Consider the following 101,379-nt stretch of genomic DNA (forward strand, 5'->3'; position numbering starts at 1 on the left):
AGGACGTCAACGGCTACACCGCATCGATCGCCTCCGCCGTCGAGCAGCAGGGCGCCGCAACCAGCGACATCTCCCGCTCGGTCCAGCAGGCGGCCGAGGGCACCGGCGCCGTCACCCGCAACATGGAACTGCTCGCGAGCACCGTCGACAGCACCTCCTCAGCCGCCGATAACGTCCTCGACGCCTCAGGCGCCATGAGCCGCAACACCGACGCCCTCAGGCATGAAATCGACAGGTTCCTGCATGAGGTCGCAGCCGCCTGAGACGGAACCGCCACCGCCCCTGCCAGACAGCGTCCCAGCCCCCGGCCCGCCTCGCGGACCGGGGGCTTTTTCTTTCGCAAGCAGGCAAAGCAGCGATAGGCTGTCGAGGGTCCATCCCGCGATTCCGCGACCAGACAGGAGATCTCGCCCGTGAACGACCAGGAGACCATCGAAACCCCGACAGGCGAGTTGACGCTGCGGACGATGGCCATGCCCGCCGACACCAACGCGGCCGGCGACATTTTCGGCGGCTGGGTGCTGTCGCAGATGGACCTTGCCGGCGGCATCGCCGCCGGACAGCGGGCGCGCCGGCGCGTGGTGACAATCTCCGTCGAGCGGATGACCTTCATCCGCCCGGTGCATGTCGGCGACGTCCTCTGCGTCTATTGCCGGGTGACCGGCGTCGGCCGCACCTCGATGAAGATCGGCATCGAGGCATGGGCGCTGCGCCATCGCCACGGACGACGCGAGAAGGTGACGGATGCGACCTTCACCTTCGTCGCCGTGGACGATCAGGGACGTCCGATCCCGGTGCCGGCGGAAGACGAGGACTGACGGCGGCGCAGCCGCGCCCGTAGCGCCATGGCGAGATCCGGATGGCGGGCGGCGATGTCGCGGAACAGCACTTCGTCGACCGCCTTGCGGCATCCGCCCGCCCACAAGCGTTCGAGATCCGCAAGCCGGCGAGCCCGCTCCGCATCATCAAGGCCGGGCTGTCTGCAATCCCGGTCGAGCCCCAGGCACGTGGCGCGCATCTTCAATCCGGCCGCCAGAACGCGGATCTCCGCCAGTTTCAGGGTTGCCGCGAACGGGGCGTGCCGCTTGGCGGCACGGCACGAGGCAGCCGGATCGGCGGGCGGGGGTCCAATCAGCGAGGCACCGGACGTTGCTCTGGACATAAAAAATCCTCCATCGGTTTCCCGAGGAGGACTGGCGCGGATCAAACGACCGTTTGGTTGCCGCATGATGCGGCCACATCCCCAAAACGCGGACCGGTTGACCCGGTCTTCAGTGTCAGGGAGACCACCTTGCCCGGTCGGGCAGGTTGGCGAGGGCGCCAGCCCTTCTCTTGATGACGGGCGTTCTATGCCACGCGGCGGGCTCTTTCGCAAGAGGCAAGCATCCTCGTGACCTTAAGCGGCGTCGCGGGAGGTGCCTTCGTCGTCCTCGGCGCGGGGATCGAGAGCCAGCGTCTCGGGGGTGGAGAAGCGCACGCCCGACGCCATGGCGACGAACTCCTCCTTCTCCTCCGGCGCCAGCGGCGCGCGCTGGGTCATGCGCCAGATCGAAAAGCCGATGATCAGCGCATGGGCCGCGGAGGTGACGGCAAACAGGCCCTGCGGCCGCGTCATGGTCATCATCACCGACGCCAGCAGCGGGCCGACGATCGAACCGACGCCGAACAGGAGCAGCAGGCCGCCGCTGGTCTTGAGGAACTCCCCCGGCGGCGAGTGGTCGTTGGCATGAGCGACGATGACCGGGTACATCGAATAGATCATGCCGCCGAACGCCGCGACGAGGGAAATGATGGCGAGAGGCGACAGCGCCTCGCCGAATGTCAGCGCCATGCCCACGAGAAACCCGGCAATGGCGATGCCGATCAGCACGATGCGCCGGTCGATACGGTCGGACAGCATGCCGACGGGGACCTGAATGAGCGCACCGGCGAGCAGCGCCACCGACATCATGGTGGCGATCGAGGACACGGACAATTCGACCTGGCGACCATAGACGGCGCCGAGCGTCCCGAACGCGCTGTTGGAGATGCCGACGAGAAAGACGCCGATCACCGCCACCGGCGAGTTGCGCCACAGCGAACGGATGTCGAGGCGGACCTGGGAGAGCGGCTGCGGGGCAGCGGCGGTCGACAGCGCGGTCGGCAGCAGCGCGCAGGAATAGACCATGGCTCCGATCACGAAGAACAGGTAGCCGGCCGGATCGCCCAGGGTCAGCAGCATCTGGCCGGCGGTGGTCGCGCCCAGATTGATCATCGTGTAGATGCCGAAGATGCGGCCGCGCGTGGCCGGGTTGGCCCGCTCGTTCAGCCAGCTTTCCACCACCATCGCGGCGCCGGCGAAACAAAAGCCGGAGAGCGCCCTGAGCGGGATCCAGGCCCAGGGTGTCATGAAGACGAGATTCAGCAGCACGACGATGGAGGCGAGCGAGCAGAACACGCCAAACGCCCGGATGTGGCCGACCCGGCTGACGATGATCGGGGTCAGCAGGCACCCGGCGATATAGCCCACCGCCCAGCCGGTGCCGAGCAGACCGAGCGAATTGTCGGAAAAGCCCTCGAAGGAGCCACGCAGAGGCAGAAGCAGCCCCTGAAGGCCGCCCGCAAGCAGCAGAAGCGCAGAACCGACGAGCAACGCAGCGATGGGAAGAATGTGGGTCATGCGGGTCGGCTGGCTGGCGGAACGGGAGTGCCTGCAGTCACAGGGGGCGGGAACGAGCCCAACTCCCAACCTATCCTGCGGGCCTGCGTCGGAATTGAGGCAGGCGGCGGCGAAAGGCCGGCAGCGCGAAGCCGCCGCCCTGTTGTCGCAAGCCTAGCAATTTTTCATTGAAGAACAACAGCGGCCGGTCGGTTCCGGCCGCCTTGCGCGTTCACACCCGGTTCAGCAGCCGTGCGCGGATGGTGCCGGACAGGCGGCGGATCTCTTCGAGGATCTCCACGGCGTTTTCCACCGGCCCATCGGCGTCGAGCACCACATAACCGATCTCGCCGTCGGTCTGATAATGCTGGGCCGCGATGTTGATCTCGTAGCGGGCGAAGAGGTCGTTGAGCTTGCCGAGTTCGCCCGGAAGATTGCGCTGCACCTGAATGAAGCGGGTGTTGCGGGTGCCCTTCGGCAGTTGCACCTGCGGAAAGTTCACCGCACCGATCGTCGAGCCGACGTCCGAATATTCGATGAGACGGCGGGCGACCTCCTCGCCGATGCGCTCCTGCGCCTCCTCCGTCGAGCCGCCGACATGCGGCGTCAGGATGACGTTGTCGAGCCCGCGCAAGGGAGACACGAACTCCTCGTCGTTCGACTTGGGTTCGCTTGGGAACACGTCGACGGCGGCGCCGGCCAGATGACCGGAGCGCAGGGCCTGCGCCAGCGCGTCGATGTCCAGCACCGTGCCACGGGCGTTGTTGATGAGATAGGCGCCCTTCTTCATCGCGGCGATCTCGGCTGCGCCGATCATGCCACGGGTCTCGGGTGTCTGCGGCAGGTGCAGGGACACGACATCGGCGACGGCGAGCAGTTCCCCGAGCGAGGCAGTCGGCTCGACATTGCCGTGGCGCAGCTTGTCGGCGTGATCGTAATAGACGACGCGCATGCCCATCGCCTCGGCGAGCACCGCCAGTTGCGAGCCGATATTGCCGTATCCGACGATGCCGAGGGTCTTGCCGCGCACTTCGTTGCTGCCAGCGGCCGTCTTCAGCCACCGCCCGTTATGCGCGGCCATCGACTTGGCGAAGGCGCCGCGCATCAGCATGACGATCTCGGAGATGGTCAGTTCGGCCACGCTGCGGGTGTTGGAAAACGGCGCGTTGAAGACCGGGATGCCGCGACGGTTGCTGCCGACGAGATCGACCTGGTTGGTTCCCACGGAGAAACAACCGACCGCGACCAGCGTGCCGGCTTCCTTGAGAATCGCTTCGTCGATCTGGGTCCGCGAGCGGATGCCGACGATATGAACGCCCTGCAGCGCCTCGATCAACGCCTCGCGGTCGAGCGCCGTCTTGAGCTGGGTGACATTGGTGTAGCCGGCCTGATCGAGCAGGGCGGGAGCGGTCGGGCTGATGCCTTCCAGCAGGAGCCAGCGAATTTGATGCTTCGGGCGCGACAGGCCGGTCTTCATGAAACGGCGTTCCGTGTGCGGGACGTGAGGGAGTGCGGCGGAGCCACCGCTGCGCTCTGGTGCCCTGTCTGCCGGAAAAATTCAACCGCTGCTTTTTGCAGCCCAGTCCCGCAAGGAAGTGAGAAAGGCCGAAAGCCGTTGCCTCGTGTCGTCGAACCGCGCGGTTTTGCCGTAGTGCTCAACGTTCATGTAGAGCGCGCGGTTGACCTCGATCTGCAGCGAATGCACGCCGCGCGCCGGGTCGCCATGACGGCGCAGGATCTCCGCGCCCTTGAAGGGATCGTTGACCTTCACGGAAAAGCCGAGGCCGAGCAGCAGATCGCGGGCCGCCTCCAGATAACCGGCGGCGGCGCTGGTTCCCTCCAGGTCCGACAGCACGATATCGGGACGCAGCGAGCCGGTCGCATCTTCGTGCATGGCATTGGCGACAGGTTGCATCGAATGGAGATCGAGGTGAAAGACCCGGCCATGCGCTGCGCGGATCTCGCCGAGCAGCTCTGCCAGCATCGCATGATAGGGGTGCCAGCACCGCTCCAGCCGCGCCAGGTAGTCGGTTCGAAGCAAGGGACCGGCCAGAAGCGGCGCGCCATCGGGCGGGGTCGCGGTCCAGACGACCCCCTTGCCCAGCCGCGCCTTGCCGGAGGGAGCAAGATCCAGCCCCTGCGCGTCATCGAGAACGGCCGGATCGAGATCGTCGAAGGCGCGGTTCACATCGCAATAGATGCGACCGAAGAGTGCCTTCAGCAGCGGCAGGCCGAGGGCGGGCGCGGCGGAAAAAAGCTCGTCGACATACATATCCTCCGCCCGGCGATAGCGCTCCGGAGGCTGGGCAGGGGCAAAGTCCGACGGATAGATCGTTCCGGAATGCGGGCTGTCGAGGACGAGCGGCGCGGCAAGCCGGTCCGGCCGCAACACCTCGAAAAGGGTCGCCTCCCCTGCCCCCGGCATGGCCTCAGCCATCATTCAAGTGACAGGCCGACATGCGGCCCGGCGCGATCTCGCGAAGGGCAGGCGCCTGCTCGCGACAACGGGGCTTCGCATGCGGGCAGCGCGGATGAAAATGACAGCCGGACGGCGGGGCGAGCGGCGACGGGATCTCGCCCTTCACCGGCTGGAACACCCGCTTGCGCGTGTCGATGCGCGGCACCTCGGCCAGGAGCGCGCGCGCGTAGGGGTGGTTCGGATCGGCGAAAAGCTCGACCGCCGGCGCGCTTTCCACGACCCGGCCGAGATACATGATCACCACCCGGTCGGCGAGATGCTCGACAACGCCGAGATCGTGGGAGATGAACAGATAGGTGAGGCCGAGATCCTCGCGCAGATCCATGAAGAGATTGAGGACCTGCGCCTGGATCGACACGTCGAGAGCGGCGATGCTCTCGTCGCAGACCAGGAAATCCGGCTGTACGGCAAGGGCCCGGGCAATGCCGATCCGCTGGCGCTGGCCGCCGGAAAACTGGTGCGGATAGCGGCTCTTGTAGCTGGGATCGAGGCCGACGCGCAGCAGCATCCGGTCGACATAGTCGGCGATCTCGTCGCCCGAGACGAGCCCGTGAACGCGCGGCGCCTCGCCGACGATATCGCGCACCCGCATACGCGGGTTGAGCGAGGACATGGGGTCCTGGAAGATCATCTGGATCTTCAGCGTCGCCTCGCGCCGCTCGGCGCCCGACAGGCTCTCCACATCGCGCCCACGCCACAGCACCCGCCCCTCGCTCGGCGCATGGACGCCGGCGACGACACGCCCGAGGGTCGACTTGCCGCAACCGGATTCCCCGACAAGGCCGACCACCTCGCCTTCCGCGATCTGCAAGGACACGCTGTCGACTGCGTGGACGATCTCCTCACGGCGTTTGCCGCCGAAGAGATTGACGATCTTCTCGGCCGCATCGAGACGACGCACGAAGCGCTTGGAGACGGCGTCGAGGGCAAGCAGCGGTGCGGCGCTCATGCGTCCTCTCCGACAGTGGTTTCGTTGGCCCCGTGCGGATGATGGCAGCGCGCGGTGCGGCCCGCCGAGAGTTCCAACAGGTCGGGCAAGACGTTGCAGGCTGCGTCGGCGCGCGGGCAGCGGGCGGCGAAGCTGCACCCTTCCGGCAGGGCCAGCAGCGACGGCGCCATGCCGGGGATCTGGGTGAGGCGCGTACCGCGGCGGTTCTGGCTCGGTACCGAGCCGATGAGGCCGTGGGTATAGGGATGATAGGGCGCATCGAGAACGGCATCGACCGGTCCCTGCTCGACGATGCGGCCGGCATACATCACCGCCACGCGGTCGGCGAGCCCGCCGACGACGGCAAGGTCATGGGTGATCCAGATCATCGCAAGGCCCGTTTCGGCGCACAGCTTCTGCACCTCGTAGAGAATCTGCGCCTGGATAGTGACATCGAGCGCGGTGGTCGGCTCGTCGGCGACGATCACGTCCGGCTCGTTGAGCAAGGCAATCGCGATCGCCACCCGCTGGCGCATGCCGCCGGAGAACTGGTGAGGATAGGCGGCAAGCCGTTCGTCCGGCGAGGGAATGCCGACACGGGCAAGCGCCTCGCGCGCCCGCTCCCGCGCTGCCGAGCGGGAAATGTCGGCATGGGCACGGATCGCCTCGATCATCTGCGTGTCGATGCGCAGGACCGGATTGAGCGTCATCATCGGGTCCTGGAAGATCATGGCAATGCGCCGGCCGCGCAACCGGCGCCAGCCCTCCTCCGACAGTCCGGCGAGTTCCTCGTTGCCGAGACGGATCGAGCCGGAAACGAGGCGGCCGGGCGGGTCGACCAGCCCCATCAGCGAGAAGCCGGTGACGGTCTTGCCCGATCCGCTCTCGCCGACGAGGCCGAGAACCTCGCCGCGCGCGAGCGAGAAGGAAACGCCGTCGACAGCGCGCGCAACGCCGGCCTTGGTGAAGAAATGGGTCCGCAGGTCCCGGACCTCGAGAATGGTTTCGCGGCTCATGCGGCCCTCACTTCTGCAGCCGCGGGTTCAGCGCGTCACGGAGCTGGTCGCCGACAATGTTGATGGTGACGATGGTGATCAGCAGCGCCACTCCGGGAAAGACGGAGATCCAGTACTTGCCGGAGAGCATGTAGTCGAAGCCATTGGCGATCAGCAGGCCGAGGGACGGCTCCGTCTGCGGCAGGCCGACGCCCAGGAAGGACAGCGTCGCCTCCAGCGCGATGGCATGAGCCGTCTGCACGGTGCCGACAACAATCAGCGGGGCGATGCAGTTCGGCAGGATGTGGCGAAAAACGATGCGGGCATGCGACAGGCCGAGGCAGGCGGCGGCCTCGACATATTCGCGGCGGCGCTCGACCAGCGCCGAGGCCCGCACGGTGCGGGCATAATAAGCCCATTGGGCGATGACCAGGGCGATGATGATCTTGTCGATGCCCTTGCCGAGAATGGCCAGCAGGATCAGGGCGATGAGCACGGCCGGCAACGACAACTGGATGTCGACGATGCGCATGATCACCCCTTCCGTCCGCCCGCCGGCATAAGCGGCGACCAGTCCGACGATCATGCCGATCGTCAGTGCAATCGCTGCGGAGGCAACGCCCACCGACAGCGAGATACGCAGCCCGTAAAGAATCGCGGAGAGCAGATCCCGCCCCGAACCATCCGTACCAAGCCAGAAGGTGACGCCGTCCATGCTCTGCGAGCCCGGCGGCAGGCGGGCGTCGAAGACCGACACCACGGCCAGATCGTAAGGGTTCTGCGGCGAGATCCAGGGCGCCAGCAACGCCGCCAGGATAACGATGGCAAGCCCGATGGCGGCAAGAACGGCCAGCCGGCTATCGGTGAAGTCCGAGAGGAAACGGCGAAAGGGCGTGTCCGCGCGGCGGGGGGCGGCGATGCCTGCGATGGGGGTCTCGGTTGATGCCATGATGTTCGTCCTCACTGGCCGCGGTCGCCGAGCCGCACGCGCGGATCAAGGATCGAATAGAGAATGTCGACCACCAGGTTGATGACCACGAAGAGGAAGACGATCATCATGAGGTAGGCGACGATGATCGGCCGGTCGAGCTGCTGGATCGACTCGATGAGCAGCTTGCCCATCCCCGGCCAGGCGAAGATCGTCTCAGTGACCACCGAGAAAGCGATGAGCGAGCCGAACTCCAGTCCAAGAACCGTGACGACCGGAATGAGGATGTTCTTCATCAGATGAACGCCGACGATGCGCGAGCGCGACAGGCCCTTGGCGCGGGCGAACTTGATGTAATCCTGCAGCATCGCCTCGCGGGCGCCGGCGCGGGTCAGACGGATGACCAGCGAAATCTTGAGAAGCGCAAGGTTGAGGGCCGGCAGGGCGAGATGGCGCAGCCCGTCGAGTGTCAGGAAGGACACGCGGATGCCAAAGACATCGACCGTGCTGCCGCGCCCGGTCGAGGGCAGCCAGCCAAGCATCACGGCAAAGACCATGATCATCATGATGCCGACCCAGAAGGTGGGCAGGGAGAAGCCGAGGATCGAGCCGGCCATGATGGTCTTGGCGCCGACACTGTCCGGATAGAGCCCGGCATAGAGGCCTAAAGGAATGCCGATGACAATGGCCATCAGCAGGGCGGCGAAGGCCAGTTCAAGCGTCGCCGGCATGCGCTGGATGATCAGCCCCAACGCCGGCTCGCCGAAGATGAAGGACTGGCCGAGATTGCCGCTCAGGGCATTGACGATGAACAGCCAGAACTGCTCCCAGATCGGTCGGTCGAGGCCGAGCGCGCGGGTGACGTTCTCGATGTCCTGCTGGTCCATGTCAGGCGTAATGAACATGTAGACTGGGTCGCCGACCAGATGAACGCCGAAGAAGACGATCATGGCCATGGCGACGATGACCAGCACGCTCTGCAGGAGGCGGCGGAGAATAAAGACGCTCATGAAGCGGTTTCCCGGCAAAGCGGCATGGAGGGGGCGGGACAGTCCGGCGGAGCCGCCGCAAGGTGCGGCGGAGAGTCCTTGCGGGCGTCTCCGCCGGCACTGCCTGTCATCGCGACGGAGCGTCCCGGACACTCCGCCTCCGGCACGGAGCCGGAGGCGGAACGAGGCGAGCCTCAGTCTTTGAGCACACCATAGGCGACGGTGTATTCGTCGGTGCGCGGGATGTAGTTCAGCCCCTTGCGGGTCGCCCAGGTGTTCACCTGATAGTGGATCGGGACGATCGCGAGTTCGCCGATTGCGATCTCCGTTGCTTCCGCAAGCAGGCCGGCGCGCTTCTCGTCGTCAACTTCCGAGAGCGCCGCCTCGATCAGCCGGTCGACCTCCGGGTTTGAGTAGCGGCCGCGATTGGCCGAGCCCATGCCCTTGTCCTTGTCGGCGGTGGCGATAAGGGCGCGCAGCGGCGAGGACGCCTCGCCCGAGCCCGCTCCCCAGCCGACCAGGATCAGCGAGAATTCCGGCAGGCCGTCGGCACCGGTGGAGGCGCGGGTGAAGTAGACCGAGCTCGGCATGGTCTCCACCTGCGTCTTGATGCCGGCGCGCGTCAGCATCTGCGCGATCGCCTCGGCGATCTTGGCGTCGTTGAGATAGCGGTTGTTGGGCGCGTGGATGGTCAGCTCGAACCCGTCCGGCAGTCCGGCCTCGGCAAGCAGCGCCTTGGCGCCCTCCAGATCATAGGGTTCCGCCTTCAGGTTCTCCGACACGCCGAAGAAGCCCTCCGGCAGGAGCTGGCCGGCCGGGATCGCCTGCCCTTCCATGACGCGGTCGCGGATCAGTTCGCGCGAGATCGCCTTGGAGAGGGCCTTGCGAACCTTGACGTCCATCAACGGGTTCTTGATGTCGCCGCCGCCATTGGCCTTCACGAAAGGCGAGGCCTCGCGGAAATGGTCGAGATGCAGGTAGATGACGCGGTTGGACACGCCCTGCGAAAGCACGACATTGTCCCGGCTCTTCAGCGTCTCGATGTCGGTGGTCGGAACACCGTTGATGACGTCGACATCGCCGGCCAGAAGCGCGGCAACGCGCGAGGGAGCCGACTTGATCGGCTTCAGCGTCACCTTGTCCCAGATCGGCTTGCCGCCCCAGTAGTCTTCGTTCGCGGCAAGCACGATGCGGTCGCCGGGCACGTATTCGACGAACTTGAAGGGCCCCGTGCCGGCCGCCGCCTTGCCGGAGTTGAACTCCTCGGTCGTGCCCTGGCAGCCACCCTCGTTGGAGATGATCGCGACGTTGCCGAGGTCATTGACCATGACCGGATAGGGCTCGGCGGTCTTCACATGGATCGTATAGTCATCGATCTTGATGAAGGTTTTGCCCTTGATATAGGTGTCGAAGCTCGCTGGCGAATTCGGCACGCTGGGGGCGCGTTCGAACGTGCAGATGACGTCGTCGGCGTTGAAGTCCGTGCCGTCGTGGAACTTCACGCCCTCGCGCAGCTTGAACTCCCAGGTGGTGCTGTCGACCGGCTTCCAGGATACGGCAAGACCGGGCTGGAAGTTCTGGCGCTCGTCCGGATTGGCGAGGCGGTCGAACATCATGAAGCCGAGCTGGTTGTTCGGCCCCAGATTGTGGAAATGCGGATCGATCGAGGTCGACTCCGAATCGAGGCCGATCACGAGATCCTCGGCCGCGGCCGGTGTGGCGAAAGCGACAATGGCGCACGCCGCCCCCATGAGCGCGCGCGCGAGCGGCGTCCTTGCAGACTTCATCAGGTAGCTCCCCTCTGGATCCCCTCTGGTCTTGTCCAGACGGGGCGGGATCGACTGGTCCCCGTCTGCTGTCCCGTGTCGAGGTTGACGCCTCGCCGGCTTGTGGGGAAGGCTATTATGCGTTTATATGATCGACAAACGAAAAACGATAACTCGAACGCATAATTGTATTCCCATGACAAATACAGAGGTTACGGACGAGCCGCCGGCTCGGCAAGCCACGAGCACCGTCAACCGCAGCGGCCTGACGCTTCGCGAGCTGGAGGTGCTGCGGGCGGTTATCTCGGAAGGCAAGACGACGGCCGCCGCCCACCGGCTCGGCATCTCGCAGCCGGCGGTGAGCCGTGCCATCGCCCAGTTGGAAACCCGGCTCAACCGGCAACTGTTCCACCGCAACGGCAACAAGATCCTGCCGACATCCGAGGGGCTTGCCTTCAACGAGCAGATCGAGCCGATCTTTGCCACGCTGGCGCGGCTCGATGCGGCCGAGGCGGAGGACCTCAACCCGAAACGGTTGCGGATCGCCGCCCCGCCGACGCTGGCCCACCGCCTGATGACCAAGCTCGTTCCGGGGTTTCTGGCCGACAATCCGGAAGCGTCTGTGCATCTGGAAATCGGCATGTCGACCACCGTGACTGCGGCGGTCGCCGACGAGAACGCCGACCTCGGCATCAGCGACGGGCGGTTGCGCCACGACGGTCTGCGGATCTATCCCTTCCGCCACGCGATCGCCCATGCGGCGATCCCGGCGGATCACCGGCTGGCGAGCCGTGAAGAGATCCTGCCGGAAGATCTGGCGGGAGAATCCTTCATCGCGCTGACCCGCCGCTTCCACCAGCGCAATGTCTATGACCGGATCTTCGCCGAACGCGGCATCGAGCGGAAGATCCGGGCGGAAACAGCGACCAGCATCGCGATCTGCGAGCTGGTGCGCGAGGGCATGGGCGTCGGCCTGGTCAACCCCTTCCCCGTGAGTCTGCGGCCGCTTGAGGGCGTGGTCTTCCGGCGCTTCTCGCCGCGTGTCGACTATCTCACCCAGTTCTTCGTTCCCGCCGGGCGCGTCTCGCCGATCGCCCAGCGCTTCATCGAATATGCGCGCCGGGCCGTGCCGGCCGACGCCTACTCGCATCCGGCCTGATTCGGCCGCAAGGAAAGGACACCGCATGCTCCAGCTTGCTGCTCCGCGCTCGGTCGGCATCCTGAAGGACCTCGTCGGCTTCGACACCACGAGCCGGAACTCCAACCTGGCGCTGATCTCGCATGTGGAGGCCTTCTTCGCCGCGCGCGGCATCGCCACGACGCGGGTGCCGGACGAGACCGGCGAGAAAGCCAACCTGATCGCCACCATCGGACCGAAAGACGTGCCGGGTTACGTGCTGTCAGGCCACACGGACGTGGTGCCGGTGGATGGCCAGACGTGGACCAGCGATCCCTTCACCTTGACCGAGCGCAGCGGCCTGCTCTACGGGCGCGGCGCCTGCGACATGAAGGGATTTCTCGCCTGCTGCCTTGCCAAAGTCGACGAGATGCTGGCGCGCGACCTCGTCAAGCCGATCCATTTCGCCTTTTCCTATGACGAGGAAGTCGGCTGCAAGGGCGTCCCAAGCCTGATCGAGCGGCTGGTGGAGACGGTGGCCCTGCCGGAAGCCTGCTTTGTCGGCGAGCCGACGGAGATGCAGGTGGTGATCGGCCACAAGGCCAAGCGCTCCTACCGAGCGATCGTCACGGGCCGAACCTGCCACTCCTCGCTGGCTCCGCAGGGCGTCAATGCCATCGACCATGCCGCGCGGCTGATCCTCAAGGTGCGCGAGATGGGAGTTGAGCTTGCCGATGGCCCCAGCGACCCGCTCTACGATGTGCCGGTGACGACGTCGCATACAGGCACCGTTGCCGGAGGCACGGCTCTCAACATCGTCCCCGACCGCTGCGACTTCGCCTTCGAGTTCCGGGTTCTGCCCGGCGAGGATGCGGACGCGCTCGTCGACGAGGTGATGCGCTTCGCCCGCGAGGAGATCGAGCCGGAGATGAAGGCACGCGCCCGCGAGACGGGCATCGCCTTCGAGCAGATCTCCAGCTTCCCCGGCCTCGATACGGCGGCGGATGCCGACGTCACCCGGCTCGCCAAACGGCTTGCCGGGCGCAACGACCACGCCAAGGTCGCCTACGGCACGGAAGGCGGCCGCTTCGTCGAGATCGCCGCCATCCCCACCGTGGTGATCGGCCCCGGCTCCATCGAGCAGGCGCACAAGGCGGACGAGTTCATCGCCGTTTCCGAACTCGTCAAGTGCGAGATCTTCCTCGACCGGCTGATCGAGGAAGCCACCCGCTAAACCACAGTTTCCCGCTCAACTTCGCCGAGAAAAACGCCATGACCACCGGACAGCCTCCTGTCGAACTGCTCAAGACGGACATCTCCTCCTATCGCGCCGGCAATACCGGTATCGAGGGCGTCACCACCTTCGACAGCGGCATCGCCGGCCCGCATGTGGCTGTCACAGCCGTGGTGCATGGCAACGAGCTCTGCGGTCCGATCGCGCTTGACTGGCTGTTCCGCCACGATGTCCGCCCTGTACGCGGCAAGCTGTCCCTCGCCTTTGTCAACCTCGATGCCTATGACCGCTTCGACCCGGCGGACCCGTTTGCCTCGCGCTGGGCGGACGAGGACATGAACCGGCTGTGGCAACCGGAAACGCTCGGCGGCGGCGAGACCTTGGAGCGCAAACGCGCGAAGGAGCTGCGCCCCTTCATCGACAGCGTCGATCTCCTGCTCGACCTGCATTCGATGCAGAACGCGACGGCGCCGCTCTACATCGCCGGTCCCCTGGCCAAGGGACGGGCGCTGGCGCGTGCCGTCGGAACGCCGGCGCTGGTTGTCAGCGACGAGGGCCATGCGGCCGGCAAGCGGATGCGCGACTATGGCGGTTTCGGCGATCCTGCGAGTGAAAAGAACGCGCTGCTGGTGGAATGCGGCCAGCATTGGGAGGCCGCCAGCGCCGAAGTGGCCCTTGAGACCACCCTGCGCTTCCTGCAAGTGACGGGCGCGGTGGCGCCCGACGCCTTTGCCGACGAGCTTGCACGCTTTCCGGTCCCCAGGCCGCAGACCTTTATCGAGATCATCGAGCCGATCACGATCATGACCGACAACTTCCGCTTTACGGCGGACTATGTCGGGCAGGAAGTGATCGAGAAGGCCGGAACAGTGATCGCCTATGACGGCGAGGTAGCGGTGACGGTGCCGGAGGATCGCACGGTGCTGATCATGCCGAACCGGCGGCCTGTGAAAGGCCAGACCGCCGTACGGCTCGGCCGCCTCATTGCCGGATCGTGAGCCCGTTCCGCCCGCGACTTTCGGCGTTGCGGACGGGGCCGGCATGCGCTACTGACATTGGCATGACGATGACGACGACGATCAACGGCTGGTGGTGGCGCTCCTGGTAACAGGCGGCGAACGACAGCGCGTGACTTAACGTCATTCGGGGAGTTTCAAAAAGCCGCCGCGGGGTCCCGCCGGCGGCTTTGTCATGTCCGGCCGGGAGGATCGCGGCCAGCGGAGGCAGGGAAGACGGACATGCAGACAGGACGCGAAGAGAGCTTCGTGACGAAGGGGGGGATCGGCATCAGCGTCGTGACGCGGGCCGCCGACTACGACCAGGGCACCTCGCCCTGGATCGACCGGCTGGACGCCGAGCGCGGCGCGGTCTTTTCCTCCTCCTACGAATATCCCGGCCGCTACACCCGCTGGGACATGGCGCTGGTCAACCCGCCAATGGTGCTGGAGTCCCGGGGTTCCGACGTGCGCGTCGAGGCGCTGAACGAGCGCGGGCTTCTGCTGCTGCCGGCGGTCGAGCGCTGCCTTGCCGCGCAGGAGGACGTCGAAGGCCTTGCCCGCGACGGCAACCTCCTGACCCTGCGGATCAAGCCGGCGACCCGCGCCTTTGCCGAGGAGGAGCGCTCGCGCCAGCCCTCCGTCTTCTCGGTGATCCGGGCGATCAGCGCGCTGTTTGCCTGCGACGATGGCCATCTCGGCCTCTACGGCGCCTTCGGCTACGATCTCGCGTTCCAGTTCGAGCCGATCGAATTGGTGCTCGCGCGCCCCGACGACCAGCGCGACGTGGTGCTCTACCTGCCGGACGAGATCCTGCTGGTCGACCACTACGGCCGCAAGGCGCATGTGCGCTCCTACGAGTTCCAGGTGGACGGGCGCAGCACCGAAACCCTTCCGCGCAGCGGCACGAAGGAGGCCTATCGGCCGGCCAACGAGGATCCGGGGCGCGGTGACCACGAGCCGGGCGAATATGCAAGGCTGGTGGACGCCGCGAAGGACTACTTCCGGCGCGGCGACCTGTTCGAGACCGTTCCCGGCCAGGTGTTTTACGAGGCCTGCCCGGCAGCGCCCTCCGCCGTCAGCCGAAGGCTGACGGAAATCAACCCCTCCCCCTATGGCTTCTTCATCAACCTGGGCAACGCCGAATATCTGGTCGGTGCCAGCCCGGAAATGTATGTCCGCGTTTCCGGCGGGCGGCGGGTCGAGACCTGCCCGATCTCGGGCACCATCCGGCGCGGCCGGAACGCGATCGAAGACGAGGCGCAGATCCGCAAGCTGTTGAATTCGGCCAAGGACGAGGCCGAGCTCACCATGTGCTCCGACGTCGATCGCAACGACAAGAGCCGCATCTGCGTGCCGGGCTCGGTGCGGGTGATCGGCCGGCGCCAGATCGAGATGTATTCCCGCCTGATCCATACGGTCGACCATATCGAGGGCATCCTGCGCGACGATCTCGACGCGCTCGATGCCTTCCTGTCGCACACCTGGGCGGTGACGGTGACCGGGGCGCCGAAGCGGTGGGCGATGGAGTTCATCGAGCGCCACGAGAAGAGCCCCCGCGCCTGGTATGGCGGCGCCATCGGCGCGATCCTGTTCAACGGCGACATGAACACGGGTCTGACCCTGCGCACCGTGCGGATCAAGGACGGCGTCGCCCAGATCCGCGCCGGCGCGACGCTGCTCTATGACAGCGTGCCGGAGGAGGAAGAGGCCGAGACGGAGCTGAAGGCGGAGGCGATGCGCGCCGCCGTGCGCGAGGCCGGGCTTGCCCGCGAACGCAAGATCGATCCTTTGGCCGCGCAGCCGGGCAAGGGACTGAAGATCCTGCTCGTCGACCACGAGGACAGTTTCGTCCACACGCTCGCCAACTATTTCCGGCAGACGGGCGCCGAGGTCGTCACCTATCGCTCACCGGTGGCGGACAGCGTGTTCCACGATGTTGCGCCGGATCTTGTGGTGCTGTCGCCCGGCCCCGGCAGTCCGAAGGATTTCGACTGCGCGGCGACCATCGGCCGGGCGCGAGCGCGCGGATTGCCGATCTTTGGCGTCTGCCTCGGGCTGCAGGCCTTGGCGGAAGCGTATGGCGGCGAACTGGCGCAGCTCGCCATCCCGATGCACGGCAAGCCCTCGCCCGTTTCGTTCATCGAAGGGTCGATGCTCTTCGAGGGGCTCGCTTCGCCGGTGACGGTCGGGCGCTATCACTCGCTGCACGCGCGGCGGGACAAGCTGCCGGCCGGGTTCCGAGTGACATCCGAGACCGAGGACGGTGTGATCATGGCGGTCGAACACGAGAGCGAACCGGTCGCCGCGGTGCAGTTCCATCCCGAATCGATCATGTCGCTCGACCAGGATGCCGGGCACCGCATCATCCAGAACGTGGTGACCTGCCTTGCCCGCCAGACGCGCCAGGCGATGGCCGCCGCCGTCTGATCCTCGGTAACACACCCAGCAGCGGGCGCGGCGATGCCGCGCCCCATCCTATTCGCCGACCTCGACCTCCGTGTCGCCACTGAGGTCGGCCGGCCTGTTGCGCGTCTTCAGCTTGTGCGACACGTCGACGATGGCGCGGATCGCCGGCAGCAGTTCCGCGCCGAGATCGGTGAGGCAATATTCGACCGAGGGCGGCGATGTCGGGCGAACGGTGCGTGCCACCACCCCCTTCCTCTCCAGACCCCTGAGGCGGGCCGTCAGCACCTTGGCCGAGACCGCCGGAATGTCGAGCCGCAGCTCGGAGAAGCGACGCGGACCGGCGGCCAGGCACCAGATCACGTTCGGCGTCCAGGCACCTTTCAGGATCTCCATGCAATGGCTCAAGGGGCAGCCTTCCGGCGGGGGTGGGCTGTGATTCTTGCGTATTTTCAAGGCCATGCCTGTCTTCCTCGACCGCGTCGGCCAAACCGCCGCGCACGCCATGGCGCGACCGGGAGCGGTTACCGATCGGAAATCTGATTATCCCGTAACACAAGGTTTTCAAGTTTACAAAGGTAACCAAAGCTTCCTAGATGCGGTGGACGCGGTCAAACAACCGCAGCACCACCCCGGGGCCGGATGCAACCGGCCCTGCAGCCATAGGGACGCAGACACGATGAAGCTCTACTACAAGCCGGGCGCCTGCTCGCTCGCCACCCATATCGTCCTCAACGAGTTGGGTCTGTCCTTCGACATCGAAAGCGTCGACACGAGCGCGAAGACGACAGCCGGCGGACGAGACTTCCTGGAGATCAATCCGGACGGCTACGTCCCCGCGCTGGCACTGGACAACGGCAACGTCCTGACCGAGGGCGCCGCGATCCTGCAGTATCTCGCCGACCAGCATCCGGCCTCCGGCCTCGCGCCTGCGCCCGGCTCCTGGGAGCGGACGCAGCTTCACCGGCACCTGAACTTCATCTCCGCCGAGCTGCACAAGTCGTTCTCGCCGCTGTTCCAGGGCGCGGAAGGCGCTGCCCGCGAGGCGGCGATCGACAAGGTTCGCAAGCGGATCGCGCATTTCGAACCGATCTTTGCCGACGGTCGTCCCTACCTGATGGGCGACACGTTCTCGGTGGCCGACGCCTATCTCTTCACGGTGCTGAACTGGGCCGGCTTCATCGGTCTTTCGCTCGACGAGTTCCCGCAGGCAACGGCCTTCGTCGCTCGAATCGCGGAGCGGCAGGCCACCCGGCGGGCGCTGGAGGCCGAGGGGCTGCGCAAGGCGGCCTGACCTGAACCCCCAGGAACGGCATCAACAGGGCGGCGGCCGGTGTCACCTCCGCCGCCCGGCACAGGGCACACGCGCAATGACCTCCAGTGAAACGGCGGACTTTTCCGCCATTCTCGATCTCTGCGGGCGCTATCACGAGGCCCTGCACCGAAGCGACGCCGTACTGCTCGGCAGCCTGTTCCACGACCGCGCGCTTTACGCGGCGACGACCGACGGCGACATCCGCTTCTGGTCGATGGACCATTATCTGCCGATCGTCGCTGCCCGCCCCTCCCCCGCCTCGCGCGGCGAACCGGCGGACGGCGAAGTTGTCGCCATCACCTTCGCCGGCCCCAACGCAGCCCTGGCGCAGGTCCGCAGTTCCATCGGCGAACGGTTCTTCACAGACTTCCTGTCGCTCGTGAAGATCGACGGACGCTGGCTGATCGCCGCCAAGGTTTTCGACTACACCACCCGGCCACGCGACGCGGCCGCCTGACACGAACAAGGACAAGGACACCCATGCCGTATGTGAACATCAAGGTGACACGCGAAGGCGTCACGCGCGAGCAGAAGGCCCGGCTGATCGCCGGCGTCACCGATCTCCTGGTCGAGGTGCTGAACAAGGACCCGGAGACGACGTTTGTCGTGATCGATGAAGTCGAACTGGAAAACTGGGGCATTGCCGGTGTGCAGACCGATGTCTTTCGCGCCCGGAAGAAGGCTGCCGCACAGGAGTGACAGCGGACGCCTGCTAATTCCTGCCAAGCAGTGGAGACAGGGCCTCGACAAGGCCGGGCGAGAGCAGTTCGGCGCCGCGCACCGTCAGGTGGTTGGAATCGAAATAGAGCGGCTCGCCCGCAGCCACGATCCGGCAGGCGGCCCCCGCGCCGCATAGCGCATCCAGCGGGTCGACCACACGCCAGCCGTGGCCGGTTGCCGCCTGATCGAGCGCCGCACGGGTGGCTTGCTGGCGTGTCAGTGCGGCCTGGCGTCCGGGGCCCGCAGGCTCGGCCAGGCCGAAGCGATCCGACACGGCGATTGCCGAGGGCACATTGATGCCGGGCTCGGGAACCGTGTGAACCAGGATCACCGGAATGCCGGCGTCTGCAAGCCGCGCAGCGAGAGCCGCGGAAGCCTGCGTCAGTTCCATCAGGCGCGCGCGGCGCAACGATGCGGAAGGGGGCGGCGCGAAGCGCAGGTCGACGCCCGTGCCGCCTTCCGCAACGAGTGTCCAGCGGGCGGCCAGGATCACCGCATCCGGGCGGGCAGCGAGGATCTCGTCCAGCACCTGCTCCGTGAACTGCTGGCAAGTGCCATCGTGTTCGGAACCCGAAATGCGGGGATCGACCAGCGGCGGGCAGCCGGCCTTGGCGACGAGAAGCCCGCCAACCCCGAGCTCGGCCAGGGCAGCGTCGACACCCGGCGCCAGGGCAGCCGCGTGAGAATCGCCCCACAGAACCACCCGGGCAGCACCCTCGCGAGCGCCCAACCGGCAGGGACTCTCCGGCACGCCTCTCTCCGCAAACGAGAAACCCTCGTCGCGCCAGCGGCTCATGCAGGCGAGCCTGTCGCTTGCCCGCCATTCCTCATTCGCGGCCATCAGACCGGCAACCCGTGGCGGGATGCGCAGCGGCAGTCCGTCGGTCGCCTCCACCACGGCGGTGACCGCGAGCGTTGCCAGCGACAGACCGGCGAAAAGACCGAAGGCGCGCGCGGCCCCCGCGGAGCGCCAGCCGCGCGCCGGCTGCTCGACGAAGCGCCATGTCGCCGCAGAGAGCGCCGCCATCAGCAGCAGGAGCGAGGCGGTGGTTGCCGGCGAGGCGGGATCGAACCCAAGCGTGCGGGCAAAGGCGATCACCGGCCAGTGCCAGAGATACAAGGAGTAGGAAACGAGGCCGACGGCGATGCTGACCCGCCAGCGCAGCACGGACGTGGCGTGGGGTTGCCCATTTGCACCGGAGATGATGACGAGCCCCGCGCCGAGGCACGGTAGCAGTGCCCAGCCCCCAGGGTAGGCCAGACGATCCGACAGCAGGACGAAGGACGCGGCGATCAGGACAAGCCCCAGCGCTCCGGCGAGTTCGCGCCGGATGGGCGAGAGCGCTCTCCCGGCGCCCGACAGGGCGAGCAGCGCACCGATCATCAGTTCAAAGGCCCGCGTGTGCGGCATGAAAAACCCGGCGCGCGGTGCAAACACCGCCATGGCAATGCTCGCCGCAAGCGACACCGCCCCGAGGACGAGCACGAGCAACAGCGCCTTGCGGGTCGACGCGCCGGCAAGGCGCACCAGCAGCATAAGGAGCAGCGGGAAGACGACGTAGAACTGCTCCTCGACCGCGAGCGACCACAGGTGCAGCAGATGATCCTGTTCCGACGCCTGGTCGAAATAGTCGATCCGCTGGGCGAACCAGAAATTGGCGGCGAACAGCACGGAGGCCCGCGCCGACATGGAGAACGCCTCAAACTCCATCGGCATCAGCATCAGCGCTGCCACCAGGAAGCTTGCCGCGAGCACCAGGTAATAGGCGGGCACGATGCGCAGGATGCGCCGCTGGTAGAAGCCCTTCAGCGTGAAGCGCCCGCTTGCGAGTTCCGACCAGACGATGCCGGTGATGAGGTAACCGGAGATGACGAAGAAGATGTCGACACCGGCAAAGCCGCCCGGCAGCCAGTTCGCATCGAGATGGAACACCACCACGGACAGGACGGCCACGGCGCGCAGGCCGTCGATATCCGGTCGGTAGGCAGGAGAGGTCACGTGGTCGACAGGCCCTGTTCGATGGTGCGGCTGTCTATTCCACAAGGCGCCGGGCTGCACAAGCGGGCTGAGCATGGGTAGCCCGCAAGGCTTGTCGTTGCCCGAGCGGTTACACCGGCAGGATCGCAGTCCCCTCGATCTCCACCATCGCCTCCGGCTCGACCAGCGCCACCACCTGGACGACGGCCATCGCCGGATAGTTGCGTCCCATCACCGAGCGGTAGACGGGCCCGAGTTCCTTCAGGCACTCGCGATAGGCGTCGATGTCGGTGACATACCAGGTCAGGCGGGCAATGTGCTCGGGACCGCCGCCGGCAGCGGCGACGACGGCGACAACGTTCTCCAGCGTCTGGCGGATCTGACCGAGGAAATCGGACGCGAAGACCCCGTCCGGAGTCCAGCCGATCTGACCACCGGTCAGCACCATCCGTCCCTCCCCGGCCATGCCGTTGGCATAGCCTTTCGGGATCGGCCAGCCGTCGGGCTGCAGGGCCGCAAGCGGCGAGGGAACGGCGGCACGCGCAGGCATCGCGGTGGCGGTGTCGGCAGTCTTGCTCATAGGGTCTTCCAGGTCCCGATCTTCAACGGTTCGCGTTTACGACGCGGCGGATCTTGCGGCCGGCGGCTCGCTCTCTCCCGCCGCCAGTTCCCGCAGCGCAAAACGCTGCAGCTTGCCCGTCTCGGTGCGCGGCAGCGCGGAGACGAATTCGATGGCGCGCGGATACTTGTAGGGAGCGAGTTCAGCCTTGATGTAGTCCTGCAGTTCCTTCACCAGCGCCGCATCCCCCGTGACGCCGGGTTTCAGCACCACATAGGCCTTGACGATGCGGCCACGATCCGGATCCGGGGCACCGACCACTCCGCACTCCGCCACGGCCGGATGGGCCAGCAGCGTTCCTTCGACCTCCGGACCGGCAATGTTGTAGCCGGACGACACGATCATGTCGTCGGAGCGCGCCTGATACCAGAAATAGCCGTCAGCGTCGCGGATATAGGTGTCGCCCGTGACGTTCCAGCCGTTGATCACATAAGCAGTCTGGCGGTCGTCGGCGAGATACCGGCAACCGGTGGGACCGCGCACCGCGAGCCGGCCGGGCGTGCCGTCCGGCACGTCCTCACCGTCGGGGCCGATCACCTTCGCCTCGTAGCCCGGCACGGGCTTGCCGGTGGCTCCGGGACGCACGTCCTCCTCGCGCGCAGCGATAAAGATATGCAGCATTTCGGTCGCGCCGATGCCATCGAGAATGCGGATGCCGGTTGCCGCCAGCCATTCGTCCCAGGTCGCCTTGGGCAGGGCCTCACCAGCCGAAACGCATTTGCGCAAGGACGAGAGATCCGCCTCGCCCTTCTTGGCGAGGATCGCGCGATAGGCGGTCGGCGCGGTGAAGAGCACGGTGGGGCGCATCTGCGGGATCGCCTTCAACAGATCGTCGGGACCGGCCCGCTCCAGCAGGATGGCGGTCGCACCGACGCGGAAGGGGAACAGCACCAGCCCGCCGAGGCCGAAGGTGAAGGCAAGCGGCGGCGAGCCGATGAACACGTCGCTTTCCTGCGGCCGCAGGACTTCGCGCGCGTAGCAATCGCAGATCGCCAGCATGTCGCGGTGGAAGTGCATCGTTGCCTTGGGCACGCCGGTGGTGCCGGAGGTGAAGCCGAGCAGACAGACGTCGTCGGCAGCGGTATCGCAGGCCGCGAAGTCCGGCGAAGCGGCCTCCATGCGGCGCTCCAGCGAAGCGTCGTCGCCACTGCCGGCATAGAGGATCGTCGCCAGCCGGCCGGTACGGCCGCGCGTCAGTTCCATCTCCTCGGCAAGGCGGTGGTCGCAGACGGCGAGCGAGAGCTCCGACTTGTCGACGATGACGGCAAGCTCCTTGGCGCGCAGCAGGGGCATGGTGGCAACGACAATGCCGCCGGCTTTCAGAATCGCGAAATAAACCGCCGTCATCATCGGCGTATTGGGAAAGCGCAGCAGCACCCGGTGGCCCGGCTGCAAGCCGAAATCGGCGACAAGGACATTGGCGATGCGGTTCACCTTTTCGGCGAGCTCCGCATAGGTCCAGCGCTCGGCCGGGGAAACCAGCGCCAGCTTGTCGCCGCGCCCTTGCGCGACGTTGCGGTCGACCAGCTCGACGGCACAGTTCATGCGCTCGGGATAGCCGAGCTTTTCCAGATTGATAAAGTCGGGCCAGAGCTCACGCGGTGGCAGATTGTCCGCCGCGAAAGTGTCGGTGTGGGCTGAGCGGGCCATTCGGCACTCCTGTGGAAGGTTGGGGCGGCCGGTTTCCGGCGCGTTCTATGGTTGTCATTCGGCCGCCGCCGCGGAGGAGCGGCGGGCGGCATGGTCGGCGATCGCCTGACGCGCGATCACGATCTTCTGGATTTCTGTTGCGCCCTCGTAGATGCGCAGCGCGCGGACATCTCGGTAGAGCTCTTCCACCTTGCAGCCGACGCGCACGCCATGGCCACCATGAAGCTGGACCGCACGGTCCACCACTTTCTGGGCATTCTCCGTTGCGACCATCTTGGCGAGCGCCGCTTCTCGCGTGACGCGCGGGGCACCCATGTCCTTGGTCCAGGCGGCGCGATAGACCAGCAGTGCCGCCGCATCGACATCCGCGACCATGTCGGCCAGCGCGCCTTGCGTCATTTGCAGATCGGCAAGCGGTGCCCCGAAAAGCTGGCGGCTGGTGGTGTGCTCAAGCGTATCGGCAAGGGCCCGGCGCGCGAAGCCGAGCGCCGCCGCCCCGACCGTGGAACGGAAGATGTCGAGCGTCGCCATGGCGACCTTGAACCCCTCCCCCGGCCGGCCAAGGCGAGCGGAGACGGGCACCCGGACACCGTCGAAGGACAGGGTCGCCAGCGGATGCGGAGCGACCGTGTCGATGCGCTCCTTGACCGAGAACCCGGCCGTGTCGGCGTCGACCACGAAGGCCGAGAGCCCCCTCGCGCCCGGCGCCTCGCCGGTGCGGGCGAAAACCACGTAGTGATCGGCAATGCCGCCGTTGGAGATCCAGGTCTTCTCGCCGGAGATGCGGACATGGTCCGGCCCGTCGGCGTCCGCGACGGTGGCAAGCGCAGCAACGTCGGAGCCGGCCTCCGGCTCTGACAAGGCGAAGGCCGCGATCTTCTCGCCGCGCATGACCGGAGGCAGGTAGCGATCCTTCAGCTCGTTCGAGCCGGCAAGCGTGATGGAGCCGGTGCCCAGCCCCTGCATGGCGAAGGCGAAGTCGGCGAGACCGTTGTAGCGGGCGAGCGTTTCGCGGGCGATGCACAGGCTGCGAACGTCCAGCCGCTCATGCAGGCCGCCATGGGACGCCGGAACGGCGGCACGCAGCAGACCGGCCTTGCCGAGCGCGGCGACCAGCCTGCGACAGGAACCGTCGACGTCATGATGGTCGGCAAGCCGCTCGATCTCGGCGGCGGCGAAGGCCTCCACCCGCGCGGCAAAGGCGCGGTGTCCGTCGTCGAAGAACGGCCAGTCGAGAAAGCTCAGGTCGGTCATCGCATCCTCCTCGACGACAGCGCGTCAATTGCCCTCGAAGACGGGCTTCTGCTTCGCCGCGAAGGCCTCGAAGGCGCGGCGGTAATCTTCGGTCTTCATGCAGACCGCCTGCGCCAGCGCCTCGGCTTCGATGGCCTGGTCGATCGACATGTCCCACTCCATGTGGAGCATGCGCTTGGTCATGGCATTGGCGAAGGTCGGACCGGCGGAGAGGCTGTCGGCCAGCGTCTTCGCCTCTTCGAGAACCGCCTCGGGCGACGCCAGACGGTTGAAGAAGCCCCAGCGCTCGGCCTCCTCGCCGCTCATGACGCGGCCGGTATAAAGAAGTTCCGAGGCACGCCCCTGTCCAATGATCCTCGGCAGGATGGCGCAGGCGCCCATGTCGCAGCCGGCAAGACCGACGCGGTTGAACAGGAAGGCGACCTTGGCGCCGGCCGTTCCCACGCGCAGGTCCGACGCCATGGCGATGATTGCCCCCGCACCGACGCAGATGCCGTCGATGGCGGCGACGATCGGCTGCGGGCAGGCGCGCATCGCCTTGACCAGTTCTCCGGTCATCCGGGTGAACTGGAGCAGGCCCGGCATGTCGCGCGACAACAATGGCTCGATGATCTCGAAGACGTCGCCGCCGGAGCAGAAATTGCCGCCGGCACCGGTGACGACCACCGTCTTCACCTCTTCGTCGAACTGCAGGGCGCGAAACAGGTCGCGCAATTCGGCGTAGGAATGGAAGGTCAGCGGGTTCTTGCGCTCCGGCCGGTTCAGCGTGATTACCGCCGTCTTGCCGTCCACCTCGAGACGGAAATGGGTCGGTCGATAGTCCCGCACGGGCAGCGCGATCGAATAGGTCTCCTGCGCGCCGATGATCGGGGCGGAAACGGTGGCATCAGCCATTGGACGGCTCCTTGTGGATAGATGGCGCGTTGCGAGCGGCCTCCGAGGCCGCTCGCGCCGAAGCCTTGGCCCGTGCAAGCAGCGCCATGAGCTGCTCGATATCGGCGTCCGAAAGCCCGGCGAAGAGATCGCCGACCCAGTCGCCATGAGCATGTGCCATGGCCTCGAAACCGGCCCGTCCCTCGGGTGTCAAGGTGACCAGGGCGGAGCGCCGGTCGCCGGGAGCCGGGCGGCGCTCGACGAGCCCGTCCTGGACCAGGCGCTCGACAAGGCCGGTGACATTGCCGGCCGAGACCATCATGCGTCGCGAAAGATCGCCGAGGGTCAGCCCGTCCGGCGCCTTTTCCAATTGCGCCATCAGATCGAAGCGCGGCAGGGTGACATCGAACGCGCCGCGCAACCGGGAGCGGATCTCGCTCTCGATCAGGTTTGTCAGGGTCAGCAGCCGCAGCCAGAGGCGCAGCTCGGCGCGGTGGTCGTCGCCATGCAGGCGGGTCTCCGCATCAAGCAGGACGGCAGGAGCCTCCCCCTCGCTGTCGCCAATGTCCTTGCTAGCGCCTTCGTCCATCCCTCTTCCCTCACATCACCTCGCCGCCGGCGACCGCGATCGCCTGGCCGGTCACGGAACGGGCCGCATCGCCCGCCAACCAGGCAACCGCGTCGGCCACCTCGTTCGGATCGATCAGCCGCTTCTGCGGATTGTCGCGCACCATGTCGGCGATAATGTCCGCCTCCTCGCGGCCAGTCTTCTCACGGATCCGCGCAACGCTCTCGCGCACCAGATCGGTGTCGGCAAAGCCCGGACAGACCGCGTTGACGGTCACCCCGGTTTCCACCGTTTCCAGCGCCAGCGACCGCGTCAGACCGATCACCGCATGCTTGGCGGCCACATAGGCCGAGACGTAGCGATAGCCCTTGAGCCCCGCCGTCGAGGCGACATTGACGATGCGCCCGTCGCCGACCGCGATCATGCCGGGCAGCACGGCGTGGCAGGCGTTCACGATGCTCATCAGATTGACCGAGAACATCCGCTCGAAACGATCGGGCGGCGTCTTCAGGAAGGGAGAGCTTTCAGCCTGGCCGGCATTGTTGACGAGGATCGCAACGCTGCCGTGCATCTCCTCGCACGCGCGCAGCGCCGCGATCAGCGCGTCCCGGTCGGTGACGTCGGCGACAGCAAAACCGGCCGCTCCGATCTCGCGCGCCGTCTGCTCCGCCCGCACGGCATTTCGCCCGAGGATGGTGACGGTTGCGCCGTCGGCGATCAGCCGGCGGGCGATCGCAAGCCCGATCCCGCGCGTTCCCCCGGTCACCAGGGCGTGACGGCCGTGCAACGGAGCCTCTTTCGCCATGCCTCTCCCCGAACCTTTCTCCGGTCGGCGCCGCGCCACCAGAACGGCGTTGCGTCGCGAATTATTTTAAGCTTAAAATATCTGCGAGGGGGACGCAAGCGCATCGATGCGGCGACCCGAGATCGGCGGCACGCCGGCCTGTCGGGAGGCCTGCGAGGCTTGGCCGGCGGCGATGTCCCGCAAACCGAACACGACAGGGAAGGATCTGGTCATGCGTATCGAGGTCATCGGCGGCGGCCCGGCGGGGCTCTATTTCGCCATCCTCATGAAGAAGGCGCGCCCGTCGGCCCGCATCACCGTGCATGAACGCAACAGGCCAGACGACACGTTCGGCTTCGGCGTCGTGTTTTCCGATCAGACCCTTGAGACCTTCGAGAAATACGATCGCGAGAGCTATCGCGCCATCACCGAGAACTTCGCCTATTGGGATGACATCGCGATCCACTACAAGGATGCGAGCTTCCGGATCGGCGGCAACGGGTTCTGCGGCTGCTCCCGGCGCACGCTGCTGCTGCTGCTGCAGGAGCGCGCCCGCGAACTCGGCGTCGAGATGCACTTCCAGGCCGAAGTTCCGGGCATCGAACAGTTCCCCGACGCGGACCTGATCGTCGCCGCGGACGGCATCAACTCGGCAGTGCGCGAGGCCCATCGCGACCACTTCCGCCCCTCGGTCGACCTGCGCCCGAACAAGTTCACCTGGATGGGCTCCACCAAGCCGCTCGATGCCTTCACCTTCTATTTCAAGGAGACCGAGCACGGGATCTTCATCGCCCACACCTATCAGTACGAGCCCGGCCGCTCGACCTGGGTCCTCGAAACCGACCCGGAAACGTTCGAGAAGGCCGGCATCGGAGCGATGTCGGAGCAGGAGTCGGCCGACTTTCTCGAAGGCGTGTTCGCGCAAGAGCTCGACGGCCACAAGCTGCTGATCAACCGGTCGATGTGGCGCAACTTTCCGATGATCCGCAACGCCCGCACGACGATGGACAATGTGGTTCTGCTGGGCGATGCCAAGTCGACGGCGCATTTTTCCATCGGGTCCGGCACCAAGCTTGCCATGGAAGACGCCATCGCGCTCTACGAGAGCGTGATGCGCAAGCCGACCATTGCCGACGCGCTTGCCGATTTCGAGGACACGCGCCGCGAGGAGGTGGAGAAGACCCAGCATGCGGCGGACGTGTCGCTCGTCTGGTTCGAGCATGTGAAGCGCTACTGGCACATGGATCCGGTCACCTTCGCCTTCGGCGTGATGACCCGCTCCAAGGCGATCACCTATGACAATCTGGAACTGCGCGCGCCTGACTTCGTCGACGCCGCGGCTCGCGCCTTTGCGGAGAAGGTCAAGGCGTCCGGGCTCGACGTCGACACGCAGCGCCCGACGGTTCCCGCCTTCCAGCCGCTGCGCCTGCGCGAGATGCAGGTCTCGAACCGCTTCGTCGTCTCGCCGATGTGCATGTATTCCGCCGTCGACGGCATGCCCCAGGACTTCCACCTCGTCCACTACGGCTCGCGCGCCATGGGCGGTGCCGGCCTCGTCTTCACCGAGATGACCTGCGTGTCGCCGACCGCGCGGATCACTCCGGGCTGCGCCGGCCTTTGGACCGACGAGCAGCAGGTCGCATGGACGCGCATCGTCGACTTCGTCCATGCGCAGTCGGATGCGAAGATCTGCCTGCAGCTCGGCCATGCCGGGCGCAAGGGTGCCTCGAAGCTGATGTGGGAGGGCATGGACCGGCCGCTGCCCGCGACCGAGGCCTGGCCGATCCTGTCGGCGTCCGCCCTGCCCTATTATCCCGAGAGCCAGACGCCGAAGGCGATGGACCGGGCCGACATGGATGCGGTGAAGGCGGATTTCGTTGCCGCCGTCGAGCGGGCGATTGCCTGCGGCTTCGACATGATCGAGCTGCACTGCGCCCATGGCTATCTGCTGGCAAGCTTCCTGTCGCCGGTCACCAACCAGCGTGACGACGCCTATGGCGGCTCCATCGAGAACCGGTTGCGTTACCCGCTCGAGGTGTTCGAGGCGATGCGTGCGGCCTGGCCGAAGCACAAGCCGATGTCCGTGCGCGTCTCGGCGACCGACTGGATCGAGGGTGGCATCACCGGCGACGACAGTGTGGTGATCGCCCGCGCCTTCGCCCAGGCTGGCGCCGATCTCATCGATGTCTCCACCGGCCAGACCAGCCCGGAAAGCTCGCCGGTCTACGGCCGCATGTACCAGACGTCCTTCTCCGACCAGATCCGCAACGAAGCGGGCATCGCCACCATGGCGGTCGGCGCCATCACCTCGGCGGACCAGGCCAACACGATCCTGGCCGCCGGCCGCGCCGATCTGATCGCGCTGGGGCGGCCGCATCTCGCCGACCCCGCCTTCACCTTGCGCGCGGCGGGCGACTACGGCGTCGGCGACATCTTCGCTCCGAAGCAGTACCAGCCGGGCAAGTTCCAGCTCCTGCGCAACGCCGAGCGGGCTCGCGAGGAATTGAAGGAACTGAAGCTCAAGGCGAAGCCGAAGACCCACAACCCGGCCTATCGCGAAGCCGCGGAATAGGGCGCAAAATCGGCAACTCTCTCCGGGGCGCGTGCTGCTGCGACAGGACGCGCCCCGTGCAATCGCGCTTGTGCGACTCTGCGTCCGGGAGTAAGCATTCCGCCAATACGTCTTCTTTCCGGACATTCACACGTGGATCAACGCATCCGTCGGACCAGCGCCGACACGGTCGCAAGCGCGTCCGCGTCGAACAGGCTGGTTGTGCTGGACGCCCTGCGCGGCCTTGCGGCCCTCGGCATCCTGTGGCGCAACATCTTCGTTTTCGGCATGCCCACCGTCGCCTTCGCCCTGCCGGAAGAGTGGGGGGAGACGGTCGTCGCCAATGTCGCGTCGTGGTTGTTCGTCGTCATCTTCGTCGACGGAACCATGCGCGGCCTGTTCTCGCTGATCTTCGGGGCGACCGCGATCCTGCTGATGGAGCGTCATGCCCGCGCGCCTGGCGGGCTGCTGGCGGCAGATCTCTATTTCCGCCGGCTGATGTGGCTGATCGTCTTCGGCATCGTTCACGGCTATCTGCTGCTGTGGCCACACGACGTTCTCTACGTGTACGGCATTCTGGGGATGTTCCTGTTCGTCTTCCGGAACGTCTCGGGCCGGACGCTCCTCGCCATCGCGCTGGTGATCTTCGTTGCTTCCTCCCTCAAGGACGGGACCGGCCTGTCGCTGGACCGCATCTCAAGCGATGCCTTCGAGGCGGCGCAGAGCGAGCAGGCGGCCTCCCGCAGCGAGACCGAGACGTCCGAGACCCCGGCGGATTCCTCCGGGAGCTCGCAACCGCAGGAAGACAGCCGGCTCAAAAGCCAGGCTGCCGAAAGCCAGGATGGCGAAGACCAGGACGACGCCGCTCGCCAGGAGGCCGAGGAAGAAGCGGCCATGTTCGACGAGCTTGAGCGGATGGCCCTGGCGGAAATGGACGAGCGCCTCGCCAGCTATACCGAAGTCGTGCGCAACCTTGCTCCCGAAACCTTCCAGGAACAGACCACGCTGTTCTTCAGCGATCACATCCTGGATGTCGGCGCGATGATGTTCTTCGGAATGGCGCTCTACCGTCTCGGAGCCTTTTCGGGCCGTTGGAAATCATCACACTATGCGATGATGACCGTCTCGGGCCTGTGTGGCGGGGCGCTCGTCGGCTTCCTTGTCCATGGCACCAGCGCTGTTCCCGGCTTCGAGAACTGGTCCATCGGCTCCTGGGACGCCTATCTCTACAATCTCCGAAGGTTGCTGATCGGGCTGGGCCTGATCGGGCTCGTCAACCTGCTCGTGCGGCGAGACGCCGGGCAGTCGCTGCTGTCTCCCTTCGTCGCCGTCGGACGCATTCCGCTCACCACCTATATCGGCCAGACGGTCATCTGCGTGCTGCTCTTCTATGGTTTCGGCTTCGGCCTGTTCGGGTCGATGGAGCATCACCAACTGCTTCTGGTCGCTCTTGCCATCAACGCAGCGCAGATCGTCTTCGCCCTTGCCTGGCAGCGCAGCGGCCGGCAGGGACCGATGGAATGGCTGCTGCGCTGGCTGACCCAGAAGGGGCCGGTTCCTCCCACCGACGCGGGACCCGAGCACAGGGGCTGACAGACGGGGCTGACAGACGGGGGCGGTCAGTCGCAGTCGCGGCGCGATGAGACGGCAGGGCCGCCCGACTGCCCGCTTCCGGTGACGACGCCAGTGGAGCGGCATCGCTCCCGGCGGGTCAGCGGCCGGGCTTCGCCGGCCATGCAGGCCGCGTAGGCCCTGTCGAACGCGGCCTGCCAGGCTGCGGCATCGACATGCCCCACCCCTTCGAGCGCGGCAATGCCCGCAGCGGTGCGAGCACCGCGCGCGGCGCCGTCCGGGCTCCAGCCGGTGCCGCGCCGGTCCCGCCCGGCAAGCCCGCCGACGATGGCGCCCTCGATGCCGGCAGCCGCCACGTCGCCTGCATGGGGGCCTCTCGGCGTGTCTCGGTCGGCAAAATCCGAAGCAATCTCGGCACAGGCCTGCGACCGCGATGTGTCGACAGGCTCGGGACCGGAATCGGCCCGCGTCTCGAACGCTACCAGCAGCCCGCAGACGCACAGGGCGACGGCACACCGTCCAGGTGTTTCCAGCCAGACCGATCCCGTTCGCGTCATCGCGCCCTCCTCTTCCGAGCAGGCCGATCGCGCGCAGCGCGCCCATCGCCGCCGGAAAACTCCCCTCAACCTATTCGGTTTCCGCTTTCCACATGCTTAACTTCACCGTCCGTGCAAGACGGGGCTTCACAGAGGAAATATTTTAGGCTTAAAATATTTCCAGCCGCCGGGAGAGCGGAAGCGGCAAACCCGCTGCGATAACGACGATATGCCATCCAGATGCACGCACGGACCAGACGGTCTGGCTGCGGGCGGTCCTGAGGGGAGACTATGATGAAGCGTATGTTGACGGCGGCAGTCGCCGCTGCGGCTCTTGGCCTGACCGGTCTGGCCGCCCAGGCCGAAAGCCTGAAAATCGGATTCCTCGCCACCTTGTCCGGACCGCCGGCTGCCCTCGGCGAGCACATGCGCGACGGCTTCCTGCTTGGCGTGAAGCAGGCCGGTGGCAAGCTTGGCGGCCTCGACACCGAGGTCCTCGTCGTCGACGATGAGTTGAAGCCCGACGCGGCGCTGACCAAGGTGCGGGGCCTGATCGAACGCGACCAGGTCGACATCCTCGCCGGCATCGTGTTCTCCAACGTGATGATGGCCGTCTACAAGCCGATCATCGATTCCGAGACGATCTTCGTCGGCAGCAACGCTGGCCCGTCTCCGATCGCCGGCAAGGCCTGCTCGCCCTACTTCTTCACCACGTCCTATCAGAACGACCAGAACCACGAGGCGATGGGCAAGTATGCCGAGGATGCCGGCTACAAGCGCATGATCATCATGGCGCCGAACTATCAGGCCGGCAAGGACTCGCTGGCGGGCTTCAAGCGCTACTTCAAGGGCGAGGTCGTCGATGAGATCTACACCCAGCTCGGCCAGCTCGACTTCTCGTCGGAGCTGACCAAGATCGCCGCCGCCAAGCCGGACGCCGTTTTCGTGTTCATGCCGGGCGGCATGGGCGTCAACCTCGTCAAGCAATATGCTCAGGCCGGTCTGGCCGGTCAGGTGCCGTTCCTCTCCGCCTTCACCGTCGACGAGACGACGCTGCCGGCGACCCAGGACACCGCGCTCGGCCTCTTGTCTGGCGCTCAGTGGGCACCGAACCTCGACAACGAGGCCAACAAGGCCTTCGTCGCGGCCTTCGAGCAGGAATTCGGCTATGTGCCGTCCATCTATGCCTCGCAGGGCTATGACGCAGCGCGCCTCATCGACGGCGCTCTCAAGCAGGCCGGCGGCAAGGCCGACAAGGCCAAGTTGATGGCCGCCATGAAGGATGCTCCGTTCGAAAGCGTGCGCGGTGACTTCAGCTTCAACACCAACAACTTCCCGATCCAGGATGTGTATGTGGTGAAGGCCGTCAAGCGCGAGGACGGCAAGTATGCGACCAAAACCGTCGAAAAGGTCTTCGACGACAAGGTCGATGCCTATGTCGGCGAGTGCGCAATGAACTGACGCCCTTCCCGCCGGGGCCCGTGCACGCCCCGGCGGGACCTTCGCCCCATAACCTCCCATCGCAATGCTTGCGCAACCGACGAGGCCGGTCCGTTGAGCGCCACCCTTCTTGCCGTCCAGACGCTGAACGGCCTGCAACTCGGTATCCTGTTGTTCCTGATCGCCGCGGGCCTGACACTGGTCTTCGGTGTCATGGATTTCATCAATCTGGCGCATGGCGTGCAATACATGCTCGGCGCCTATCTGGCGGTTGCCGGCTATGGCATCACCGGAACGTTCTGGGGGGCGCTGCTGCTGGGCCTGCTGGGCGCACTCGTTGTCGGGTTGGTCCTTGAACTGCTGGTCTTTCGGCATCTCTACGACCGGGATCACCTCGACCAGGTGCTGGCGACTTTCGGCATCATCCTGTTTCTCAACGAGGCGGTTCGCGCCATCTGGGGCTCGACACCGCTGACCCTGCCGATGCCGGATCTCCTGAGCGGGTCCTTCGAGCTGATGGACGGGCTGCGCTATCCGGTCTACCGCATCGCGCTCATCGCCGCCGGCCTGCTGGTGGCTGCCGTGCTCTACGTGCTCGTGACCCATACCCGCGCCGGCATGCTGGTGCGCGCAGGTGCCACCAACGCACCGATGGTCGCCGCGCTCGGCGTCGACATCCGCCGCCTGTTCATGCTGGTCTTCGGCTTCGGCACGATGCTCGCCGGTTTCGCCGGCATTCTCGCCGCTCCGATCCTCGTCGTCGAACCGGGCATGGGCGACAATCTGCTGATCCTTGCTTTCGTCGTCATCGTCATCGGCGGCATCGGCTCGATTCGTGGCGCCTTTATCGCCGCTCTGATCGTCGGCCTCGTCGACACGCTGGGGCGCGGGTTCGCGACCGATATCGCCAGACTGGTGATGTCTCCCTCGGCCGCCAATGGCGTCGGACCGGCCATTGCATCGATGCTGATCTATGTCCTGATGGCCGCCGTCCTGTTCTTCCGGCCGACCGGCCTGTTCCCGGCGCGTGGAGGCTGACCCGATGACCGCAAGCTCCTCCGCCGAGGCCGCAACGGCTGCTCTGTCCCCAGCGCCGCGGCGCTCCCGCGAGACGCTGATCGCCGCCATCGCCTTCCTGCTCTTCGCGGCGCTGCCGCCGGTGGCGAGCGCGATGAACGACACCTTCCTCGTCTTCTTCGCGATCCGGGTGATGGTGTTCGCGATCGCCGCCGTCAGCCTCTCGCTGATCCTCGGCTTCGGCGCCCTGGTCAGCTTCGGTCATGCGGCCTATCTCGGCCTCGGCGCCTATTCGGTCGCGATCCTGGCCGAGCACGGCTATTGGGACGTGACGATATCCCTGCCGGTGACGCTGCTTGTCTGCGGCCTCTTCGCTGCCGTCACCGGCGCGATCAGCCTGAAGACCCGCGGCGTATACTTCATCATGATCACCCTCGCCTTCGGGCAGATGGCCTATTACACGGCGACATCGCTCTCCGCCTATGGCGGCGACGACGGGCTGACCATGTGGGGACGCACGGAGATCTTCGGATCCTCCGTCCTCGGTGACAGGACGACTTTCTATTATGTCGTGCTCGGCGTCCTTTTGCTCAGCTACGTGGTTGCCCGGATGATCGTCGCATCCCGCTTCGGCCGCGTGCTGCAGGGCGCCAAGCAGAGCGAGATGCGCCTGCGCGCCATCGGCATCGATCCCTACTGGTACCGGCTCGTTGCCTATGTGATCGCCGGGATGATGGCCGGCCTCGCCGGCGCGCTGCTTGCCAACGCGGCGGAGTTCGTGTCGCCGGCCTACATGTCGTGGCACCGGTCGGGCGAACTCATCGTCATGGTGGTGCTGGGCGGCCTCGGCTCACTTGCGGGCTCCATCGTCGGCGCAGCGACCTTCCTCGTGCTGGAGGAGGTGCTGGCGCATTTCACCGAACACTGGCGGCTGATCTTCGGGCCGCTGCTCGTGCTGGTCGTGCTGTTCGGCAAGGGCGGTCTGACGGCAATGCTCGGGGGAGGACGCAAGAATGGCTGACCCGATCCTGCAGCTTCAGGACCTGACCAAGGCCTATGGCGCGCTCAAGGTCACCGATCACGTCTCGCTCGACGTGCTGCCCGGCGAGATCCACGCGGTGATCGGTCCGAACGGTGCCGGCAAGACGACATTGATCGGCCAGATCTCCGGTTCGCTGCGCCCCGACGGCGGCAGCATCCGCTTCGCCGGCGAGGATGTCACCCATCTGCCGATGCATGCGAGGGCGCGCGCGGGTCTCGCCCGCTCGTTCCAGATCACCGAGATTCTGCCCGCCTTCACGGCCCGCGAGAACGTGGCGCTGGCGCTGCAGGCGCGCCAGGGCCACTCCTTCCGCTTCCTGCGCAATGTCTCGCGCGACCGCGACCTCAACGAACGTGCCCTCGCCTGCCTTGCCGAGCTCGGCCTTTCCCAACGCGCGGACCTGCCCGCCGGCATCCTGTCGCATGGCGAGAAGCGAGCGCTGGAGCTCGCCATCGCCATGGCCTGCGAACCGAAGCTGCTGCTTTTGGACGAGCCGATGGCCGGCACGGGACGCGAGGAAACCGACCGCCTGGTCGAGGTGCTCGGCCAGCTCAAAGGTCGATACGCCATGCTCCTGGTCGAACATGACATGAGCGCCGTCTTCGCGCTGGCCGACCGGATCTCGGTCCTCGTCTATGGACAGATCATCGAGACAGGCACCCCGGAGCAGATCCGCACCAGCGCCAAGGTGCGGGAAGCCTATCTCGGCGAGGAGGCCGCCTGATGACCGATCTGCTGGAACTGGACGGCATCGAGGCCGCCTATGGCGCGGCAAAGGTGCTGTTCGGCATGAGCTTCACCGTCGGCACCGGCGAGGTCGTCACCCTCATGGGCCGCAACGGCATGGGCAAGACGACCACCATCCGCACGCTTATGGGGATGATGGCGGCGAGCAGCGGAAAGATCCGCTTTGAGGGTAAGGACGTGACCGGCGCGCCATCCTACCGTATCGCGCAGTGCGGGCTGGGTCTGGTGCCGGAAGGCCGGCAGGTGTTTCCGACGCTTTCGGTCGAGGAGAACCTGGTTGCCACCGCCGCAAACCGCTTCGGCGCGGCGCCTGGCTGGTCCCTGTCGCGGGTCTACGAGTTCTTTCCCCGATTGAAGGAGCGGCGCGCCAACATGGGCAACCAGCTCTCCGGCGGCGAGCAGCAGATGCTGGCCATCGGCCGGGCGCTGATGACAAACCCGAAGCTCCTCATTCTCGACGAGGCGACCGAGGGACTGGCGCCGCTGATCCGCGCCGAGATCTGGAGTTGCCTCGAGCGGCTCAAGAGCGAGGGACAGTCAATCCTCGTCGTCGACAAGAATGTCGAGGCGCTGGAGTCACTCGCCGACCGGCATGTGGTGGTCGAGAAGGGCCAGGTTGCCTGGAGCGGCACGAGCGCCGAGCTGAAGGCCGATCCGACGATCCGGGAACGCTATCTCAGCGTGTGAAAATCGCAGATTTCAGCCAATGCGAGAGATCAGGGCGTCCCATCCGGCACCCTTGCGCGCAATGCATGGCCGCATCGCAAGCCCGTCCCGCAATTTCCTTGCGTCGGCGGTCCCGATCCCGTACCCCATCCTTCCGAACGAATAGTCATACGAACTGATCGAGGCGAGCATGCCGACTTACCGGTCCAGAACCACCACCCACGGACGCAACATGGCGGGCGCGCGCGGCCTTTGGCGCGCCACCGGCATGAAGGACGGAGATTTCGGCAAGCCGATCATTGCCGTGGTCAACTCCTTCACTCAGTTCGTTCCCGGTCACGTGCATCTGAAGGACCTCGGCCAGCTCGTTGCCCGCGAGATCGAGGCAGCCGGCGGTGTCGCCAAGGAGTTCAACACGATCGCCGTCGACGACGGCATCGCCATGGGCCATGATGGCATGCTCTATTCGCTGCCCTCGCGCGAGATCATCGCCGACAGCGTCGAATATATGGTCAATGCGCATTGTGCCGATGCCATGGTCTGCATCTCCAACTGCGACAAGATCACCCCCGGCATGCTGATGGCCGCCATGCGGCTCAACATCCCGGCGGTGTTCGTCTCGGGCGGACCGATGGAGGCCGGCAAGGTGCGGCTTGCCGACGGCAAGGAACGCCGTCTCGACCTTATCGATGCCATGGTGGCCGCCGCCGACGACAATGTTTCGGACGAGGACGTCCAGGTCATCGAGCGCTCGGCCTGTCCGACCTGCGGCTCCTGCTCCGGCATGTTCACCGCCAACTCGATGAACTGCCTCACCGAGGCGCTCGGCCTGTCGCTGCCCGGCAACGGCTCGACCCTTGCCACCCACGCGGATCGCAAGCGGCTGTTCGTCGAAGCCGGCCACCTGATCGTCGATATCACCCGCCGTCACTACGAGCAGGACGATGCCAGCGTGTTGCCGCGCTCCATCGCCAACCGTCAGGCCTTCCACAACGCCATGTCGCTGGACATTGCCATGGGCGGTTCGACCAACACGGTGCTGCATCTGCTGGCGGCCGCCCGCGAGGGCGAGATCGACTTCACCATGGCCGATATCGACAAGCTGTCGCGCAAGGTTCCCGTTCTGTGCAAGGTCGCCCCGTCCGTATCGCATGTCCACATGGAGGACGTGCACCGGGCCGGCGGCATCATGGGAATTCTCGGCGAACTCGACCGCGCCGGCCTCATCGATACCTCGCTGCCGATGGTCCATGCGGCGAGCGTCGCCGACGCCCTTGAACGCTGGGACGTGAAGCGCACCAGCAGCCAGAGCGTCCACGACTTCTTCCGCGCCGGTCCGGCGGGTATCCCGAGCCAGACCGCCTTCTCGCAGGATTGCCGCTATGACAGCGTCGACACCGACCGGGAGACGGGCGTCATTCGCTCAAAGGAGCATGCCTATTCCCAGGACGGCGGCCTTGCGGTTCTCTACGGCAACATCGCTCGCGACGGCTGCATCGTGAAGACCGCCGGCGTCGACGACTCGATCCTCAAGTTCACCGGCCGCGTCCGCATTTTCGAGAGCCAGGACAGCGCCGTGAACGCCATCCTGACGGGCAAGATCGAGGCCGGAGACGTGGTGCTGATCGTCTACGAAGGACCGCGCGGCGGCCCCGGCATGCAGGAGATGCTCTACCCGACCAGCTACCTGAAGTCGAAAGGCCTCGGCAAGAAGTGCGCCCTCGTTACCGATGGACGCTTCTCCGGCGGCACGTCCGGCCTGTCGATCGGCCACGTTTCGCCGGAAGCGGCGGAGGGCGGCGAAATCGGCCTGGCGCAGGAAGGCGACACGCTTGAGATCGACATCCCGAACCGGACGATCCATCTCGCCGTCTCGGACGAGGAGATGGCGCGTCGACGTGCGGAGATGGAAGCCAGGGGCGCGGATGCCTGGAAGCCGAGAGAGAAGCGTACGCGCAAGATCTCGACGGCGCTGAAGGCCTATGCACTGCTTGCGACCTCCGCCGCAGAGGGCGCTGTGCGCCGGATCGACTGAGCCGCCAGTTGCTGAATACCAAAAAACCGGCCGCCCGTTGGGCGGCCGATTTTATTTTGTTCGCATGAATACGGTGCCAACCATCTAAGGCACTTGCGCATCAGCGCGGTACGGCTCCTTGCTGGCACCTGCGCATCAGCGCGGTGCCATGCGGATCGCACCATCCAGACGGATCGTCTCGCCGTTCAGCATCGGATTCTCGCAGATCGCCGCAACGAGGTCGGCATATTCCGACGGGCGACCGAGGCGCGAGGGGAACGGTACCTGCTGGCCGAGCGAATCCTGCACGTCCTGAGAAAGGCCGAGCAGCATCGGCGTCTCGAAGATGCCCGGTGCGATGGTCATGACGCGAATACCGGACTTCGACAGGTCACGGGCAATCGGCAGCGTAGAGGCTGCGACACCGCCCTTGGAGGCGGCGTAAGCGACTTGGCCGATCTGGCCGTCGAACGCTGCCACCGAGGCCGTGGAGACGATGACGCCGCGCTCGCCATCGGCCGTGATCGGATCGAGTTCCACCATTGCCGTCGACGAATGGGCAATGCAGCGGAAGGTACCGACCAGATTGACGGCGATCACCTTCTCGAACATGTCCAGCGGGTGCGGTTCGCCGCGCGACGTGGTCTTGGCCACCGGTGCGATGCCCGCGCAGTTGACGAGAATACGCTCGACACCGAAATGCCCGCGAGCGGCGGCAAAGCCGGCCTTGACGCTGTCATTGCTGGTCACGTCCACCGCGACGAAGGCGCCGCCGATCTCCTTGGCGATCGCCTCGCCCTGCTCCACATTCATGTCGAACAGCGTGACCTTGACACCGGCAGCCGCCAGACGGCGAGCGGTTGCAGCCCCGAGCCCCGACGCACCACCCGTTACGACGGCGGCAATTCCCTGCCCAAGCTTCATGTTCACTCCCTGATTGCATCGGAGCGCCGCGCACTCCCTGACCGTTTTGGTGAGCAACAGGTGGCAGGAAGCAGACGGGCGGTCAAGCGCCTGAAAACCATGACCTAACGTCACGTCGACCCCGGAGGATCGTCCGCCCGTCAGGGAGTGATCACCATGCCTTCCCGCCCGACCACGACGCCCGGATGCCGGTGCGCGGCCTGCTCGCCGATCGCATCCAGAGCATCGTCCGACCGTCGCGGGTCGTGGTGATGCAGAACAAGCTGCGAGACCCCGGCCTCCAGGGCCAGTTCCACTCCCTTCTGCCAGGTGGAGTGTCCCCAGCCGACGTAACGGGGATATTCCTCATCCGTATACATGGCGTCGTAGATCATGACGTCCGCGCCCTCGACGAAACGGCGCACGGCGCGATCGATCTCCGCATCGCCATGCTCGTGGTCGGTGATCACGCAGATCGTCTTGCCGCCGTAGGCGATCCGATAACCTGTCGCTCCGCCCGGATGGTTGAGGGCAATCGTCGTCAGGCGGGCCGCCCCCTTGCGCTCGACCTCGCCGCCGGCCCGGAAATTGCGAAACGTCACGGCGCGCAACGTATTGGCGGCAACGGGAAAGATCGGTGGCGACATGATCCGGCAGATGATGTCCATCAGTCCGGAACTGTCGGCGAAGTGCCCGGCCCAGGCATTGATGGAGAACCGGTCGTCATAGGCAGGGGTAAAGAAGGGCAGTCCGCAGATATGATCGAGATGGGTATGTGTGAAGAAAAGATCATACTCGGCAGGCGGACGGGCATGCATTTCCAGACCCAGATTGCGCGCACCGGAGCCGCAGTCGATCAGGAAGGTGTCATCGCCGGCATGGATCTCGAAACAGGTCGTCTCGCCGCCGTAGCGGAGCGTCGAGGGGCCCGGCGTCGGCGTCGAACCGCGCACGCCCCACAGCTTCAGCGAAAGGGTCACAGAAAGGCCATCCCCGTCTTCACGCCGCAGCACCCGAGGACTGCAATGCGACAAGATCCTGCGTGGTGCGGTCCAGGCGTTTCGCAAGCGTTCGCATCACTTCAAGCGACATATCCGGGAACTCCTTGAGGAGACGGAGGAAATCGTCCTTCGAGACGGTCAGGACGTCCATCTCCCTGATGGCGACGACCGTGGCCGTGCGGGGAACGTCGCACAGGATCGCGATCTCGCCAACTATGGAATTCTCGCCGAGCCTGGCGACCGTGCGCTCGCCGTCAGGCGTGTTCACCCGCACTTCCACCTCTCCTTCCAGGATGATGAAGGCAGAATCACCGTCATCCCCCTGGTCGCACAGATGCTCGCCGGGCGCGAAGCGGGACCGATCGGAGATGAAGGCCAGGAGCCTCAGCTTGGTTGCATCGATGCCGCGAAACAGCGGCACGCGCCGCAACGCATCGACTTCCGCGTCAAGGGTCACGTGTCCTCCTTCGGGAGTTCGACCGGCTGTGCGCCGGGCGCCTCCGCATTCAGGTTCGGGAATTTCGCGCAAGGATATCGATGCTTCATGACGCACCTTCCTCGTCGACGATACGTCCCTGTTGCATGACGATACTATGGGGGAATTCCGCCGCCACGTTCAAATTCGGCGCCCCGAACAGCAGCATTCGCCCATCGAGCGCCTTGCGAAGGGATGCGCGCAGGGCCCGGTCATCTTCGCTGCCGCTGCTCACGGTATCGTCGAGAATGGTGATGGCAGCGTTCTTCATCAGCGCCCGCACCAGCGCGACGCGGCGCCGCTGCCCGGTGGAGAGGCGCGACCCGGCGACGCCGACATGGAAATCGAGGCCCGCGCGCACGATCGGCCGGCGCAGATCCATCTCATCGACAATGGTGCGGATCAGGCCGTCGATCTTCTCTCGGGCATCGCGCCGGTCGACACGCGGGCGACCGAACAGCAGATTGTCCTCGATCGACATGGGAGCGATGAACTTGTCCCTGTCGAACACCACGAAGCGACTCTGGTCGCCATTGAGACGCGTGTGGAAGGCGGCGCGTGCGGCAACGATCTCCGCTCGAATATCATCGTCGACCACACCGAGGCGATGCCGCGCCGGGATCAGCTTGAATGCCAGGCCGATCAGTCGCTCCTTGTCCGGATCGCGCAACTGGCCCTTGCCCGTTTCCGAGCGGGCGGCACGCACGATGCGATCGAACTCCGGCAACTCGTCGGGTGTGATGAACGAGTAGTCCCCGAGCAGGCCCGAATCGTCGCTGACATTGGCGAAGAGTTCGACCATGGTGCCGGCGATCTTCAGACCGATCTCGACCAGCCGATCCCGCAATCCGGTCTCCCGAAGCGCCGCGGCGACGTCGGGATCGGCAGCCAGGGTGTCGATCCCCAAAGCCGGATCGACCGGCATCGCAAAAAGCAGGTTCTCGGCCACCGTAGCCGAATTGTTGAACTTGCCGACATCCCAAAGCTCGACCATGGCAGCCAGCCGACCGTCGCCGGCCACCCGATCGGCGAGCGCCCGGCGGACCATCAGCACCCGCTCGGCGAACTCCGGATACCGTGCCGGATCGATCGGAGACTGCAGGCCCATCCGGAACACATCCGCGGCAAGGCCCGTCATTTCGATCAGTTCGAGAGCGCGCGCGTCGAGCGCATCGACCGATTCGACGCCCGCCGCCTCCAGGTCCTCCCACTCGGCCTCCACGTCATAGTCCGGGTTCTGGGTGGCTTGCGCCTCCACCAGCCTGCGGGCGTGTTGTGCCTTCTCGCTTCCTGTCCGCTCGGGCGGGCGCAAGGGGCGATGACGCAGACCGTAGACGATGTTGTCGCGCACGGTGCCGGTCCATACATGCACCGACGGTCCGACGAAGGCGATCTGTCGCCCAAGCACGGCCTCGCTCAAGTTGTCGAGGTTCTGACCGCCGATCTCCACGCGCCCGCTCGTGGCGCCGAGCAGCCCCGCGGCCAGTTGCAGAACCTCGGAGCGCCCGGATCCGTCCGGGCCGACCACGGCGGCATGGGCGCCCTCCGGCACCGTCAGCGACACATCGAAGACCTCCTGCCCCGCCGCCCCGCCGGAGAAACTGACGCCGCGCATCACGAGATCGCCGGACAGACGCATCCCCTCCGCCTCGCCGGTCAGCCGGGTCACCGGATAGATGTCCGCGGGATCGAAATTCTCCACGACGGTCTGGTACTTCACGTCCACATCGGCGACCATCTGGTAATAGGCCAGCAGTTCCTTCCAGGGTCCGGCAAGATCCTTGTATGCGGCGATCACCGCCAGCAGCGCACCGATGGACAGATCTCCCTCGATCACCAGCCAGCCGCCGATCAGGTAAAACAGGAACGGGGTCAACTGGTTCATGAAGTTGTTCAAAAACTTGATAAAATACTTCCAATTGAAGATCTGGAATCTGATCTTGTAGTTTGCGTAGAGCCTGTCTGACAGATCCGCCGAGTGCCAGGCGGATGCATCATTGGCATGGATTTCGGAAACACCGCCAATGCTCTCACCGATCTTGTCGGCGATCACCCGAACATTGCGCACGCGCTTGCGCGACAGCACGATGACCTTGCGCTGCAGCTTCGGGATCACATAGGCCTGCATGGGATAGGAGGAGACTGCGGCCAATCCGAGCAGCGGGTCCTGCATGAAGATGAAGCCGATCTGGACCGCCAGCATGCCGCCCTGATAGGCGGGCAGGGCCACGGCTTCGCCGATGAAACCGCCGACATCCTCCACTTCCGAGGTGATCATCGGAATGATCTCGCCGGAACTGACCTTCTTGAAGTGCGGCAGACGAAACCGAAGGACGCGCTGGAACAGTTCGAAGCGCAGCCGGCGCAGCATGCGCTCGCCCAGTCGCCCCTTGTAGACATTCAGGGCGAGCTTGATGCCGTTCGACAGCACCACCAGTCCAAGAAACGCGAGGCAGAGAATGACCAGATAGGACAACTGGTCGAATTCCAAGCCCCACAGATCTCGGGGAAAATTCTCTCCCTGGATGGCGTCGTTGACGATGAGCTTGGGCAGTTCCAGCAGCACATAGGTGACCGGATAAGCTATCACCGTGATCAGCAAGATCGTCATCTGCTGAGGGGCACTGTATCGCCAGATGAATTTGAAAAGGCTTTTTTCCATGATCAATCGCGGTATCGTGTCGCGGGCCTGTTTCAACATCCGGCGCGTTTCCCGCGCATCATAACGTGGAGCGCCAAAACCGCCACAAGTAACAAGAGCCCCCGCCCTTGCATCCTCACCAATCGGAAGCTAGAGAAGGACGGACGATGGGGGAGCGTGGTCGTGCCGCAGTACCGACGCGCTGACCGAATGGGTAGGCATGACCAATAGCGCCCCGAAAGTGCTGATCTACAGCCATGACTCCTTCGGGCTCGGTCACCTGCGACGGTGCCGGACAATAGCACACGCCCTCACCCGCCGGTTTACCGACATGTCGGTGCTGATTCTGTCCGGCTCTCCGATCATCGGCAGCTTCGAATTCCGCTCCCGCGTCGACTTCGTCCGGATTCCCGGCGTCATCAAGTTGCGCAACGGGGAATACACGCCGCTGTCGCTGTCGCTCAATATCGAGCATATCCTGGCGATCCGGACCTCCATCATCGAGCATACGGCGAACGTCTTCGATCCGGACATCCTGATCGTTGACAAGGAGCCCTTGGGGCTGCGCGGCGAGATCCTCGGCACGCTCGAAATGCTGAAGGAGCGCGGCAACACCCGCCTGATCCTCGGCCTGCGCGACGTGATGGACGATCCGACGGTGCTGCGCGAGGAGTGGACGCGCAAGAATGTCGATCCGGCGCTGGAGCGCCTTTACGACGAGATCTGGATCTATGGCCCGCCGGACCTGCACGATCCGCTGGCCGGCATGGGCCTGTCTCCCAATGTCCATGCCAAGGCAGTGAACACCGGCTACCTGCGGCGCGATGTGCCTGCCGATGCCCGCATCACCGAGCCCCTCCCCTTCGACGACGAGCCCTATATTCTGGTCACGCCAGGTGGCGGCGGCGACGGTGTCGAACTGGTCGACTGGGTCATGCGGGCCTACGAGTCGCGCGCTCAACCCCTGTTCCCGGCGCTGATCGTGCTCGGCCCCTTCATGCCCGCCCAGGCGGCAGCGGAATTCCAGGCCCGCGCCGAGAACCTGCGCGACGTTCACATCCTGCGCTTCCTGCCGACGATCGAACCCTATATGGCCGGAGCCAAGGCAATTGTCGGGATGGGCGGCTACAACACGTTCTGTGAGATCCTGTCCTTCGACAAGCCGACGCTGCTCGTACCTCGCGTGGTCCCCCGCCGCGAGCAGTCGATCCGTGCCACCCGAGCCGAAACCATCGGCCTGCTGCGGGTTCTGCCGATCGACGACTATCCGGATGTCGACAAGATGATCGATGCCCTGGTCGAACTGCCCTGGCTTGCGCCTCCTTCGACCGCCGGAATAGACAATCTGCTCGGCGGGCTCGACGTGATCGGCGACCGGGTCGAGCGGATCCTCGCGGAACGCGCCGCCCCCCTCAGGGAACTGGCGGCCGTCCGCGCCTGACGCCCCGGCCAGCAACCCGCCACGGCACGCCTATCAGTCGCGCCCTGCTTTCAGGACTCTTGCCACGCATGTCTCGTATCGCCGTCGTCGTCAAAGGCTATCCACGTCTGTCGGAGACCTTCATCGCGCAGGAGATCCTCGGCCTCGAGCGCCGGGGCATCGGCCAGTTGATCGTGGCGCTGCGCCAGCCCTACGACCCCTTCATTCATGAGGTGCACCGGCAGATTTCCGCGGAAGTCCTGTATCTTCCCGAATATGTGAAGGACGACCCCGCCCGTGTCGCCAGGGCGAAACGCTGGGCGGCGCGGCAGCCGACCTACCAGGCGGCCCATGCCCTGTTCATGGCGGACTTCGCCCGCGAGCCGAACGCCAACCGTCAGCGCCGTTGGGCCCAGGCCTGCGTCTTTGCGCATGAACTCCCCCAGGACGTCGTCTGGATCCATACCCACTATCTGCATACGCCCTGTTCGGTCTCGCGCTATGCGGCTCATCTTTCGGGACGCGGCTGGTCGTTCTCCGCCCATGCCAAGGACATCTGGACCAGCGAGGAGTGGGATCTCAGGGTGAAGCTGGACGATGCCGCCTGGGGTGTCACCTGCACCCGCGTCAATCTCGACCATCTGCGGTCCTTGTGCGCGCAGCCGGACAAGCTGGAACTGGTCTATCACGGGCTTGATTTCTCCCCCTTTCCCAGCCGGAAGGCCTATGGCGCCGGCGATGGCCGGGAGAACGGTCCCGTGCGGCTCCTGTCCGTCGGCCGGGCGGTGGAAAAGAAGGGGTATGACGACCTGCTGAAGGCGCTCGCCCGGTTGCCGGCGGGGCTCGATTGGCAGTTCGAGCATATCGGCGGCGGCGAACAGGCAAAGCGCCTGGCCGAACTGGCGCAGAGCCTCGGCGTGTCGGACCGTGTCACCTGGCACGGGGCGCGGCCACGCGAGGATGTGATCGCGGCGGCAGGGCGCGCGGACCTTTTCGTCCTCGCCTCGAAAGTGGCGAAGTCCGGCGACCGGGACGGCCTGCCCAACGTCCTGATGGAAGCGCAGGCGATGGGACTGTGCTGCCTCGCCACCGACGTCTCGGCGATCCCCGAACTCATCCGCGATGGCGAGACGGGAGCCCTGGTGCCGCCGGGAGATGTCGCGGCCCTCAGCGCGGCGCTGGCGGAGCTGATCGGAGATCCCGCGAGACGGGAGCGTCTTGGCCGGGCGGCGTCGAGCGACGTCCGTCGGCGTTTTTCCACAGATCCGGGCATCGACCGGCTGGCGGCTCGCTTTGCTCCCCTGCTCCAGGATCGGGCCCGCGCCTCGTAAGGTGGAAGGAAGACCGCCATGCGCATCGCCTTCACCGCCCCGATGAAGCCTCTCGACGATCCGGTGCCCTCCGGCGACCGGACTATGGGGCGGTTGATCGTGAAGGCACTCGAGGCGGCCGGGCACGAGGTCGAGACCGCCACCCGATTCCGCGCCTGGCGGGCGACCGGCGGCGTCGACGTACAAAAGGAGGTGGAGCGGGCCGCCCTTGCCGAAGCCGAGCACATGGCGGGCGCCTGGCGATCGCGCGGTTACCGGCCCGACCTGTTCCTGACCTATCACCTTTACCACAAGGCCCCCGACTGGATCGGGCCGGCCATCGCGGCAGAGTTCGGCATTCCCTATGTCGTCGTCGAGGCAAGCCGCGCGCCGAAGCGCAGGACCGGCGAGTGGGCCCACGGCTTTGCCGCCGCCGACGCGGCGCTCGCCCGCGCCGACATGGTGGCGGCGCTGCACCGGGCGGATCGCCAGTGCCTCGCCGACGTCGTTCCTCCGCACCGGCTTGCCGTGCTTGCCCCCTTCATCGATGCCGCCCCCTTCCTGCGAGCCGAGCGCAAGCCCCGGCACACCGGCGAGCCGCTGCGACTGCTCGCCATCGGCATGATGCGCGAGGGGGCAAAGCTCGCCTCCTATCGTGTGCTCGCCGAAGCGCTGGACCGGCTCCCGGCCAGCCTCCGCTTCACCCTCACCATTGCCGGCGACGGCCCGGGCCGTGCCGAGGTCGAGGCGCTTCTCTCCCGCCATCCGGTCACCTTCACGGGCACCCTTGCACCGGAGGACATTCCCGCTCTTTGCGCCGCACATGACATCTTCGTCTGGCCGGCGATCCGCGAGGCTTTCGGCCTCGTCTTCCTGGAGGCGCAGGCGGCCGGCCTTGCCATCGTCGGCGGTGATACGTTCGGGGTGCCCGACATCGTCGCCCATGGCCGCACGGGTCTGCTGTCCGCCGAGGGAGACGCCGCCGCCTTTGCCGCCAACCTCGCTGCTCTGCTCTCCCACCCAGAACGCGCGGCGGCAATGGGGGCGGCGGCGCGAGACCACATCGGCGCCGATCACGACCTGGCAAGCGGCGCCGGACGTCTCGACGCCCTCCTGAGCCGAGCCTTGCGCAACTTCGCCGGCCGCGCTACCGCTTCGCCGCAATGACCCGATCCGCCTTCATCCATGTCCAGCACCTGCTCGGCACCGGCCATGCGCTGCGGGCCGCAGCCATCGGCCGCGCCCTTGCCGCGCGCGGGATATCGGTGACGCTGGCCACCGGCAATCACCTGCCGCCGCTGCTGGACACGTCCGGTCTGAAGATCGTCCAACTGCCCCCTGTCCGGGCGCTCGATGCCCGCTTCAAGACCTTCCTGACGCCGGATGGGCAGGAAATTGACGAGGCGTGGAAGGAGGCCCGCACAAAGGCGACGCTGGACGCCTTTCGGGCCCGGCCGTTCGACCTGCTGCTGACCGAAACCTGGCCCTTCGGACGACGCCCCTTCGCATTCGAGATGCAAAGTCTGGTCGATGCCGCCAGGGCGCTGCCGCGTCCTCCGCTGATTGCCGCGTCGATCCGCGATATTCTCGTGCGCAAGCAGGAGATCTGGAAGGAGGAGGAGATGGCCGAGCGGGCGCGGGCCGCCTACGATCTCGTCCTCGTCCATGCTGATCCGGCCTTCATCCGGCTGGAGGACAGCTTTCCCTTCACGGATCGCGTTGCGCATCTGTTGCGCTATACCGGCTTCGCCGAGACCGGTTCCGACAGCCCGCCAGCACCCGGCGACGACGGCCGGGACGAGGTCGTCGTCTCCTGCGGCGGCGGCGCCGTGGGGATCGAGCTTCTCAGGGCGGCGCTTGCGGCGCGCACCCTTTCCCGATGCGCGGGCGACTGCCGCTGGCGGCTGCTCGCCGGCCACGACATCGACACGACCACCCTCGCCGCCCTCGCCGGCCAGGCCGGCGACGGGATAGTGGTCGAACGGGCGCGCAGGGACTTCCCCTCGCTGCTTTCGCGGGCGCGCCTCTCGATCAGCCAGGCCGGCTACAACACCGTGCTCGACATTCTCCGGGCCGGGGTGCCCAGCGTCCTCGTGCCGTTCGCGCAGATCAAGGAGACCGAGCAGCAGCAGCGGGCCGACGCCCTGGTGCGGCATGGCCGCGCCGTTGCCATTCCCGAAAAAACGCTGACGCCGGCCGCACTGGCACAAGCGGCCGACGAGGCGATCCCCCCCCCCCGCCGTGACATCGCGGTTCGCTTCGGGGGCGCCGAGGCGGCAGCCGACATCCTCGCGCAGGCCCTCGAGGCACGCGGATGAGCGGGGCTGCCATGGGCGACGATCCCGACTTTCTGGCCTATCGCGACGGCCTCAATCGCCATCTCGACTGGTTCGCGGAGCGCGGCCTGGCGGTGCCCGTCTGGTGGCGCGACGATGACGCGGTGGAGCCGACGCCGGCGCTGGAGCGGTTGCTCCGGATCGCCAACACCTGCGAGATCGAGGTCGCGCTTGCCGTCATTCCGGCGAATGCGACCGAAGCCCTTGCCGGGCGGCTCGCCGGCGAGCGCTTCGCCTGCGTCCTGCAGCATGGCTACGAGCACCGCAATTTTCAGGACAAGTCGCGAGGCGAGAAGGCGGCGGAGTTCGGCCGGCGCCGCGATCCGGACGAGGCGATCGCGCTGATCCGGCGCGGCAGGCAGCGGCTGGAAGAGCTGTTCGGCGCGCGCTTCGTTCCGATCATGGTGCCGCCCTGGAACCGGATCGCGCCGCGCATCTCTGCCCGCCTCGGCGAGGCCGGGCTTCACGGTCTGTCGACCTTCACCCAGTTCCATCCGCGCGCGCTCGTCCAGGTGCAGACGCATGTGGACATGATCAAGTGGAAGAAGGAGCGCCGTTTCATCGGCTGGCGGTCGGCGTCCTTGCGCTTCGACTACCATCTGGCGCGGCGGCGCACCAATGCGTCGGAGCCGCTCGGCATCCTCTCCCATCACCTCGCGCAGACCGACGCCTGCTTCGAGTTTCTGGAGAGGACCTTCGCCCTCCTGCGGGCGCATCCCGGCGCCCGCCTTACCCGCATCTCGGACCTGCTCGACGAAGAGCGTGCGGCCCGCGGCCTTGCTGCCGTCAGCCGGCCGGCCGGAGCAACCTGAGCCGCCAGGTGACGTTCTTCTTGTCCGAGGTCAGTCGGTAGTCGTCGAGCACTTCCCAGTCCGGCCCGTCGGTCGCCTCCCACAGGCGGGCGATCAGGCGGTTGGCGCCCGACTCCAGTCGCTTGGGCGAGTACATCGACACGGCGATGACCCCGTCCGGCGCCAGGAACGGCACATAGCGCGCCACGGCGGCGGCCGGATCGTCGGAAAAGTGCAGCACCTCGTTGAAGACGATGGCGGAGAACACCTCGTCCTTCTCCGGCGCGAACGTGTGCAGGTCGCCCGCGCGCAGCGAAGCGATCTCGGGATCCACATTGGCGATGCCGAGCGCTGCCGGCGCCAGATCGACGCCGACATAGCGGCGGATGCCCATCGGCTGCAGCCGCTCGTACAGCAGCCCCTCGCCGCAACCGATATCCAGCACCTTGTCGAGCGATCCGTTCAGCGCCAGCCACATGCCGATGATGCCGTAGCGGCCGCTCTCCGGCAGGTCGCGCAGGAAAGACCAGCGCCCGCGCCGATACTCCTCGTCCCAGCCATCGGCGGTCGATGCGTTCTTGGACATGCCTTGTCTTCCTGTTTGCCGGCCTGTCGACCGGTCTGTCAACGCCCCCCGGAAGCCGGCGCCGAAGCGCCGGCCTGCCTACGGCCGGACATCACTTATACGGGTCGGCGGCGTCACGCAAACCATCGCCAAGGAAATTGAACGCGAGCACCACGATGATGATCGGGACAACCGGCGCCATCAGCCAGGGATAGATGACGACGACGGAGATATCCTGAGCCTCGTTGAGCAGCACGCCCCAAGAGACCGCCGGACGGCGCAGCCCGAGGTTGAGATAGGAGAGTGCCGTCTCGCCGAGGATCATCGCCGGGATCGACAGGGATGCGGAGGCGATGATGTGGCTGGTGAAGCCCGGCAGCAGGTGCTTGCGAATGACCCGCGAGGGCGTTGCCCCCATCAGCAGCGCCGCCTTGGCATATTCCTCCTCGCGCAGCGCCAGCAGCTTCGAGCGGACAGCGCGGGCAAGACCCGGCCAGTCGAGCAGCCCGAGGATCACCGTGATGCCGAGATAGATCCACACCGGCGACCAGGTCACCGGCAGGGCCGCCGACAGTGCCATCCAGAGCGGCAGTTCGGGCAAGGACCGCAGGATCTCGATCAGCCGCTGGATGGCGCTGTCGATCAGGCCACCGAAGAAGCCGGCGATCCCGCCAAAGAACAGGCCGAGCACGATGGAAATCGTCACGCCGACAAGGCCGACCGTCAGCGACAGCCTGGCCCCATAGATCAGTCCCGACAGCACATCGCGGCCCAGCCGGTCGGTGCCGAGCAGATAGAACGTCCCCCCTTCGGCCGGACAGACCAGATGGAAGCTTGCATCGAACAGGCCCCAGAACCGGTATTTCGAACCGAAACAGAGGAAGCGCAGCGGTTGCACGTCCTGGCGGTCTTCCGTGTAGACCCAGCGCACGGTCTCAAGGTCGACCTCCGCCTTCAGCCCATAGACGAAAGGCCCGACGAAGGAGCCTTCGTGGAACAGGCGCAGCGTCTGCGGCGGCGCGTAGAGATGGTCGTTGGAGCGCTGGTTCGGCGCGTAGGGGGCGATAATTTCCGCAAAGGGAACACAGAGATAGAACAGGATCAGGATCACGCCCGACCACACCGCGAGGCGGTGTCGTCGGAACTTCCACCACATGATCTGCCATTGCGAGGCCTGGTAATAGCGCTCCTGCGCCGGTGACAGCGTCTCCATCTCCGAAGGGTTGAAGGCCTCCGGGTTGACGTAGTGTTCGCTCTCGCTGCGCATGCTCATCACCCCTTCCTCCCGAACCGGATGCGCGGATCGAGCACCGCCAGCAGCAGATCGGAGACGAGCATGCCGATCAGCGTCAGCACCGCGACGAAGAGCAGGATGAAGCCCGCAAGGAACTGATCCTGCGATTGCAGCGCGTTGAGCAGAACCGGTCCGACGGTCGGAAGGTTCAGCACCACCGACACGATCACCGAACCGGACACGAGCGAGGGGATCAGGTTGCCGATGTCGGCGATGAAGGGATTGAGCGCCATGCGCAGCGGATATTTCACCAAGAGGCGCGGCTCGCTCATTCCCTTGGCCCGAGCGGTCGTCACATACTGCCTGTGCAACTCGTCGAGCAGGTTCGCCCGCAGCCGCCGGATCATCGCCGCCGTTCCCGCCGTGCCGATGACGATCGTCGGCACGATCAGATGCGCCAGGACCGACAGCGCCTTCCCCACGCTCCAGGGCTGCCCGATATATTCGGGCGCCATCAGCCCGCCCACCGACAGGCCGAACCAGAGGTTGGCGAAGTAGAGCATGATCAGGCCGAGCAGGAAGTTCGGGGTCGCCAGACCGATATAGCCGATGAAGGTGAACCCGTAGTCGCCCCAGGAATATTGCCGGGTCGCGGAATAGATGCCGATCGGAAACGACACGACATAGACGAAGAGAATGGTCGCGGCGTTGAGCACGATGGTCAGCGGCAGGGTCGGCCCCACCACTTCGGCAACCGGCTTCTCATACTCGAAGGACCAGCCCCAGTTGCCCTGCAGCAGGCCGTCGAAACCGTGCACGCCGGGCCACAGGCCGATCCAGATCAGGTAGCGTTCCAGGAAGGGCCGGTCGAGCGCGAACTCCGCCCGCAGAAACTCGAGCTTGGCGATCGACGCGCTCTCGCCGGTCGCCCGCAGCGCCGCGATCTGATTGGAGATGTAGTCACCAGCCGGAAGCTCGATGATGACGAAGGTTAGCAGACTGATCACGAAAAGCGTCGGGATCATCGTTAGCACCCGGCGCAGGATATAGTAGAGCATCAAGCGGTTCCCCCAGCGCCCCGCAGCGCCTTCCTCACGTCACTTCCGGTAGAATTCGTCCATGCGATGAATGCCGAACTGGGCCCCGGGATCCCAGCCGTAGATCCCGACCTTCGGAACGTTGCCGAGCCCCTTGACCACCACCGGCTGACGCACTTCCGACACCAGGCCGATATGGATCGTCTCGTCGGCGTGGATCTGCAGCATCTCGTGCCAGATCTCGGTGCGCTCCTCCGGCGTGCTGGAGCTCAGCCAGTCGTCATAAAGGCGCGTCAACCGGATGGCCGGTTCCCAGTCGGGCTGCTCGCCGGTCTGGCCATCGGTCTCGTACCAGTTGCCCCAGCGCGACCAGGACAGGAAGTCGCTGCGCACCGGCGCGAAATCCTCCGGCGACATTTCCGAGGTCGGGATGCCGTTTTCGAACCCGGCCCAGACGGACATCACCAGCAGGCCGGCGAGCGCGCGTTCGCGGATGATGTCGCGCTGGCTCGGTTTGGCAAACAGCTTCACGCCGATCTCGCGCCAGGTCTCGCCGACCAGTTCCAGCGCGTCCAGTTCCTCCTGGCTTTCGCCGGTGGCCTCGACGATGATCTCCAGCGGCCGGCCGTCCGGCATCAGGCGCACCCCGTCGCCGCGCCGCTTGGTCAGCCCGATCTCGTCGAGCAGGCGGTTGGCCTCATCGGGGTCGAATTGCGCGTGCAGCTCGCGATATTCCGGGCGGTAGAGCGGGCTTTGCTCGAGCACCGTATCGTTGCCGGGCGTGGCGAGGCCCAGATACAGGACCTTGTTGATCATCTCCCGGTCGATCCCGAGCGACAGGGCCCGGCGGAAGCGCGTGTCCAGCATCAGTGTCCGCCAGACCGGATCGGCAACGGTCAGGTTCGGCTGCAACGAGATCTGCGATCCCTTGCTGATCGGCCACAGATAGGTCTCGAAACGGCCGAACCGTTCGCCCTGCTTCAGGATGGTGATATCGGAGAAGCCGATGTTGCGGGCCTGCAGGTCGGTTTCGCCGGCCTGGGTCTTGGCGGCGATGATCTTGCCGTCGGCGACGGTCATGACGACGCTGTCCAGATAGGGAAGCTGCTGACCGGCCGTGTCGACGCGGTGATAGAAGGGATTGCGGTGCAGGACGAAGCGCCGCTCGCCGTCGTCGGTCAGCCGCACCCAGGGCTGCAGGCTCGGCAGCTCCGGATTGCGGGCGTCGTACATGTCGTCCATTCGGTTGAACAGGGCCGCCCAACTCCGCAGCTTGCGCGCCTCGGCCTGCTTTTCCAGCGCCTGCAGGTCTCCGTAGCGAAGGTGGAACTGCTTCAGATAGTGCGCGGGGCGATAGATGAAGGGCGGCCGCGACTTCGCCAGTTCCGGCTTGAACAGCGGGTTCGGCGCGTCCCAGGTGAAGCGAACCGTCGTCTCGTCGATCACCTCGAAAACCGGCGGCTTGCCGCCGGCCAGCATGAATTGCGGCAGGCCGGAGGGCTGCAGCTCGGCGTTCGAGGCAACATCCTCGTACCAGAAGCGAATGTCTTCCGACGTGAAGGGATGGCCGTCGGACCATTTGTGGCCCTTGCGCAGGACCAGCGTGAAGCGGCGCCCGTCCTCCTCGATGAAGTCCTTGAGGATGTCGGGGACCAGTTCGAGGTCCTCGTTGTAGCCGACGAGCCGGGCATAGCCCCAGACGTTGATCAGCCGCACGTCGCGGGAGCGGCCGATCAGCGTGTCGATCCGGCCGCCCGGCGTGCCGATCTCGCGGCCGCGCGCCACCAGATCCACCACAAGCGGTTCCTCCGGCAGGCGCTCGGCCACCGGCGGCAGGTCGACGCCGATCCGCGGGACCAGCGACGGCGTTTCCTTGAGCGTCAACGCGGCCGCCGGAAGCCCGGCGAAGACCATTGCCCAGACCGGGACGAGCGCGGACAGGACGAGCGCGGACAGGCGAGCACGGTGTCTCATTGGGCTGCCTCCATCGGCAGCGACCCGCTGTTGCCGGCAAGTCCGGGAGCGCAGACGAAATGTCCGCTCTCCACCTCCACAAGAGCCGGACGAACGCCGTCGACCAGCCGGTAGGGCTCCGGCCACAGGTCGGGTTCGGACGCCCGTCCCGCCTCCAGCGCGGCGAAGTCCAGCGGCGCGTTGAGGTCCGGTTCGGGCACCGAGGCAAGCAGCGCCCGGGTATAGGGGTGCAGCGGGTTCTCCACCACGTCCCGCGTGCTGCCGACCTCCACCACCCGGCCGCGGCACATGACGGCGAGCCGCTCGGCGATGTAGTCGACCACCGCGAGATTGTGGCTGACGAAAAGATAGGTGAGGCCGAGTTCCGTCTTCAGGTCGCGCAGCAGGTTGAGGATCTGCGCCTGGACCGACACGTCGAGCGCCGAGGTCGGCTCGTCGCACAGGATGAACTCGGGATTGAGGGCAAGCGCCCGGGCGATGCCGATCCGCTGGCGCTGGCCGCCGGAGAAGGAATGCGGATAGCGGCGCAGGAACCTCGGGTCCAGCCCGACAAGGCGCATCAGCTCGCGCACTCGCTCCGCCCGCTCCTCCGCCGTCCCGACATTGTGGATGATCAGCGGCTCCATCAGCAACTCGTTCACGGTCATGCGCGGGTTGAGCGAGGAGAACGGATCCTGGAAGATCAACTGGACACGCCGGCGATAGTCCAGCAGTTCCGCTCCCTTGAGGCTCCCCACCTCGACCGGGCCGTCGCCGCAATCGTATCGGATCGAGCCTTCGTCCACCTCGATGGCACGCAGGATCGCCTTGGCCGCGGTCGTCTTTCCCGAGCCGCTCTCGCCGACGAGACCGACGCATTCCCCGCGCCGCACCGTCAGGTTGACAGTGTCGAGCGCCAGAACACTGTGACCACCCTTGCCGAGAAAGAACCCGCCCTTGCGCGTGGTGAAGCGTTTGGTGACATTCGTGAGGCTCACCAGCGGCGCCCCGGCGGCGCAGGCGCGTTCCGAGCGCCCCTTCTTCAGGAACCCTTCCGCATGCGGCTCGATCGGCCGGATCGGCACCAGCCGCTCGCCTTCCGCCATGCCGAAACGCGGCACGGCGTTGAGCAGCGCCTTCAGATAGTCGTGCCGGGGCTCGGCGAAGAGCGCCTGCGCGCTGCCGCGTTCCATGATCCGGCCGTGATAGATCACCACCACGTCGTCCGCCATGTTGGCGACAACCCCGAAATCATGGGTGATGAGCAAGGTCGACATGTGCAGCTCGGCCTGCACATCCTTGATCAACTTGAGGATTTCCGCCTGGATCGTGACGTCGAGCGCCGTCGTCGGTTCATCCGCGATGAGCAGGGCCGGATGGCAGATCATCGCCATGGCGATCATCGCGCGCTGGCGCAGGCCGCCGGACAGTTCGAACGCATAGGAATCGAGCGCCCGCGCGGGGTCGGGAAAGCGGACCAGGCGCAGCATCTCGCGGGTGAGTTCGCGCGCCTCCTGGGGACCGACATCGCGATGCAGTTCCGCCGCCTCGCCGATCTGATCGCCGATGGTGTGCAGCGGCGACAGCGAGGTCATCGGTTCCTGAAAGATGATCGCGATGCGATTGCCGCGGATCGCACGCATCTTTGCGCCCTTGCGGTCGAGGGCGGCGATATCCACCGGCGCGGCGGTCTCGCTCTCCTGGAACAGGACGCGGCCGCCCGTGACCTGCGCCTTTTCCGGCAGCAGCCCCATGATCGTCTGCGAGATCACGGTCTTGCCCGAGCCGGATTCTCCGACCAGCGCCACCGTCCGGTTGCGGGGAACCGAGAACGAGACGTCGTCGACGGCTCGCATACGCCCCTCTCCCGTCAGGAAATCCACGGTGAGACCGTCGATTGTCAGAACATCCACGCGGCTTGTCCTCCAGGCGCCCTCATTGTGCCGTTGTCGCGCCATTATAGGAGGCGATCGCCCGCATGAAAGTGCCCGGCACCCCCTCCCCCCTGTCGCTACTTACCAGTGCTAGCGCAGGCGCGTGTGACCGGCATCACAAAATCATGACACAGGCTTGAAAAACCGGTGTGAAAGGCCCATGCGACCGGACTCAACCGGCCAGCGTGAGGCCCGATCCGGCCGGACACAGGTTCTCCGGCTCCACCGTGTCGTCCAGCCGCCACACCGCGATCGCCTCGCTGCGGCCGCGGAAACGGTGCGTCCCGACCTTGAGCGCGGCACCGGGAGCGATCATCCCGCCGGACTGGGCCTGGATGCGGCAGACAGCCGTGTCGCTCGCCAGGATCACCACCTCGTCCCGTGGCGCCACCTCGCGGCCGAAGGACTGCAGCCTCTCGCACAGGTTCACCGCATCGCCCACCACGGTGTAGTTCCAGCGGTCGAGCGCCCCGACATTGCCCACCACCACGCGGCCGGTGTGCAGGCCGATGCGCACGTGCACGGCCTTTCCGCCGTTCTCCCGCGCCCTTGCATTTTCCTGCCGCAGGGCCGCCGCGATGCCGAGACAGGCGCGCGCGGCGGCCAGCGCATGATCCGCCCGCTCGTCCGGCGCGCCCCAGAAGGCCAGCATGCCGTCGCCGATGAACTTGTCGACCGTCCCCCCCTCCCGCTCGACGGCCGCAACGAGAAGCGCGAAATGCTCGTTGAGCACGTCCGCCGTCTCCGCTGCGGTGAGGTTCTCCGACAGGGAGGTGAAGCCGACGATATCGGTGAAGATGAATGTCAGGTCGCGCTCGCTCGCCACTGCGGCCCGATCCATGCCGAGGCGCATCAGCTTGCGAAACAGCGAGCGCGGAACATAGGTGTTCATCGCCCTCAGGCCGCTCACCATGGCATTGAACGCCTGGAACACCTGGTCGATCTCGCGCACGCGGTTGCGCGGCAGGCGCTCGACGCGGTCGAAGTCGAGTTCCCCGATGAAGCGGGCCTGGCGGGAGATTTCCGCCAGCGGCCGGGTCGCCCTGCGCACCAGCAGAACCGACAGACCGATCGCCACGAAGATGGAAACCAGGCCGACCACCGCGGAGCCGAACAGCCGCCGGACCTCCCGCGATATCGACGAGGCCACATAGTACTGCCCCACCGTCCACACGCCCGGACCATAGCCGGCGATCACTTTGGTCATCGAGAGATAGTCCGGCTCGCCGTCATCGCTTTCCAGGTCCCGCACCTCGACGCCGGCGGCGCTGGCCCGCTGGAAATTCTCCAGCGGCCGCGATGTCGACAGGCGCATCAGCGCCTTGTCGCCGAGCGCCTCGACGGTCACCGGCAAGCGCGGAACCTCCCCTCCCGGAGCGGCGAAGTCCTCAAGGTCCGAATGGGCGATCACCTCATTGCCGTTGGCGATGATGAAAACCGTGGAATACGCTCCCTCGTCGAGCTGTCGGGCGGTTCGGCCCAGTTCCTCGATCGACACGGCGGCCGTCAGAAAGCCGACCAGCGCGCCGCCCCGGACCAGCGGGACGGTGACGTTGGCATAGAGCACGTCCCCCGAAGTCACCAGCGGGCCCCAGGTCGCGGGCGAAGCCGCGGTCATGTTCGGCAGCGCGTAGAGCTTCGCTTCCTCGGGGATCTGTTGCCTGCGGAACGGCCAGAGCTGTCCGTCCGGCGAACGATAGATGCCGAAGCCGTCGCCCGCCGTGTCGTTGACGACGAGGGCATCGAGAGACGGGTTGGCATATACGGCGGCGGTCAGTTCGGCGCGCAGGTCCTCCAGATGGCCGTCGAGCTCCCGTTCGTCGAACACGGTCTTGAGCTGCACGACGGCCTGCGAGGCGAGATCCAGATGGTCTCGCAGCCGCCGTTCCAGCGCATTGGTGGTCAGCACGGCCTTGTCGTTCAGCAGGGAATAGGTGTTGCGCATGTTGGCGGTCACCGCCAGGCCCAGCACCAGCAGCATCGAGACGCCGATCAGCAGCCCGAAAGCCAGGCCCACCACCCAGGTAATCGAATAGACGCGCTGTTCCTCGTCCACGCGCTCAATTTTCCCATCGGTCATGCGTCGCCGCGCCATCCCTGCAATTTCGGCCCCTTCCGATATCCGTCGTGTCTTCCCATCGCATATCAGCGGTTACCGTTTCCGAAACAATAAGCCGGATTGCGTCCGAAACGCGACCCCACGGCGGCAAATCGCGCGGCGCCTGGCTTCCGTCAGGGAGCGGGCATCCCGGCGCCCGTCGGCGATGCCGCGCGCTCTCTGTACTCGGCTCGGCGCAGCCGCTAAGAGGAAACTCAATGAACGGGAGCGAGCGCGTGATCGACTACGAGGCCGAATACAACAACCGGGCGCTTGTGCCGGAACACCCGGCGATCATCGAGGGCTGGGCGCGCGACGCGGCCCGGTACCGCGAAGAGGCCGTCTGCGCGCTGGCAACGGCTTACGAACTGGGCGAGCGCACGGTCTATGACCTTTTCCTCCCGGAGAGCGGCATGCCGGATCGCGGCCCCCTCGGCCTCTTCATTCATGGCGGCTACTGGCAGGCGCTCGACCGGAGCTTCTTTTCGCATATGGCGCGCGGCGCCAACGTCCATGGGGTGCCGGTGGCCGTTGCCAGCTACACCCTGTGTCCGCAGGTCCGCGTCGGCGACATCATCGAGGAAATGCGCCGGCTGGCTGGTCATCTGTGGGAGCGCTACCGCCGTCCGGTGGTTGCCTACGGCCATTCGGCGGGCGGACACCTTGCCGCGTCGCTGCTGGCGACGGACTGGGGCAGCCGCGGCCTGCCGCGGCGGCTGGTGCCCGCCGGCCTCGCCATTTCCGGCGTGTTCGACCTCCAGCCGCTGATCGGCACCTCGATCAACGAGAAGCTGCGCCTCGATCGCAAGGAGGCGATCGACGTCTCGCCGATCGCCTTCGCGGCACCGGCCGGGACGCATCTGATCGCCGCCGTCGGAGGGGGCGAATCCTCCGAGTTCATCCGCCAGTCGCGAGTGATCGCCGACATCTGGGCACGCGGCGGCGTGGAGACGGAACTCGACATTCGCGGCCAGGACAACCATTTCACCGTCATCGGACCGCTAGCGGATCCCGACAGCGACCTGACCCACCGTCTGGTGACGATGGCCCGGTCGATCTGCTGATCGCCGGATACCGCGCCGCGCCAGCGCGCGCGGTCCCGATGACCCTATTCAATGCGCGCGGACTGGTTTCCGTTGAGGTTGGGAACCCACATGCCGCAGCGCTGCAGGAAGGAGCCTCGATGCGCCCCGATTCTCCCGCCCCCGTGCGTCTGGAAGAGTACAGACCGCCCGCCTACCGCATCTCGACGGTCGATCTCGACATCCGTCTTGCGCCACGGGCGGCGAAGGTCCGTGCCCGGCTGGCCCTGGAGCGGGCGCCGGGGACCGTTCCGGGAACGCCGCTGGTGCTGGATGGCGACGAACTGCGGCTCACTGCCCTGTCGCTCGACGGGCGGGCGCTTGCCGACACCGACTGCACCATCACCCCCGACAGGCTCGAGATCGCCTCGCCGCCTGCGGGTCCCTTCACGCTGGAAATCGAAACGGTGCTCGATCCCGACGCGAACACCAAGCTGATGGGGCTCTACCGGTCGAACGGCACCTATTGCACCCAGTGCGAGGCGGAGGGCTTCCGGCGCATCACCTATTTCCTGGATCGGCCCGACTGCCTCGCGGTCTACACCACCCGCATCGAGGCGCGCGTCAGCGAGGCGCCCGTGCTGCTGGGCAATGGCAATCCCGTGGAAAGCGGGCCGGTGCCGGGCACCGACCGCCACTATGCCGTCTGGCACGACCCGCATCCCAAGCCGGCCTATCTCTTCGCCATGGTGGCGGGCGATCTCGCCTGCGTCCGCGACAGTTTCCGGACCTGCGAGGGGCGCGACGTGGCGCTCAACATCTATGTCGAGCATGGCAACGAAGGCGCCTGCGGCTGGGCCATGGACAGTCTGAAGCGTTCCATGGTCTGGGACGAGGAAGTGTTCGGCCGGGCCTATGACCTCGACGTGTTCAACATCGTCGCCGTGTCCGACTTCAACATGGGAGCGATGGAGAACAAGGGCCTCAACATCTTCAACGACAAATATGTGTTGGCCCGTCCTGAAACGGCGACCGATCAGGACTATGCCGGCATCGAGACCGTGATCGCCCACGAGTACTTCCACAACTGGACGGGCAATCGCATCACCTGCCGCGACTGGTTCCAGCTCTGCCTGAAGGAAGGGCTGACGGTGTTCCGCGACCAGGAGTTTTCCGCCGACATGCGCTCGCGCGCCGTCAAGCGCATCGCCGATGTGCGGCTGCTCAAGTCGCACCAGTTTCCGGAGGATGCCGGCCCCCTCGCCCATCCCGTCCGGCCCCGGCTCTATCACGAGATCAACAACTTCTACACGGCGACGGTCTACGAGAAGGGGGCCGAGGTCGTGCGGATGCTGAAGAGCCTGATCGGCGACGCGGCGTTTCGGGCGGGCATGGACCTCTACTTCCGTCGCCACGACGGCGAGGCGACCACGATCGAGGCGTTTCTCGCATGTTTCCAGGAGGCGAGCGGCCTCGATCTTGACCAGTTCTCGCTCTGGTACGAGCAGGCCGGCACGCCGGTGCTGAAGGTCGACAGTTCCTACGAGAACGAAGCCGGCCGTCTCACCCTCACCTTCCGCCAGCACCTGCCGCCCTCTCCCGGGCAGAGCGAGAAGAAGCCGATGCACATTCCCGTGCGCTTCGGTCTGATGGGCGCGGACGGGCGCGAACTCGTGCCGGGGGGTGTCGCCGGCGCGGAGGTGACCGGTGACGTCCTGCACATCCGCTCGCCACAGCAAACGGTGGTTTTCTCGGGGCTGACGGAACGGGCCGTGCCGTCGGTGCTGCGGGGCTTCTCGGCGCCCGTCTCGCTCAAGACCGACCTTAGCGAGGCTGACCTGCTGTTCCTTGCGGCCAATGACAAAGACCCCTTCAACCGCTGGGAAGCGCTGCAGAGCGTTGTGATGACGACGCTCATCGCCGCCACGGCCGGCACCGCACGCCAGGATCCGGTTGCCATCAGCCCGGCGCTGATCGCAGCCTTCGCCGCCAATGTCGCGGACGACACCCTGGAACCCGCGTTCCGCGCCCTGTGTCTGCACCTTCCGGGCGAGGCCGACATCGCCCGCGAGATCGGCCACAATGTCGATCCGGACGCGATTCATGCAGCGCGCGGTGCCATCCGCCGCGCCGTCGCTGACGACATCGCGCCGGAGATCCTGGCCACCTACGAGGCGATGCGCGACGGCGCGACCTTTTCGCCCGATGCCCGCTCCGCTGGTCGAAGGGCCCTGCGCAACACGCTTCTCGACTATCTCGGACACGGCTCGGACCCCGCAGGGGCGGCGCGCGTGCAGGCGCATTTCGAAGCCGCCGATAACATGACCGACCGCTTTGCCGCCCTGACCGTGCTCATTCACGCGGATCTGCCGGGGCGGGCCGAGGCGCTCGCGGCCTATGAGGCGCGCTACCACGCGGTGCCGCTGGCGATGGACAAGTGGTTCATGGCGCAGGCAACGGCCCCCAGCGGCGCGACCCTCGACCGCGTCCGCGACCTGACCGGCCACCCGGCCTTCTCTCCGGCCAATCCGAACCGGGTCCGCGCGCTGGTCGGCGCCTTCGCCAGCGGCAACCAGAGCCAGTTCAACCGTCCGGACGGGGCAGGCTTCACCTTCGTCGCCGATTTCGCCCGCGATCTCGACCGGCGCAATCCGCAGGCGGCGGCGCGCATGATGTCCGCCTTCCGCTCGTGGCGGGCCCTGGAGCCTGGCCGGCGCGCCCATGCCGAAGCCGCCCTGCGGCATCTCGCGGCGGAGGGGGACCTGTCCGCCGACATGCGGGACATCGTCGAGCGCTGCCTGCAATAGCCGGCCGGTGAAGTGCATCGAATCAGGCTTTCGGGCCGGCTGGGCAGTCATCCGTGGCGGCCCGGGCGGCCCTTTCCATATCCGCCCCACGGGACTCGCAAGAGTTGTGCGTTCTGCAAATCGCGTTAAGCTTCCATTAACTATATTTTTCTTGGGGGACTCTGGACAACGCAGGCGAATGCGATTCAAATGAAGATGATTCGAGCGCCGGTTGCGTTCTGTTTGCGGCAAAATCGACACATCGGGAGCCATTACGATGGCGCGTGCCTTTGCAGGGGCGGCGTCCGCGCGTCGATTCGCGGACTTGTTGAAGCGGCAGCGTGACTCGCAGTCGCTGACCGGGCACATCCGCCTGCTGGCGCAGCCCGCCTATCAGCGACTGTTGACGGCGGAACCGTTCTTCCGCCGCGCCATCCCGATCCTCTGCATCGTCTTCATCGCCACGCTCGCCACCTATCGCGCCCTCACCCTGTCCTACGATCACGAGGAAACCGACCAGCGGGCGCGCGACGACCTCACCATGATCGCGACCACCCTGTCGGCGCGCCTGTCGACCGCCGAGGCGGCACTGCCGGAGCAGGGGTTCAGCACGGCACTGCAGGCGGCGCTGGCCGACAGCCTGCCGCCGCGCGCCACCGGCGACGGGCGCCGCATCCTGGTCGCCGATCCGGACGGCGTCATCATGGCCACCGCGCCGATCCGCTCCGATCTGGAGGGGCGCATGCTCTCCGACCTGCTGGGCGCCGGGCAGCCGCTGACCATCTTCGGAGCCCGTGCCGGCGTCCTCACCATCTCCACGACGGAGGCCGGCGAGGCCTATGCCACCGTGCATCATCTGGAAGGCCGGCTCGGCATGGTCGCGCTGATCCAGTCGAAGGACACGATCTTTGCCGGATGGCGGGCCAGTGTTTCGGCCAATGTTACGCTCTTTGTCGGAACCGCGTCGGTGCTGCTTGTGCTCATCTACGCCTTCTTCGCGCAGGCGACCCGGGCCGAGCAGGCCGACCAGATCTATGCCGCGACCCGCGCGCGCATCGACCTTGCGCTCAATCGCGGCCGCTGCGGGCTGTTCGACTGGGACCTGTCCCGCGGGCGCATCTTCTGGTCCGCCTCGCTTTACGAAATGCTCGGACTGCAGCCGCGCGACGACATTCTCGGCTTTTCCGAAATCTCCGCGCTGACCCATCCCGACGACATCGACCTCTACCAACTGGCGGAATCGCTGCTGGAAACCGGCGAGACCACCGTCGACCGCATGTTCCGCATGCGCCATGCCAATGGCGAATGGGTGTGGCTGCGCGCCCGCGCCGAGGTCCAGACCGAGCCGGGCATCGCCGAGCCGCACCTGATCGGCATCTGCATCGACGTCACCGAGCAGAAGCAGCTTGCCGAGCAGAGCCGCACTGCCGACCTGCGCCTGCGCGATGCGATCGAGACGATTTCCGAGGCCTTCGTCCTGTGGGACACGGAAAACCGTCTGGTGATGTGCAATTCCAACTATCAGACGCTGCACAATCTGCCGAATTCCGCCATCAAGGCCGGCACGCCCTATGCCCAGGTGATGGCCTCGGCCCGCCAGACCGTGGTTTCGGCGAGCCCCACCATCGGCAGCGACGCCTCCGATCCGTCCTCGTCCTACGAGGCCCAGCTCGCCGATGGCCGCTGGCTGCAGATCTCCGAGCGGCGCACCAAGGACGGCGGCTTCGTCTCGGTCGGCACCGACATCACCGCGCTGAAGCGGCACGAGGAAAAGCTGATGGAGAGCGAGCGGCGGCTGATGGCCACCGTCGCCGACCTGCGCCAGTCCCGCCAGAAGCTGGAAGTGCAGGCGCAGCAGCTCGTCGAGCTTGCCGAAAAGTATTCCGAGGAGAAGACCAAGGCCGAAGAGGCCAACCAGGCGAAGTCCGAATTCCTCGCCAACATCTCGCATGAGCTGCGCACGCCGCTCAACGCCATCATCGGCTTCTCGGAGATCATGGACCAGGGCATGTTCGGCCCGCTCGGCTCCGACAAGTACCGCGAATACTGCGCCGACATCCATGACAGCGGCCGCTATCTGCTGAACGTGATCAACGACATTCTCGACATGTCGAAGATCGAGGCCGGCCGCATGGAGCTGAAGCGCGAGGCGGTCAATCTCGGCGCCATCGTCACCGACGTGTCGCGCATCATCTCGGCAGCCGCGGCGGAGAAGACCATTTCCGTCACCTGCGAGACCGAGGAGGGCCTGTCGCTCTCCGCCGACCGGCGCGCCGTCAAGCAGGTGCTGCTCAACCTGCTCGCCAACGCGGTCAAGTTCACCCCCGACGGCGGCTCGGTGACGCTGGCTGCGACCCACGGCCGGATGGACGGCGCCGATGCGGTGGTCATCGCCATCTCGGACACCGGCATCGGTATTCGCGAGAGCGACATCGTCCGGCTCGCCAAGCCCTTCGTGCAGGTGGAGAACCAGTTCACCAAGACGCACAAGGGCTCCGGGCTTGGCCTTGCCATCGCCCAGTCGCTGGTCAAGCTGCATGACGGCACGATGGAGATCCGCTCCGCCGTCGGCAAGGGCACCACGGTGACCGTCACCCTGCCGGTCGACATGCGCCCGGCCAGCAAGGCGGCGTGACGGGCGGGGCGAGCGCATCTTCCCTTCGGCGTCTCCGGCAAAGGCCCCCTGCGGGGCCTTTTTCGTTGCCCGACCCTCCCCTTTTCGTTGCTCGGTCCTCCCCTGCATGCCTGCGACACCGCGCCGCCCACTTGCGTCTTCCAGAAAGTTAGGCGGTGACCTAAGTTTCTATTGACCTCCTTGTGATAGCTGGATAGTTAGGCACATGGCTAAGCATGATCCGAAGCTGAACCTCAAATTCGCCGCCCTGAGTGACGAGACCCGCAGGGCTGTGGTCACGCGCCTCGCACGGGGGCCGGCTTCGGTGAGTGAACTGGCCTCGGCTCACGCCATGGCCCTGCCTTCGTTCATGGGACATCTGGCCAAGCTGGAAGCAGCGGGCCTGATCGAGACGACGAAGACGGGACGCGTGAGGCATTGCCGGCTATCGGCGGACGGAATCGCACCGGTGACGCACTGGCTGGCAGAGCAGCAGGCCCTGTGGACCTCGCGGCTGGACCAGTTCGACGCCTATGTCACCCAGCTTGTGAAAGAGAGAAACGATGAAACTTGATCCGCAAACCGATCTCATCCTGACGCGCACGCTCAAGGCGCCGCGCGCGATCCTTTGGGAATGCTGGACGACGCCCGCGCATATCAAGCAATTCTTCGTGCCGAGGCCCCACAAGGTGACGGCCTGCGACATCGACCTGCGCGTCGGCGGCCGTTTCAACACCACCTTCGAGGTCGAAGGCAACGAGATGGCGAACGAAGGCGTGTTCCTGGAGGTCGTGCCGCAGGAGAAGCTGGTCTTCACCGATGCCTATACCGAAGGCTGGAAGCCGGCGCCGGATCCGTTCATGACAGCCCTCCTGCTGCTGGAGGACGCCGCAGAAGGCGGCACGAAATACACCGCCATTGCCCGGCACCGCTCCACCGATGCGCGCAAGACCCATGAGGACATGGGCTTCCACGACGGCTGGGGCACGGTGTGTGAACAACTCGACGCCTATGCGCTGGACCTCCTGAAGTCGCGATAGGCGCGGGTCCGACAGGCTCCACGAGACAGGCGCCACGAGATGGGCGCCACGAGATGGGCGCCACGAGATGGGCGCCACGAGATGGGCGCCACCAGACGGTCGGGATCGGGGCGGCGGCGCCGCCCCGGCCGATCAATCGACGAGGCCGTCCTCGTCGAAGAACGCCTTCTCCTGCACCGCGCCGAAGAGCTGGCCGAGCCCCTGCCCGGCCTCGCTCAGGCTGTTGCAGGCCAGTTCGACCTGCAGGGTCCGCCCCTCATAGAGCAGGACGCCGCCTTCCATGTCCTTCTCCGGGTCGGCCGGCCCCCGGCTGATCATGCGCTCATAGACGACATAGGTGTAATCCCCGGACACCAGACCGAGGCGGGTGTCGTAGCCGCCGGAATAGCCGAGCGAATGGATCATGAAGCGTTCGACGCTGCCATCGGCCGTGCCGGGAAGTTCCAGGTCCGGCGCGACCAGCGGCCCCTGTCGCACGGACAGCGCCGAGACACCGGCGGCGGCGCAGACGGACAGCACGTCGCCGTCCTGGAGTTCGCAGGACAGAAGCACCTGTTCCGTGTCGAGACAGTGTCCGCCCGAGATGTCGTCGCTGGCGTGATCGGGAACGTTGTCGAAGCCGCTTCTCTCGCTGCCGTTGCAGGGCACCGGCTCGAAGCGGCCGTGATCGGCGACGATCGCGCCGCCGTCGATCCGCCATCTGTGGTCCCCGACCTGGCGATCCTCCTCGATCTCCGTTTCGACCGTGACATCGAGCCAGTCGCCCGACCGCGTGCCGGTGATCTTGCTTTCCCAACTGGTGTAATAGCGCTGTTCGTGATCCTGCACGGTGCCGTGCTCGGTTCCTGCAACGGGACCGTCCGTATCGGGCAGGTTGAGAACCATCGCCGCCTCGCTCGTCTTGGTCTCCATGGCGAAGCAGCGTTCCTCGGCCATGGCCGCGGGCGAAAGAGCGGTCAAACAGGCGAATGCAAGCGCGGCGCGACGAGGCGTGATCACGGCAATGTCCGATCGAAAAGGCGGCGGAGGACGCAACAGGTTGCGAGAGAATGCAAACAATCCGGTCGGCATGCAAAGGGAATCCGCAGCGGAAATCCCGTCCTTGCGCAAATCCTTGCACGCGTGCCGACACGGGGTTGAGCGGACGTGCCGCCTACCGCGGGCAGGTTGGTACGCCGAGCCGGAAGCGCCGTACCGCGCCAGTTCCGGCCGCCTCAACCGGCGGCCGGCTCCACCTTCCCCACCAGCGCCTCGAACGTGCCGCGCACCCGCCGCTGCGTCTCCGCCATCAGCGCTTCCAGATGGGCGAAATCCGGCGCCTCGCCCGCCAGCACCAGCAGATCCTTGACGCCCTTGGGCACGGCATCCGCCTTGAACGGACCGTCCAGCGTCAGGCGCTGCACCTGGGTCAGGGCATGATAGAGGCGGATGGCCGGCAGCAGCACCTCGGCATCGCCGGCTTCGAGCAGACCCGCGTCGCGTGTGCGTTCCAGCACTGTCTCCGTCGTCTGCGACAGGATCTGCGGATGCGTCGCCCCATGGACCAGTTGCAGGTACTGGGCGATGAACTCCACGTCGACAAGGCCGCCGGCGACCTGCTTCAGGTCCCAGATGTCGGATGTCCCCTTCTCCGCCTCGATCCTCGCGCGCATCGACGCCACTTCGGCGGCCACCGTCTTCGCGTCGCGCGGCCGGGCCAGTGTCTCGCGGATATTGGTCTCGATTCTTGCGGCAAAGGCATCGGAGGAGCGGGCGATCACCCGGGCCCGGGTCAGCGCCATGTGCTCCCAGGTCCAGGCTTCCTTGGCCTGATAGGCCTCGAAGGCGGCAAGGCGCGTTGCCAGCGGCCCGGCATTGCCCGAGGGGCGCAGGCGGAAGTCCACCTCGTAGAGCCGCCCCTCCGCCGTCGGCGCCGACAGGGCCGCGACCAGCCGCTGGGTCAGGCGGATGAAATACTGGCTCGGCGCCAGCGGCCGCTTGCCGTCGGTCTCCGTCACCTCCTCCGGGTGGTCGTAGAGCAGGATGAGATCGAGATCGGACGCCGCCGTCATCTCGCGCCCGCCGAGCTTGCCCATGGCGACCACCGCCCAGTCGGCGCCGGGCAGCCGCCCGTGGTTTTCCGCCACCTGGTCGATGACGAAAGGCATCAGGCCAGCGACCACCGTCTCGGCAAGGCGCGCCAGCGCCTCGCCCACCTGCAGGGCGTTCAGCGTGTCGGAGAGCAGCCGCAGGCCGATCAGGAACTGCTGCTCCTGCGCGAAGATGCGCGCCCGGTCGAGCGCGTCCTCGTAGAAGCGGGCAAGGTCGAGGGTGCGGGCCAGACCCGCGCGGAACTCGGCCGAGGTGGGCATGGCGCCGAAAAAGGCCGGATCCATCACCGCGTCGAGCACATGCACCCGCTTCGACACCACTTCGCCCATGCGCGGGGCGGCGCCCATCACCGTTGCGAGCAGCTTGAGGAGCTGCGGGTTGGAGCGCAGCAGCGAGAAGAGCTGGACGCCGGCGGGGAGCTTCGACAGAAAGCTGTCGAAGGCCAGCAGCGCCTGGTCGGCATTGTCGGTGCTGGCCAGTGCCGAGATCAGCACCGGATGCAGCTCGGTCAGCCGCTCGCGCGCCTTGGCCGAACGCACCGCCGGATAGCGGCCGAAGTGCCAGGCGCGGATGATCTTGCCGGCCTCTTTCGGCCGCTGATAGCCGAGCCGGGTCAGGGTCTCCAGCGTCTCGGGGTCGTCGTCGTCGCCGGTGAAGACCAGGTTGCCGAGGTCCGAGGCCAGTTCCGGCTCGTTCTCGAACAGGGCCGAATAGTGCTTCTGCACCCGCGTCAGCCGCGCCCGCAACGCCTCCTCGAACGGCTCCAGCTCGGCAAAGCCCATCAGCCGCGCCACGCGGGCGCGCGCCTCCGCCTCGGCCGGCAGGATATGGGTCTGCTCGTCGTTGACCATCTGGATGCGGTGCTCCACCGCGCGCAGGAAGCGATAGGCCTCCGTCAGTTCGTCGCGCGCCTCCGCCGCGATCCAATCCAGCGCGGCGAGCGTTGCCAGCGTCTCCAGCGTGCGCCGGCCGCGCAGTTCGGTGATGCGTCCGCCGGCGATCAACTGCTGCGTCTGGGCGAAGAACTCCACCTCGCGGATGCCGCCGCGCCCCAGCTTGACGTTGTGGCCCGCCACCGCGATCCGCCCGTGCCCCTTGTGGACATGGATCTGGCGCTTGATCGAGTGGACGTCGGCGATCGCCGCATAGTCGAGATACTTGCGCCAGATGAAGGGCGAGATTTCCTTGAGGAAGCTCTCGCCGCAGGGCACGTCGCCGGCGCAGGCGCGCGCCTTGATCAAGGCCGCGCGCTCCCAGTTCTGGCCGAGACTTTCGTAATAGACCAGCGCTGCCGGGATCGACATGGCCAGCGGCGTCGCGCCCGGGTCCGGACGCAGCCGCAGGTCGGTGCGGAAGACATAGCCGTCCGCCGTGCGGTCGCCCATCATCTTGACCAGCCGCTTGGTCATGCGGACGAACTCGACAGGCGCCTCCGCCCCGCCCGTCACCGGCGCGAGGCCCGGCTCGTAGAGCACGATGAGATCGATGTCGGAGGAGTAGTTCAGCTCCAGCGCGCCGTATTTGCCCATGGCGAGGATCACGAAACCGCAGCCCTGTTCCGGGGCGGCCTCGTTGCGGATCTCGAACTTGCCGCGCCGGGCGAGATCGCGCAGGCAGAAGCGGATCGCCGCCGTCAGCGCCGCATCGGCGAAGCGGCTGAGGCCGCCGGTCACCGCGTCGAGATCGAGCGCGCCGGCAATGTCGGCGAGCGCCAGCGTCAGGGCGAGATCCTGCTTCAGCCGCCGCAAGCGGGCCATCACCACGGCCTCGTCGTCGCCGGCCACCTCGCGGGCCTCGGCGACCAGCCGGTCGACCCGCGCCTGCGGCACATCCGTCAGCAGCGCGGCAAGGCGGGCATGGTCGGCAAGGGCAAGGTCGCGGAGATAGGGGGCGTTGGTCAGCGCGCCGGCAAGGAAGGCACCGACGCGCGCCTGCGCATCGGCACTCAGATCGAGAGCGTCGACGACGTCGGCAAAATCCTGCAACAGCGCTTCGGCTGCAGCCTCGCTCTCGGCGAGCGGCACCACCCGCAAGGCCGCCAGCAGGGGCATGCCGCCCGTGCCCGCCTCGCTGCCGTTCCCCTTGCGGTCGCCACCATCCGCGGTGCCCTGCGCTGCGACACTGTCGTTCAATCCGTCCTCCCGATCCGCCCGTTGCACCGGGCCGTTCCGTCAGTCGCCGCCCGCTGGCCATCCCTCGCCGTCGCGTCCGGCCGCCGGCAGCCACAGCCGCGCCGCCAGTCCGGGCTCCGCGTCCGCCAGTTCCAGCCGCCCATGATGCAGCCGCGCCACCGCCGCCACCAGGCTGAGGCCGAGGCCGGAGCCGGGGGCGCTGCGGCTTGCCTCCAGCCGCACGAACCGGTGCAGCACCCGCTCCTTGTCGGCATCGGCGATGCCGGGTCCGTGGTCGCGCACGCCGAGCAGGACGTCGCCGCCCTCCATGCGCGCTTCCAGCTCCACCCTAGCGCCCTCGCCCGCCTCCTGCCGAGCGTATTTCAATGCGTTTTCGACAAGGTTTATCAGCGCCTGCACCAGCAGCTCGCGATTTCCCGTCACTTTCAGCCCGTCGGCGACGCGAAGCTGCATGCCGCCGCCGTCATCCTCGGCGACCGGCGCGTAGAGCTCGCCCACCTCGCGCACCAGCGCCGAGACGTCGATATCACCGAAGCTGGCGTCGGAGGATCCGGCCTCGACACGGGCAATGCGCAGCAGCGCGTTGAAGGTGCGGATCAGGGCGTCGCAGTCCTCGATGGTGGTTTCCAGCACCGCGCGCGCCTTGCTGTCGCCGGCGAGGTCGCCGCGCAGCGCCTCCTCCAGCCGGTTGCGCATGCGGGTCAGCGGCGTCTTGAGGTCATGGGCGATGTTGTCGGAGACATCCTTGAGGCCCTGCATCAGCACCTCGATGCGCGTCAGCATCGCGTTGAGGCCGATCGCCAACCGGTCGAACTCGTCGCCGCTGCCCTCCACCGGCAGCCGCTCGGTGAGGTCGCCCGACATGATGCGCCGGCTGGTCGCGGTCATCGCGTCGATGCGCTTGAGCACGCGGCGGCTGACGAAGACCCAGGTGATCAGTCCGAGCGCCGCCAGCACGAACAGCCAGAAGCGCATCGCCTCGGCCAGCAGCGAGCGGAAATACTGCTGCTCCTGCAGGTCGCGCCCGACCAGCAGGCGAAAGCCGCCGGAAAGCTGGAACACCCTGACCAGCGCCTCGCGGCGCGCCCCGCCGCCGATCGGGGTGTACATCACCCGCTGCAACTCGCCGCTCTCGCCGGCCAGCACCCGGTCGTCGAGCTGCTCGATATTGCCGACGAGCTGATTCGCGGCGAAGTCGGTGACGAGATAGAGGCTGGCGCCGGGCCGGCGGGAGCGGGCATCGACGGCAGCGACAAGCGCGCGAATGCCGCCGATGCGATACTGGTCGGCAAGGCCGGAAATCTCGGCATCGACCGTGTCGACCACCTGGTCGCGCAGGACCGTCGCGGTGTTCTGCGACAGATAGACGAGGACCGCGCCGGAGGCGAGCGTCAGCGCCGCCAGATAGATCAGCGCCAGCTTGATCGCCGTGGTGCGGAACAGCCGGCCGGTCGTCGTCGGTTCGCTCATGCGCCGGCGCGGCCGCTGTCGCGGATCGTGTAGCCGGCGCCGCGCACGGTGTGCAGCAAGGGCCGATCGAAATCCTTGTCGATCTTGGCGCGCAGCCGCGAGATATGGACGTCGATCACGTTGGTCTGCGGGTCGAAGTGATATTCCCACACATGTTCGAGCAGCATCGTGCGGGTGACCACCTGGCCGGCATGCTGCATCAAGTATTCCAGCAGGCGAAACTCGCGCGGCTGCAGCGGAATGTCCTGGCCCGAGCGCGTCACCGTGTGGCTCAGCCGGTCGAGCGTCAGGTCGCCGACCGTATAGCTCGTCTCCACCTCCTGCTGGCGCGGTCGGCGGCCGAGCGCCTCCACCCGGGCCAGCAGTTCGGAGAAGGCGTAGGGCTTGGGCAGGTAGTCGTCGCCGCCGGCGCGCAGGCCGGTCACCCGGTCGTCGACCTGACCGAGCGCGGAGAGCACCAGCACCGGCGTGTGGTTGCCGTCCGCGCGCAGGCCGGAAATCAGCGACAGGCCGTCGCGCCGCGGCAGCATCCGGTCCACCACCAGCACATCATAGGGGGCGCTGGCGGCCAGATCGTAGCCGGTCTCGCCATCGGCGGCATGGTCGACCACATGCCCCGCCTCGCGCAGGGCCTTGGCCAGATAGCTCGCTGCTTCCTTGTCGTCCTCGACAATCAGGATCCGCATGACCTCTTCCGTGTCTTTGGTCTTTGGTCTCGGGCTGGTTCCGGTTGCTGGGTTTAGCATCGGCAGGAGCCCGCGTCGAACGGCATGAAAAACCCCGGACCGTCTGGCGGTCCGGGGCCCCGGTCCCCTGGCATGCGTCTGGTGGCGGTTGCGGACCTGCCCCTCGCATGCCGGTGACCTTCCGGATGCCGCGCCGCCGTTCGGGGGCTTGGCTCGTCGGGCGGCGTCATCCGGTTTCGTTGGCGGCGGCGGCGCACCCTGTCCGGCGCGCCGCCTGCCGCTCAGCCCCTGTTCTGGTCGACCGGCACGGCGACAAAGCGCGAGGCATTGTTGCGCTCGACGCGCAGCAGCACCGACTTGCGACCGTTTTCGCTGGCGGCAAGGGCGGCTCCGGCGACCTCGCCGGGGTTGCTGACCGGCTGGCCCGCCACCTCGAGGATGACATCGCCGCGCTGCAGGCCCTTTTCGGCTGCCGGGCTGTCGGCGGGAACATCGGTGATGACCACGCCGCGCTCGCCGGCGCCCATCGCGCTTGCCGCCGCCAGTTCCATGCCGAGGCTGTCGACGAAGGCCGTGTCCTTGCCGGTCGGCTGGACCGCCGCCGTCGCCGGGCCGTCATCCTGCAACCGGCCGAGGATGACCTTGACGTCCTGCTCGCGCCCGTCGCGCCAGACATTGAGGGTGACCTCGGTCTCCGGCGGATAGGCGGCGATCATCCGGGCGAGGTCGCGCGGCCCGTCGACCGACTGTCCGTCCACGCTCAGGATCGTGTCGCCGGAGCGGATGCCGGCCTTGCGCGCCGGGCTGTCGCCCTGGGCGTCGGCGACGATCGCGCCCTTGGCGTCCTTCAGACCGACGCTCTCGGCGATGTCCTTGGACACCGGCTGGATCTGCACGCCCAGCCAGCCGCGCACCACCGTGCCGTCCTTCTGCAGGTCCTTGACGATCGTGCTGGCCGTCGAGGCCGGAATGGCGAAGGCGATGCCGACATTGCCGCCCGAGGGCGAGAAGATCGCCGCGTTGACGCCGATCACCTGGCCCTTGACGTTGAAGGCCGGGCCGCCGGAATTGCCCCGGTTCACCGGCGCGTCGATCTGGATGAAGTCGTCATAGGGACCGGCGCCGATGTCGCGGCCACGGGCCGAGACGATGCCGGCGGTCACCGAGCCGCCGAGGCCGAACGGATTGCCGACCGCCACGACCCATTCGCCGACCTGCGGCGCCTCGGGGGCGAACTCCACATACGTGAACGTCTGGCCCGCGCTGTCGACCTTGAGCAGGGCAAGGTCGGTGCGCTTGTCGGCGCCGATCAGCTTCGCCTCGTATTCGTTGCCGTCATCGGTGATCACCGTGAAGGTCTTGCCGTTGGCCACGACATGCTCGTTGGTGACCAGATAGCCGTCGCCGGTGATGAAGAAGCCGGACCCCTGGCTCATGCCGTGGCGGCGCGGCTGCTGCTCGCGGCGCTGTTCGCCGCCGAAGGGCTCGCCGCCGAAGCGACGGAAGAAGCGCTGCAGCGGGTGATCCTGCGGCAGGTCCTCGAAGCCGGGGATGCCCCCGTCGCGCGACGACATCATCCGCGGCGTCTCGTCGGTGCGCACCCGCACGCTCACCACCGCCGGCTTCACCGCCGAAACGACAGGCGCGAAGTTCTGCGGCGCCTCGGTTTCGACCCGCACCGGGTCGGCAAGGGCGAACTGCCCCGGCACCACGGTCTGCAGGCTCATCGCGCCGGCAAGACCCAGCGCCAGGGCACCGGCGACAAGGCCGGCGCGGCGGCGCGGCAGGCGGCGGATGGCCGAGGGGATCTGTTTGGTCGACATGTGTTGCTCTCTCCACATCAGGAACCGGACGGCGTCCGGAGGTCAGGACCCTTCGAGCCGGCGGTCATTCGCGGGGAAGCGTTCGCCGACTGTCCCGACTGATATGGAACACGCCGCCTTACAGCCGCCTGTCGGCGAAATTAAGCTTTGGTAATGTTGCGGGAGTGGGTCGGGCGCAGCGGCTCACGCTTCGCGGGTGACGATCACAGCCCCGGCCTCGAGCGTGCGGTGCACCGGGCAGCGGTCGGCGATCTCCAGCAGCCGCGCGCGGGTTTCGGCATCCAGATCGCCCTCGATGGTGATCCGCCGTTCGAAGCGGTCGATCCGCCCTTCCCGGCCACGAAGCTCCTGCGTGCACTCCAGGCAATCCGCCGCATGCACCTTGCCATGGGTCACCGTCGCCGAGATCCGCGTCACCGCCAGTCCCTTGCGCTCGGCATACATGCGCAGCGTCATCACGGTGCAGGCGCCGAGCGCCGCCGACAGATAGCCGTAGGGCGAGGGTCCGCTGTCGAGACCGCCGACTGCCTCCGGCTCGTCGGCGATCAGCCGGTGCCGGCCGGCCACCACCATCGCCTGGAACTTGCCGAGCCCGGTCTCGCTGACCTCGACGCCCTTCGCCTCGACCGGTTCGGCCGGCTCCGGCGCGCCGATGTAGCGGCTCGCCCAGGCGGCGATCACGCCCGCCGCATAGGCCGCATCCGCCGGATCGGTCAAGAGGTGGTCGGCACTGTCCAGCGAGACGAAGCTCTTGGGGTGCTTTGCCGCCACGAAGATGCGCGTGGCATTGTCGATGCCGACCGTCTCGTCGCGCGGCGCGTGCAGCACCAACAGCGCCTTGTGCAGATGCGCGACGCGCTCGCGCACGTTCTGCTCGGCGATGTCCTCCAGGAATTGCTTCTCGATGGTGAAGCGGCGGCCGGCCAGTTCGACCACCGCCGCGCCGTCGTCGCGGATCCGCTCGAGATCGGCATGGAAATTCTTCAGGACGTGATCGGCATCGGCCGGCGCGGCGAGGGTCGCGACGGCGACCGCCTCGGGGATTTCATGCGCGGCCGCCAGCATCGCGGCGCCGCCCAGCGAATGGCCGATCAGGAGCTTCGGCGCCGCATGGGTCTCGCGCAGGAAGGCCGCGGCCTTCAGAAGATCCGCCACGTTGGAGGAGAAGTTGGTGGAGGCGAAGTCGCCGCCCGAGCCGCCGAGCCCGGTGAAATCGAACCGCAGCACGGCAATGCCCTCGCGGGTCAGCGCTTCGGCGATGCGCCGGCCGGCCGCCCCGTCCTTGGAACAGGTGAAGCAATGGGCGAACAGCGCATAGGCGCGCACCCGGCCGGTCGGCAGGTCGAGCCGGGCGGACAGTTCGGCGCCGTCATGGCCCTCGAAGGTCAGTCGGACAGGCTGTGCGGGCATCGGGCTCTCCGTCGTCGGGCGATCTTGTCGTTCGGAATGCGGGTGTCTTTCGAAGTCCGCGCCGACGCCCAACAAACCACGAAACCGCGAGCCGATCACGCCTCCCTGTCGCGGGACAGGATCCGGTCCAGTTCGGCCTGCTCCTCGCCGGTCAGCCGCGTCGCACCGCCGGCCGCGACGGCAGCGGCCCCGCGGCGGCGGCGGGCGCCGAGAAACAGCACCAGCAGGCCGATGGCGAGCGCCAGCGGCGCCAGCCCCCACAGGGCCACCGTCTGCAGCGTCAGGCGCGGCTTCAGCAGCACGAACTCGCCATAGCGGGCAACCAGGAAGTCGACCACCTCGGCGTTGGTGTCGCCGGCCACCAGCCGCTCGCGCACCAGCACGCGCAGGTCCTTGGCGAGCGGCGCGTCGCTGTCGTCGATCGACTGATTCTGGCAGACCATGCAGCGCAGTTCGGCGGAGAGCTCCCGCGCCCGCTGCTCGAGCACCGGATCGTCCAGCACCTCGTCCGGCGCCAGCGCGCGCGCCGCCGGCAGGGCCGCGACCATCAGCGCGAGGGCGAGCAGCAGCAGGCGGAACGGGCGCATCACTCGGCCCCCTGCCCGGCGGCGACCATCTTGCGGGCGGCGGCCGGCTTGGGAGCGCCGACCCGCAGCCGGCGGTCGAACAGCGACAGCACGGCGCCGAAGCTCATCACCAGGCAGCCGATCCAGATCAAGGTCACCAGCGGCTTGTAATAGAGGCGGATGTCGGCGCCGCCGTCGGCATGGACCTCGCCGATCGACACATAGACCTGCGACAACAGACCGAAGGTGACGATGCCCGCCTCGGTCGTCGGCATGCGCCGCGCGGTGTAGAGCCGCTTGGCCGGGTCCGCCACCGCGACCTTCACGCCGCCGCGATAGATGTCGAAATGCCCGACATCATCGACATAGTTGGGGCCGGTGCGCCGCGCCAGGCCGGCGAAGGCCAGCGAATAGTGGGAGATCTCGACGCTCTCGCCCGGACGGATGGTCAGCACCTTCTCTTCCTGGAAGGCGGAGACGGCGACGATGCCGAGCAGCGTCAGGCCGATGCCGGCATGGCCGAGCGCCGTGCCCCAGGCCGATCCCGGCAGGCCGGCAAGGCGGGCCAGGCCGGTCGACAGGCCGACATCGCGGAAGCGGGCGCGCGAGAGGATCTCGGCCGCCGCACCGCAGATCACCCAGGCGGCGAGGCCGACGCCGAGCGCGGCGAGGATCTTCTCGGTGCCCTCCATCCAGGCGGTCACCAGCATCGCCAGCAGCGCCAGGCCGGCGACCGCGTAGAGCCGCTGGCCGACGGCGGCGAGATCGCCGCGTTTCCAGGCCAGGAACGGGCCGAACGGCATCGCCAGCAGCAGCGGGATCATCAGCGGTCCGAAGGTCAGGTTGAAGAAGGGCGGGCCGACCGAGATCTTCTCGTCCGTCAGCACCTCCAGCAGCAGCGGATAGAGCGTGCCGATCAGCACGGCGGCGGTCGCCACCGTCAGCAGCAGGTTGTTCAGCACCAGCGCGCCCTCGCGGCTGACCGGGGCGAACAGCCCGCCCTGCTTGAGCATCGGCGCGCGCCAGGCATAGAGCGCCAGCGAGCCGCCGATGAAGACCACGAGAATGCCGAGAATGAAGGTGCCGCGCGCCGGATCGGTGGCGAAGGCATGGACGCTGGTCAGCACGCCGGAGCGCACCAGGAACGTGCCGAGCAGCGACAGCGAGAAGGTGAGGATGGCGAGCAGCACCGTCCACACTTTCAGCGCCCCGCGCTTTTCCATGACGATGGCGGAATGCAGCAGCGCCGTGCCGGCGAGCCAGGGCATGAACGAGGCGTTCTCGACCGGGTCCCAGAACCAATAGCCGCCCCAGCCGAGTTCGTAATAGGCCCAGTAAGAGCCCATGGCGATGCCCAGCGTCAGGAACATCCAGGCGAGCAGCGTCCAGGGCCGCACCCAGCGGGCCCAGGCCGCGTCGACCCGCCCGAGAATCAGCGCGGCGATGGCGAAGGAGAAGACGATGGAGAAGCCGACATAGCCGACGTAAAGCAGCGGCGGATGGATCGCCAGGCCCACGTCCTGCAGGATCGGGTTGAGGTCATTGCCCTCGATCGGCGCCGGCGAGGCGCGCAGGAACGGATTGGAGGTCGCCAGCATGAACAGCAGGAAGGCGGCCGTCACCCAGCCCTGCACGCCGAGCGTTGCGGCCTTCAGTTCCATCGGAATGTTGCGGCCGAAGGCGGCGACCAGCGCTCCGAACAGCACCAGGATCAGCACCCACAGCAGCAGCGAGCCCTCGTGATTGCCCCACACGCCGGTGATCTTGTAGAGGTCCGGCTTGGCCGAATGGGAATTCTCGACCACGTTGACGACCGAGAAGTCCGAGACCATGTAGGCCTGCGTCAGCGCCGCGAAGGCGATGCCGACCAGCAGGAACATCATGCCGGCGACGGGCGGCGCCACCGCCATCAGCCGGCGGTCGCCGGTTACCGCGCCCCAGACCGGCACGACGCTCTGCAGCGCCGACAGCACGAAGGCCAGAATCAGCGCGAAATGGCCGATCTCGATGATCATCCCCGATCGTCTCCCTCAACTCGGCAGGCGATATCGCCCGCGCGCGGCCGGATCGGGTCCGGCTAGTCCTCGCCCTGCCAGACGCCCTTGCCCTTGAGCGCCTCGGCCACTTCCTTCGGCATGTAGTTCTCGTCGTGCTTGGCCAGCACGTTGTCGGCATGGAACCAGCCGTCGCCCTTCATCACGCCTTCGGCGACGACGCCCTGTCCCTCGCGGAACAGATCGGGCAGCAGGCCGACATAGACCACATTGACGCTTTCCACCGTGTCGGTCACGGCGAAACGCACCTCGGCATTCATGCCGCGCTCGACGCTGCCGTCCTCGACCAGTCCGCCGAGGCGGATGCGCTGGCCGTCCGGCAACTGCTTGCCGACGATGTCGCTGGGGCTCTGGAAGAACACGATCTGGTCGTTCAGCGCCACCAGGATCAGTGCCACCGCAACGGCCAGCACGCCGCCGGCGGCCGCGATCATCGTCATGCGTCTTTGCTTGCGGGTCATCTTGCTTCGTCCGTTCCCGTCGCTGCCCACCAGTTTGTGCCGCTCAGGAGCCTTCGCCCAGTTCGCGGGCCAGTTGCCGCACGCCGGCGACGGCGGCCGGGTCATCCTTCAGCGCCTCGCCGGCGCGCGCAATGACCTCGCGCAAACGGTCGCGCTCGCCCAGCACGTCGAGCGCGCGCATCAGCCGCATCCAGTCTTCCATGCTGCCGCCGTCCTCGGCAAGCCGCCGATCCAGCCCGTCGACCATGGAGCGGATCATCTCCTGCCGGTCGCTCTCCGCCATCTCTGACGCGGCCTCGATCTGCTCGCGGCTCGGCCCTGGCGCTGCAGGCGCCGCCGCCGTTTCGGCGGTCTCGACGCCGAGCTTGGCGAGTTCCAGCCGCGCGGCCTCGGCCCAGGCCTCGCCGCCGCGCGCATCGGCCAGCAGGGCGCGCCAGGCGGCGACCGCCTCGTCCCTGCGGTCTTCCTGGGTCAGCGCCAGCGCCAGGAAGAAGCGCGGCTTCACCGCTCCGGCCTCCAGCTTCACCGCCCGTTCGAACGCGGCGCGCGCCTCGGCGCTGACGATGCCGTTATTGGCGACGACCAGCGCCTCGCCGCGATCGGTCTCCCGGCGCGGATCGGGTCCCAGCAGCCGGATCGCGGCGGCATAGGCGGCGGCGGCGTCCTCCGCCCGCCCCATGCGCATATAGACCGGCGCCAGCACGTCCCAGCCGCGCCCGTCTGCGGGATTGTCGGCGAGATGCCGCTCGACCCGCGCCACCAGTTCGGGCAGCGAGCGGCCGTCCGCCGGCGTCTCCAGGCGGGCGGCCAGCGGCTGGTCGGGCATGTCGGGCGAGCCGAAGGCGAGATAGGCGGCGACGGCACCGAGCGGCACCAGGGCCAGCGCCAGTCCCTGCACCAGGCGCAGCCGGGCCACGGCCGCGGCCTTGCCCGCCTCCCCTGTCTGCGAGCCGGTCTGGCGTGCCTCGCGGTCGGCGGCGATCAGCCGCCTGGCGATCTCCGTGCGCGCGGCCTGCGCCGCCTCCGGCGAGATCAGGCCCCGGTCGAGATCGCGATCGACCTCGGCCAGTTGGGCCTTGTAGACCTCGGCATCGTGCAAGGCGGCCACCGCGGCCTCGTCGCGGCCGGAACGGGCGAGCGGAACCAGCACGGCGAGCGCGGCCAGCACCGTCAGGATGGAAAAGGCGATCCAAAGCGTCATGAGGAGGATATAGACCGTGCCGCGGCGATTTCCGCAAGTATAAGCGACCTGTGACAGGCGGTCGCGCCGAAACGACCCCGATCACGATCCGTTCAACGGCGAAACGTCGCCCGGCCGCCCCGCGTGCCTCCGCCGGCCCGGTGCGCCGGCGAGGTCGGCCAAGATCAGGGAATGGGATCAGGAGACGGGATCAGGAGGCGATCTGCCGGGCGTCCGGCTTCGGCGTCAGCGCCGCCTTGCGGCTGCGCCGCAACTGGTCGGCATAGTCCTTGCCGTAAAAGGCCTCGCACAGTTCGATGGCGATATCGACGGCGACCAGATGCGCCTTGCGTGTCGCCTCGCCCGCCTCGGCGAGTGCCGAAAGCAGCGCCCGTGTCTTGATCTCCAGCGACTGATCCAGCGCCTGACGGGTGCGGGCGGTGATCTCGTTGACGGCGAGATTCTCCGCCGCGTCGCGCATCTTGCCGACCAGCATCACGCCGCGATGGGCGCCGTCCAGCAGCGCGCCGTCGATCTGCGGCTCGCCGTCGGCGTCGAGCGTCGGAACCACGAGCAGGCGGCGGATGTTGCCGGTGGCCAGTTCCAGATCGCGGGCGATCAGGTTCGACAGGATGCGGCGCGTTTCGGCCACCCGCTTGTGCCAGGCCGGCTTTTCCGTCAGGTCGAACTGCCGGTCGAGCATCTTGACGATGCGGGTGTAAGCGTCGATCGCGCTGGAGAGCTTGAGGTTGCTGCAATCGCCGCAGGCGATGCCGGCCTGGCGTTCGACCTCCGACAGCACCATCTCGGCGAAGACCGCGTAGCGGCTCTCGGCGATCTTGCGGATAGACATCGAGCCGGCGAGCGCTGCCGCCAGCGACAGCATCGATTCCGGCGCTTCCACCCGGTTCAGCACGACGGAGGCGACCAGCGCCCTCTCGTCCGGATGCCGGTCGGTCACCGCCTTGATGCGGATCAGCGCCGGGCTGCCCGGCTTGAAGTCCCATTCGGTCAGCCGTTCCGGCAGGCTTTCGCGCAGCGCCTCCAGCCAGCCGCCCTCGCGGAAGGCGGCGACCAGATCCTCCGCGTCGCGCAGCGCCCGCTCGCCGCCCAGCAGCATGCTGGTCTTCTGGTGGACGCGGTCGTCGGCGCGCGCCTCCGCCAGCGCCTTTTCCATCGGCAGAAGCACGTTGCGGCGCAGCGACACCGCCAGTTCGATCACCTCGTCCGGCTCGGTTTCCAGCCGCCGGCAGCGCTCGACCGCCTGGGCCACCCGGTCCGGCGCCACATCGCGGGAGATCCAGGTCCAGATCAGGGGCAGGCTGGCGCGGGCGATGCGGCCGCGCTCCTTGGCGGGCAGCGTCTCGCCGACCAACATGTCCTCGACCGGCGCGAAGAACAGCCGTTGCAGCCAGCTTTCGCGCGGCGCCGCATCCAGCACGATGCCGGTGTCGCGGCGCACCGCGCTCAGGCACGCATCGAGAATGAGATCGAGATGGGGATCGTCGGACCCGCGCGCCCGCGCCCCTTCCAGCCCCCGCAACAGGGTGTGGATGGCACGCGGCGACAGCGCCTGCAGATAGGACCGGATCTTTGCCGTCAGATAGTGCCGGTCGGGCATCGGGCAGCGCTCGAAGGGGGCTGTTGGATCATCCGGCGATAATTTCAGATAATGTTTAACCGAATCTTGGCGATCGCCGCCCCTCGCGCGGAGCGGCAGCCTGTTCGGGGCCTTCCTGATCGGCTCCTTGCGGGAGATCCGGCGGCAGGCTCAGATGATCGGCTGCCAGGCGCCGTCCTGGGTGCGGCAGGCGGCGCCGCGCATCGAGCGTTCGACGCCCTGCGTGCTGACCACATGGGTGTAGTCGCGGCACAGGGTGTTGTTGACCTGGTAGCTGGGACCGGTGACGACACGGCCGCTGACGCCGGAACTGCGGTTCTGCCACTGCACCGTCTCGCCGGTGCGATTGGTGCCGAGCGCCCCGCGCAGCGCGGTGGCGGCGGCCCGCCGGTCGCCGATCGCCAGTCCCTGCCCCGCTTCCGTGCGCAGCAGGTCGGCGAGCACCAGATCGGCCTCCGACTGCTGCACGGTCGGCGCGCTGAAGGCGCTGCCGAACAGGCTGCCGCCGACGACGACAGGCCCGGAGCCGACCGTTTCGGTGGAGCCGCAAGCGCCCGTGGCAGCGGCCAGGGCCATGGCAATGGCGAGTCTCACGGCCTTCATCCGCGCTTGCCCTCGTTTCATCCCTCTAGCTCCGGCTCCGCTACCGGGCCCCACTACCGGGTCCTCTACCGGACCCGAGGCCAGATGCGCGTCAACCGGAGCGGCGGCGCACAGGCGCCGCCGAAAGCCCAAATGACCGGACGGTAACCGCCAACCGGGAGGAAGGATCGGCCCGAAATCCCTGTCAAAACGTTACACACGTATTTGTGGCCGAACTGCGTCCGTTCAAGACCCTCGAACACCGTCCCGCCGCCCTCAGATCGCCGGCAGCGTCAGCCGCGCCGACAGGCCGCCGCCGCCCTGCCCGCGGTCGCGGGCCAGCGCCAGGTCGCCGCCGTAAAGGGCCGCCAGATCGACGACGATCGACAGGCCGAGGCCGGTGCCCGGCACCGTCTCGTCGAGGCGGCGGCCGCGCTTCAGCGCCTCGGCCATCTCGCTCTCGCCCAGGCCCGGCCCGTCATCGGCAATGGTGAGGACGATCCGCTCTGCGCCCTCGCCCTTGCCGCTGGCGGCAACGCTCACCCGCACCCGCGAGGTCGCCCACTTGCAGGCATTGTCGATCAGGTTGCCGGTCATCTCCTCCAGGTCCTGCTCCTCGCCGCGAAAGCGCAAGCGTGTCTTCATGTCGAGGGAGATGTCGATACCGCGGTCGCGGTGGATGCGGGTCATCGCCCGGATCAGCCGCGCCAGCACCGGCTCCACGTCGCAGGAGACGCCGATCACCCGGCGCTGCGCCGCCATGCGGGCGCGCTCCAGATGGTGGTTGACCTGCGCGCGCATCACCTCGGCCTGTTCGGCCACCTTGCCGGCGAACGGCGCCTGCTGGCCGCGCACCTCGTTGAGGATGACGCTGAGCGGCGTCTTCAGCGCGTGGGCGAGATTGCCGACATGGGTGCGGGCGCGTTCCACCACCTCGCGGTTGGAGCGCACCAGCGCGTTCAGTTCCACCGCCAGCGGCTTCAGTTCCGGCGGCAGGTTCTCGTCGACGGTCTGGGCATCGCCCCGCCGCACCGCCGCCAGCGAGGCGCTCAGCGTCGCCAGCGGCCGCAGGCCGACGCGGACCTGCAGGAAGATCGCCCCGACAAGGCCGATCCCCAGCACCAGCAGCGTCAGGGCCACCTGGCCGGCGAAGTCGGTTTCGCGCTCGCGCAGTTCCGCCGTCTCGCCGGCGACCGCGATGCGATAGGCGGCGGCCTCGCCGAAGATGATGGTCCGCTGCAGCACGCGCAACTGCGCCGCGCGCGGGCCGATGACGAGCGAGCGCAGCACCTCGCCGGGCGGCGGCGCCTCCAGTTGCAGCCGGTCGCCCAGCAGCGACATGGAGGAGAACAGCACCTCGCCGGTCTCCGCCCGCATCACCAGCCAGTACCAGCCCGAGGCCGGCAGGTCGAAGCGCGGGTCGCCGAGATTGCCCGGCTCGGCCGGCTCGCTCGGCGTTCCGGCGGCCATCTCGCCGATGATTGCCTTGAGATAGACGTCGAGGCGCGCGTCGAACTCCCGTTCGCTCGCCTCCCGGTACATGGCGACGAGCACGAAGCCGGTCACCAGCAGCGCCGCCAGCGACCACAGGGCCGCCACCAGGATCAGCCGGGTGGCGATCGAGTGCTGGCGGCGCCGTCCGGCGGCGAGCTGCTCCGCCTGCGGTTCGACGTCAGGCATCCGGCTCGCCGATCCGGTAGCCGAGGCCGCGCACCGTCTCGATCAGGTCGCTGTCGAGCTTCTTGCGCAGCCGCCCGACAAACACCTCGATCGTGTTGGAATCGCGGTCGAAATCCTGGTCGTAGAGATGTTCGATCAGCTCGGTGCGCGAGACCACGCGGCCCTTGTGATGCATCAGGTAGGAGATCAGACGGAACTCGTGCGAGGTCAGCTTGATCGTCGCCCCGTCCTTGGTGACCTTGCCGGCGCGGATGTCGAGGCGGAAGGGACCGACGCTGATCTCGTTGCTGGCATGGCCGGCCGCCCGGCGCAGCAGGGCGCGCAGCCGCGCCACCACCTCCTCCATGTGGAAGGGCTTGGCGACATAGTCGTCGGCGCCCGCGTCGATGCCGGCCACCTTGTCCGACCAGCGGTCGCGGGCGGTGAGGATCAGCACCGGCATGGCGCGCCCGTCGCGGCGCCAGCGCTCCAGCACCGACAGCCCGTCGAGCACCGGCAGGCCGAGATCCAGCACCACCGCGTCATAGGGTTCCGTATCGCCGAGGAAATGCCCCTCCTCGCCGTCGAAGGCGGTGTCGACCACATAGCCCGCCTCGCCCAGCGCCTCGACGAGCTGGCGGTTGAGGTCCTTGTCGTCTTCCACAACGAGCAGTCTCATGGTCGGGCCTGTTCCTTACCGCGATTGATGTTCGCAGGCACCGCTCAGCGCAGCACCTGTCCCGAGCGGGCGTCGATGACCCGCTCCTGCACCCGCTGATCGGCAAGAAGCACCGACAGCACATAGACGAGCTGCCCGCCCTGCCGGCACAGTTCGGCGCGCACGATCTCGCCGCCGGCACTGCCGGCGACGCTGCCGAGCGGGCGCGCCTCGCCGGCTTCCACGGCCTGTCGCGCCTCGCGCTGGCTCAGGCACTCAGCCTGCGCCGTGGCGGGAACAAGGAGGGCAAGCATCACCGCCAGCGCCAATGCGACGCGACGCGGGACTTTGCGAATATGTAGCTGCCTGACCATGCGTCTTCCATAGCGGGGTTCGCCTGAATAGCACATGAACGCAAGGTGCAGGAGCTGCACGAAAAACGCCGCTCAGCCGCCCCTGCCGCCGCGCAGGCTGCGTGCCACCCCTTGCGCCCCGTCGACCAGGAACAGCGACAGCACGATGCCGCCGGCCCACTCATCCAGCGGTGCCGGCAGCGCCGCCACGTTCCAGGAGAAGCGGAAGATCGAATCGGCGATCACCGCCGCCCACCACACACCGAGCGGCAGCACGAACAGCAGCCGGCCGATCCGCCCGGCGGACAGGAGATGGCCCTGTTCGGCGATCAGCACCTTGCGCGCCTCGGCCCGTGCCTGCATCTCGGCGCGGATCTCCTCCACCGCGAGTTCCGCGGCCAGCTCCCCCTCCCGCTCCTTCGCCGACAGGCGCCGCTCCATCAGTCCGACCAGCGCCTTGAGCAGCGGCCCGGCGAGAAGGGCGAGCAGCGCGCTCATCGGCCGCCCTCCCTGTTCCGGTCGCACCAGCCGGCCGGCCCGCGCGTCACGTGGCGCAGCGCGATATTGGCGAGGTTGACGGCCACCACCAGCCACAGCGCCTCGCGCGGGCCGAGCGCGGCCGCCCAGTCGATCCCGGCGAGAAAGCCCGCCATCTCGGCGGCGATCACCGCAAGGCCGGTGGCAAGATTGAGGGCAAGGGTTCTCCAGCCGCGCATGGCGGTCTCCTTTTCGCAAAGTTTGGGGATGAAAGGGATCAGCTCCGGCGCAGCCGGGCGAGCAGTGCCAGCACCAGGCCTGCGAGGCGAGCGAACAGGCTGCCGCCAGGCTCGGACGCCCCACCGGGAGCCGCAACGCCCCTCCCCTTGCCGTCGCCATAATCGCCGGTCAGCAGCAGCCGCGCTTCCTCCTGGCGCCGGCGCACCAGGCCGGCGAGCTTGCGCCCGCCGGCGGTGTTGTAATTGGCGCCGAGGATGCCGGCCGCGCCTTTGACATCGCCGGCCTTGAGCGCGGTGGCCCAGCGCCAGTGCAGCGCCCGCGGCCCCAGATTGTAGGCGACCGAGCAGGCCGCGTCGTGCCGGTGCTGCGGCAGCGTGCCGAGCGCCTTGGTCACCTCGCGCCCGTATTCCTCGTCGATCAGCCGCCGCAGCAGGCGGTCGGCCTCGGCGCGCGAGATCCGGTCGCCGGGCGCGAGCGCGCGGCCATGCGCCTTGCGCCAGCTCTCGGCGAACAGCCGGCTCCCCATGGTGAAGCCATAGCCGATGGTCAGCACCCCGACCGGATCGCGATACGCGCCCGCGACAAATCCCTCGTGCCTGGCGACAAAGGCCAGGCCCCGTTCGCTCACCTTCATGGGTCTCTCCCTTGCGTGGATGAAATCAGGGATGGAGTTCGAAAAGGCCTGCGAGCCCCGGGCCGACGCTCGCCGAGAGCTGCCGCACCCTTAAGCGGAACAGCGTCTGCGGCCCGCCGAAGGCGGCCGTCTCCTGCACCGCCGTCAGGGTTGCCAGCGGGCTTGTCACGCTCGCCGACCAGCGGGCGATGCCGCCCTCGTCGAGCAATTCGGCGAGATACTCCTCGCGCTCCTCGCTCAGCGGCACGTCGCCCTCGCGCCAGCCGTCGCCGCCGATGCGCGTGCGGCGGATCCACTCGAACCGCACCTCGCCGCCGGCAAGGCGCCGCGCGCGGCCATGCACCGGCGCGAAAGGCATCAGCCCGCGCGCCGTCGCCGTATGGGCGAGATCGACGCGGGCGAGGCTGTCGAGCGCATGCCCGGCCGGCAGCGCCGCATAGAAGAAGCCGATGCCGATCTCATCGAGGGTCAGCGGCAGCGGCAGCAGCGCATCGTCGATCAGCACCACCCGGCTGCCGGCCGGCGTCGAGGCGCGCGCCGCCTCTTCCGTGCCCTGCTGGCCGCGCAAGAGCATGGAGAGGCGGTAGCGGCGCGGGCCGACCAGTTCGCTACCGGCGAATTGCAGCACCTCCAGCCCGCCGGCCCCGCCCAGCACCGCCAGCGCATTGGCCCCCGACAGCACCGCCTCCTCGCTCGCCGAGGACAGGGTGCCGCCGGAAATCTCCACCACCGGCCGGCTGCCCCGGTCCCACACCGCCACAGGTCCCGGCGGCAACTCGTTCACCAGCGTGCCGATCAGCGCCGGGCTTTCGGCCCTTGCGTGACGGACGGGCGACAACCCGTCGCGCCAGCGATAGACGTCGACCGCCCCCGGCCAGGGCGCGCCGAACACAGCAAGGCGCGGGGCCTGCGGCGCGCTGTCGCCGGGCAGCGGCGGCAGGTCGAGGATCACCGCCTCCACCCCGCCGGCCGTCGCGGTGATGCTGCGCGGCCGCGCCTCGCCGCCGATGGCGCGGGCAGCGCTCGGCGGCGGCCGGCGCACCACCCTGCCGGTCAGCCGCCGCCCCTCCGCCTCCTCCACGCCGTCGATGCGGATGTCGAGCGCCTCCTCGCGCCCCAGCAGCGGGTCGGCGAGAAGCCGCACCACGTCGCCGGGCTCCGGTTCCAGCCGCCCCGGCGGCAGCGCCAGCCGTGCCTCCTCGCGTTCGTTCCAGCGCCGCATCAGCAACCGGTCGGCAAGTCCCGCCGCCAGCGCCGGGTCGAGAGTCGCGCCGAGATCCAATTCCTCCACCCGCGCGCCATGCCCCTCGATCCTTCGCGAGGAGACGACGAAACGCCGGTGCTCGCGGGTCGCATCGCGCGCGGCGATCCGCACCTCCGCCGGCAGTTCGGCCATCTCGCCGCGCCGCAAGGACAGCGCCGGCCGGTCGTCGTCGCCGGCGAGGATCGCGCCCGCATCCAGTTCAGCGATGGCCGGCGACCAGGCCGGCAGCAGCGCCAGCGCATCGCCCCGGTCGACCGCTATCGCGCCATGCGCCTCGATCAAGGGCGCCAGCACGTCGCGCGGCGCCACCGGACCGGCGAGCGCGATCCCGTCCAGCGTACCTGTCAGGCCTCCGAGCCGGATCAGATCGTCCGGCAGGCCAAAGTCCGCGGCGATCGCCCGCACCAGCCCGGCCAGCGACAGCCCGCCGAGCCGGCCATTCAGCCAGTGGCCGGCGCGCCAGTTGCTGCCGTCGGCCCACAGGTCCGTTGCCGTCGGAAAGGCCGGAAAGGGGCGCGCGTCCCAGGCCCACAGATGGATGCGTGCCGGGTCGACCATCGGCCCGCCATAGAGCGGCGAGACCGGGTTGTCGCCGCTAGCGAACTCCGGATGCCAGCCCGACCAGTGGCCGATCACCGCCTCCAGCGCCCGGCGCTGGATCAGGTCGTCGCGGCCACCGTCGGAAAAGCGCGGCCAGGCGGATTCGGAGGATTTCGCGTCGAAGAAGACATTCGGCTGGTTGGCGCCGCGGCTGATCGCCGGCACGCCCAGCTCCGTCAGCCAGATCGGCTTGGACTGCGGCACCCAGGCCGTCGGCGCGCCGATCTCCGCGCCGCCGACCCGCTCCACATGCGGGTTCGACCACCAGCCCTTCAGGTCCTTGGCGCGGTACACCCAGGGCTTGCCATGCGCCCCGTCGCTGATCGGTGAGCGCTGCCCGGCGCGCCGGTCCGCCTCGCTCGCATAATACCAGTCGTGATCCTCGCCGCCCACGACCGCCCCGGCCAGCGCCGCGATGTCGTAAGGATCGCCATGGCCGTCCGGGTCGCCGTCTTCGCGCTGGTCGGCGAGCGGGAAGTACGCATCGATACCCACCGCATCGATCTGCGGATCGGCCCAGAGCGGATCGAGCGGGAAGCGCAACTCGCCTCCCTCCCGCTGGTACGCACCATATTCGCTCCAGTCGGCCGCATAGGTGATCGCCGCCTCGGGGAGAAGTGCGCGCGCCTCCCCGGCCAACTGGCGCAGCACCTCGACGAAGGGGAAGCTGCCGGGCCCGTCGCAAAGCCGCGTCAGGCCGCGCATTTCCGAGCCGATCAGGAAGGCATCGACCCCGCCGGCCGCCTTGGCGAGCGCGGCGTGATGCAGCACGAAGCGGCGATAGCTCCACTCGCCGGGGCCAGAATACGACACTCCGTCGCCCGACGGTGCGAACTGTCCCGCATGCGCCGTGCCGGCAAAGGCGGCGATCTCCGCGCCTGCCGCCGCCGTTCCGTCCGGCGAACCGTCAAGGCCGGGCGCCAGCGCGCCGGTGATGCGGCCACGCCAGGGATGCGGCGCCTGTTCCGCCCCGCCGTAAGGATCGGGCCGGCCGTTGCCGGGCGGCACGTCCATCAGCAGGAAGGGATAGAGCGCCACCTTCAGCCCGCGCGCCTTCAGGTCGCGGATCGCCCGCACGACGCTCGCGTCCGACGGCGTGCCGCCATAGGCGGGCAGGCCCTCGTGCCGGCTCACCTCCTCGGCCACCGCGCCGGAGAGGCCCGCGACCCGCCATGTGGCGCCGCGCGTCTGCCGGCCGCGCGTTTCCACCTTGGGGCGCAGCGTGCACTGGCCGGCGCGCAGGTCGTCGCCGAACCAGGCCGTCACCAGCGCCACCTGTTCCAGGTTCGGGCACAGCGCCTGCAACTCGTCGAGCGAGGCGGTCCAGTTGCTCGGCGCGTGGGAGACGTGGCGGTTGGCGCGTTCGGAGACGCCCGGCCGCACGGTCCAGGTCACTTCCGCCGGCTCGTAGACGAATTCACCCGCGCCGGGGATGATCGTCACCGCCCGCACCATCTCCTCGAGCGGCTCGACGGCGCGCACCACCTCGAAGGTCAGTTGCGGCAGCCGGTCGCCGAACTCCTCCAGCGGCAGCCGCTCGAACACCGCATAGGCGGTGCCGCGATAGGCGGGCGTTGCCTCCTGCAGCGCCGCGATCAGCGGGTCGGGCGGCTGGTTCGCCTCGCCCTTGTAGAGCCGCCAGGTGACGCCGGTCAGTTCCAGCGGCTTGCCGTCCGCCCAGATCGCCCCGACATGCGAGATCGGCCCCTGGCACAGCGCCACGGCGAAGCTGGCGTGATAGCGGTAGCTGCGCACCCGCGTGCCGCCTCCGCCGCCGCCCTTGCCGCCGCTGGTTTCCTCGCGCACCTCCTCCTCGAAGCGCGTCGCCCAGATCACCTGCCCGGCAAGCCGCACCCGGCCATAGACCAGCGGCAGCGGCGCCCCTTCCGCCGAGGACTGCACCGAGAGATCCGACAGCCGCCGTCCCTCGATGGTGCGGGTCTGGCCGAACAGCCGCTGGTCGAGCGCATGGCCGGCCAGCGCGCCGGCCGCCTGGCCGAGGATCGCGCCGGTGCTGCCGAGAAAGGCGGCGCCCAGCGCCTTGCCGGCGGCCGCCAGAACGAGCGTTGCCATCAGCGCGCCTCCGGAAAGGCGAAGACGGCGGCGATCCGCCGCCGCCAGGCCGGCACCAGGGGGCTTTCGGAGACCGACAGGCCCTCATAGGCGTGGATCATCGCAGGCCCCGCGCCCGACAGATCGCTGGAGAGAAAGCCCGCATGCTTCACCGGCGCCCCGTCGCGCCAGCGGAACAGCAGCACGTCGCCGGGCAGCGCCTCGTCGAGCGGGCGCTCCTCCATGTGCCGGCGGGCAGCGGCGAGCAGCGTCTCGCGCGCATCCGCCTCGGCCCAGTCGCGGCTATAGGGGGGCGGCGCCTCCGGCTCCGTGCCGTGGATCGCCCGCCACACCCCGCGCACCAGGCCGAGGCAATCGCAGCCCGCGCCCCGGCAGCTTCCCTGATGGCGATAGGGCGTGCCGATCCAGCACCGCGCCTCGCCAAGGATGTCGCTTCGCAGAACCATCGCCTGCCTCCCGTGATCGTGAAGTCTTTCAGCGCACCAGCGCGCCGCCGTCGTTCTCCGCCGCCCCGCGGCTCGGATAGGCCAACACCCGCTCGGAGCCCGGCATATGCGGAAAGCCCTGGAAGTTGAGCGCGTTGGCGAATTTCTCGCGGCAACTGGCGAAGCGCTTGTCGCAGCCGGCGGTGAGCCGCGCGGGCGCGCCCACGGCCACTTGCTGGACGAGCGGCGTCATCAGCTCGACGATCCGCACGCCCTCCTCCACCCGGTCGGAGACCACCTCGCCGACCAGCCCGCCAACCTCGATCCGCCCGCCGGCGAACCAGTCGCGCGGCGGCCCGGCGATGCCCTCCACCCTGATCCGCCCGGCGGTCGAGCCCGCCGCCACCGTTCCCTCCAGCCGGAAGCCGCCGGCGATGAGATCCACACCGCAACGCCCGTCGCCGAGATCGGCGTCGCACAGATGCGAGAACACCCGCCCTTGCGGGATGTCGAGCAGATGCGCCAGCCCGCGCAGCTCGGCGCGGAACGCATTGCCCGCCCGCGTCACCTCGCCGATGACGGCGCGGCGCAGCAGCATCCGGTGCTCCGGCGCCTGCCAGTCGACCAGGAAGATCTCGACCCGCCCGCCGTCCCACAATCCGGCGGCAAGGTCCGCCTCGGCGATCCGGTCGGAGGCAAGGATGCCGGCCGCCTCGCTGGTGCCGGCGGCGAAATCCGGGGCCATGTCCGTGGCGCTCGCCTCGAAGCCGAGCTCGGGGCGGAACTGCGTCCCCTCGAACGTCACCACCCGGTCGTGGTCGGTGAAGCCGAGCACCATGCCGTCGGCCCGCGTCAGCCGCCAGCAGGTGGCGAGCGTCGTTGCCTGCGCGCCCGCGCGCGCGGCAAGGCCCGGCGGAACCGTCCTCATGGCGCCTCTCCCCCCTCCGGGGTTATTTCCACGAGCGGGATCGTCGGCACGCGCCCGGCCTCGAAATGGGTGAGGCTCAGCTCCAGCCGGTCGGTGTCGAAGCGCACCGGCACGTCGAAGCGAAAGCCCGCAGTGACGATCGCCCCCGCTGCCGGCGCCGCGGCGAGCGTCACCAACCCGCTCGCGGGATCGCAGGCAAAGCCCGTTCCCTCGGCGAGTTCCGTGCCGCCGACGGCGATCCGCACGGAGCCTGTCACCGGCTTTTCGATCCGCCGCAGCGCCGCGCCCGCGCCGGTGCCGTAGGTCTTGGCAAGCGCAAACTCTACCCGCGTCCCGTCACCCGTGCCGATCCGGCAGTCGAGCGGGCCGACCGTGTTGCCGCTCGCCGCCGACAGGTTGTCGAAGGGATCGCGGAAGCGGAAGCCGGTCAGCCGCCCGCGCATGCGCTCGAAGAAGCCGGCGACCTCCTGCAGGTCGGCGAGCGAGCGCACGCCCGTGCCGGCGTCATAGCGCCGCCGCGACCCGGCCCAGCGGGCATTGCGCATCTCGGCGCCGGAGGCGAGCGTCACCACCTCCGTGCGCCATTGCGGCCCGCCGCTGGCGCCGAAGGCGACGCCGAGCGGGAACCGCTCCTCGATGAATCCGGGCGTCATCGCGGCCCTCCAGCTTTTTTCGATGAGGCGAAACAAAACGCGTCGAATTTGATCTTCCTCAAGGTCCGCTCCGCCGCGGCGGGGCAGTCTCTTCGCGTCACAGGAGATCTACCGAACATGGGTCATGTTCCCCACGAGTTGCATGAGGAATTCCCGGACAAGACTGCGGCGTTGCACGAGTTGAAGACGTCCAACGGGCACTTCGCGCGGCTCGCCGAGAAGTATCACGAGGTCAACAGGGAGATTCACCGGGTCGAGACCGATGTGACGCCAGCCTCCGACGAGGTTCTGGAAACGCTCAAGAAGCAGCGCCTTCATCTGAAGGACGAAATCGCGGCGATGCTCGCCGCCACCTGATACGCCGGTGCCTGAGCCCCTCCTCTTCGGGCCCGACGTTAAAGCCCGCGCCGTCCCCGTCCGACGGCGCGGGCAACCATTGTTGCGATCTGCGCTTCCGAACGGGCGAAGCTCTCCGCGTCCCTTGCCTCCACATTGAAGACGATCTGCGGCACGCCCTGTCCGCCGCTTCCCGCGCCCGCGGCAACGCCGAGCCGGCCGCTCGCATCGCGCGACAGCGGCAGCACCGCCTCCGCCCCCGCCTCGCCCATCAGCCCGAGCGCGCCCGCGCCGCCTCCCGGCAGCGGGAAATAGCCGGGTGCCGCCACGACCCCGCCCTTGGCGAAGGGCAGGATGCCGCCGCCGGAAAATCCCGACGCCAGCCCCGAGAACAGCCGTCCGGCAAGGCCGGAAATCCCGCTGGAGATCCCCTGTTCCACCGGGGCGAGCGCCGCGCTCAAGGCCCGGTTCGACAGCGACAACGCCGCCGAGCGCAGCACCTGCTCCAGCGAGCGGCCGTCGACCAGCGCCTGGCGCAGCCCGCGCGACAGCACCCCGGCCGCCTCGCGCGAGGCGGAGCGCACATCTTCCATCGCCGTGCGCAGCCGCTCGGCCTCCTCAAGCTCCAGTCCGTCCGCGCTCATCCACGCCCTCCTGCCGTTCCGTGTTGCCGTCCGCCGCGTCGGGGAAGCGCCGCATCAAGGCGTCCAGTCCGGCGCGCCGCAGCGGCGCCTGTTGGCTCGCGCCCCCGCCATTCAGCCCGGCCAGCAGCGCCGCCACTTCGCGCGGCGTCGCCCGCCAGAAGCTCTCCGGCGGCCAGCCGAGCCGGCCCATGCACAGGCCCATCGCCGCGTCCCAGGGAAAGGGACGGATCTCCGCCGCGCCCGCCTGCGGCCCTGCGGACGCGGCGCTCAAGGGTCCGGCGGCGGATCGCCGTCGTTGCTGTTGAGAAAGGTCGCCCGCAGCAGCTCCGCCGCCAGCAGCGCCAGCCCGGTGATGCCGTCGGCGTGGTCGAGTCGGTCGACCTCCTCATCGCAGATCGTTTCGCCGGCGCCGCGCAGGCCGGCGCCAAGGATGCGGATGACGTCGCGCGCCGACAGCCGCGCCTCGGCGAAGCGCCCGGTCAGCGCCGCCAGGTCCTCGGCGCCGTAGGCTGCCTCCAGTTCCGCCAGCGCGCCGAGCGTCAGCACCAGGCGGCGGTTTCTCCCGCCGAGCCGTGCCGCCACCTCGCCGCGGCGGCGATTCGCCGTCAGGCTTCTCTCCCCCGCCATGGTCAGGACGCCGTGAAGCTGATCTCGCCGGCCGATTCCAGCGCCAGCTCGTAGGTCACCTCGCCGTCATGGGTGCCGGCATAGTCGAGCGCCGTCACCTGGAACGGCCCGGCGATCGTGCCGAAGTCCGGCACCACCACCTGCCAGACGCGGATCGTCCCGTCGAAGAACATCGTCCGGACGGTCTCGTCCGCCGCCTTGTCGCGGAACACGCCGCCGCCGGAGATGCTGGCCGAGCGGGTGCCGGCGCCGGCCAGCAATTCGCGCCAGCGCCCGAAACTGTCGCCATCGGTGATATCGACGCTGCCGGCGTTGAGCGCGATCCGCCGCGCCTTCAGCCCGGCCATGGTGACGAAGCCACCGCTGCCGGTCGCGTCGCATTTCAGCAAAAGATTCCTGCCTGCCTGTGCGGCCATGTCCGCCTCCGTTCCTGTCGTCCTGATCCGCTTTCTAATCCGCCGGCTCGCTCACCAGCCGCAGCCGCAGCCGGCCGCGCCAGGTGCGTCCATCGGCCAGCCTCTCGCTGCGCTCGTCGATCGTCCCGGCATTGACCAGCACGTGCCCGTCGAGAAATCCTTCGACGCCGGCCAGCACCGCCTCGCGGGCCGCCGCCATCAGCGCGGCGACCTCGCCGCGCGCGTCTTTTCGCGAATGCACTAGGATTTCCGCCTCGTGCTCCTCGCCCTCCTCCGCGCTCGACAGCAGCGGCCGAGAGACGAGGGCGCCGAGTTCGATGAAAGGGTGCACGGCCCCGCGCGGGGCCCCGTCATGCACCCGCTCGCCGCCCGTCAGCGCGACGAGCTCTGCATCGGCCCGCAGGGCCTTCACCAGCGCTGCCCGCAAGGCGCCTTGCGCGCTCATCGTCCCTCCTCCTCGATGAGGCAGGCGACAAAGCCGCTCCGCCGTGCCGTGTCGTCGACGGCGAGCACACGGAAGCGCCGCGCGCCCTCGCTCAGCCGCCAGCCGCCGGCGATGCCGGTGCCGGTGCGCAGCCGCGCCACATGGGTGGCGATGCCGTCGTGCCGCCCGCCCGCCTGCCGCTCGGCAAGGCTGGCCGGCGCCAGCGCCACGAAGACGAGGCCGGTATCGGTGAAGATCGTCTCCGCCTCGCCATCCGCCGCCTCGATCCGCTCGGGCCGCTCCAGCCGCATCGCGCGGTCGAGCATGCCCGCTCCTGTCCCCGCCCTCACAGCCGCACCATCCGGTAGCTGCCGGCAAGGCTTGCGACCGCCGGCGGCAGGCCGGGCGAAGCCGGATCGAGCCCCGGCTCGCGGTGCTCGAACCAGTGGGCGACCAGCAGCAGCACCGCCTGGCGCAGTGGCGCCGGCACCGCGGCCGGGTCCGTGCCATATCCGGCGGTGAAGTCGATCTCGATGCCGTTGAAGCCTGTGATCCCGGCCGGTGCGCCCGTCGCCACCTTCAGCCGCGGCGGGCTGGTCGCCGCCTCCAGCCGGTAGTCGGCCTGGTCCAGCGCCACCGGCAGCCCGTCGCCGTCATAGACGGTGACCGCCTCGACGGAGGCGACCGGGGCGACCGGCAGCCGCACCACCCGGCCCGGCGGCCAGGCATCCAGATAGAGCCGCCAGCCCTGCGCGATCAGCGCCCGGCGCGTCGCCAGCTCGATCTGCGCCCGCGCGGCGGCGATCAGCCGGCCGAGCAGCGCGTCCTCCTCACTGGTTGTCACGCGCAACTGCGCGCGCGCCTCCTCCAGCGTCACCGGCTCCACTGCCGGCGGCGTCGTCACGATCGCGGTCATCGCATCCCCATCCGCTGTCCGTTCCGCATGACCGGGCGGGGGAGCCCCGCCCGGCCTCTCGTCCGCCGCCGCCGTTACGCGGCGAAGACCAGCAGCTTGATCGCGTCGAAGTCCTGCATGCCGCCGCCCACGCGCTTGGTCGTGTAGAACAGCACGTAGGGCTTGGCCGAATAGGGATCGCGCAGGATGCGCACCCCGGCCCGGTCGACCACCAGATAGCCCCGGCGGAAGTCGCCGAAGGCGATGGCCGGCGCGCCGGCGGCGATGTCCGGCATGTCCTCCGCCTCGGTGACCGGGAAGCTCATCAGGGTCGCCGGGGCGCCGAGGCTCGCCGGCGGCTGCCACAGGTAGTTGCCCTCGCCGTCCTTCATCTTGCGCAGCACGCCCTGCGTCCGCCGGTTCATCACGAAACGGGCGTTCTGGCGGTAGCCGGCCTTCAGCGCATAGACGAGGTCGATCAGCACGTCGCCCGGATCGCTCGCCGGAAAGGCCGCATCGACGCCGGTCGACAGCGTGCCGACATTGCCCCAGCTCCAGGCGCTCTCAGTCACCTGCGGATAGTCGAGGAAACCGCGCGGCCGATTGACGCCGTTGCCGGCGACAAAAGCCGCGCCCTCCTGTTCGGCGAAGGCCAGTTCCACCTCCTCGGCGATCCAGGCGTCGACATCGACCGCCGCATCGTCGAGCAGCGAGGCGGTCGCCGCCGGCATGGCGTAGAGCTCCATCGTCGGGAAGGCGAGTTCGGCCAGCGTCGGCGAGCCGGTCTCGGGCCGCGCCGCCGTCTCCGCCACCCAGCCCGATTGCGGGCCGGAGATCGAGAACGGCTTCTTGAAGACGCTGGCCGAGACCTGCCGCGAGCCGGCGATGGCGCGGATCGGCGAGACCGCCGTCATCCGGCGCAGGATGCCGGCCTCCGTCTCCTCCGGCACCAGATAGCCGCCGTCGGGATCGGAGCCGATGGACAGCGCCTTCTGCTCGAGCGAGCGCAGGCCCTCCTCCTGGCCCTTGCGCATATAGGCGAGGAAGGCGCCGCGATGCTCGCCGGTCGCCGCGCTCTCGCGGGTCCGGCCGCCGGTCCCTTCGCCCTCACGCGGCGGACGGGCCGCCTTCAGCGCCAGCGCGTCGAGGCGCTGCTGCTGCCGGTCGATCTCCGCCTCGATGCGGGCGAGCTTCTCGCCGGTCAGCACGTCGGCGCTGCCGCGCTGCTCGATCTCCGACAGGCGCTCGTCGTTCACCTCGCGAAACGCGGTGAAGGCGGCGCGCATGTCGTCGAGCTCGCGCTCCAGGCCGGGGCCTGCGGCCGGTGCGGCACCGCGCCCGGTCACCGCCTTGGTTTCGGGGGCGTGGCGCGTCAGCGCCGGCTGCTCGGCCGGACGGGGATTGCTGCTGGTCATGATCTGCGAAACTCCATTGCCCTGGTTGAGAGGTCCGGCGCCGGGAGCGCCGGTCGGGCGGCCCTGCGGCCGCCTCACGAGTCGAGCGCGCCTTGCGCGCGTCCCGTGGCGTTCGACCCGGCATCGAGCCGGGCCATCGGGTGCAGCGGGAAGGTCACGAGCGACACCTCCCACAGGTCGATGTCGAAGATCCGCCGCAGCCCGCTCTGCGGATCGCGGCGGGCCGAGCGGGTGCGAAAGCCGATGGAGAGCCCGTCCAGCGCGCCGGCCGCCACCAGCGCGGCGGCATCGCGACCCGTGCGCGTGTCGGTGACGAGCCGCCCGCTCAGATAGAGCCCGCGGGCATCTTCCCTGGCGCTGTCCCACACGCCGATCGGCCGGGCCGGATCGTGCTGCCACAGGAAGCGGATGCCGTGCGCCCCGCGCTCGGCAAGGCTGCGGCGGAAGGCGCCGCGCATCACCATGTCGAGCGCGTCGTCCGGCGTGCCGAAGAGGCTGGCATAGCCGGAAATCCGCGTCGGCCGCACGAGAGCCCGCCCGCCCTTCGGCTCCGCCCCGCCGCCATCGCGGCCGAAGCGTCCCGCCGCCAGCGCCCGCATCGCCAGCGCCGCGTTGTCGCGCCCTGCCGGGCTTTCCGCCTGCGCCCGGCTCATGCGCGCGCCCCGGCGCTCTCCGCGCTTCTTTCGAGCGCGGCGCGCAGCACCAGCACGAAGCGGGCGAACACGGCCCGATGCGCCCGCTTCACATGCGGCGCGCAGCGGATCGCCTCACATCCGGACATCTGGAAGTCGGACATCTGGGAAATGGGCATCTGGGAACCTGATGTCTGTGAACCGGGCGCGCGCGCGCCCGCGCTCGCCCCAACACGGTGCGTCATGATCTGGATCTCCCTTTTGGTGAGTTCGAAATGCGAGCAATCTGCGGTGTGCTTGGCTGCCCGGCTCCGCCCCCTGCGGTCGTCTTCCCGGACGGCGCGCAGCGCCGAGCCGGGACCGGAGAGCCGAGGGCGTATGAGGAGCACTCACGAAAGAGCCCGCAACCACCGTGCCTCTCCGATCCCGGCTCTCCGGCTACGCCTGCGGCCGGGAAGACGCCGAGAGGAAAGTGCCAAGGATGACGAGCAGAGCGGCCCCCTACTCGTCGCCGATCATCCGGTTGAGCCGGGCGATGGCCTCGACGAAATCGTCGAAGCGGCGGTTGGAGCGGACCATCTCGCGCAAGCTCCACACCAGCAGGCTCGACGAGGAGCCCGCCCACAGCAGCAGCACCAAGTGGGCAAGGTCCCCGCGTGCCGCCACCTCGCGCAGCGCCGGCTCCATCATGCGCCGTCCGCCCCAGAGGCTTCCGCCCCAGAGCTTTCCGCGCCGTAGCCGACCGCCTGCCGCTTCTCGGCGCGCGTCAGGAACGAGGCCCGCTCGACCCGCTCCCACAGGGCCGCGCGCTCGGTCGACAGCGCCTCGATGGCATCGGCATCGGGCACCAGCCGCAGGTCCGCCTGCCCGGCCGGGGAAAGCCACCGCGCCAGCGCCTCGCCGACGCGGGCAGCCAGCGGCAGCACGGTCTGGCGCCAGAAGGCGCGGTTGGCCTCCTGGTAGTTGGCGAAAGTGTTGTCGCCGGGGATCGCCAGCAGCATCGGCGGCACGCCGAAGGCGAGCGCGATCTCGCGCGCCGCCTGGTTCTTCGCCTCGATGAAATCCATGTCGCGCGGGGTGAAGCCCATCGGCTTCCAGTCGAGCCCGCCTTCCAGGAGAAGCGGCCGCCCCGCGTTCGCCGGGCCCTGGTAGCCGGCCTCCAGCTCGCCCTTCAGCCGGTCGAACTGCTCGTCGGTCAGGTTCGCCGCATCCGCCCCGCCATAGACCAGCGCGCCGGAGGGGCGCGCCGCATTGTCGAGCAGCGCCTTGTTCCAGGCGCCGGCGGCGTTGTGCAGGTCGAGGCTGACCTGCGCCGCCTCCAGCGGGGCGAAGCCGTAATGGTCGTTGAGCGGGTGGAACACCTTCAGATGCAGCACCGACGGATGGCCGTCGCGCGGGTCGGCGGGAAAGCGCACCGTGCGCCCGGCGACCGTATAGTCGAACGCCTCCGGCCAGCCGTCGCGCCCCGGCACCACCCGCACCCGGTCGGGCCGCAGCGCATGCAGCTCGCGCGGGCGGCCGTCGATGTCGACCCGCTCCAGATAGGCGTTGCCGGCGACCTGCAGGTAGCCGTGAACCTCCTCCAGCAGCCCCTGCCCCGACTGGCCCGGCGAGGGCCGCGCCAGCAGCTCCAGCAGCGGATGCGTGTCGAGTTCGCGCGTGCCCTCGTAGAGCACCAGCGGCACGCTGGCCGCCGCCTCCGCCACCATGCGCACGGCCCGGTGCACCACCGGGTTTCGCGCATATCCCTCGCGGGCGAGCGCCGCATAGTCGCGCGGCGTCCACACCGCCCGCCCGGCGCCCGAAAGCGCCAGCAGCGGCCCGGCGCGCGAGGCCTTGGCCTCGGCTGACGGGCGACGAAAAGAGTCAAGAAGGTCGCGCAACCCCATGATCCAGAATCCTTTTTCCGGTCGACTTGAGAGATTGAGTCCGCTGCCTGAGACGGTGATTCAAACAGATCGATTCAGATGCTTCGCATCGTGATTCAACGTGGCCGGAGGCCTCACAGACTGCGCAGGCGCGGGCTCGCCGGCGGCCTCAACGCCAGTTCGTGCAGCGCATAGACCAGCGCATCGAGCCGGTCGGGCGAGTGGCCGGCCGACAGCCCGTCGGGGGCGAATTCCGCCATCTCGTCTTCGAGTTCGGGAAAGGCGCCGACATGGCGCACCCGGCCCTGCTCGTAGAGCATGGCGACCGGCTCGGCGCGCAGCCACTTGCCCCGCCGCGCCCGCACCTCGGCAACCGGCACGCCGGGGTCGACGCCGTTGATCACCGCGCCGACCATCTCGCCGCCCTGGTTGACCTCGGCGACCAGGCAATCGGCCCCGAGGCTCCGCCACAGCTCCACCGCCGCGCGGGCCCAGCGCGCCGGCTTTGCCGCCCGCAGGCTCGCATCCGCCAGCACATGGACGATGCCCGCGCCGTCGATGCCGGCGGCGATGATGCCGCAGGCGTCCGAGCGGCGGGACGATCCCGCCGGCGGATCGACCGCGACGACGATGCGGGTGAGCTCCTCCGGCCGCCGGTCGCTGCGGCAGCGCTCCAGCGTGTCGCGGCTCCACATCGCGCCTTCGCGCTCGCCGACGATCTCGCCGTCCAGCTCCTGCCGCGCCAGCCGGGTGCCGCGATAGCGGTTGCGGATCGCGGTGATGAAGCCCTTGGCGAGATGCGCCGCGTTGGCCTCCGTCGCCGCGCGGGTCACCACCGTGCCCTCGTCCCCGATCAGCCGCTTCAGGAGCGGGATCGGGCGCGGCGTCGTCGTCACCAACTGGCGCGGATGGGCGCCGAGCCGCAGACCGAATTGCAGCATGTCCCAGGTCTCCTGCACATGCCGCCACTTGGCCAGTTCGTCGCACCAGGCGAGCTCGAATTGCGGCCCGCGCAGCGCGTCCGGATCCTCGGAGGAAAACACCTGCGCCACCGCGCCTGAGGGCCATTCCAGCCGCCGGCGCGAGGGCAGCCATTGCGGCCGCTCGGACGCGGGATGCACGGACAGCAGGCCGGAGACGCCCTCCACCATCACCTCGCGCGCATCCATCTGCGTTTCGCCGACCAGCGCGATGCGCAACTCGCCGCCCCGCCCTTGACGCGCTGCCGCATTCACCGCTGCGCGCAGCCACTCGGCCCCGGCGCGGGTCTTGCCGGCGCCGCGCCCGCCGAGCAGCAGCCACACCCGCCAGTCGCCCTGCGGCGCAAGCTGGTGTTCATGCGCCCAGATCGGCCAGTCATGGCGCAGGAAGCGCAGCTCCGCCGCCGTCAGCCGCGCCAGAAAGTCCGGCAGCCGCCCCTTCGCCGCACAGGCGGTCAAGGCGCTGCGCAAGCTCGTGCCTGAGTGCATCCTCGTCCCTCCCTGCCGGGTCCAGTTCCCTCACGCCGCTGCGCAGCTCGACCAGCACGTCGAGCGTCCGGGCGAGAATGCCGAGCGTGCGGGCATTGCGCTCGGCCAGTTGCGAAGCCTCCGTCCGGTCGAGCTTGAGCGTGCGGGCGCGGCCGATTTCCAGCTCGATCGCCTCCACCTGCCGCTCGAACGCCTCCGCCAGCCGCCCCACCAGGCAGGCAAGGCCCTGCGTGTCGCCGGCGGCGATCAGCCCGCGCACATCGCCCGAGCGCACCCAGCCCTCCGCCTGGATGTGGCGCAGCACCGTGCTTTTCGCGACGCAGAACCGCTTCACCACCCCGTCCGCATCCAGCGCGCCGCTCTCGTAGAGCTGCCGCGCCTCAGCCCACGCCTCGACGCCCAGATGCACCGGCACCTTGCGGTCGGGAGAAGCTGCTTCGGGCGGGGGTTGCTTTTTGGTTTTGGCGGGCACTGCCTCGGGATGTGCCGGCAGGGTGTCAGCCGCTGCCGGTTTGCCCTTGGCTTCGGCCTGTTCCGGGGATTGCACGGCACCGTCCGCTGGCGCCTTTGAACCGGCCATCGGCCCCTCCCTTGCTTGATGTCGGGATCATGTTCGGCAAAGATCGGAAGACCGCCCGAGAAAGTGGCCCGACCTCACATCCTCTCCGGGCGTCACCCCGAGAAAGTAGCCCGACCTCACATCCCCTCGGCCGTCACCCCGGCCGCAGGCGAAGCCGGAGAGCCGGGATCGGCGAGCCGGGGGCCTTGCCGCAGCGCTCAGACAAAAGAGGCAACCGCCCTGCCTCCCCGGTCCCGGGTCGCGCTTGCGCTTGCCCGGGAAGACGCAAAGGAGAGGGTGGAGCGTCAAAAACACCCGCCAGAAACACAAATGGCGGCCGAACCAATCGGTCCGCCGCCATCACACACTGCCCCTCCCCGCGTCCTCCCGCGCGCAGCCTCTCCTTCGTACTCCCGGACGGAGGTGAAGCCGGAGATCCGGGATCGGCGAGCCGGGGGCCTTGCGGCAGCGCTCAGGAAGCACCACAACCACCCTGCCTCCCCGGTCCCGGGTCGCGCTTGCGCTTGCCCGGGAAGACGCCGAGGAGAGGGGGGAGCGACAAACACCCGCTGAGGGTGCCAATGGTTCCCGGCTCTGCGCTGGCGCGCGGCCGGGATGACGGCCTGAGAAAGCAGCACGACCTTGCATCCCCTCCGCGCGTCACCCCGGCCGCGCGCAAGCGCAGAGCCGGGGCCTATTGGCTGCCAGAGCGGCAGCGGGGACACCGGAACCGTCCCCCACTCCCTGCCTGTCGTCCCGGTTTCGGCGCAGCCGAAGATCGGGACCCAGTAACCACGAACGGTTCGGCTCACACCCTGGTGTCCCCACGTCCTCCCGCGCACCGTCCTCTCTTTCGTCCTCCCGGACGACGGCGAAGCCGGAGATCCGGGATCGGCGAGCCGAGGGCGGTGGCAGCAGCGCTCAGGCAAGACAGGCGGCAAACGCCGTGCCTCCCCGGTCCCGTTGGGGTGGACGGCCCCCATCCGGCGCCGTTTTGCGCCAAGATGATGGTCCCAACACATCGAAGGAGCCGCCCAATGAACGAGATTACGCGCATCGGCATGGACACGTCC

General features: G+C 67.8%; 91 protein-coding genes, 1 pseudogene and 1 riboswitch. Of the genes and pseudogenes, 28 read left to right on the forward strand and 64 right to left on the reverse strand.

Features of this window, described 5'->3' with window-relative positions; translation table 11 throughout:
- Together P2PM1_RS24240 and P2PM1_RS24245 are read left to right on the forward strand one after the other, a co-directional pair.
- Window positions 1-263: pseudogene (locus P2PM1_RS24240) on the forward strand (methyl-accepting chemotaxis protein); the annotation flags it as partial.
- A 204-nt stretch (window positions 264-467) separates the two neighbouring features.
- Window positions 468-818 (forward strand): acyl-CoA thioesterase, encoded by a 351-nt coding sequence (locus P2PM1_RS24245; RefSeq protein WP_186390102.1) that lies wholly within the window; start codon window positions 468-470, stop codon window positions 816-818.
- On the opposite strand, the gene P2PM1_RS24250 is transcribed toward P2PM1_RS24245, so the two are convergent.
- The 9 genes from P2PM1_RS24250 to P2PM1_RS24290 all read right to left on the reverse strand — a co-directional run bounded on the left by P2PM1_RS24250 (window position 776) and on the right by P2PM1_RS24290 (window position 10,744).
- Entirely contained in the window at window positions 776-1,228 is a 453-nt protein-coding gene (locus P2PM1_RS24250; RefSeq protein ID WP_186400882.1) for a hypothetical protein, read from the reverse strand. The genes P2PM1_RS24245 and P2PM1_RS24250 overlap by 43 nt on opposite strands.
- Window positions 1,206-1,344: riboswitch (SAM-I-IV-variant riboswitch) on the reverse strand. It overlaps the preceding gene by 23 nt.
- A 52-nt stretch (window positions 1,345-1,396) precedes the next feature.
- Window positions 1,397-2,659, reverse strand: coding sequence for an MFS transporter (locus P2PM1_RS24255; protein ID WP_186389908.1), 1,263 nt, complete (start codon window positions 2,657-2,659; stop codon window positions 1,397-1,399).
- Between the two features lie 211 nt (window positions 2,660-2,870).
- The gene (gene serA, locus P2PM1_RS24260; protein ID WP_186400883.1) at window positions 2,871-4,115 is read right to left on the reverse strand and encodes a phosphoglycerate dehydrogenase; all 1,245 of its coding nucleotides are present in this window, start codon (window positions 4,113-4,115) and stop codon (window positions 2,871-2,873) included.
- An 81-nt stretch (window positions 4,116-4,196) separates the two neighbouring features.
- Window positions 4,197-5,063, reverse strand: a complete 867-nt coding sequence (locus P2PM1_RS24265) for an N-formylglutamate amidohydrolase (RefSeq protein ID WP_186400884.1) — start codon at window positions 5,061-5,063, stop codon at window positions 4,197-4,199.
- A 4-nt stretch (window positions 5,064-5,067) separates the two neighbouring features.
- Window positions 5,068-6,066, reverse strand: coding sequence for an ABC transporter ATP-binding protein (locus P2PM1_RS24270; RefSeq protein WP_186400885.1), 999 nt, complete (start codon window positions 6,064-6,066; stop codon window positions 5,068-5,070).
- Window positions 6,063-7,061: an ABC transporter ATP-binding protein gene (locus P2PM1_RS24275; RefSeq protein WP_186400886.1), complete on the reverse strand. Its 999-nt coding sequence runs from the start codon at window positions 7,059-7,061 to the stop codon at window positions 6,063-6,065. Before P2PM1_RS24275 ends, P2PM1_RS24270 begins: the two co-directional genes overlap by 4 nt.
- A gap of 7 nt (window positions 7,062-7,068) precedes the next feature.
- Window positions 7,069-7,989, reverse strand: coding sequence for an ABC transporter permease (locus P2PM1_RS24280; protein WP_186389913.1), 921 nt, complete (start codon window positions 7,987-7,989; stop codon window positions 7,069-7,071).
- 11 nt (window positions 7,990-8,000) lie between these two features.
- Window positions 8,001-8,978 carry an ABC transporter permease gene (locus tag P2PM1_RS24285; RefSeq protein WP_186389914.1) on the reverse strand — a complete coding sequence of 326 codons (978 nt, stop codon included), beginning with the start codon at window positions 8,976-8,978 and terminating at the stop codon, window positions 8,001-8,003.
- A 173-nt stretch (window positions 8,979-9,151) separates the two neighbouring features.
- Entirely contained in the window at window positions 9,152-10,744 is a 1,593-nt protein-coding gene (locus tag P2PM1_RS24290; protein ID WP_208984523.1) for an ABC transporter substrate-binding protein, read from the reverse strand.
- A gap of 175 nt (window positions 10,745-10,919) precedes the next feature.
- On the opposite strand from P2PM1_RS24290, the gene P2PM1_RS24295 reads away from it, so the two are divergent.
- The 4 genes from P2PM1_RS24295 (at window position 10,920) to P2PM1_RS24310 (ending at window position 16,499) form a co-directional block, all read left to right on the forward strand.
- The gene (locus P2PM1_RS24295) at window positions 10,920-11,882 is read left to right on the forward strand and encodes a LysR family transcriptional regulator (RefSeq protein WP_186395082.1); all 963 of its coding nucleotides are present in this window, start codon (window positions 10,920-10,922) and stop codon (window positions 11,880-11,882) included.
- 25 nt (window positions 11,883-11,907) lie between these two features.
- Window positions 11,908-13,074 carry an acetylornithine deacetylase gene (argE, locus tag P2PM1_RS24300; RefSeq protein ID WP_186400887.1) on the forward strand — a complete coding sequence of 389 codons (1,167 nt, stop codon included), beginning with the start codon at window positions 11,908-11,910 and terminating at the stop codon, window positions 13,072-13,074.
- 38 nt (window positions 13,075-13,112) lie between these two features.
- A complete protein-coding gene (locus P2PM1_RS24305) occupies window positions 13,113-14,072 on the forward strand; it encodes a succinylglutamate desuccinylase/aspartoacylase family protein (protein ID WP_186400888.1) in 960 nt (319 codons plus the stop codon).
- A 240-nt stretch (window positions 14,073-14,312) separates the two neighbouring features.
- Complete coding sequence (locus P2PM1_RS24310; protein ID WP_186400889.1) at window positions 14,313-16,499, forward strand: anthranilate synthase component I; 2,187 nt, start codon at window positions 14,313-14,315, stop codon at window positions 16,497-16,499.
- 48 nt (window positions 16,500-16,547) lie between these two features.
- Here the strand turns inward: P2PM1_RS24310 and P2PM1_RS24315 are convergent, their stop codons facing one another.
- Complete coding sequence (locus tag P2PM1_RS24315; protein WP_244301627.1) at window positions 16,548-16,871, reverse strand: helix-turn-helix domain-containing protein; 324 nt, start codon at window positions 16,869-16,871, stop codon at window positions 16,548-16,550.
- 283 nt (window positions 16,872-17,154) lie between these two features.
- Between P2PM1_RS24315 and gstA the strand changes: the two genes are divergently transcribed.
- The 3 genes from gstA (at window position 17,155) to P2PM1_RS24330 (ending at window position 18,489) form a co-directional block, all read left to right on the forward strand.
- Window positions 17,155-17,769: a glutathione transferase GstA gene (gstA, locus tag P2PM1_RS24320; protein WP_186400891.1), complete on the forward strand. Its 615-nt coding sequence runs from the start codon at window positions 17,155-17,157 to the stop codon at window positions 17,767-17,769.
- 76 nt (window positions 17,770-17,845) lie between these two features.
- Window positions 17,846-18,247 (forward strand): nuclear transport factor 2 family protein, encoded by a 402-nt coding sequence (locus P2PM1_RS24325; protein WP_186389921.1) that lies wholly within the window; start codon window positions 17,846-17,848, stop codon window positions 18,245-18,247.
- Window positions 18,248-18,270: 23 nt separating this feature from the next.
- Window positions 18,271-18,489, forward strand: a complete 219-nt coding sequence (locus P2PM1_RS24330) for a 4-oxalocrotonate tautomerase family protein (RefSeq protein WP_186389922.1) — start codon at window positions 18,271-18,273, stop codon at window positions 18,487-18,489.
- A 13-nt stretch (window positions 18,490-18,502) separates the two neighbouring features.
- Here the strand turns inward: P2PM1_RS24330 and P2PM1_RS24335 are convergent, their stop codons facing one another.
- The 7 genes from P2PM1_RS24335 to P2PM1_RS24365 form a co-directional block, all read right to left on the reverse strand.
- The gene (locus P2PM1_RS24335) at window positions 18,503-20,509 is read right to left on the reverse strand and encodes an acyltransferase family protein (RefSeq protein WP_186400892.1); all 2,007 of its coding nucleotides are present in this window, start codon (window positions 20,507-20,509) and stop codon (window positions 18,503-18,505) included.
- A 109-nt stretch (window positions 20,510-20,618) separates the two neighbouring features.
- The gene (locus P2PM1_RS24340) at window positions 20,619-21,038 is read right to left on the reverse strand and encodes a RidA family protein (protein ID WP_244293206.1); all 420 of its coding nucleotides are present in this window, start codon (window positions 21,036-21,038) and stop codon (window positions 20,619-20,621) included.
- 66 nt (window positions 21,039-21,104) lie between these two features.
- Window positions 21,105-22,757, reverse strand: coding sequence for a benzoate-CoA ligase family protein (locus tag P2PM1_RS24345; RefSeq protein ID WP_186400893.1), 1,653 nt, complete (start codon window positions 22,755-22,757; stop codon window positions 21,105-21,107).
- Between the two features lie 54 nt (window positions 22,758-22,811).
- A complete protein-coding gene (locus P2PM1_RS24350) occupies window positions 22,812-24,011 on the reverse strand; it encodes an acyl-CoA dehydrogenase family protein (RefSeq protein ID WP_186400894.1) in 1,200 nt (399 codons plus the stop codon).
- A gap of 24 nt (window positions 24,012-24,035) precedes the next feature.
- A complete protein-coding gene (locus P2PM1_RS24355) occupies window positions 24,036-24,905 on the reverse strand; it encodes an enoyl-CoA hydratase family protein (protein ID WP_186400895.1) in 870 nt (289 codons plus the stop codon).
- A complete protein-coding gene (locus P2PM1_RS24360; protein ID WP_186400896.1) occupies window positions 24,898-25,473 on the reverse strand; it encodes a MarR family winged helix-turn-helix transcriptional regulator in 576 nt (191 codons plus the stop codon). The genes P2PM1_RS24355 and P2PM1_RS24360 overlap by 8 nt, the downstream gene beginning before the upstream one ends.
- Before the next feature lie 10 nt (window positions 25,474-25,483).
- Window positions 25,484-26,257 (reverse strand): SDR family NAD(P)-dependent oxidoreductase, encoded by a 774-nt coding sequence (locus P2PM1_RS24365; RefSeq protein ID WP_186400897.1) that lies wholly within the window; start codon window positions 26,255-26,257, stop codon window positions 25,484-25,486.
- A gap of 211 nt (window positions 26,258-26,468) precedes the next feature.
- Here P2PM1_RS24365 and P2PM1_RS24370 point away from each other — a divergent pair, with 211 nt between their 5' ends.
- Complete coding sequence (locus tag P2PM1_RS24370; RefSeq protein WP_186400898.1) at window positions 26,469-28,808, forward strand: bifunctional salicylyl-CoA 5-hydroxylase/oxidoreductase; 2,340 nt, start codon at window positions 26,469-26,471, stop codon at window positions 28,806-28,808.
- A 132-nt stretch (window positions 28,809-28,940) separates the two neighbouring features.
- Entirely contained in the window at window positions 28,941-30,380 is a 1,440-nt protein-coding gene (locus tag P2PM1_RS24375; RefSeq protein ID WP_186400899.1) for a DUF418 domain-containing protein, read from the forward strand.
- A 26-nt stretch (window positions 30,381-30,406) separates the two neighbouring features.
- Here P2PM1_RS24375 and P2PM1_RS24380 read toward each other — a convergent pair whose 3' ends face one another.
- Window positions 30,407-30,916 (reverse strand): hypothetical protein, encoded by a 510-nt coding sequence (locus P2PM1_RS24380; RefSeq protein WP_186400900.1) that lies wholly within the window; start codon window positions 30,914-30,916, stop codon window positions 30,407-30,409.
- Window positions 30,917-31,189: 273 nt separating this feature from the next.
- On the opposite strand from P2PM1_RS24380, the gene P2PM1_RS24385 reads away from it, so the two are divergent.
- From P2PM1_RS24385 to ilvD, 6 genes are all read left to right on the forward strand, one after another.
- Window positions 31,190-32,356 (forward strand): ABC transporter substrate-binding protein, encoded by a 1,167-nt coding sequence (locus P2PM1_RS24385; protein WP_186400901.1) that lies wholly within the window; start codon window positions 31,190-31,192, stop codon window positions 32,354-32,356.
- Window positions 32,357-32,449: 93 nt separating this feature from the next.
- Complete coding sequence (locus P2PM1_RS24390) at window positions 32,450-33,373, forward strand: branched-chain amino acid ABC transporter permease (RefSeq protein WP_186400902.1); 924 nt, start codon at window positions 32,450-32,452, stop codon at window positions 33,371-33,373.
- 4 nt (window positions 33,374-33,377) lie between these two features.
- Window positions 33,378-34,373 (forward strand): branched-chain amino acid ABC transporter permease, encoded by a 996-nt coding sequence (locus P2PM1_RS24395; protein ID WP_186389935.1) that lies wholly within the window; start codon window positions 33,378-33,380, stop codon window positions 34,371-34,373.
- The gene (locus P2PM1_RS24400) at window positions 34,366-35,118 is read left to right on the forward strand and encodes an ABC transporter ATP-binding protein (protein WP_186400903.1); all 753 of its coding nucleotides are present in this window, start codon (window positions 34,366-34,368) and stop codon (window positions 35,116-35,118) included. Before P2PM1_RS24395 ends, P2PM1_RS24400 begins: the two co-directional genes overlap by 8 nt.
- A complete protein-coding gene (locus tag P2PM1_RS24405) occupies window positions 35,118-35,828 on the forward strand; it encodes an ABC transporter ATP-binding protein (RefSeq protein WP_186395101.1) in 711 nt (236 codons plus the stop codon). Before P2PM1_RS24400 ends, P2PM1_RS24405 begins: the two co-directional genes overlap by 1 nt.
- A 169-nt stretch (window positions 35,829-35,997) precedes the next feature.
- Window positions 35,998-37,842, forward strand: coding sequence for a dihydroxy-acid dehydratase (ilvD, locus tag P2PM1_RS24410; RefSeq protein ID WP_186400904.1), 1,845 nt, complete (start codon window positions 35,998-36,000; stop codon window positions 37,840-37,842).
- A gap of 135 nt (window positions 37,843-37,977) precedes the next feature.
- Here ilvD and P2PM1_RS24415 read toward each other — a convergent pair whose 3' ends face one another.
- The 4 genes from P2PM1_RS24415 to P2PM1_RS24430 all read right to left on the reverse strand — a co-directional run bounded on the left by P2PM1_RS24415 (window position 37,978) and on the right by P2PM1_RS24430 (window position 42,811).
- Window positions 37,978-38,745 carry an SDR family NAD(P)-dependent oxidoreductase gene (locus tag P2PM1_RS24415; protein WP_186389939.1) on the reverse strand — a complete coding sequence of 256 codons (768 nt, stop codon included), beginning with the start codon at window positions 38,743-38,745 and terminating at the stop codon, window positions 37,978-37,980.
- A 140-nt stretch (window positions 38,746-38,885) separates the two neighbouring features.
- Window positions 38,886-39,704 carry an MBL fold metallo-hydrolase gene (locus P2PM1_RS24420; RefSeq protein ID WP_208984525.1) on the reverse strand — a complete coding sequence of 273 codons (819 nt, stop codon included), beginning with the start codon at window positions 39,702-39,704 and terminating at the stop codon, window positions 38,886-38,888.
- A 19-nt stretch (window positions 39,705-39,723) separates the two neighbouring features.
- Window positions 39,724-40,182, reverse strand: coding sequence for a cyclic nucleotide-binding domain-containing protein (locus tag P2PM1_RS24425; RefSeq protein WP_186389940.1), 459 nt, complete (start codon window positions 40,180-40,182; stop codon window positions 39,724-39,726).
- Window positions 40,183-40,267: 85 nt separating this feature from the next.
- Window positions 40,268-42,811, reverse strand: a complete 2,544-nt coding sequence (locus P2PM1_RS24430; protein ID WP_208984527.1) for an ATP-binding cassette domain-containing protein — start codon at window positions 42,809-42,811, stop codon at window positions 40,268-40,270.
- Window positions 42,812-43,061: 250 nt separating this feature from the next.
- Here P2PM1_RS24430 and P2PM1_RS24435 point away from each other — a divergent pair, with 250 nt between their 5' ends.
- The 5 genes from P2PM1_RS24435 (at window position 43,062) to P2PM1_RS24455 (ending at window position 48,719) form a co-directional block, all read left to right on the forward strand.
- The gene (locus P2PM1_RS24435; RefSeq protein WP_186389941.1) at window positions 43,062-44,282 is read left to right on the forward strand and encodes a glycosyltransferase family protein; all 1,221 of its coding nucleotides are present in this window, start codon (window positions 43,062-43,064) and stop codon (window positions 44,280-44,282) included.
- Window positions 44,283-44,350: 68 nt separating this feature from the next.
- Entirely contained in the window at window positions 44,351-45,592 is a 1,242-nt protein-coding gene (locus tag P2PM1_RS24440) for a glycosyltransferase family 4 protein (RefSeq protein ID WP_186400905.1), read from the forward strand.
- 18 nt (window positions 45,593-45,610) lie between these two features.
- Window positions 45,611-46,738 carry a glycosyltransferase family 4 protein gene (locus tag P2PM1_RS24445; RefSeq protein WP_186400906.1) on the forward strand — a complete coding sequence of 376 codons (1,128 nt, stop codon included), beginning with the start codon at window positions 45,611-45,613 and terminating at the stop codon, window positions 46,736-46,738.
- Window positions 46,735-47,889, forward strand: coding sequence for a glycosyltransferase family protein (locus P2PM1_RS24450; RefSeq protein WP_186400907.1), 1,155 nt, complete (start codon window positions 46,735-46,737; stop codon window positions 47,887-47,889). The genes P2PM1_RS24445 and P2PM1_RS24450 overlap by 4 nt, the downstream gene beginning before the upstream one ends.
- Entirely contained in the window at window positions 47,886-48,719 is an 834-nt protein-coding gene (locus P2PM1_RS24455) for a polysaccharide deacetylase family protein (protein WP_208985412.1), read from the forward strand. Before P2PM1_RS24450 ends, P2PM1_RS24455 begins: the two co-directional genes overlap by 4 nt.
- Here the strand turns inward: P2PM1_RS24455 and P2PM1_RS24460 are convergent.
- The 6 genes from P2PM1_RS24460 to P2PM1_RS24485 form a co-directional block, all read right to left on the reverse strand.
- Entirely contained in the window at window positions 48,694-49,284 is a 591-nt protein-coding gene (locus tag P2PM1_RS24460) for a trans-aconitate 2-methyltransferase (RefSeq protein ID WP_186389945.1), read from the reverse strand. The genes P2PM1_RS24455 and P2PM1_RS24460 overlap by 26 nt on opposite strands.
- 91 nt (window positions 49,285-49,375) lie before the next feature.
- Complete coding sequence (locus tag P2PM1_RS24465; RefSeq protein ID WP_186389946.1) at window positions 49,376-50,536, reverse strand: ABC transporter permease; 1,161 nt, start codon at window positions 50,534-50,536, stop codon at window positions 49,376-49,378.
- Complete coding sequence (locus P2PM1_RS24470; protein ID WP_186389947.1) at window positions 50,536-51,555, reverse strand: ABC transporter permease; 1,020 nt, start codon at window positions 51,553-51,555, stop codon at window positions 50,536-50,538. The genes P2PM1_RS24465 and P2PM1_RS24470 overlap by 1 nt, the downstream gene beginning before the upstream one ends.
- Before the next feature lie 39 nt (window positions 51,556-51,594).
- On the reverse strand, window positions 51,595-53,508 hold the full coding sequence (locus P2PM1_RS24475) for an ABC transporter substrate-binding protein (protein WP_186400908.1): 1,914 nt from the start codon (window positions 53,506-53,508) through the stop codon (window positions 51,595-51,597).
- A complete protein-coding gene (locus P2PM1_RS24480) occupies window positions 53,505-55,400 on the reverse strand; it encodes an ABC transporter ATP-binding protein (protein ID WP_186400909.1) in 1,896 nt (631 codons plus the stop codon). The genes P2PM1_RS24475 and P2PM1_RS24480 overlap by 4 nt, the downstream gene beginning before the upstream one ends.
- Window positions 55,401-55,593: 193 nt before the next feature.
- Window positions 55,594-57,477, reverse strand: coding sequence for an adenylate/guanylate cyclase domain-containing protein (locus tag P2PM1_RS24485; RefSeq protein WP_208985414.1), 1,884 nt, complete (start codon window positions 57,475-57,477; stop codon window positions 55,594-55,596).
- A 260-nt stretch (window positions 57,478-57,737) separates the two neighbouring features.
- Here P2PM1_RS24485 and P2PM1_RS24490 point away from each other — a divergent pair, with 260 nt between their 5' ends.
- The 5 genes from P2PM1_RS24490 (at window position 57,738) to P2PM1_RS24510 (ending at window position 64,981) form a co-directional block, all read left to right on the forward strand.
- Window positions 57,738-58,583, forward strand: a complete 846-nt coding sequence (locus P2PM1_RS24490; RefSeq protein WP_186400910.1) for an alpha/beta hydrolase — start codon at window positions 57,738-57,740, stop codon at window positions 58,581-58,583.
- A 119-nt stretch (window positions 58,584-58,702) separates the two neighbouring features.
- Window positions 58,703-61,348: an aminopeptidase N gene (pepN, locus tag P2PM1_RS24495; RefSeq protein WP_186400911.1), complete on the forward strand. Its 2,646-nt coding sequence runs from the start codon at window positions 58,703-58,705 to the stop codon at window positions 61,346-61,348.
- A 256-nt stretch (window positions 61,349-61,604) separates the two neighbouring features.
- A complete protein-coding gene (locus P2PM1_RS24500) occupies window positions 61,605-63,962 on the forward strand; it encodes a PAS domain-containing sensor histidine kinase (protein ID WP_186389953.1) in 2,358 nt (785 codons plus the stop codon).
- A gap of 205 nt (window positions 63,963-64,167) precedes the next feature.
- Window positions 64,168-64,515 carry a helix-turn-helix transcriptional regulator gene (locus tag P2PM1_RS24505; protein WP_186389954.1) on the forward strand — a complete coding sequence of 116 codons (348 nt, stop codon included), beginning with the start codon at window positions 64,168-64,170 and terminating at the stop codon, window positions 64,513-64,515.
- Window positions 64,505-64,981: an SRPBCC family protein gene (locus P2PM1_RS24510; protein WP_186400912.1), complete on the forward strand. Its 477-nt coding sequence runs from the start codon at window positions 64,505-64,507 to the stop codon at window positions 64,979-64,981. Before P2PM1_RS24505 ends, P2PM1_RS24510 begins: the two co-directional genes overlap by 11 nt.
- A 132-nt stretch (window positions 64,982-65,113) precedes the next feature.
- On the opposite strand, the gene P2PM1_RS24515 is transcribed toward P2PM1_RS24510, so the two are convergent.
- The 22 genes from P2PM1_RS24515 to P2PM1_RS24620 form a co-directional block, all read right to left on the reverse strand.
- A complete protein-coding gene (locus tag P2PM1_RS24515) occupies window positions 65,114-65,980 on the reverse strand; it encodes a hypothetical protein (protein ID WP_186400913.1) in 867 nt (288 codons plus the stop codon).
- 215 nt (window positions 65,981-66,195) lie between these two features.
- A complete protein-coding gene (locus P2PM1_RS24520) occupies window positions 66,196-69,123 on the reverse strand; it encodes a bifunctional [glutamine synthetase] adenylyltransferase/[glutamine synthetase]-adenylyl-L-tyrosine phosphorylase (RefSeq protein ID WP_186400936.1) in 2,928 nt (975 codons plus the stop codon).
- A gap of 120 nt (window positions 69,124-69,243) precedes the next feature.
- On the reverse strand, window positions 69,244-70,674 hold the full coding sequence (locus tag P2PM1_RS24525) for a HAMP domain-containing sensor histidine kinase (RefSeq protein ID WP_186400914.1): 1,431 nt from the start codon (window positions 70,672-70,674) through the stop codon (window positions 69,244-69,246).
- Window positions 70,671-71,360, reverse strand: a complete 690-nt coding sequence (locus P2PM1_RS24530; RefSeq protein WP_186389958.1) for a response regulator transcription factor — start codon at window positions 71,358-71,360, stop codon at window positions 70,671-70,673. The genes P2PM1_RS24525 and P2PM1_RS24530 overlap by 4 nt, the downstream gene beginning before the upstream one ends.
- A gap of 281 nt (window positions 71,361-71,641) precedes the next feature.
- Complete coding sequence (locus P2PM1_RS24535; protein ID WP_244301628.1) at window positions 71,642-73,183, reverse strand: Do family serine endopeptidase; 1,542 nt, start codon at window positions 73,181-73,183, stop codon at window positions 71,642-71,644.
- A gap of 183 nt (window positions 73,184-73,366) precedes the next feature.
- Window positions 73,367-74,593 carry an alpha/beta fold hydrolase gene (locus P2PM1_RS24540; RefSeq protein ID WP_186400916.1) on the reverse strand — a complete coding sequence of 409 codons (1,227 nt, stop codon included), beginning with the start codon at window positions 74,591-74,593 and terminating at the stop codon, window positions 73,367-73,369.
- Between the two features lie 95 nt (window positions 74,594-74,688).
- On the reverse strand, window positions 74,689-75,180 hold the full coding sequence (locus P2PM1_RS24545; RefSeq protein WP_186400917.1) for a cytochrome c-type biogenesis protein: 492 nt from the start codon (window positions 75,178-75,180) through the stop codon (window positions 74,689-74,691).
- On the reverse strand, window positions 75,180-77,174 hold the full coding sequence (locus P2PM1_RS24550; RefSeq protein WP_186395121.1) for a heme lyase CcmF/NrfE family subunit: 1,995 nt from the start codon (window positions 77,172-77,174) through the stop codon (window positions 75,180-75,182). Before P2PM1_RS24550 ends, P2PM1_RS24545 begins: the two co-directional genes overlap by 1 nt.
- A 62-nt stretch (window positions 77,175-77,236) precedes the next feature.
- Complete coding sequence (gene ccmE / locus P2PM1_RS24555; RefSeq protein ID WP_186389963.1) at window positions 77,237-77,674, reverse strand: cytochrome c maturation protein CcmE; 438 nt, start codon at window positions 77,672-77,674, stop codon at window positions 77,237-77,239.
- Window positions 77,675-77,717: 43 nt separating this feature from the next.
- Window positions 77,718-78,875 carry a c-type cytochrome biogenesis protein CcmI gene (gene ccmI / locus P2PM1_RS24560; protein ID WP_186400918.1) on the reverse strand — a complete coding sequence of 386 codons (1,158 nt, stop codon included), beginning with the start codon at window positions 78,873-78,875 and terminating at the stop codon, window positions 77,718-77,720.
- Window positions 78,876-79,065: 190 nt separating this feature from the next.
- Window positions 79,066-80,475, reverse strand: coding sequence for a hypothetical protein (locus P2PM1_RS24565; protein ID WP_186400919.1), 1,410 nt, complete (start codon window positions 80,473-80,475; stop codon window positions 79,066-79,068).
- Between the two features lie 150 nt (window positions 80,476-80,625).
- Complete coding sequence (locus P2PM1_RS24570) at window positions 80,626-81,078, reverse strand: RT0821/Lpp0805 family surface protein (protein WP_186395124.1); 453 nt, start codon at window positions 81,076-81,078, stop codon at window positions 80,626-80,628.
- Between the two features lie 255 nt (window positions 81,079-81,333).
- Window positions 81,334-82,737: an ATP-binding protein gene (locus P2PM1_RS24575; RefSeq protein ID WP_186400920.1), complete on the reverse strand. Its 1,404-nt coding sequence runs from the start codon at window positions 82,735-82,737 to the stop codon at window positions 81,334-81,336.
- Window positions 82,730-83,395: a response regulator transcription factor gene (locus P2PM1_RS24580; protein WP_186389968.1), complete on the reverse strand. Its 666-nt coding sequence runs from the start codon at window positions 83,393-83,395 to the stop codon at window positions 82,730-82,732. Before P2PM1_RS24580 ends, P2PM1_RS24575 begins: the two co-directional genes overlap by 8 nt.
- 44 nt (window positions 83,396-83,439) lie before the next feature.
- Window positions 83,440-83,748 carry a PepSY domain-containing protein gene (locus P2PM1_RS24585; RefSeq protein WP_208985415.1) on the reverse strand — a complete coding sequence of 103 codons (309 nt, stop codon included), beginning with the start codon at window positions 83,746-83,748 and terminating at the stop codon, window positions 83,440-83,442.
- A 72-nt stretch (window positions 83,749-83,820) separates the two neighbouring features.
- A complete protein-coding gene (locus P2PM1_RS24590; protein ID WP_186389969.1) occupies window positions 83,821-84,225 on the reverse strand; it encodes a hypothetical protein in 405 nt (134 codons plus the stop codon).
- Window positions 84,222-84,443, reverse strand: coding sequence for a hypothetical protein (locus tag P2PM1_RS24595; protein WP_186389970.1), 222 nt, complete (start codon window positions 84,441-84,443; stop codon window positions 84,222-84,224). Before P2PM1_RS24595 ends, P2PM1_RS24590 begins: the two co-directional genes overlap by 4 nt.
- A 38-nt stretch (window positions 84,444-84,481) precedes the next feature.
- Entirely contained in the window at window positions 84,482-85,078 is a 597-nt protein-coding gene (locus P2PM1_RS24600) for a lysozyme (RefSeq protein ID WP_186400921.1), read from the reverse strand.
- A 25-nt stretch (window positions 85,079-85,103) separates the two neighbouring features.
- A complete protein-coding gene (locus tag P2PM1_RS24605) occupies window positions 85,104-89,015 on the reverse strand; it encodes a glycoside hydrolase/phage tail family protein (RefSeq protein WP_186400922.1) in 3,912 nt (1,303 codons plus the stop codon).
- Window positions 89,015-89,461, reverse strand: coding sequence for an NlpC/P60 family protein (locus tag P2PM1_RS24610; protein ID WP_186400923.1), 447 nt, complete (start codon window positions 89,459-89,461; stop codon window positions 89,015-89,017). The genes P2PM1_RS24605 and P2PM1_RS24610 overlap by 1 nt, the downstream gene beginning before the upstream one ends.
- Before the next feature lie 28 nt (window positions 89,462-89,489).
- Window positions 89,490-90,368 (reverse strand): DUF2163 domain-containing protein, encoded by an 879-nt coding sequence (locus P2PM1_RS24615; protein WP_186400924.1) that lies wholly within the window; start codon window positions 90,366-90,368, stop codon window positions 89,490-89,492.
- On the reverse strand, window positions 90,365-91,021 hold the full coding sequence (locus P2PM1_RS24620; RefSeq protein WP_186400925.1) for a DUF2460 domain-containing protein: 657 nt from the start codon (window positions 91,019-91,021) through the stop codon (window positions 90,365-90,367). The genes P2PM1_RS24615 and P2PM1_RS24620 overlap by 4 nt, the downstream gene beginning before the upstream one ends.
- Window positions 91,022-91,138: 117 nt before the next feature.
- Here P2PM1_RS24620 and P2PM1_RS24625 point away from each other — a divergent pair, with 117 nt between their 5' ends.
- Entirely contained in the window at window positions 91,139-91,378 is a 240-nt protein-coding gene (locus tag P2PM1_RS24625; protein WP_186395131.1) for a YdcH family protein, read from the forward strand.
- Between the two features lie 38 nt (window positions 91,379-91,416).
- On the opposite strand, the gene P2PM1_RS24630 is transcribed toward P2PM1_RS24625, so the two are convergent.
- The 14 genes from P2PM1_RS24630 to P2PM1_RS24695 form a co-directional block, all read right to left on the reverse strand.
- Window positions 91,417-92,001, reverse strand: a complete 585-nt coding sequence (locus tag P2PM1_RS24630; protein ID WP_186400926.1) for a phage tail tape measure protein — start codon at window positions 91,999-92,001, stop codon at window positions 91,417-91,419.
- Entirely contained in the window at window positions 91,976-92,272 is a 297-nt protein-coding gene (locus P2PM1_RS24635) for a rcc01693 family protein (protein WP_371637096.1), read from the reverse strand. The genes P2PM1_RS24630 and P2PM1_RS24635 overlap by 26 nt, the downstream gene beginning before the upstream one ends.
- Window positions 92,269-92,628, reverse strand: a complete 360-nt coding sequence (locus P2PM1_RS24640; protein ID WP_186389978.1) for a gene transfer agent family protein — start codon at window positions 92,626-92,628, stop codon at window positions 92,269-92,271. Before P2PM1_RS24640 ends, P2PM1_RS24635 begins: the two co-directional genes overlap by 4 nt.
- Before the next feature lie 2 nt (window positions 92,629-92,630).
- Window positions 92,631-93,044: a phage major tail protein, TP901-1 family gene (locus P2PM1_RS24645; protein WP_186389979.1), complete on the reverse strand. Its 414-nt coding sequence runs from the start codon at window positions 93,042-93,044 to the stop codon at window positions 92,631-92,633.
- A gap of 34 nt (window positions 93,045-93,078) precedes the next feature.
- Window positions 93,079-93,489: a DUF3168 domain-containing protein gene (locus tag P2PM1_RS24650; protein ID WP_186400927.1), complete on the reverse strand. Its 411-nt coding sequence runs from the start codon at window positions 93,487-93,489 to the stop codon at window positions 93,079-93,081.
- Window positions 93,486-93,794 carry a head-tail adaptor protein gene (locus P2PM1_RS24655; protein ID WP_186400928.1) on the reverse strand — a complete coding sequence of 103 codons (309 nt, stop codon included), beginning with the start codon at window positions 93,792-93,794 and terminating at the stop codon, window positions 93,486-93,488. The genes P2PM1_RS24650 and P2PM1_RS24655 overlap by 4 nt, the downstream gene beginning before the upstream one ends.
- 20 nt (window positions 93,795-93,814) lie before the next feature.
- Window positions 93,815-94,384 carry a head-tail connector protein gene (locus tag P2PM1_RS24660; protein WP_186400929.1) on the reverse strand — a complete coding sequence of 190 codons (570 nt, stop codon included), beginning with the start codon at window positions 94,382-94,384 and terminating at the stop codon, window positions 93,815-93,817.
- Between the two features lie 74 nt (window positions 94,385-94,458).
- Complete coding sequence (locus P2PM1_RS24665) at window positions 94,459-95,778, reverse strand: phage major capsid protein (protein ID WP_186400930.1); 1,320 nt, start codon at window positions 95,776-95,778, stop codon at window positions 94,459-94,461.
- A 74-nt stretch (window positions 95,779-95,852) separates the two neighbouring features.
- Window positions 95,853-96,431 (reverse strand): HK97 family phage prohead protease, encoded by a 579-nt coding sequence (locus P2PM1_RS24670; RefSeq protein ID WP_244301629.1) that lies wholly within the window; start codon window positions 96,429-96,431, stop codon window positions 95,853-95,855.
- Window positions 96,428-96,589: a hypothetical protein gene (locus tag P2PM1_RS24675; RefSeq protein ID WP_186400931.1), complete on the reverse strand. Its 162-nt coding sequence runs from the start codon at window positions 96,587-96,589 to the stop codon at window positions 96,428-96,430. The genes P2PM1_RS24670 and P2PM1_RS24675 overlap by 4 nt, the downstream gene beginning before the upstream one ends.
- A 322-nt stretch (window positions 96,590-96,911) precedes the next feature.
- On the reverse strand, window positions 96,912-97,100 hold the full coding sequence (locus P2PM1_RS24680; RefSeq protein ID WP_199270398.1) for a hypothetical protein: 189 nt from the start codon (window positions 97,098-97,100) through the stop codon (window positions 96,912-96,914).
- Window positions 97,097-98,299 carry a phage portal protein gene (locus P2PM1_RS24685; RefSeq protein ID WP_186400932.1) on the reverse strand — a complete coding sequence of 401 codons (1,203 nt, stop codon included), beginning with the start codon at window positions 98,297-98,299 and terminating at the stop codon, window positions 97,097-97,099. Before P2PM1_RS24685 ends, P2PM1_RS24680 begins: the two co-directional genes overlap by 4 nt.
- A 113-nt stretch (window positions 98,300-98,412) precedes the next feature.
- Complete coding sequence (locus P2PM1_RS24690; protein ID WP_186400933.1) at window positions 98,413-99,747, reverse strand: DNA-packaging protein; 1,335 nt, start codon at window positions 99,745-99,747, stop codon at window positions 98,413-98,415.
- Window positions 99,635-100,162, reverse strand: a complete 528-nt coding sequence (locus P2PM1_RS24695) for a hypothetical protein (RefSeq protein WP_186400934.1) — start codon at window positions 100,160-100,162, stop codon at window positions 99,635-99,637. Before P2PM1_RS24695 ends, P2PM1_RS24690 begins: the two co-directional genes overlap by 113 nt.
- Window positions 100,163-101,379: the final 1,217 nt, after the last annotated feature.

It is taken from the genome of Stappia sp. P2PMeth1 (assembly GCF_900185735.1).
GTDB lineage: Bacteria > Pseudomonadota > Alphaproteobacteria > Rhizobiales > Stappiaceae > Stappia.

Coding starts and splice junctions, on each gene's coding strand:
- P2PM1_RS24245 (WP_186390102.1), top strand. CDS start 468: ATGGCCATGCCCGCCGACACCAACGCGGCCGGCGACATTTTCGGCGGC.
- P2PM1_RS24250 (WP_186400882.1), bottom strand. CDS start 1,228: ATGCGGCAACCAAACGGTCGTTTGATCCGCGCCAGTCCTCCTCGGGAA.
- P2PM1_RS24255 (WP_186389908.1), bottom strand. CDS start 2,659: ATGACCCACATTCTTCCCATCGCTGCGTTGCTCGTCGGTTCTGCGCTT.
- serA (WP_186400883.1), bottom strand. CDS start 4,115: ATGAAGACCGGCCTGTCGCGCCCGAAGCATCAAATTCGCTGGCTCCTG.
- P2PM1_RS24265 (WP_186400884.1), bottom strand. CDS start 5,063: ATGCCGGGGGCAGGGGAGGCGACCCTTTTCGAGGTGTTGCGGCCGGAC.
- P2PM1_RS24270 (WP_186400885.1), bottom strand. CDS start 6,066: ATGAGCGCCGCACCGCTGCTTGCCCTCGACGCCGTCTCCAAGCGCTTC.
- P2PM1_RS24275 (WP_186400886.1), bottom strand. CDS start 7,061: ATGAGCCGCGAAACCATTCTCGAGGTCCGGGACCTGCGGACCCATTTC.
- P2PM1_RS24280 (WP_186389913.1), bottom strand. CDS start 7,989: ATGGCATCAACCGAGACCCCCATCGCAGGCATCGCCGCCCCCCGCCGC.
- P2PM1_RS24285 (WP_186389914.1), bottom strand. CDS start 8,978: ATGAGCGTCTTTATTCTCCGCCGCCTCCTGCAGAGCGTGCTGGTCATC.
- P2PM1_RS24290 (WP_208984523.1), bottom strand. CDS start 10,744: ATGAAGTCTGCAAGGACGCCGCTCGCGCGCGCGCTCATGGGGGCGGCG.
- P2PM1_RS24295 (WP_186395082.1), top strand. CDS start 10,920: ATGACAAATACAGAGGTTACGGACGAGCCGCCGGCTCGGCAAGCCACG.
- argE (WP_186400887.1), top strand. CDS start 11,908: ATGCTCCAGCTTGCTGCTCCGCGCTCGGTCGGCATCCTGAAGGACCTC.
- P2PM1_RS24305 (WP_186400888.1), top strand. CDS start 13,113: ATGACCACCGGACAGCCTCCTGTCGAACTGCTCAAGACGGACATCTCC.
- P2PM1_RS24310 (WP_186400889.1), top strand. CDS start 14,313: ATGCAGACAGGACGCGAAGAGAGCTTCGTGACGAAGGGGGGGATCGGC.
- P2PM1_RS24315 (WP_244301627.1), bottom strand. CDS start 16,871: ATGGAGATCCTGAAAGGTGCCTGGACGCCGAACGTGATCTGGTGCCTG.
- gstA (WP_186400891.1), top strand. CDS start 17,155: ATGAAGCTCTACTACAAGCCGGGCGCCTGCTCGCTCGCCACCCATATC.
- P2PM1_RS24325 (WP_186389921.1), top strand. CDS start 17,846: ATGACCTCCAGTGAAACGGCGGACTTTTCCGCCATTCTCGATCTCTGC.
- P2PM1_RS24330 (WP_186389922.1), top strand. CDS start 18,271: ATGCCGTATGTGAACATCAAGGTGACACGCGAAGGCGTCACGCGCGAG.
- P2PM1_RS24340 (WP_244293206.1), bottom strand. CDS start 21,038: ATGCCTGCGCGTGCCGCCGTTCCCTCGCCGCTTGCGGCCCTGCAGCCC.
- P2PM1_RS24345 (WP_186400893.1), bottom strand. CDS start 22,757: ATGGCCCGCTCAGCCCACACCGACACTTTCGCGGCGGACAATCTGCCA.
- P2PM1_RS24350 (WP_186400894.1), bottom strand. CDS start 24,011: ATGACCGACCTGAGCTTTCTCGACTGGCCGTTCTTCGACGACGGACAC.
- P2PM1_RS24355 (WP_186400895.1), bottom strand. CDS start 24,905: ATGGCTGATGCCACCGTTTCCGCCCCGATCATCGGCGCGCAGGAGACC.
- P2PM1_RS24360 (WP_186400896.1), bottom strand. CDS start 25,473: ATGGACGAAGGCGCTAGCAAGGACATTGGCGACAGCGAGGGGGAGGCT.
- P2PM1_RS24365 (WP_186400897.1), bottom strand. CDS start 26,257: ATGGCGAAAGAGGCTCCGTTGCACGGCCGTCACGCCCTGGTGACCGGG.
- P2PM1_RS24370 (WP_186400898.1), top strand. CDS start 26,469: ATGCGTATCGAGGTCATCGGCGGCGGCCCGGCGGGGCTCTATTTCGCC.
- P2PM1_RS24380 (WP_186400900.1), bottom strand. CDS start 30,916: ATGACGCGAACGGGATCGGTCTGGCTGGAAACACCTGGACGGTGTGCC.
- P2PM1_RS24385 (WP_186400901.1), top strand. CDS start 31,190: ATGAAGCGTATGTTGACGGCGGCAGTCGCCGCTGCGGCTCTTGGCCTG.
- P2PM1_RS24395 (WP_186389935.1), top strand. CDS start 33,378: ATGACCGCAAGCTCCTCCGCCGAGGCCGCAACGGCTGCTCTGTCCCCA.
- P2PM1_RS24400 (WP_186400903.1), top strand. CDS start 34,366: ATGGCTGACCCGATCCTGCAGCTTCAGGACCTGACCAAGGCCTATGGC.
- P2PM1_RS24405 (WP_186395101.1), top strand. CDS start 35,118: ATGACCGATCTGCTGGAACTGGACGGCATCGAGGCCGCCTATGGCGCG.
- ilvD (WP_186400904.1), top strand. CDS start 35,998: ATGCCGACTTACCGGTCCAGAACCACCACCCACGGACGCAACATGGCG.
- P2PM1_RS24415 (WP_186389939.1), bottom strand. CDS start 38,745: ATGAAGCTTGGGCAGGGAATTGCCGCCGTCGTAACGGGTGGTGCGTCG.
- P2PM1_RS24430 (WP_208984527.1), bottom strand. CDS start 42,811: ATGACGATCTTGCTGATCACGGTGATAGCTTATCCGGTCACCTATGTG.
- P2PM1_RS24435 (WP_186389941.1), top strand. CDS start 43,062: ATGACCAATAGCGCCCCGAAAGTGCTGATCTACAGCCATGACTCCTTC.
- P2PM1_RS24440 (WP_186400905.1), top strand. CDS start 44,351: ATGTCTCGTATCGCCGTCGTCGTCAAAGGCTATCCACGTCTGTCGGAG.
- P2PM1_RS24445 (WP_186400906.1), top strand. CDS start 45,611: ATGCGCATCGCCTTCACCGCCCCGATGAAGCCTCTCGACGATCCGGTG.
- P2PM1_RS24450 (WP_186400907.1), top strand. CDS start 46,735: ATGACCCGATCCGCCTTCATCCATGTCCAGCACCTGCTCGGCACCGGC.
- P2PM1_RS24455 (WP_208985412.1), top strand. CDS start 47,886: ATGAGCGGGGCTGCCATGGGCGACGATCCCGACTTTCTGGCCTATCGC.
- P2PM1_RS24460 (WP_186389945.1), bottom strand. CDS start 49,284: ATGTCCAAGAACGCATCGACCGCCGATGGCTGGGACGAGGAGTATCGG.
- P2PM1_RS24465 (WP_186389946.1), bottom strand. CDS start 50,536: ATGAGCATGCGCAGCGAGAGCGAACACTACGTCAACCCGGAGGCCTTC.
- P2PM1_RS24470 (WP_186389947.1), bottom strand. CDS start 51,555: ATGCTCTACTATATCCTGCGCCGGGTGCTAACGATGATCCCGACGCTT.
- P2PM1_RS24475 (WP_186400908.1), bottom strand. CDS start 53,508: ATGAGACACCGTGCTCGCCTGTCCGCGCTCGTCCTGTCCGCGCTCGTC.
- P2PM1_RS24490 (WP_186400910.1), top strand. CDS start 57,738: ATGAACGGGAGCGAGCGCGTGATCGACTACGAGGCCGAATACAACAAC.
- pepN (WP_186400911.1), top strand. CDS start 58,703: ATGCGCCCCGATTCTCCCGCCCCCGTGCGTCTGGAAGAGTACAGACCG.
- P2PM1_RS24500 (WP_186389953.1), top strand. CDS start 61,605: ATGGCGCGTGCCTTTGCAGGGGCGGCGTCCGCGCGTCGATTCGCGGAC.
- P2PM1_RS24505 (WP_186389954.1), top strand. CDS start 64,168: ATGGCTAAGCATGATCCGAAGCTGAACCTCAAATTCGCCGCCCTGAGT.
- P2PM1_RS24510 (WP_186400912.1), top strand. CDS start 64,505: ATGAAACTTGATCCGCAAACCGATCTCATCCTGACGCGCACGCTCAAG.
- P2PM1_RS24520 (WP_186400936.1), bottom strand. CDS start 69,123: ATGCCCCTGCTGGCGGCCTTGCGGGTGGTGCCGCTCGCCGAGAGCGAG.
- P2PM1_RS24525 (WP_186400914.1), bottom strand. CDS start 70,674: ATGAGCGAACCGACGACGACCGGCCGGCTGTTCCGCACCACGGCGATC.
- P2PM1_RS24530 (WP_186389958.1), bottom strand. CDS start 71,360: ATGCGGATCCTGATTGTCGAGGACGACAAGGAAGCAGCGAGCTATCTG.
- P2PM1_RS24535 (WP_244301628.1), bottom strand. CDS start 73,183: ATGTCGACCAAACAGATCCCCTCGGCCATCCGCCGCCTGCCGCGCCGC.
- P2PM1_RS24540 (WP_186400916.1), bottom strand. CDS start 74,593: ATGCCCGCACAGCCTGTCCGACTGACCTTCGAGGGCCATGACGGCGCC.
- P2PM1_RS24545 (WP_186400917.1), bottom strand. CDS start 75,180: ATGCGCCCGTTCCGCCTGCTGCTGCTCGCCCTCGCGCTGATGGTCGCG.
- P2PM1_RS24550 (WP_186395121.1), bottom strand. CDS start 77,174: ATGATCATCGAGATCGGCCATTTCGCGCTGATTCTGGCCTTCGTGCTG.
- ccmE (WP_186389963.1), bottom strand. CDS start 77,674: ATGACCCGCAAGCAAAGACGCATGACGATGATCGCGGCCGCCGGCGGC.
- ccmI (WP_186400918.1), bottom strand. CDS start 78,875: ATGACGCTTTGGATCGCCTTTTCCATCCTGACGGTGCTGGCCGCGCTC.
- P2PM1_RS24565 (WP_186400919.1), bottom strand. CDS start 80,475: ATGCCCGACCGGCACTATCTGACGGCAAAGATCCGGTCCTATCTGCAG.
- P2PM1_RS24570 (WP_186395124.1), bottom strand. CDS start 81,078: ATGAAGGCCGTGAGACTCGCCATTGCCATGGCCCTGGCCGCTGCCACG.
- P2PM1_RS24575 (WP_186400920.1), bottom strand. CDS start 82,737: ATGCCTGACGTCGAACCGCAGGCGGAGCAGCTCGCCGCCGGACGGCGC.
- P2PM1_RS24580 (WP_186389968.1), bottom strand. CDS start 83,395: ATGAGACTGCTCGTTGTGGAAGACGACAAGGACCTCAACCGCCAGCTC.
- P2PM1_RS24585 (WP_208985415.1), bottom strand. CDS start 83,748: ATGGTCAGGCAGCTACATATTCGCAAAGTCCCGCGTCGCGTCGCATTG.
- P2PM1_RS24590 (WP_186389969.1), bottom strand. CDS start 84,225: ATGAGCGCGCTGCTCGCCCTTCTCGCCGGGCCGCTGCTCAAGGCGCTG.
- P2PM1_RS24595 (WP_186389970.1), bottom strand. CDS start 84,443: ATGCGCGGCTGGAGAACCCTTGCCCTCAATCTTGCCACCGGCCTTGCG.
- P2PM1_RS24600 (WP_186400921.1), bottom strand. CDS start 85,078: ATGAAGGTGAGCGAACGGGGCCTGGCCTTTGTCGCCAGGCACGAGGGA.
- P2PM1_RS24605 (WP_186400922.1), bottom strand. CDS start 89,015: ATGGCAACGCTCGTTCTGGCGGCCGCCGGCAAGGCGCTGGGCGCCGCC.
- P2PM1_RS24610 (WP_186400923.1), bottom strand. CDS start 89,461: ATGGTTCTGCGAAGCGACATCCTTGGCGAGGCGCGGTGCTGGATCGGC.
- P2PM1_RS24615 (WP_186400924.1), bottom strand. CDS start 90,368: ATGAGGACGGTTCCGCCGGGCCTTGCCGCGCGCGCGGGCGCGCAGGCA.
- P2PM1_RS24620 (WP_186400925.1), bottom strand. CDS start 91,021: ATGACGCCCGGATTCATCGAGGAGCGGTTCCCGCTCGGCGTCGCCTTC.
- P2PM1_RS24625 (WP_186395131.1), top strand. CDS start 91,139: ATGGGTCATGTTCCCCACGAGTTGCATGAGGAATTCCCGGACAAGACT.
- P2PM1_RS24630 (WP_186400926.1), bottom strand. CDS start 92,001: ATGAGCGCGGACGGACTGGAGCTTGAGGAGGCCGAGCGGCTGCGCACG.
- P2PM1_RS24640 (WP_186389978.1), bottom strand. CDS start 92,628: ATGGCGGGGGAGAGAAGCCTGACGGCGAATCGCCGCCGCGGCGAGGTG.
- P2PM1_RS24645 (WP_186389979.1), bottom strand. CDS start 93,044: ATGGCCGCACAGGCAGGCAGGAATCTTTTGCTGAAATGCGACGCGACC.
- P2PM1_RS24650 (WP_186400927.1), bottom strand. CDS start 93,489: ATGAGCGCGCAAGGCGCCTTGCGGGCAGCGCTGGTGAAGGCCCTGCGG.
- P2PM1_RS24655 (WP_186400928.1), bottom strand. CDS start 93,794: ATGCTCGACCGCGCGATGCGGCTGGAGCGGCCCGAGCGGATCGAGGCG.
- P2PM1_RS24660 (WP_186400929.1), bottom strand. CDS start 94,384: ATGACCGCGATCGTGACGACGCCGCCGGCAGTGGAGCCGGTGACGCTG.
- P2PM1_RS24665 (WP_186400930.1), bottom strand. CDS start 95,778: ATGACCAGCAGCAATCCCCGTCCGGCCGAGCAGCCGGCGCTGACGCGC.
- P2PM1_RS24670 (WP_244301629.1), bottom strand. CDS start 96,431: ATGAGCCGGGCGCAGGCGGAAAGCCCGGCAGGGCGCGACAACGCGGCG.
- P2PM1_RS24675 (WP_186400931.1), bottom strand. CDS start 96,589: ATGCCCATTTCCCAGATGTCCGACTTCCAGATGTCCGGATGTGAGGCG.
- P2PM1_RS24680 (WP_199270398.1), bottom strand. CDS start 97,100: ATGATGGAGCCGGCGCTGCGCGAGGTGGCGGCACGCGGGGACCTTGCC.
- P2PM1_RS24685 (WP_186400932.1), bottom strand. CDS start 98,299: ATGGGGTTGCGCGACCTTCTTGACTCTTTTCGTCGCCCGTCAGCCGAG.
- P2PM1_RS24690 (WP_186400933.1), bottom strand. CDS start 99,747: ATGCACTCAGGCACGAGCTTGCGCAGCGCCTTGACCGCCTGTGCGGCG.